The 113,411-nt window shown below is 30.7% G+C and carries 102 protein-coding genes, 3 tRNA genes, 2 pseudogenes and 1 riboswitch (1 of these 108 cut by a window edge); of the genes and pseudogenes, 12 read left to right on the plus strand and 95 right to left on the minus strand.

Translation table 11 applies throughout. The annotated features are described in order from the left end of the window. The 5 genes in view from EDD60_RS03905 to EDD60_RS03925 are tightly spaced (each overlapping or abutting the next) and all read right to left on the minus strand, a layout consistent with a single transcriptional unit that may run on beyond the window. Positions 1-37, minus strand: the start of a protein-coding gene (locus tag EDD60_RS03905; protein WP_243646627.1) for an ROK family protein. Its footprint begins 866 nt before the window's first position; only the first 37 of its 903 coding nucleotides appear in the window; it begins with the start codon at positions 35-37; its stop codon lies off the left edge, out of view. Next, positions 34-1,428, minus strand: coding sequence for a 6-phospho-beta-glucosidase (locus tag EDD60_RS03910; protein WP_132226221.1), 1,395 nt, complete (start codon positions 1,426-1,428; stop codon positions 34-36). The genes EDD60_RS03905 and EDD60_RS03910 overlap by 4 nt, the downstream gene beginning before the upstream one ends. Next, positions 1,422-2,399: an alpha/beta hydrolase gene (locus EDD60_RS03915; protein WP_066449042.1), complete on the minus strand. Its 978-nt coding sequence runs from the start codon at positions 2,397-2,399 to the stop codon at positions 1,422-1,424. The genes EDD60_RS03910 and EDD60_RS03915 overlap by 7 nt, the downstream gene beginning before the upstream one ends. Next, complete coding sequence (locus EDD60_RS03920) at positions 2,384-3,469, minus strand: SGNH/GDSL hydrolase family protein (RefSeq protein ID WP_132226222.1); 1,086 nt, start codon at positions 3,467-3,469, stop codon at positions 2,384-2,386. Before EDD60_RS03920 ends, EDD60_RS03915 begins: the two co-directional genes overlap by 16 nt. Continuing rightward, complete coding sequence (locus EDD60_RS03925) at positions 3,459-4,772, minus strand: PTS sugar transporter subunit IIC (protein ID WP_066449047.1); 1,314 nt, start codon at positions 4,770-4,772, stop codon at positions 3,459-3,461. The genes EDD60_RS03920 and EDD60_RS03925 overlap by 11 nt, the downstream gene beginning before the upstream one ends. A gap of 159 nt (positions 4,773-4,931) precedes the next feature. Here EDD60_RS03925 and EDD60_RS03930 point away from each other — a divergent pair, with 159 nt between their 5' ends. Next, positions 4,932-6,077 carry an AraC family transcriptional regulator gene (locus tag EDD60_RS03930; protein ID WP_066449050.1) on the plus strand — a complete coding sequence of 382 codons (1,146 nt, stop codon included), beginning with the start codon at positions 4,932-4,934 and terminating at the stop codon, positions 6,075-6,077. Positions 6,078-6,652: 575 nt separating this feature from the next. On the opposite strand, the gene EDD60_RS03935 is transcribed toward EDD60_RS03930, so the two are convergent. From EDD60_RS03935 to EDD60_RS03980, 14 genes and pseudogenes are all read right to left on the minus strand, one after another. Continuing rightward, positions 6,653-7,057, minus strand: a complete 405-nt coding sequence (locus tag EDD60_RS03935; RefSeq protein ID WP_066449053.1) for a DUF4259 domain-containing protein — start codon at positions 7,055-7,057, stop codon at positions 6,653-6,655. Positions 7,058-8,437: 1,380 nt separating this feature from the next. Then, on the minus strand, positions 8,438-8,869 hold the full coding sequence (locus EDD60_RS03945; RefSeq protein ID WP_066449056.1) for a phage tail protein: 432 nt from the start codon (positions 8,867-8,869) through the stop codon (positions 8,438-8,440). After that, positions 8,824-9,183 (minus strand): phage tail sheath C-terminal domain-containing protein, encoded by a 360-nt coding sequence (locus EDD60_RS16335; RefSeq protein WP_318026099.1) that lies wholly within the window; start codon positions 9,181-9,183, stop codon positions 8,824-8,826. The genes EDD60_RS03945 and EDD60_RS16335 overlap by 46 nt, the downstream gene beginning before the upstream one ends. Next, on the minus strand, positions 9,174-9,650 hold the full coding sequence (locus EDD60_RS16340) for a phage tail sheath family protein (protein ID WP_243646632.1): 477 nt from the start codon (positions 9,648-9,650) through the stop codon (positions 9,174-9,176). Before EDD60_RS16340 ends, EDD60_RS16335 begins: the two co-directional genes overlap by 10 nt. Next, the gene (locus EDD60_RS16345) at positions 9,619-9,981 is read right to left on the minus strand and encodes a hypothetical protein (protein WP_229105176.1); all 363 of its coding nucleotides are present in this window, start codon (positions 9,979-9,981) and stop codon (positions 9,619-9,621) included. The genes EDD60_RS16340 and EDD60_RS16345 overlap by 32 nt, the downstream gene beginning before the upstream one ends. A gap of 52 nt (positions 9,982-10,033) precedes the next feature. Next, positions 10,034-10,426, minus strand: coding sequence for a hypothetical protein (locus EDD60_RS16350; RefSeq protein WP_229105177.1), 393 nt, complete (start codon positions 10,424-10,426; stop codon positions 10,034-10,036). Between the two features lie 179 nt (positions 10,427-10,605). Further along, positions 10,606-10,773: a zinc ribbon domain-containing protein gene (locus EDD60_RS16715; RefSeq protein WP_207905289.1), complete on the minus strand. Its 168-nt coding sequence runs from the start codon at positions 10,771-10,773 to the stop codon at positions 10,606-10,608. Further along, a pseudogene (locus EDD60_RS16800) lies at positions 10,764-10,934 on the minus strand (hypothetical protein); the annotation flags it as partial. The pseudogene EDD60_RS16800 and the gene EDD60_RS16715, both read right to left, overlap by 10 nt. Before the next feature lie 589 nt (positions 10,935-11,523). Further along, positions 11,524-11,709, minus strand: a complete 186-nt coding sequence (locus EDD60_RS16720) for a helix-turn-helix domain-containing protein (RefSeq protein WP_207905290.1) — start codon at positions 11,707-11,709, stop codon at positions 11,524-11,526. Then, positions 11,706-12,057: pseudogene (gene tnpA / locus EDD60_RS03960) on the minus strand (IS200/IS605 family transposase). The gene EDD60_RS16720 and the pseudogene tnpA overlap by 4 nt, the downstream one beginning before the upstream one ends. Positions 12,058-12,230: 173 nt before the next feature. After that, positions 12,231-12,410 carry a hypothetical protein gene (locus EDD60_RS03965; RefSeq protein WP_066449059.1) on the minus strand — a complete coding sequence of 60 codons (180 nt, stop codon included), beginning with the start codon at positions 12,408-12,410 and terminating at the stop codon, positions 12,231-12,233. A gap of 100 nt (positions 12,411-12,510) precedes the next feature. Continuing rightward, positions 12,511-13,428: an ROK family protein gene (locus tag EDD60_RS03970; RefSeq protein ID WP_066449061.1), complete on the minus strand. Its 918-nt coding sequence runs from the start codon at positions 13,426-13,428 to the stop codon at positions 12,511-12,513. 4 nt (positions 13,429-13,432) lie between these two features. Then, positions 13,433-14,521, minus strand: a complete 1,089-nt coding sequence (locus tag EDD60_RS03975) for a DUF871 domain-containing protein (protein WP_066449063.1) — start codon at positions 14,519-14,521, stop codon at positions 13,433-13,435. A gap of 117 nt (positions 14,522-14,638) precedes the next feature. Next, positions 14,639-16,153, minus strand: coding sequence for a hypothetical protein (locus tag EDD60_RS03980; protein WP_066449065.1), 1,515 nt, complete (start codon positions 16,151-16,153; stop codon positions 14,639-14,641). 133 nt (positions 16,154-16,286) lie between these two features. Here EDD60_RS03980 and EDD60_RS03985 point away from each other — a divergent pair, with 133 nt between their 5' ends. Further along, on the plus strand, positions 16,287-17,450 hold the full coding sequence (locus EDD60_RS03985) for a helix-turn-helix domain-containing protein (RefSeq protein WP_066449067.1): 1,164 nt from the start codon (positions 16,287-16,289) through the stop codon (positions 17,448-17,450). Here the strand turns inward: EDD60_RS03985 and EDD60_RS03990 are convergent. The 6 genes from EDD60_RS03990 to EDD60_RS04020 form a co-directional block, all read right to left on the minus strand. Further along, positions 17,447-18,181: a GDSL-type esterase/lipase family protein gene (locus EDD60_RS03990; RefSeq protein ID WP_082787410.1), complete on the minus strand. Its 735-nt coding sequence runs from the start codon at positions 18,179-18,181 to the stop codon at positions 17,447-17,449. The two genes, EDD60_RS03985 and EDD60_RS03990, sit on opposite strands and share 4 nt — an antisense overlap. An 85-nt stretch (positions 18,182-18,266) precedes the next feature. Further along, a complete protein-coding gene (locus EDD60_RS03995; protein WP_243646628.1) occupies positions 18,267-18,881 on the minus strand; it encodes a DUF6434 domain-containing protein in 615 nt (204 codons plus the stop codon). Then, positions 18,881-19,591, minus strand: a complete 711-nt coding sequence (locus EDD60_RS04000) for a DNA alkylation repair protein (RefSeq protein ID WP_066449069.1) — start codon at positions 19,589-19,591, stop codon at positions 18,881-18,883. Before EDD60_RS04000 ends, EDD60_RS03995 begins: the two co-directional genes overlap by 1 nt. A gap of 825 nt (positions 19,592-20,416) precedes the next feature. Next, on the minus strand, positions 20,417-21,259 hold the full coding sequence (locus tag EDD60_RS04010; protein ID WP_066449072.1) for an ATP-binding cassette domain-containing protein: 843 nt from the start codon (positions 21,257-21,259) through the stop codon (positions 20,417-20,419). Next, positions 21,256-23,217, minus strand: a complete 1,962-nt coding sequence (locus EDD60_RS04015) for a hypothetical protein (protein WP_132226224.1) — start codon at positions 23,215-23,217, stop codon at positions 21,256-21,258. Before EDD60_RS04015 ends, EDD60_RS04010 begins: the two co-directional genes overlap by 4 nt. Before the next feature lie 479 nt (positions 23,218-23,696). Next, positions 23,697-25,664, minus strand: coding sequence for an ABC transporter ATP-binding protein (locus EDD60_RS04020; protein WP_066449078.1), 1,968 nt, complete (start codon positions 25,662-25,664; stop codon positions 23,697-23,699). Between the two features lie 485 nt (positions 25,665-26,149). On the opposite strand from EDD60_RS04020, the gene EDD60_RS04025 reads away from it, so the two are divergent. Both EDD60_RS04025 and EDD60_RS04030 read left to right on the plus strand, forming a co-directional pair. Further along, positions 26,150-26,830, plus strand: a complete 681-nt coding sequence (locus tag EDD60_RS04025) for a LytR/AlgR family response regulator transcription factor (protein WP_066449080.1) — start codon at positions 26,150-26,152, stop codon at positions 26,828-26,830. Positions 26,831-27,351: 521 nt separating this feature from the next. Continuing rightward, the gene (locus EDD60_RS04030) at positions 27,352-28,041 is read left to right on the plus strand and encodes a hypothetical protein (protein WP_132226225.1); all 690 of its coding nucleotides are present in this window, start codon (positions 27,352-27,354) and stop codon (positions 28,039-28,041) included. A 5-nt stretch (positions 28,042-28,046) separates the two neighbouring features. On the opposite strand, the gene EDD60_RS04035 is transcribed toward EDD60_RS04030, so the two are convergent. The 4 genes from EDD60_RS04035 to EDD60_RS04050 are packed head-to-tail and all read right to left on the minus strand — an operon-like array spanning position 28,047 to position 31,943. After that, positions 28,047-28,484 (minus strand): PTS sugar transporter subunit IIA, encoded by a 438-nt coding sequence (locus EDD60_RS04035; protein ID WP_066449086.1) that lies wholly within the window; start codon positions 28,482-28,484, stop codon positions 28,047-28,049. 40 nt (positions 28,485-28,524) lie between these two features. Further along, entirely contained in the window at positions 28,525-29,856 is a 1,332-nt protein-coding gene (locus EDD60_RS04040; RefSeq protein ID WP_066449089.1) for a 6-phospho-alpha-glucosidase, read from the minus strand. 20 nt (positions 29,857-29,876) lie between these two features. Next, positions 29,877-30,368, minus strand: a complete 492-nt coding sequence (locus tag EDD60_RS04045; RefSeq protein ID WP_066449092.1) for a hypothetical protein — start codon at positions 30,366-30,368, stop codon at positions 29,877-29,879. Between the two features lie 18 nt (positions 30,369-30,386). After that, positions 30,387-31,943: an alpha-glucoside-specific PTS transporter subunit IIBC gene (locus EDD60_RS04050; protein WP_066449097.1), complete on the minus strand. Its 1,557-nt coding sequence runs from the start codon at positions 31,941-31,943 to the stop codon at positions 30,387-30,389. A 517-nt stretch (positions 31,944-32,460) separates the two neighbouring features. Here EDD60_RS04050 and ygjK point away from each other — a divergent pair. From ygjK to EDD60_RS04065, 3 genes are all read left to right on the plus strand, one after another. After that, positions 32,461-35,238: an alpha-glucosidase gene (ygjK, locus tag EDD60_RS04055; protein ID WP_066449099.1), complete on the plus strand. Its 2,778-nt coding sequence runs from the start codon at positions 32,461-32,463 to the stop codon at positions 35,236-35,238. A 136-nt stretch (positions 35,239-35,374) separates the two neighbouring features. After that, complete coding sequence (locus EDD60_RS04060; RefSeq protein WP_082787413.1) at positions 35,375-37,456, plus strand: PTS transporter subunit IIABC; 2,082 nt, start codon at positions 35,375-35,377, stop codon at positions 37,454-37,456. Positions 37,457-37,474: 18 nt separating this feature from the next. Next, positions 37,475-38,317 (plus strand): PRD domain-containing protein, encoded by an 843-nt coding sequence (locus tag EDD60_RS04065; protein ID WP_243646629.1) that lies wholly within the window; start codon positions 37,475-37,477, stop codon positions 38,315-38,317. Between the two features lie 34 nt (positions 38,318-38,351). On the opposite strand, the gene EDD60_RS04070 is transcribed toward EDD60_RS04065, so the two are convergent. The 16 genes from EDD60_RS04070 to EDD60_RS04145 all read right to left on the minus strand — a co-directional run bounded on the left by EDD60_RS04070 (position 38,352) and on the right by EDD60_RS04145 (position 59,872). Then, positions 38,352-39,014, minus strand: a complete 663-nt coding sequence (locus EDD60_RS04070) for a potassium channel family protein (protein WP_066449105.1) — start codon at positions 39,012-39,014, stop codon at positions 38,352-38,354. A 10-nt stretch (positions 39,015-39,024) separates the two neighbouring features. After that, entirely contained in the window at positions 39,025-40,341 is a 1,317-nt protein-coding gene (locus EDD60_RS04075; RefSeq protein WP_132226227.1) for a TrkH family potassium uptake protein, read from the minus strand. 192 nt (positions 40,342-40,533) lie between these two features. After that, positions 40,534-42,225, minus strand: a complete 1,692-nt coding sequence (locus tag EDD60_RS04080) for a Na/Pi cotransporter family protein (protein WP_066449111.1) — start codon at positions 42,223-42,225, stop codon at positions 40,534-40,536. Between the two features lie 114 nt (positions 42,226-42,339). Next, complete coding sequence (locus EDD60_RS04085) at positions 42,340-42,924, minus strand: chromate transporter (RefSeq protein ID WP_066449117.1); 585 nt, start codon at positions 42,922-42,924, stop codon at positions 42,340-42,342. Beyond that, positions 42,921-43,487 (minus strand): chromate transporter, encoded by a 567-nt coding sequence (locus EDD60_RS04090; protein ID WP_066449119.1) that lies wholly within the window; start codon positions 43,485-43,487, stop codon positions 42,921-42,923. The genes EDD60_RS04085 and EDD60_RS04090 overlap by 4 nt, the downstream gene beginning before the upstream one ends. A gap of 102 nt (positions 43,488-43,589) precedes the next feature. Next, positions 43,590-46,262: a DEAD/DEAH box helicase family protein gene (locus EDD60_RS04095; protein ID WP_066449122.1), complete on the minus strand. Its 2,673-nt coding sequence runs from the start codon at positions 46,260-46,262 to the stop codon at positions 43,590-43,592. Between the two features lie 165 nt (positions 46,263-46,427). Then, positions 46,428-47,810, minus strand: coding sequence for an adenylosuccinate lyase (gene purB / locus EDD60_RS04100; protein WP_066449124.1), 1,383 nt, complete (start codon positions 47,808-47,810; stop codon positions 46,428-46,430). Further along, positions 47,811-51,569: a phosphoribosylformylglycinamidine synthase gene (locus tag EDD60_RS04105; protein WP_066449126.1), complete on the minus strand. Its 3,759-nt coding sequence runs from the start codon at positions 51,567-51,569 to the stop codon at positions 47,811-47,813. 12 nt (positions 51,570-51,581) lie between these two features. Further along, complete coding sequence (purD, locus tag EDD60_RS04110) at positions 51,582-52,838, minus strand: phosphoribosylamine--glycine ligase (RefSeq protein WP_066449127.1); 1,257 nt, start codon at positions 52,836-52,838, stop codon at positions 51,582-51,584. 10 nt (positions 52,839-52,848) lie between these two features. Then, on the minus strand, positions 52,849-54,372 hold the full coding sequence (gene purH / locus EDD60_RS04115; RefSeq protein ID WP_066449128.1) for a bifunctional phosphoribosylaminoimidazolecarboxamide formyltransferase/IMP cyclohydrolase: 1,524 nt from the start codon (positions 54,370-54,372) through the stop codon (positions 52,849-52,851). Then, entirely contained in the window at positions 54,369-54,959 is a 591-nt protein-coding gene (purN, locus tag EDD60_RS04120) for a phosphoribosylglycinamide formyltransferase (protein WP_066449131.1), read from the minus strand. The genes purH and purN overlap by 4 nt, the downstream gene beginning before the upstream one ends. After that, entirely contained in the window at positions 54,953-55,978 is a 1,026-nt protein-coding gene (gene purM / locus EDD60_RS04125) for a phosphoribosylformylglycinamidine cyclo-ligase (RefSeq protein WP_066449134.1), read from the minus strand. Before purM ends, purN begins: the two co-directional genes overlap by 7 nt. Positions 55,979-55,992: 14 nt before the next feature. Next, the gene (gene purC, locus EDD60_RS04130) at positions 55,993-56,697 is read right to left on the minus strand and encodes a phosphoribosylaminoimidazolesuccinocarboxamide synthase (protein ID WP_066449137.1); all 705 of its coding nucleotides are present in this window, start codon (positions 56,695-56,697) and stop codon (positions 55,993-55,995) included. Positions 56,698-56,714: 17 nt separating this feature from the next. Continuing rightward, positions 56,715-57,203 carry a 5-(carboxyamino)imidazole ribonucleotide mutase gene (purE, locus tag EDD60_RS04135; RefSeq protein WP_066449139.1) on the minus strand — a complete coding sequence of 163 codons (489 nt, stop codon included), beginning with the start codon at positions 57,201-57,203 and terminating at the stop codon, positions 56,715-56,717. A gap of 18 nt (positions 57,204-57,221) precedes the next feature. Further along, a complete protein-coding gene (locus tag EDD60_RS04140; RefSeq protein WP_066449238.1) occupies positions 57,222-58,892 on the minus strand; it encodes a formate--tetrahydrofolate ligase in 1,671 nt (556 codons plus the stop codon). A 131-nt stretch (positions 58,893-59,023) separates the two neighbouring features. Continuing rightward, a riboswitch (ZMP/ZTP riboswitch) is annotated at positions 59,024-59,101 on the minus strand. Between the two features lie 66 nt (positions 59,102-59,167). Then, complete coding sequence (locus EDD60_RS04145) at positions 59,168-59,872, minus strand: LytR/AlgR family response regulator transcription factor (protein WP_066449143.1); 705 nt, start codon at positions 59,870-59,872, stop codon at positions 59,168-59,170. Positions 59,873-60,026: 154 nt separating this feature from the next. On the opposite strand from EDD60_RS04145, the gene EDD60_RS04150 reads away from it, so the two are divergent. From EDD60_RS04150 to EDD60_RS04165, 4 genes are all read left to right on the plus strand, one after another. Next, the gene (locus tag EDD60_RS04150) at positions 60,027-60,869 is read left to right on the plus strand and encodes a hypothetical protein (protein WP_066449146.1); all 843 of its coding nucleotides are present in this window, start codon (positions 60,027-60,029) and stop codon (positions 60,867-60,869) included. Beyond that, entirely contained in the window at positions 60,862-61,359 is a 498-nt protein-coding gene (locus EDD60_RS04155; protein WP_066449148.1) for a hypothetical protein, read from the plus strand. The genes EDD60_RS04150 and EDD60_RS04155 overlap by 8 nt, the downstream gene beginning before the upstream one ends. Before the next feature lie 9 nt (positions 61,360-61,368). After that, complete coding sequence (locus EDD60_RS04160; RefSeq protein ID WP_066449151.1) at positions 61,369-61,995, plus strand: ATP-binding cassette domain-containing protein; 627 nt, start codon at positions 61,369-61,371, stop codon at positions 61,993-61,995. Between the two features lie 447 nt (positions 61,996-62,442). Further along, positions 62,443-62,628: a hypothetical protein gene (locus EDD60_RS04165; protein ID WP_066449154.1), complete on the plus strand. Its 186-nt coding sequence runs from the start codon at positions 62,443-62,445 to the stop codon at positions 62,626-62,628. Positions 62,629-62,650: 22 nt separating this feature from the next. Here the strand turns inward: EDD60_RS04165 and EDD60_RS04170 are convergent, their stop codons facing one another. After that, positions 62,651-63,574 carry an alpha/beta hydrolase gene (locus EDD60_RS04170; RefSeq protein WP_066449156.1) on the minus strand — a complete coding sequence of 308 codons (924 nt, stop codon included), beginning with the start codon at positions 63,572-63,574 and terminating at the stop codon, positions 62,651-62,653. 75 nt (positions 63,575-63,649) lie between these two features. Here EDD60_RS04170 and EDD60_RS04175 point away from each other — a divergent pair, with 75 nt between their 5' ends. Further along, on the plus strand, positions 63,650-64,153 hold the full coding sequence (locus tag EDD60_RS04175) for a flavin reductase (RefSeq protein ID WP_066449158.1): 504 nt from the start codon (positions 63,650-63,652) through the stop codon (positions 64,151-64,153). A gap of 54 nt (positions 64,154-64,207) precedes the next feature. On the opposite strand, the gene EDD60_RS04180 is transcribed toward EDD60_RS04175, so the two are convergent. The 49 genes from EDD60_RS04180 to EDD60_RS04420 form a co-directional block, all read right to left on the minus strand. Continuing rightward, a complete protein-coding gene (locus EDD60_RS04180; RefSeq protein ID WP_066449160.1) occupies positions 64,208-64,615 on the minus strand; it encodes a GNAT family N-acetyltransferase in 408 nt (135 codons plus the stop codon). Positions 64,616-64,647: 32 nt separating this feature from the next. Continuing rightward, positions 64,648-66,249: an ABC-F family ATP-binding cassette domain-containing protein gene (locus EDD60_RS04185; RefSeq protein WP_066449163.1), complete on the minus strand. Its 1,602-nt coding sequence runs from the start codon at positions 66,247-66,249 to the stop codon at positions 64,648-64,650. A 130-nt stretch (positions 66,250-66,379) separates the two neighbouring features. Next, positions 66,380-67,711, minus strand: coding sequence for a family 4 glycosyl hydrolase (locus EDD60_RS04190; RefSeq protein ID WP_132226228.1), 1,332 nt, complete (start codon positions 67,709-67,711; stop codon positions 66,380-66,382). 17 nt (positions 67,712-67,728) lie between these two features. Further along, positions 67,729-69,147, minus strand: coding sequence for a PTS transporter subunit EIIC (locus tag EDD60_RS04195; RefSeq protein WP_066449166.1), 1,419 nt, complete (start codon positions 69,145-69,147; stop codon positions 67,729-67,731). After that, the gene (locus tag EDD60_RS04200; protein WP_066449168.1) at positions 69,140-69,943 is read right to left on the minus strand and encodes a carbohydrate deacetylase; all 804 of its coding nucleotides are present in this window, start codon (positions 69,941-69,943) and stop codon (positions 69,140-69,142) included. The genes EDD60_RS04195 and EDD60_RS04200 overlap by 8 nt, the downstream gene beginning before the upstream one ends. Before the next feature lie 93 nt (positions 69,944-70,036). Beyond that, on the minus strand, positions 70,037-70,870 hold the full coding sequence (locus EDD60_RS04205; protein WP_132226229.1) for a PRD domain-containing protein: 834 nt from the start codon (positions 70,868-70,870) through the stop codon (positions 70,037-70,039). 22 nt (positions 70,871-70,892) lie between these two features. Beyond that, positions 70,893-71,360, minus strand: a complete 468-nt coding sequence (locus tag EDD60_RS04210; protein WP_066449173.1) for a PTS sugar transporter subunit IIA — start codon at positions 71,358-71,360, stop codon at positions 70,893-70,895. A gap of 152 nt (positions 71,361-71,512) precedes the next feature. Further along, positions 71,513-72,928 (minus strand): PTS transporter subunit EIIC, encoded by a 1,416-nt coding sequence (locus tag EDD60_RS04215; RefSeq protein ID WP_132226230.1) that lies wholly within the window; start codon positions 72,926-72,928, stop codon positions 71,513-71,515. Positions 72,929-73,010: 82 nt separating this feature from the next. Beyond that, positions 73,011-74,936: a fructose-bisphosphatase class III gene (locus tag EDD60_RS04220; RefSeq protein WP_066449179.1), complete on the minus strand. Its 1,926-nt coding sequence runs from the start codon at positions 74,934-74,936 to the stop codon at positions 73,011-73,013. Between the two features lie 67 nt (positions 74,937-75,003). Then, positions 75,004-75,777, minus strand: coding sequence for an HAD family hydrolase (locus EDD60_RS04225; RefSeq protein WP_066449185.1), 774 nt, complete (start codon positions 75,775-75,777; stop codon positions 75,004-75,006). Then, the gene (locus tag EDD60_RS04230; RefSeq protein ID WP_066449188.1) at positions 75,770-76,741 is read right to left on the minus strand and encodes a Gfo/Idh/MocA family protein; all 972 of its coding nucleotides are present in this window, start codon (positions 76,739-76,741) and stop codon (positions 75,770-75,772) included. Before EDD60_RS04230 ends, EDD60_RS04225 begins: the two co-directional genes overlap by 8 nt. A 12-nt stretch (positions 76,742-76,753) precedes the next feature. Further along, positions 76,754-77,410 (minus strand): ribose-5-phosphate isomerase RpiA, encoded by a 657-nt coding sequence (gene rpiA, locus EDD60_RS04235; protein ID WP_066449190.1) that lies wholly within the window; start codon positions 77,408-77,410, stop codon positions 76,754-76,756. Then, positions 77,410-79,317 carry a PTS fructose transporter subunit IIABC gene (locus tag EDD60_RS04240; RefSeq protein WP_066449192.1) on the minus strand — a complete coding sequence of 636 codons (1,908 nt, stop codon included), beginning with the start codon at positions 79,315-79,317 and terminating at the stop codon, positions 77,410-77,412. Before EDD60_RS04240 ends, rpiA begins: the two co-directional genes overlap by 1 nt. Before the next feature lie 13 nt (positions 79,318-79,330). Beyond that, entirely contained in the window at positions 79,331-80,236 is a 906-nt protein-coding gene (gene pfkB, locus EDD60_RS04245; RefSeq protein ID WP_066449194.1) for a 1-phosphofructokinase, read from the minus strand. 130 nt (positions 80,237-80,366) lie between these two features. Next, complete coding sequence (locus tag EDD60_RS04250; protein ID WP_066449196.1) at positions 80,367-81,215, minus strand: MurR/RpiR family transcriptional regulator; 849 nt, start codon at positions 81,213-81,215, stop codon at positions 80,367-80,369. 99 nt (positions 81,216-81,314) lie between these two features. Beyond that, positions 81,315-82,706: a polysaccharide deacetylase gene (locus tag EDD60_RS04255; protein WP_066449198.1), complete on the minus strand. Its 1,392-nt coding sequence runs from the start codon at positions 82,704-82,706 to the stop codon at positions 81,315-81,317. 44 nt (positions 82,707-82,750) lie between these two features. Continuing rightward, positions 82,751-84,205, minus strand: coding sequence for a UDP-N-acetylmuramoyl-L-alanyl-D-glutamate--2,6-diaminopimelate ligase (locus EDD60_RS04260; RefSeq protein ID WP_066449242.1), 1,455 nt, complete (start codon positions 84,203-84,205; stop codon positions 82,751-82,753). Between the two features lie 66 nt (positions 84,206-84,271). Beyond that, positions 84,272-85,288 carry a PTS transporter subunit IIC gene (locus EDD60_RS04265; RefSeq protein WP_066449201.1) on the minus strand — a complete coding sequence of 339 codons (1,017 nt, stop codon included), beginning with the start codon at positions 85,286-85,288 and terminating at the stop codon, positions 84,272-84,274. 14 nt (positions 85,289-85,302) lie between these two features. Then, on the minus strand, positions 85,303-86,655 hold the full coding sequence (locus EDD60_RS04270; RefSeq protein ID WP_066449204.1) for an MATE family efflux transporter: 1,353 nt from the start codon (positions 86,653-86,655) through the stop codon (positions 85,303-85,305). Positions 86,656-86,667: 12 nt separating this feature from the next. Then, the gene (locus EDD60_RS04275) at positions 86,668-87,390 is read right to left on the minus strand and encodes a putative ABC transporter permease (RefSeq protein WP_066449206.1); all 723 of its coding nucleotides are present in this window, start codon (positions 87,388-87,390) and stop codon (positions 86,668-86,670) included. Positions 87,391-87,539: 149 nt separating this feature from the next. Continuing rightward, a tRNA-Ala gene (locus EDD60_RS04280) sits at positions 87,540-87,615 on the minus strand. Between the two features lie 16 nt (positions 87,616-87,631). After that, a tRNA-Ile gene (locus tag EDD60_RS04285) sits at positions 87,632-87,708 on the minus strand. A 23-nt stretch (positions 87,709-87,731) separates the two neighbouring features. Next, positions 87,732-87,808, minus strand: a tRNA-Ile gene (locus EDD60_RS04290). A gap of 99 nt (positions 87,809-87,907) precedes the next feature. After that, positions 87,908-90,868: a putative bifunctional diguanylate cyclase/phosphodiesterase gene (locus EDD60_RS04295; protein WP_132226231.1), complete on the minus strand. Its 2,961-nt coding sequence runs from the start codon at positions 90,866-90,868 to the stop codon at positions 87,908-87,910. Further along, entirely contained in the window at positions 90,861-92,261 is a 1,401-nt protein-coding gene (locus tag EDD60_RS04300) for an extracellular solute-binding protein (protein WP_066449212.1), read from the minus strand. Before EDD60_RS04300 ends, EDD60_RS04295 begins: the two co-directional genes overlap by 8 nt. A 49-nt stretch (positions 92,262-92,310) precedes the next feature. Next, the gene (locus EDD60_RS04305; protein ID WP_066449215.1) at positions 92,311-92,991 is read right to left on the minus strand and encodes an N-acetylmuramoyl-L-alanine amidase family protein; all 681 of its coding nucleotides are present in this window, start codon (positions 92,989-92,991) and stop codon (positions 92,311-92,313) included. Positions 92,992-93,110: 119 nt separating this feature from the next. Then, positions 93,111-93,626, minus strand: coding sequence for a YcxB family protein (locus tag EDD60_RS04310; RefSeq protein ID WP_066449217.1), 516 nt, complete (start codon positions 93,624-93,626; stop codon positions 93,111-93,113). A 124-nt stretch (positions 93,627-93,750) separates the two neighbouring features. Then, positions 93,751-94,647: a hypothetical protein gene (locus EDD60_RS04315; protein WP_132226232.1), complete on the minus strand. Its 897-nt coding sequence runs from the start codon at positions 94,645-94,647 to the stop codon at positions 93,751-93,753. A gap of 207 nt (positions 94,648-94,854) precedes the next feature. Then, a complete protein-coding gene (locus EDD60_RS04320) occupies positions 94,855-95,265 on the minus strand; it encodes a hypothetical protein (RefSeq protein WP_066447735.1) in 411 nt (136 codons plus the stop codon). Continuing rightward, positions 95,262-96,773, minus strand: a complete 1,512-nt coding sequence (locus tag EDD60_RS04325; RefSeq protein ID WP_066447737.1) for a Y-family DNA polymerase — start codon at positions 96,771-96,773, stop codon at positions 95,262-95,264. Before EDD60_RS04325 ends, EDD60_RS04320 begins: the two co-directional genes overlap by 4 nt. Positions 96,774-96,842: 69 nt before the next feature. Further along, complete coding sequence (locus tag EDD60_RS04330) at positions 96,843-98,216, minus strand: MATE family efflux transporter (protein WP_066447740.1); 1,374 nt, start codon at positions 98,214-98,216, stop codon at positions 96,843-96,845. Positions 98,217-98,294: 78 nt separating this feature from the next. Continuing rightward, entirely contained in the window at positions 98,295-98,492 is a 198-nt protein-coding gene (locus tag EDD60_RS04335; RefSeq protein ID WP_066447743.1) for a hypothetical protein, read from the minus strand. A gap of 3 nt (positions 98,493-98,495) precedes the next feature. Next, positions 98,496-100,004, minus strand: coding sequence for a 4Fe-4S dicluster domain-containing protein (locus EDD60_RS04340; protein WP_132226233.1), 1,509 nt, complete (start codon positions 100,002-100,004; stop codon positions 98,496-98,498). 81 nt (positions 100,005-100,085) lie between these two features. Next, a complete protein-coding gene (gene yqeK / locus EDD60_RS04345; RefSeq protein WP_066447750.1) occupies positions 100,086-100,691 on the minus strand; it encodes a bis(5'-nucleosyl)-tetraphosphatase (symmetrical) YqeK in 606 nt (201 codons plus the stop codon). 52 nt (positions 100,692-100,743) lie between these two features. Then, entirely contained in the window at positions 100,744-101,094 is a 351-nt protein-coding gene (locus tag EDD60_RS04350) for a VOC family protein (protein WP_066447757.1), read from the minus strand. Between the two features lie 16 nt (positions 101,095-101,110). Next, entirely contained in the window at positions 101,111-101,452 is a 342-nt protein-coding gene (locus EDD60_RS04355) for a DsrE family protein (RefSeq protein WP_066447761.1), read from the minus strand. Further along, positions 101,445-101,825, minus strand: a complete 381-nt coding sequence (locus EDD60_RS04360; protein ID WP_243646630.1) for a DUF4186 domain-containing protein — start codon at positions 101,823-101,825, stop codon at positions 101,445-101,447. The genes EDD60_RS04355 and EDD60_RS04360 overlap by 8 nt, the downstream gene beginning before the upstream one ends. 75 nt (positions 101,826-101,900) lie before the next feature. Then, a complete protein-coding gene (locus EDD60_RS04365; RefSeq protein WP_066447763.1) occupies positions 101,901-102,215 on the minus strand; it encodes a TfoX/Sxy family protein in 315 nt (104 codons plus the stop codon). A 1-nt stretch (position 102,216) separates the two neighbouring features. Beyond that, a complete protein-coding gene (locus EDD60_RS04370; RefSeq protein WP_066447766.1) occupies positions 102,217-102,684 on the minus strand; it encodes a VOC family protein in 468 nt (155 codons plus the stop codon). Beyond that, positions 102,685-102,945 (minus strand): DUF3795 domain-containing protein, encoded by a 261-nt coding sequence (locus EDD60_RS04375; protein ID WP_066447770.1) that lies wholly within the window; start codon positions 102,943-102,945, stop codon positions 102,685-102,687. Positions 102,946-102,965: 20 nt separating this feature from the next. After that, positions 102,966-103,799 (minus strand): helix-turn-helix domain-containing protein, encoded by an 834-nt coding sequence (locus tag EDD60_RS04380; protein WP_066447794.1) that lies wholly within the window; start codon positions 103,797-103,799, stop codon positions 102,966-102,968. A gap of 118 nt (positions 103,800-103,917) precedes the next feature. Then, positions 103,918-105,396, minus strand: a complete 1,479-nt coding sequence (locus EDD60_RS04385; protein ID WP_207905291.1) for a glycoside hydrolase family 32 protein — start codon at positions 105,394-105,396, stop codon at positions 103,918-103,920. Then, positions 105,365-107,281: a sucrose-specific PTS transporter subunit IIBC gene (locus EDD60_RS04390; RefSeq protein ID WP_066447773.1), complete on the minus strand. Its 1,917-nt coding sequence runs from the start codon at positions 107,279-107,281 to the stop codon at positions 105,365-105,367. Before EDD60_RS04390 ends, EDD60_RS04385 begins: the two co-directional genes overlap by 32 nt. A gap of 158 nt (positions 107,282-107,439) precedes the next feature. After that, the gene (locus EDD60_RS04395) at positions 107,440-108,030 is read right to left on the minus strand and encodes an HdeD family acid-resistance protein (protein WP_066447775.1); all 591 of its coding nucleotides are present in this window, start codon (positions 108,028-108,030) and stop codon (positions 107,440-107,442) included. A gap of 7 nt (positions 108,031-108,037) precedes the next feature. Continuing rightward, positions 108,038-109,204: a methionine adenosyltransferase gene (metK, locus tag EDD60_RS04400; protein WP_066447784.1), complete on the minus strand. Its 1,167-nt coding sequence runs from the start codon at positions 109,202-109,204 to the stop codon at positions 108,038-108,040. 22 nt (positions 109,205-109,226) lie between these two features. Then, positions 109,227-110,090 carry a DegV family protein gene (locus tag EDD60_RS04405; RefSeq protein ID WP_066447786.1) on the minus strand — a complete coding sequence of 288 codons (864 nt, stop codon included), beginning with the start codon at positions 110,088-110,090 and terminating at the stop codon, positions 109,227-109,229. Between the two features lie 65 nt (positions 110,091-110,155). Beyond that, on the minus strand, positions 110,156-111,511 hold the full coding sequence (locus tag EDD60_RS04410) for a radical SAM protein (protein WP_066447788.1): 1,356 nt from the start codon (positions 111,509-111,511) through the stop codon (positions 110,156-110,158). Positions 111,512-111,697: 186 nt separating this feature from the next. Beyond that, positions 111,698-112,264: a TetR/AcrR family transcriptional regulator gene (locus EDD60_RS04415; protein ID WP_066447791.1), complete on the minus strand. Its 567-nt coding sequence runs from the start codon at positions 112,262-112,264 to the stop codon at positions 111,698-111,700. Between the two features lie 160 nt (positions 112,265-112,424). Beyond that, on the minus strand, positions 112,425-113,276 hold the full coding sequence (locus EDD60_RS04420) for a sulfite exporter TauE/SafE family protein (protein WP_066447792.1): 852 nt from the start codon (positions 113,274-113,276) through the stop codon (positions 112,425-112,427). Positions 113,277-113,411: the final 135 nt, after the last annotated feature.

Genomic DNA, 113,411 nt, shown 5'->3' on the forward strand with positions numbered 1-113,411 from the left:
AAGTTCCCCCAGCATCTATACTTAAATATTTCATCATAATATTTCTCCATTACTTAAAATCACTTGTCGATACCAATCAAATGATTTCTTTTTCATTCGCTTTAATGATCCATGTCCCTCATTATCTTTATCCACATAAATCATTCCATAACGTTTCTTCATTTCACCAGTTCCAGCACTAACAATATCTATTGGTCCCCAAGCTGTATACCCCATCAAATCAATACCTTCTTGTTCAACAATATCCTTCATAGCTTGGATATGTGCACGCATATAATCAATACGATAATCATCAATAATTTCACCATTCTCATTGATTTGATCATCATACCCTAAACCATTTTCAACAATAAATAAAGGCAATTGATAACGTTCATAAAGTATGCGCATTAAATATTTCAAACCATCTGGATCAATCTGCCATCCCCATTCACTCGCTTGTAAATAAGGATTCTTCAAACCATCCACTATATTCCCTTTCACTTTTTCTCCACCATCAAGATGTGAAACAACTTGTGAAGAATAATAAGAAAAACCAATATAATCAACTGTCCCAGCTTTTAAATTCTTCAAATCATCATCAGTAATATCTAATTCAATATGATAATTTTGAAAATATCCTGGATAATATCCACGACATTGTACATCACAAAAAAACAATGTACCATCTCTTAAATATTCTTGAGCAGCAAGGGCATCTAAAGGATGACTGGTTTGTGGATAACCCACCGTTGTCATAACCATACAACCCACTTTATTATCTGGATCAATTTCATGTGCTAATTGAACTGCTTTACTGCTAGCGACAAACTGATGATGTAAAGCTTGATAAGCAATCTGCTTTTGATTTTCACCCGGTTTTATTAAAACACCTGCAATCATAGTAATCTTAACCGTACTGTTAATTTCATTGAAAGTCATCCAATAACGAACAATGCCTTTATATCTATGAAATAAAACAGATGCATATTTCGTATAAAAATCTATCAATCGACGATTTGACCAACCACCATATTTTTTTACCAAATCAAGAGGCATTTCATAATGTGATATTGTGACAACTGGTTCAATTCCTTTAGCTTTTAAAGCTTTAAATAAACGATCATAAAAAGCTAATCCAGCTTCATTTGGTTCATCTTCATCCCCATGAGGGAAAATTCTTGTCCAGGCAATCGAAGTACGAAAACATTTAAAACCCATTTGGGCAAATAATTCAATATCCTCTTGATAATGATGATAAAAATCAATCGCTTCATGATTAGGATAATAACAATCATCCTTTATTTCTAATGTCACTTGACGAGGAGCATCTTGACTACCAGCAGTGATGATATCCATAATCGAAAGACCTTTACCATCTTCATCATAGGCACCTTCACATTGATTTGCTGCAACTGCTCCACCCCATAAAAATTCTTTTTTTAACATGTGCTCTCCTTTTCTAAAATATGTTTTAAAAAATGAAGTGTATCTTCATAAACCTGCATGGCTTCTTGTTCATTCTTTTGATAATCAAATTGAAATTCATGAGACATGTGTTCATAAAAACGACTTTCTACATAAATTTCTTGCTTTTTCAAAGCTTGAACAAGTTTTTGACCTTGCCACATAAATGAAAATTTCTTACCATCACAAATATAAGCTGGTGGAAAGTACTTATGAATATTATGCAATGGTGATGAATAAAAACGTTCATCTCTTTTCCACCAATTTTTATGTCCTAAATAAGACCAACCAATATATTTCATAAACAAACGAAATTGTTTAAATTCTTCTTTTTGAAAATCTTCTGATAAATCATAAGGACCACAAAACAATAATAACCCTTTAATTGGTAAAGAATTAAGTAAATTGACATTTGCTTTTAATGCCAATGTCTCATTTTGATACATTGATGCATAAGTTGCAGCAATATTAGCTCCTGCTGAATCTCCACCTAAGATAAAATCTTCAATCATGATATTGTCTTTTTTTAAATCATTTTGAATATGACATAACATTTCATCGACTTGTTTGACTTGACTTGGAAAATGACATCTTGGGGCATAGGCATAATTCATGGCACAAACACCATAACCTTGACTTGCAAGCATCGGGGCAAAATTTCGCATTCCTCGGCTATCACCTGAGATAAAAGAACCCCCATGAATCCAGACAATCATATGTTTGATGGGTTGATTTTTTGGAAGATATAGGTCATAAGTCGCTTGAGGATATTTTGAAGGATATGGGAGGTTAGGCAAAATATGAATTCCTTCTTTGATTTTCTCAATATTGTTAGGACCTTTTTCTCTTTCTACTTCTTTTTTTGAACGCAATAACCAAACAAATGGATAAGGTGTCCAAAAAACAATATATAAAATAATGATGATAATAATGAGTATTATATATTTAAACATTTTTCTATCTCCTTAGCCATTTTCTTTCCACCAAGTAAATTAGGATGTAAACCATCTTCGTTCATATCTTCTTTGGTTAAATTATCAAAACATACTGTTTGGTTCATTGTTTGATTTAACCATAAATTGATTTGTTGACGTCTTTCTTCTTTTTCTTTTGTACAATGCGGATTATTGATAAATGGAGTAATTTCACACCATAAAGTTGGTATATCTTGAATCATTTCGCTTAAAGACATATATCCTTTTTGCATATCTTCAAGGGTTGGTAATTCACTCATTAAAGCACAGAATGTTCCTGGTTGATACAAATCATTAACTCCTATCGCAATGATATACTGATAAACTCGATGACATTCTTTTGCTTCTTTGATAAAACGTGATAACCCAGATATTCCAAAACATTGCTTATCAATGGAAATATTTTGATAGACTTTTTGTGTCAAAACCTGTGTGATTTCTGGATTATCTGTATCTTGTAAATCAGCACACTCAATTTGACGTAACAGACGATTACCACTTAATCCTAGATTAATCAAACTATACCCTTTCTCCATTGCTTTTTCTTGAAGAATACGAGTATAGTTCCCTTGTTCAACAATTGAATCACCAAAAACACATAGACATCCTTTTAATGATCCTTGTAATTCAATACTATTTAAAGCATAAATTTGTTGAGGGGCTTCTTTAAAAACATCATAATCCATTCTTTCAAAACCAGAAACAAAGTGATAATCTGGCGATACAACGATATCATAATCAAGTCTTAATTCTGATTGATCCATCTCATGAATATCTATTCCATCACTCCAGCATGCATCTTGTGGCTTGAGTGTGACTTTTTCTTGTCCTTGAAAGAAAAGGCGATAGTGATTATGAGAATCAGAAAGATAAGCATTGGTAATTTCGATGGGTTGTGTTTCATAAAAGGCTGCAAATCTTAATCTTAACATATGACTTTGAGGAATCGCCTTCAAAGTCATATGTTGATGTTTTAAACAAGGTGTTGGAATCAAGCCAAGTCCTCTTTGAGCACGACTCCAATAAGTTGTCCATTGATTATTTGACATTTTGTAAACTTTCTTCGTTAGCTTGTTCTAATTCATATTCATGACGATCTGCAACTTTGATAAATGGATACCACATCATAAAAGTAATCGCAAAACAAATAATCATAATAATTGTATAGTTAATTCCCCCTGCTAAAGGCATTTTTATAAAGATTGGTGTTGTCCAAGGTAATAATGACATTGTTGGATTTAAGCTCACAGGTAAAATTGTAACGGCTAATCCCCAAGTCACAAAACCACTAATAATTTGAGTAAAACATTGAGGAATCATAAACATTGGGTTCATAATAATTGGCATCCCAAACATAATTGGTTCTGTAATATTGAAAACAGATGGGATAAATGATAATTTTGCAAGTTGTTTAAATTTTGCTGATTTGGCTTTAAACATATAACCAATCACAATACTCATGAATCCAGAAGCCATCATCCCTCCATAAATGACTGAAGGTAATAAATAAGGAAGTTCTTTTCCAGCTTGGAAAGCTTGAATATTTCCCATTACCATAGTTAAACTAATGACTCCTAAAGGTCCTTGTAAAACAGCATTATGAATACCAAAGAACCATAAAATAGCAAGCAATCCCATAATGATAATAATTGAAATTGGACTAGCAACCATTGAATTTAATGGAGCATTAATTGTTTGAATAAAGAAATTAATAATATCTCCAGCTGGAGTGAAACTAAATCCGACTCTGATCACAAATGCTAAGACAAAGATAATTGTCACAACAAAAACTGGTGATAATGATTGTGAAACCATTGGAGGAACACTATCAGGTAATTTAAATGTTAAATTCTTACTAGATAAATAAGCATATAATTTTGTGACAACCAAAGCCACAATCATTCCAATAAATAAACCTTGACCACCTAAATAATCAAGTTTTAAAGCATTAATAACACTTTCTACTGCTTTTCCATCTTGCATCACTGTTGTCGTAATGGTTTGTGGAATAATCATAATAAAGAAAGCAAGAGAAATAATGGCAGCATTCTTTTCATTTGTTTCTAAACGTTTGGCATAAGCCATGGCAAGAGAATAAATGACATAAAGAGTTAAGACTCCTGTTGCCCCATTGGTAATCGCATCAACATGAGCCATTAAACCAATTTCTTTTAAATAATTTGTCCACCCAGGTATTGGGAAGTTTCCAACGATTGTAATAAAAGCAATTCCAAGTGTAATTGGACTTGTTCTAATAAAACCTTCCATTAATGCCCCTAAGATTTTATTCTTAGTCATCTTCTCAGCTAATGGCATTATTTTCGCATTAATTAATTGTTCTAACTTTTGCATAAAGTTCAATCCTTTCTACATATATCCTGCTATCAAAGTGAAAGAGATATGGCCATATCTGTAAACGCTTTACTTTGTTGCAAGGCTATTATATAATAGTCCTAGTTGTATATATATCATATTTTTAATATTTTTATAATAATTTTAAGGAGAATGACTATGAAACTAGAAATATTGACAAAACTCTTTGATACCTTTTATCAACGTACTTATATCCCTATTTGTATCATTGATAAGTCACATCAACTCCTCTTTCCTTCATACTCTCCATTATATCTTCATATCCAAGATTTCCCTTATCTACTCAAACAAGATAAATATCCTGTTCATGTCATCAATACCTATCAATCCTTACTAGCATCATTTTCTTATGAGGACTTTATTATTCTCATTGGTCCTTGTTTATTACTTGGTGCATCACAAGAAAAACCTGATTATTTTAGTCAATTTCAAACTTATATTTCTACTGAATCATTAGATAATTTCATTAAAGCCATTAGCATGTTATATACTTTTTTAACTCATCAGGATATTGATGATAAACAAATTCCCATTGAATATTTAAGAATCAATCCACAAGCCATGAGTTCACAGGAAATCTTTGAAAAGAACGTATATGATCGTCGCATAGAAGATACAACACGTGATTCTTATCAATTTGAACTGCGTTTTTTGGATTATGTGAAAAGAGGTCGTAAAGATAAGATTGATTGGATTTTTACTCAATTTAATAAAACTTATATTGTTTCTTTAGCAGAAAGTTCCTTAGACACAGTCAAGATTAAATTCATTTCTATTGTGACCCTCATGACACGTATGGTTATCAATGAAGGTGTTCCTTTAGAAAGCGCCTTTGGTCTCTCTGATGCACTGATTCAAAATCTTCCTCATATTCGTAATGTTCAAGAATGTATTCAATACATCAAGTATGCTAGTTATGAATATATCAAACTGATTCAATCCAATGCTAAAAAATGTTCTACTTTAATCAATCAATGCGTTAGTTATATTGATACACATCTCTATGAAAAAGTAACCTTACAAGACTTAGAAGATTTAACCAATCATAGTTCTGTCTATATTTCATCACGTTTTAAAAAGGAATTAGGAATTTCTTTTACTCAATATTTATTAGAAAGAAAAATCGAAGAAGCTAAACATCTTCTTCTCTTTACTGATCATTCTTTTCAAGAAATCAGTACATTATTAAACTTTACAAGTCAAAGTCACTTTACTCAAAGATTTAAACAAGTCACAAACCAAACACCAAAAGAATTCAGACAAAAGAATTTTCAGTATTTATAAAACGAAATGGCAATTCACCATTTCGTTTTTGATTATCTTCATCTATAATATACGATATTTATTATATCTTCAGCTAAATATTGATTTTTTAAACCACTGTTTTCTAAAGATAGCTTTTCTCCTATTTGTTTAACTACATCTGATGTTATCACAATATGACCCTTCTTTCATCTAAGAGAAAACTTTATACTGAAGTCGTATATATGAATTTTCTAAAATAGTTGTTTCTCATTGAAGTATGCCAACTTTATTCAGTTCTTCTAGCTTCATCAATAATGGACCTCCAACTCAAGATGACGTATCCTTCTCACCTGTGCCACAACAATATCAACATAATTAATACATTTTTCACGTAGAAATATTACATTGAGTGTTGAACCTATTTGAATCACGATTCTTTTATATAAATTTCCTAGCATTGTTTTAAAATTCAATAATCATCATACAATATTGATAAATTATCTCTTTTATTGAAAATGCAAACGATTTTATTTGAACTCACAAGTCTAAATTATTTAGATAATACACAAAAATATTCAATTCCATAACTATCCACTTTTCACACCCATAAATTATCATAAAAGTCTTTTTTGTATAGAACGTTTATCCTCTCTCCACGATGAATAAAGTTCTTCATTTTCTTCCCACAATTCCTTTAATTCTGACTTATCACTTATAATAACATCAATTGCTTTGATAGCCTTTGATTGAAGTGAAGTCAAATCGATTTTCTTTAATGACTTGATCCATTCAAAATAATCTTCATCATCGCATCTATACTGAGTATCATTCACGACACTATCAAGCACTGCAGCTGAAACCAAAGCATAATAACCTTCTTCATATTCCACATAGTCTGCCTCTATAACATCATCAAAATACTTTTCCATATCCTTAATAATATCTGATGATTCCTTAAGATCATCTAAAACATCATAAGCTGTATCATCATCAAATACAGCAAAATCCCATGCACCCATTTTTATCTTCTCCTTTACAATTTATGACTTATTTTTATTATGACACCATCCCACAGTTAAGACAATATAAATAAAAAAACGAATATTTCAATTCTTTATTATTGGTAAAAGTATTCACTTCTCATTATATTCTCATCTATTTTTCAAAAACGTCTCATAAAGATATTGATTTTTAAACATTTTTATTATTTTTCATGAGAAAAACATGGAACAAATTTGTCATCAAGTTGAGACTCACACCTGTTTATTCCATGTTATAATCTGCTTATCACCCAGCCACTAGCAATGTGGAGGAGGTGAATACGCATGATAGAGGTTATTATAAACTTCTTGGCTGCCGTTACGGCTGGTGTCATTGTCAATCTTTGTATTGAACTGATCGGCAAATGGTTAGACGGATGCAAGAAGCATGGTGAATAACCAAAAACCAGGAGTGGCAGCTCCTGGTTTTCTTTTGGGTGTGAATACACACTCTTTCAATAGGTTATTATAAACTTACAAAACTATAATAGCATATTCACTATGCCTTTTCAAGTATTCCCAACTCACAAAATAATTATCTCGTGACATGCTTCCATTTACAGGATTTGACGAAAAGGAAGTCAAAGAATATATTCAGACAAGATTGAAATCTATTAATTGCAGAGTAGACATATTTACAGAAGAAAGCTACCATACATTTTATACGCTAATAAATAATACATCAGTAAGAATATTTAATCATCTCATTAATAAGAATCTGATACTAGTGATGAGTCGAAATAAATCAGTCATAGATAGTGAGATTATTATAGATGCAAACAAAGAATTAATGTTAGGATAATGAATATGGATTATATATAAAGATTCTAAAGGAGAAAAATGTGTAAACAGTATAAGTGGTCTAACAGTAATACCTTTATCTGATTATATGTTTAAAAATCAATAATTCTTTGGTTCATGATTAATTTCTCGATGAATCTGATTAATTTGGGTACAGAACTGTTCTTTGGAAAGATGAGAAAGATCAAGAATGTCATCCAAAGACTAATGAAAATAATAACTCAGAAATGAAATTTGTTTCATGAGTTCATTGTATGTATACAAACTCATTTTTGATTTGTAAAATTTAGTGTATCACTAAACCCCTTACCACAATGTGGACAGACAACATGGATAGTTGGTATTTCATGTAATGACACTAGAAATCTCAACAAAACTTACATAATCTAGATTTTGTCTTACTTTGTGATGCTACATAGCATATATTTCCTCTCCAGCTATTACAAGTCTCATTGTTCCTTGACGATGGAGCAATTCCTGTTTCATCTACATAACCTTTGGGTAATGTAAAATCATATGCTATTTGAAAATTCATTTTTCTTTGTCTTCTTTACCTTATCATTTAATACGTTCAACACCTTCATGTGCCAACTCTATACTTTCAATAGCAATTTCATTACTTGTTGCATTAAAATCAGTTGGTGTATACTTTATTGGCCATGCATTAATAAATTTCCATTCAGCAACCACTATATGCAAGTCATCACAAAGTTGAATGGTAACCGTTTTTCTTTCACAGGTTCCATCTACTGTGCTTTGTAGCCATGTTATCAATTCAGTTCCGGTAACGAGGCCCCATTTTAAAGTCACATTGCCATATTTTACAAGTCCTTGCTGCTTAAAAACAGTATTTACAGGATGAAGTCCCTCACGGTACTCAATAGGATCTGTTATGATTTCTCCAGCGTTGACTTCAGAGAACCCACCAACTTCTTTTGAATCAATTAAAACAATATAATTGTATTTTTTATATGGATATACATATGCCATTGTCTATTCACTCCTTTACCTTGCATCTTCCATTTTTGTGTAATTCTAAAAATAACAAATTTTGCTGGTCTAACTGGTGCAACGCCAATCACACAAATCAAACGACCATTTAAAATATCATTTTGTGTCATCGTTGACTTTCCAACATTTATGAAGAAAGCTTCATCAGATGTTGAACCAATTAATGCCCCATCACGCCATAAAGTTGTTAAGAAAATGCGAATAATCCCAGAAACTCTTGACCATAGATTTTCATCATTAGGTTCAAAAACAGCCCAACTTGTATCTGCTTTAATAGATTCATTTAAATAAATAGTCTACGTACATTGATATATTTCCAATTTCCATCACTCGAACATGTTCTTGCACCCCAAACATGAATTTCCATACCAGGTAAAGACCGAATTAAGTTTATACCTTTAGGATGATTTAACTTTTCTTGTTCTGCTTCATTATAATGAACTGATAATCTAGTTGCATTTCTCACAACTTCATTTGCCGGAGCTTTCCAGACACCACGTGTATTATCTACTCGTGCATAAATTCCAGCTATTGTCCCACTTAGTGGTGTGTATGAATTTTTCTTTAATAAAGGATCAAAAATACTTAACCATGGATGATACATTGCCGCATAAGTTGTATCAAACTGTTTACGATGTTCACTTAACTTATCTACTGCACTTACATCTAATATAGCAAAACGACTTACCGTACTCTCACAATGTGTAATTAAAGCACTTTGAACTAGCCTAAATTCCAGATTGCTGAGATGGTCCATCATCTTTTCCAATATACATATCTTCATATCTAGCAGCAGGCATAATCGTAGTTCCTCCAGCTAACAAATAAGACTTAAAATCTGTTGTGTATTTTGCATAAAATGCTTCAGTATCTAACTTTTTCTCAGCGGTTTCTATAAGACTAACATTAATGAAATCTGATTTTTCTAAGACATCGACAACAAATGATAGTGAACCAGGATTAAGAGAACATTTCTCATAAACCTCACCAAAATCTTCACATATAATTTGCATATCGATGACAACAGTTTGTAAAAAAACATTAGGGTGTAAAACATCTTTAAAATAATCACCCTCTAAAGGTTTATTCAATTCTAAAATGTTATCAAAAACATTTGTAACTGTGTAAAGCTTTTCATTAAGTTCAACAACATCGCCAGAATAAAAATCCAGCTGACGAATTCACTGTGTATTGATTTTTTTTAACTTCATCTTCAGTTGCTTGATGAGTTACATATGTTTTTGTCTGATAAGCTTTACGAATCTGCACTTTAATAGTATTACCCCAAGTTCCCGAACTCATTGCAGTCACTTTTAATGTATCTTCAATATCTGCAAATGCACTGATTTGCTCGAAGGAAGCCACTCGCATAACATAACAACTACTTCCACCATTCGCAAAGAATTGATCAACTGCATAACTTAAAAAACGATGTTCACCAAATTTTTCACCTAGGTAATCTCCAAAATATTTGCGGAATTCCGCAACGCTAGTGATCAGTCTTGGTTTTCCAATTGTTTGTCCACGACTTGCCATCCCAACAAATCATGCTGTACTAGTCCCAATCCCTTCTATTGCCTTAACTCCTGATTCAAACGCTTCAATATAAACTCCTGGTGTTAAATATTCAGCCATAATATTTTCCTTCTCCCTACCTTTATATTATTTAAACCCCTATTAATACCTCTTGCGACATGCTCCCACCACCTAGCTTCCTAATCAACAGCTTCTATAAGTTGAGCATCCACAGGATATCCCTTATTGATTGCTGCATTTGTATCTCTATCATGCTGTGTTCCACATATTGGACATATCCACTTTCTTGCTGATAGTTCTTTAACTTTCTTATTCTTGTATCCTCTGTTTGACTGCTTGCATACCATCCATCAATCTTGCTAAGTTCCTTGTTTTGTTTTTCTAACTTATATGCTAGAAAGTTGACAAACATTCCCCAATCATTATCTGCAACGCTTTCCCCAAAACTTAGTGATTGACTCATTACTTTCATATTTAAGATCTTCAATACATACAACATCATATTCATTAGCTATCTGATTTGATAATTTATGTAGAAAGTCCTTCTTTGATTGGTAACCTTCTGATGAATCTTCACTAATCTTTTTCTTTGTTTTTGATAATGACTGCTGCCCTTTAATTGTCAATTATTTGATTTAACAATCTCTTTCAACTTGGAAAGCTTTCTTTGTTGTTTTATGAGCTTCTTTTCACTTTATCTGAAATACTTTTAATAGCTTGGCTGTTTGCCATTGCTGTCAACATATAGCTCACTCATCGAATAATCCAAACCTATTTTTTTTAATACCTTTAGATTTAACATTGACTAGTTCCTCATATGCCAAGCATATAGAAACATAATATTCATCACTAGGTGTTCTTGATACTGTAACACTCTTGATTTGATATCCATCAGATATCTCCAAACTTTGGTAGATGAATATGATGTTCACTTATGCAAATATTATTGTTCACCATATTTGTTGTATAGCTTGCTCGACTTCTATGCTTTGACTTAAATCTTTGACTCCCTGATTTCTCATTTCTGAAGTCATTGATAAATGCCTTTTCAAGATTTTTTTGTGCATTGGCTAATGCAAGTAAAGAACTTCCTTTAGCTATACATAATCTTTCTTGTAATGCGCAAGAGCCATGCCAATAAGAGTATGATGTTCTCTATAATATTCATTCTTTTCTTCTAACATCTTATTATATACAAAACGAACACACCCTAAAATCTTGGATAAAAGAATGCATTCTTTCTTATTGGGATATATTCTATACTTATAGGCAATATTCTTCACGAATAATTACCCTGGTTTTCAATATAATTTTTCTATAATATCAAGTGTAGACCCACCTGTTGTCATGAGACAAAAAGAACGACTCCAAAAATATTCTTTCCATAACTAATTCTCTATTTATGGAAATTCTATTTTAGAGTGTGATTTGAAAAGGACATGAACATGATCACTATTGTGATTCCACTCCTCAAATGTAACATGATAATTTGCACCAATATAAGAAAAAATTTCTTTAAGTCTATCTGAGACATTGTTATCAATAACTTTTCTTCTGTATTTAACCACAAATACAAGATGATAATGAAGCGAAAGCACTGAATGATTATTTGTTTCTAATTGTACTCTCATATTTTTCACAATCCTTTCTGCCACTGAACATATTACAATATGCTTAGTTGCAAAAGACAAATGCAATGATAATCTATCTACAAATTCATCTCATCACTTATTGAACTGAGAGAATTCTTTGCAACATTTGTTAAAATTAAAGCTGCATTCTACTCAATTTTACACATCAGCAATTATGATTCATCTTTCTTAAATTTAGCTGTACTATAAGTAACAACAAGTAAGCTCACCATCATAATAATTCCATCTATTCTAATAACCCAATCTGTCAAAGGACTCATAAACCAGTGAACACACATTATAATTAAAGTTATAATCAAAACAATTATACTCATCAATTGTATCTTTTTCAAAATATCAGCTCCTTTTATGCATAACTTTATTATATAATGCTTCAATATAATAAACAACGAAATCAAACTTTAAAAAAAATAAAACTCTATATACAATTCATTATATAGAGTTCCCATCATTTATTTTTTTATATCTTCTTAAAAAAGAATAGACTGCACCAATCATACCTGCATCATTTTTTAACTGACAAGTTAAAATATGAGGCATTTCTACTAAACTTAAAACGTGATAATCTTTACAAATATTTTGATATTCTTCCTCGATAGCTTCCATAACTTCTTGATTTTCACTAATTCCTCCACCAACAATAATCACTTCAGGAGCAATCATGACTGCAATGTTTACAAATAATACTGCCACAGCATGATAAAAATGAGATAAACACAGTTTTGCAACTTCATCACCTTGTTGGCTTCGTTCAATGATCACTCTTGCATCTAAAACTCTTTCTTTAACACTATAGCTATACTCACGACATAGTCCGGCAACTGTCGCTGCATGATAAGAAAAAGAATGCTCATTATAATCACCTGGCTGCAAACTTGACAAAGCAACTCCAAATTCTCCTGCTAAGCCACCAAGTCCTCTCACCAATTGTCCATTCATATAAATGGCACCACCAACAGCTGTTCCTAAGGTTAAGCAGGCAAATGAATCTTCATCTTTTGCGGCGCCTATCCATTTTTCTGCCATAGCTGCTGACTTTGCATCATTTTCAACAATCACTGGTAAATGTAAAAAGGCTTCTAATTCTTGTTGCACATAACAGTTTAAAAAACAATGAATAGCACCACTAGTTTGTGCATATCCATCACTCCTAATAACACCCGGTGTACTTAATCCAACTCCTTCAATTTGATAAGGATGTCTTTTTATAAAATGATCAATTTGAGTAAAGAGTTCCAATTTTTCTTTTTTTGTTTCTTCATTTTCATTAACAATAACTTCTCCAAGTTCATTGATAATCCCCATTTTTATTCTTGTTCCACCAATATCAATACCTGCATAATATTTCATAAGTTTACTCCTTTATTTGAAATTGAAAGCTTTGAAATGGTTTTAAACAATCTATTAAAATCATTTCTTCTTCTAAAATATGACCAACAACATTAATTCTTGGATCATAAGGACGATCCATTAAAGAAATTTGTACCTCTGCTTTATATTGTCCATAATCTTCATTCAAAATCAAGATATCTCCACGATGAATATTGCTTTTTCCATGAGCAGGTAAATCTTGCTTATAATAACGCTCTCTATTTTTAGAAGAACGAATCACATATTCAGAAGCATCACCACGATAAATTTGATGATATTTCAATAACATTTCTTTTTCTAATTTAGTCACATCCTCAAATAATTTAATATGTAAAATATCTATTTGTGATTGATAAATCTCACTGACAGCTTTTAATTCTTCATCACTTGCATAAGCATTTCCAATAAACCAATCATCCACCATCCCTAACATTTTCATATGTCGTGCTTGAACATCTATTGGTAAATCTCGATGCATTTCTAAGGTACATAATCCCTCAGAAATAGGCCACGGTGAAACAGAGGCATGTTGCGATGTTAAAAAAGCTGCACTGGAAATATGATATTTTATAAATTTTTGACTACAGCGTTTAAAAGCTTCTAATGATAAACCAGTGTATCTTTGCGGATAGAAATTATGTGAACCAGTTAAAGCTTGACGATATGGATGATAAGAATGAATCAAATCAAGATAATTTGTTTCATTACTCATATTCACTTCAATATTGATATGATAAGGATTATGCGTCATCATAGCTTCTACTTTCCCATCATAACCACTATCTAATCTTATTGTTTTGACTCCTAATTGAGAAAAATAACTTAAATCATCTTCCTTCATTTTTAAATATTGAAAAACCATTGGATGAATATCAAGTGTAACTTCCATATTCAATTCATTAGCAAACGCAATACTTTCTTTTAAACGACGAATAGATTTCTTAGGATCATCCTTATCGATTTGTAACATACTCATAAAAACTCTTTGATACCCATATTTTTTAGCTTTTAAAAGATAATCCTGATCATCTTTTAAATTTGTTTTATCTGGATATAAGGCAATACCTAACATATAAAATTCCTCCTTTGTGTCTTTAGTTTAACAAAGTCTATGTTTTGTTTTTATCATATTTTTTATCTTTATATTAGATTCTTAAGATTTCAAGAAAAAAACTCTCCATTAAGAGAGTTACTTCTTTTTACCACCAACAGTTGAATATAATTGATGTGTTCCTTTTTTCAATGTTTTAATTCCTTCATACAATCCATTCATAGCATCTTTTACACCTGAATTTCCATCTTTAATTGCTTGTGCACCTTTTAATAAATCAGTTTTAATATCATCTAACTTTTGGACACCTTGACATAATGTATTCATTCCCATTAATAATGGTGTACTTGTTTGATCTAGTTGATTTAACCCAGTCATTAAAGCAAATGTTCCATCTTTTAATGGTGTCCCTGCTTGACTTAACTTTGAAGAACCATTGTAAAGTTCATGAATACCACTCGTTAATTTTTGAGCACCTTGATTTAAAGTTGTTGTACCATTTTTTAATTCTTGTGTTCCACTATATAAAGCTGCACTTCCTTGATAAGCTGTTTGAACACCATTCACATAAGTTGTCATTCCTACTTTTTGTTCTTGAATAACGCCAATCATACCATCAATACCTTGCCCCATCTTTTGAGCAGCTTGTGGTAAAGCTGACATACTTTGAATTCCTTGATCAAGCACTCCATATTTTTCATTTAAAGAAGTCATTCCTTGTGATACCCCTGATGATAATGTTTGCATTCCTTCAATCGAAGTTGTTGCCCCATCTAATACTGTATTTGTTGCACTATAGACACCAAGTAAACCTAAAATAATCTCAGTCTTTTGATCTTCATTTAATGCTCCTAATAATAACTTCACTAGTGTTGGATTTTTCTCCATCATACTTACATATTTATTTAAAGATTCATTTGAATATGCCTTTTCTTTTAATCCATGAATTGTTGTTTTTAAAGTTTCTACACCTTGATCAACTGCTGTGGCTCCATCAGATAATTTTGATAAAGTTGTCAAAATAGCAGATGAACCATCAGTTAATTGTTTGACTTGATTTTCACTTGGTACAAGTGAAAGTCCACCTTTTAACTGAGTCAATCCTTCTACCATCATATCTGGTGCTGCTAATAATGCATCAGAATTATCATTTAAGACTTTCATACCTTGATATAAAGTTTTTGTTCCATCATTCAATTTTGTTGTCCCTTCAGATAATCCAGTTGTTCCTTGTGATAAAACACCAGCACCTTGATCTAATGCTGTAATTCCATTATGCATACCCTCAACTGCTCCGGTATAACCATATACACCATTATACAAACCATCTGCCCCTTTTTTTAATAAAGAAACTGCTCCAGTATATTTTTCCATTCCTTCATTTAACTTATTTGCCCCTAGACCTAATGCACTGACTCCTTGAGTATATTGACTCAAACCTGTATACAATCCATGACTTCCATCTTTTAATGATGTTGTTCCAGCGACAATTTTTTGTGCCCCATCTTGAAGTGCTCCGGCACCACTATTTAATTGATGTGCCCCATCTTGAAGTGTACCTAAAATCATCCCACCTCCAGAAAGACATCCAACAACCAATATAGCTGCTGTTGCTCCTCCTATCATTATTTTCTTTTTCTTACTCAATCCCATGTTTTTGTCCCCTTTCTTTTTGTAAGTGTTTACATTGTTTTCTCAACGCATTTAGTATATAATAATGATTATCTTATTTGTATTGATATTTTACTGTCTATATCAAAATTTTACTATAATTTAAGGAGTATTTATGAAAACACTGATTTCTATTATTGATGAGTTATATAATACATTACATATACCTTGTGTCATCTTTGACAAAGATTTACAACTTATTCATCCTAAAATAACAATTATTGATATGAAACAATTTCTACATGATGTTTTCCTCATGACATATCATCAAGTTCATATTTTGGTTTATGATCATAGTATTGCTTATGCAAGAATGCAAGTCACTTATGAAAAACAAGACTATATGATTGTTTGTGCTTGTATATTAAACGATTTACAAAACCCTCATCAAAATCTTCCTGAAAGCTGGATAAAGATTGTACCTGAATCAATGATTCGTTCACATATTGCATCCCTTCATTTTATGGCTTTTCAAAATTTTGTGAAAATGTTATATGAAATGACAACTCATGAATATTTACCATTACAATCTATTCATGTGGATTATATTCAATCTAAACAAGTAAAGAAAAAAGACGATATTTTGACACATCGTCGAATGACTCAGGAAACACCTGATTATTATCATTTTGAACAATCTCTATTAAAAGCTTATCAAGATGGACATTTTTACAAAGTGAAAGCATTACTTAATCAAATAAATATCAAGGATACACAACTTCTGACACAAAATATTTTACAAGATTTAATCTATAAAGTTGTTAGTTTTATTACTCTGATTACTCGTATTAATATTCAAGAAGGTGTTTCAAGTGAATTAGCTTTTTCTTTGTCAGATGCTACTTTAAATAAACTTTCTTATATCACCAATATTCAAGAATTAATTACTTTATTTCAACAGTCCATCTATGATTTTTATCATCAATTAAATGAAACTAAAAAAGATCATTATTCTTTACATGTCTATAAATGTATTCATTATATAGATACTCATCTTTATGATAAGATTTCATTATCACATTTGGTTGAACATACAGGGTTATCTGAAAGTTATCTTTCTGCAGCTTTTAAAAAAGAAGTTGGGGAAACAATGACTCATTATATTCAAAGAAAAAAGGCAGACGAAGCTGCCCGTTTATTGTTATTTACGAATAAGAGTCATATTGAAATCAGTTGTCTATTAAATTATAGTTCACAAAGTAATTTTATCCAAATCTTTAAAAAATATAAACACATGACTCCTAAACAATATCAACAATCTCATTTAAAAGATCATTAATCTAAAACCTCTAATATTGCATCCCTAATTGCTAAATAACCTTGCATATTAGGATGTAATCCATCAAAAGTGTATTCTTTCTTTAACTCTTTGTTTTTATCCATTAAATAGGAATTCACATTTAAAAAAGTAATCTTTTCTTCTTTGGCTAAAGATTCTAACATTTCATTTAATTCATCAATTGTTTGATTATCTCTATCTCTTAATTGAAACTTATCAAATAAAGATTCACGATCAGTTTTATTGATAGGATAAACAGCTTGTAAAATGATATGTGTCTTAGTACTTTGTTGTTTGGTTAAAGTTATCATTTGTTTAATATTGTTGACAATCTGTTGATTATCTACTTTTGCAGCAATATCATTAATCCCCATTAACATAACTAAATTTTTAGGTTTCATCACAAGAACAGTCTTTTCGATTCGTTTAAGCATTGAATCGGTTGTTTCTGCACTAATTCCTCGATTGATAATAGGTACTCCTGTTTTTCTTGTATATGTTGCATATAAATCTTCAACAGGACATAATTCAGTAATAGAATCACCAAAGAACACTGTTGTTTCTTTTAAAGAATCTTGAGACAATTGTTCATAGTTTTGGGTTTTATGAAGTATCTCATTTTCTCCCATTTTTCCCACTTGATTAAAAACAAAAAGAATAAGAAATATTGTTATTAGGATTGGAACGAAAGCACAAATCATACCAACCCATAATGTTTTATGTTTTTTCATGTAAAAAATCTCCTTTCATTATTATTCTAAAGGAGATTGCTTTTTTATTATATCGTATTTTTTATATAAATATCATGATTTTAAGCTAATCAAATGATATATCTTCTTCATTTTTGATAAGTACTTTTAAATCATCTTTTTCATATTGATGATGACCAGCTTTAGATTTTTTATATTTCCAACAAAGAATTGCCTCTTGTAATGTCTTTCCTTGATTATCATTAAAAAAATCACGGATATAAGTATTGTATTCAAACTGTTTATCAATAGTCGTTTTCTTTGTTTTCTTTTCTTCTTGAATCTGATAATAGGCATTAATCGCATCTTGATATGTTTTCCCTGCATTTGCTTTTAACCATTTTTGAAAAGGGACTTGAAATGAAAATGATTTTCCAATCTTTTCTTTAAAGAAAGCCCGATGCTTTTCACTACATTTAAAATTTTCTTCAATCAAACTTTCTTCACAGATCTTCTCTACAACAATCGTTTTGTTTACAGGCTTTGAAGAAGATAAAATTTCACCAGTATCAAGAAAATAAGCAATTCGCTTTGTGATGTCAACTTTGTTTCCTAAAGTTGGTAAACCATTTTGTTTACAGAAATCAACTAATTCCTCTTTTAAATAATAGTAATTAAGAAATGTTTGACTGTCTAATGACTTATCAAGTTGTGGACGTTGTTGATTATCGTCTATCATCATTAAGATTCTCCCATCTTTGATTGACGTGAAATCAAACGTTCTCTACCCTTTGCTTCAACAACATTCTCTAATTCCTTTTTCACATCTCTAGCAATCCAAACTTGTGTTTTATTTTGCGTTCGTAACATTTCATCCACCATCAATAAAACCTTTTCATTATATTCAAAATCCTTTTTACCAATTTCTCTTAATGCATATGATACAGCTTTTTTAACATGTTCATGATCACAATCCAGATGAGTTTGAATGAGATATAAATATTGGTCTAATGTATCGTGAGTAATAGTTTTATTTTTAATCACTGCACTTCCAATCAAAACAAACGCTGCCCGTTTTTTATATACATGATTTAAATCAATCCACTGTTCAATAAAATCATCATAATCTTTTCTTTTCATAATCATTTGTTTACATATAAAATTACATAAATCCCAAGAAATAACATCATTCATTAATTGATCAATATCTTGAAAAGATAACTTTTTCACTTCAAATACCAAAACAGCTAATAATTTTGCATCATGATAACCACTATTCCATAATTCATAAGCTATTTCATTTGATTTTCCAATCTCTTTAGCTATTGTTCTTAATTGTGATGTAGGAACACCTATACTATTTTCTTCAGGGACTCCCATTTTTATAACATTTGCTTTATATTTTTCTGATGATTCTTGTTTTAATTTTTCTATAATATCTTGACTTGTCATAATTTTTCTCCTTGATTACATTTATCTTATCATAAACCATTTTCTTTTTATACTCCAATCAATAAAAGTATCATCTTAACCCCTATTAGTTTCAATGATACTTCTTTATTTTAAAAGAGATAAAAGCATAATTTATTTATTATCAGCCCTCTGTACTTATAAAATTGAATGATTGCAAGACAAAAACATTTTCCTTATAAAAAATGTCTTTGTCTTTTTATACCAATAAAAATAATAATGATAAGTTCTATAATATGTTTTAAATAATATTCTTTAGTCATTCCCAAAATTGGTTCATTTATATGAAATACATTAAGATAAGAAATAAATGGTAATAATGATATAAATACAAAACAATACAGTAAAATAATTCCTAAAGCAACGATTGGTGAAACAAAGCAATAACTCAAACAATAAAATAATGAGGATAAAAAGAATAAGATAAAATTAAGATTCAAGAGTTCACTTAAAACCAAGGAGAAATCAAAATATATAAATGAAAGAACATAAAATGGGATTAAAATTATTTGAAAAAAGCATAAAATATAAATAATCAGTATAAATTTATTTTTCATATTCATAACATGAATTGCTTCCATAGATTCATTATCTAAAAAGTTTCTAAAAAACAAATATAAATAATAAATCATAAGCAAAGGAAAAGTCTTTTGAAAATATTGAAAATAAATAAAGGGATCACCTCCAGTTAAAATGATATTTTCAGCTTGATTCATCATAAATGGAAAAAAGATCAGCAAAACAAAGAGAACAGGTATCAAATATATTATTTTTCTATGTTTTATGTCAAATATAATTAATTCTAAATCATACTTCATGGAAAGGTCCTTTAACTAAATACATATATCCATCCTCTATCTCAGGTTCTCTTTTCCATGATTCATTTAAAATATCATCACATAAAATACGATAGTTTTTTTGTTTTTCACCAGAAATCTTAACCAAATAATGAGGAAAAGAAATACTATGATAATCTTTTTCAGATAATTCATAAACATGATTTCTAGCATGATTTAAGATATCTTCTGGTGTTCCTGTATAAATGATTTTTCCTTTTTTCAAAACAATTAAGATATCACATGTTGATTCAACATCTTCAACAATATGTGTAGATATAACGATAGGGAAAGGAAAATCTTTGGCTGATAAAATACGTTTAAAACGCAATCTTTCTTCAACATCTAAACCAGCACTTGGTTCATCTAAAAGAATGATATCAGGATTTCCTAGAAATGTTTGAGCAATCCCTAAACGTCTGACCATTCCTCCAGAAAGTTCTTTACAATGTCTGTTTATCATATCTTCTAAATTGACACTTTCTAAAACTTCTTGAATAGACTCTTTTCTTTGTAATTGAGGAATTTTCTTTAAAATACAATAATACTCTAATTGTTCATAAACACTTAATTCTTTAAAAACACCAAACTTTTGAGGTAAATAACCAATAGATGCCTCTTGTATAGATTTATCTTGAAAAACAATAGAACCATGATCTGCTTTCAATAAACCAGAAATAATTCTAAGTAATGTTGTCTTTCCACTTCCATTAGGACCTAATAAACCATAGACTTTGTTTTCCAAAGTCATATTTACATCATCTAAAGCAACATTCTTCTTATAACTTTTCTTAATATTTTGAATTGTAATCATAGACTCTCCATCCTTTCTAAGAACTTTTCATCATCAGCAGGTGTATCATCAAACATATATTCATATAACTCATGTAAAAAACGTTTTGTTCCTAACTTGTCAACAATTGCATTGATTTTCTTTATTTGGTCAATATTATTATCTCCATTACTTATGCTATTGATAAGATTTTGATAATATTTTTCTAGATTATCTTGAACAGGACACCATTTCATAGCATAAGTTAGTAATGTTTTTTTAGGTGATGATTCAACAATTCCACAAAGTATAGAAGATCTAATATTCATATAGCTGCTTATAATATAATCATCAAAAATCGCTGTTTCTCCAATGTTTGTATTTCTAGAAATATCTCCAGTCACATTAATAATTTTTTTAGCTCGATATTTTTCCATAGATACATCAAAAATCTTTTCAATCTTTTCTAATTCTTCTAAGTAATTATCTTCAATATCTTTTAGATATTGTTTTTTAGATTGTAAAGTTCCATTTAATGGTAAATAACTTATTATATTATGATAATCAGCAGACTCAATATATCCATCAAATAAACTGATACTATCACTTGTTCCTTGATAAACATGTTCACTTTTCTTAGTTAAATTTGTTATATAGTCTTTATCAGTATGAAGTGTTATTTTTGCATTATCAATGTGATTTAAAGTATTATATCCAAATTCCGTTGTATCATATCCATCAAGTTGTTTAATCTCATATGTTATAAAAATCTGTTTTTCACCACACATTGGATACCAAGAAAAATATCCTGGTAACATAGTTGCTTGAGCATTTGAATAGAAAATAGGATGATACCCTTTATACTCTATATTCAAATCAATTTGAGAAATAGGTTGATCAAATTGTATATAAATATAATCACCTTTTCTTTGATAAGTCATATTCTCATCACTTTTTAATTCTTTTAAATTATATTTTTGATAAAGTGTTAGAATAAAATCTTTTCTAGGAATTGAACTTTCTAAATGAAGTTCTCCTTCAACACCAAGCATTCGCTTTGTACTCACTGTTAAATCATATTCAGATATCTTATAATTGACTTTCTCATCTTTTACCTCTGTAAGATTTCTATCTTTACGTATATCATAGAAATAACCATCCCAGGCATCATTGATTCGATATTTTGATTCTGGCAAATATATCATAAAGCAACTTCCCACAGTCAAAACAAGCAGAATCTTATATCCGCATTTATATATATTTGATTGATTTAGTGGACGCCAATTCATTTTAATAAAATAAAGACTTAATAATAAAATTCCCCACATTATAAATATCCATAAACGACTCAGTTCACATTGATATCCATACATAACATCAGTGCCCCATTCACCATTTTGATAAAACAATTCAAATGGTAAATGGATAAATTGATAAATCTTATCAGTAGGAAACGATGGTTTGAGCGGCCAAGATATTTCAGAAAATGAACTTGTCATAAAGATAAAGATAATCAACATAACAATGTGCATAACATGATTTTTAAACAATGATAAAATAAAAACAATAGATAAACAAATCACTTGTGGAATCAATAAATTATAAAGATAAGGCTGAAGAAAATGTGTCAAAAAATAAGTATTATGCCAATCATGAATAATAAGTACACAAGCCATAATTAAGTTAATGATTATAATCATTATCAAAAGAATAACATAAATATTCTTTTGATAACTATAATTCATTTTATCTAAAGAATTTATACTTTCATCTTGTTGACTATTACTTGCACCTGTCAACAAAAGATAAGAAGTTACCATTAAAATGGCACAAAATATATAATTTACTCTACTACTGAATCCTAAAACATCAAAGCTTGCCATTCCTAAAAAAATCAAATATCCAAAATAAATCATGAAAATAGATACCCCAAACAAAAGCACACCATAAATTTTTGGAAAGCTTTTCATCAAACGTAAATGAACTTTTAATTTCTCCATAAATTTTCCACTCCCATCTTTTAAATCTCTTTACTATTATTCCTTGCTAGGTTTTATGGTTCCACTTCCAGCAACAAGTTCTTTTGCTTTTGGTGTTAAAACAAGTCGATAAATCGATGTATATTTTTGTGAATCACTAAATGTTGTGGTCTTTTCCCATGATATTGTTACAACTGCTTCTTTCGGATTAGGAAAAATCGCACCCTTTCAAGAAGTCCAAGTAGCAGCTTCCATTAACGCTGAAGATGAAGCATCATTTTTAGCAATGTAATCATATCCTATCCAATCAGTTACTGCATCAGTAGACGAACTTTTATACAAAGTTGTACTCCTTAATCTTCCATAAGCAAAAACAGCAACCATTGAAAAAGTAGTCATAAGATAACTATACAAATAATTTTCTTTTCATTCTTTCACCAATCCATATTATCATAGATAATATTTCATTCATATTGTTAATTCAAATGATATAAAGAACTTTAATATTTATGAGTAATTGCCCTTATTGACATTTGACTCACTAAAGTGAATAAAACAATTAGAATAACTGTAGAACATACCCATAAACCCGATATAAGAATCCAGTTCGTTATAAAGCCACTCCATCTTATATAAATAACAAGTGCAATAACCGAAACAACAAACCAAATTGTATCTAAATAAATATAATCAATTGTATAATATCTTTTGATTTTATTTTTTAATCCATTGTGTTTTAAAATAACAATCTCTTGCTTTCTTATACGAATGTAATAATAACAAAGTAACGAAACTGCTAAGATCAGAATTGAATCAATAAAGAGAGTCGTATAATGAATAGAATGACCAGATTCAACAACTTGATATGTGTTCAAATTTTGATACCTTACTCTATAAAGTTCATTCATTCCTTCTATCTTTAATTTGATATCTTCCTTATTATCCTGCTCACACAAAATTAAATAAGTCATAGGATGATCATATATATGCTTTGTCTGATTCATTGCATTATTTTTAAGTAAACTTTGCACTTCTTTAACAGGCATATAAATTCTTAAAAAATTACTAGAATCTATAGCCGTTCCATCAATCCCGTTATATACATTATCAGGTAAAACTCCATCTACACTTATTTCAATATCTGATGCTTTGTGTAGGCATCCTATTTCCTTTACTTCTTCATTCATTTCTGTATACATTGTTTTTGTTTCAAAATATTGATAAGGAAATTCAAAATTCAATGATAACTTTAATCCTTTGTCTATATCTTCATTAATAAAATCTGCAAAATTTTCATCAATATAAGTCCCTTGAATATCTTTTCCATTTAATTGTATATGCTGTAGAGGATCATATGAAAATATAGCAATCTTGGCATACCAATCCTTATTATAATATTTTGACATTTTTTCCCAATAATATGAGATTTCTTTCTTTGTACCAGATGAATTTTCAACAGTCATCGCTTTAATTTCTCCATCCCGCCAATCAGCAACAACATAATATGGTGTCACAGATTTAATACCTTCTACATCTTGAATATTTCTAATATCTTCATTATCAATAAAATCATATTCCTCCATATCTAACCATCTAGCATCAGGAACTTTATAAAAAATCAAACCATTTGTTTCATTAATATGAGTAGAAGTATTCACATCTAAATTTAAAAACACATTAACACTTACCCCAAATGATACCATTACAATTGTAATAACACCTATTATAAATATAATAGAAAACATAATTTTAAGCTTTAAATTTTTATATCTATAGTAATTTAATTTTTGAGGTTTATGATTCTGTTCTTCTAATAATGACTCTTTTACAACTGTTTCTTTTTCTTTTATAATTTGATAATCTCTGATTGTATATATCTGGTCTGCTTGACTTATTAAATAATCATCATGTGATGTACAAACAACCAATATCTTTTGTGATAATTTTTTGAGCAAATCAATTAATATTTTCTTATTATCATTATCTAACGAAGATGTTGGTTCATCTAACAATAAGATATCTTTATGCATCATAAGTGCTAAAGCAATTAAAAACCTTTTACGTTGCCCTGTAGATAGATAAGAAGGAGATTTTTTCACCTCAATATTTTCTAAATTGACTTCTTTTAAATAGTATAGAACATCTTCTTTTGATAGTGTTATTCCATGTAATTGTGCATAGAAATAAAAGTGTTGATAAATATTCATATTAGGGAAAAATTGTCCTTCTTGATCAATATAACTTATATGATTAAATAGAAAATCTTCCTGAGAATGAATTTCATTTCCATTATAAAGTATTTCACCAGAATCTAGCTTTAAATCAAAGATAAGTAATTTTAAAAGTGTTGTTTTTCCACTACCACTTTTTCCTCGAATACATGCGAAGGATGTACTTGGTAACTCCATTGTTGTATTTTTAAAAATAGGTTTTTGATAACAAAAATGAATGTCTTTTAAAGTTAACATTTCCATCCCTCTTTCAATAATAAAGTTAAATGAATCTTGAATATATACATTTCTAACAGTATGAACTTGATAAGCTCCATGTAGGTGTCCTATAGAAAAATATGTAACATAATTCATTTTTATTAAAATATAATTTCATGAAATTGATTCACTACTTCCATCAACAATGCCTCAATCATGTATTATCCATCCCTCGTGATTCTACAGATTGATTTGTTTTATTATCTAATGCTTTTACTGAACAAAAATTTTAAATACTTATACTGAAACAATGCGTTATTGAAATAATTGTTTTTAAAAATTATCTTATAGACTTTTCTAAAAATTAAGTTAATGTTTCTTCTAATTTAATTATATGGGAAAAGTTCGCTTATTTCAATCATTTGGCAAAATTGCAGTCTTTTTGGCAAAATTAAAATAGACTTCTTAGAAACAATATACTTTAACATATTTTTTCTATATAATTAATATAAGTAGGTGATAATATGAATAAAATACTCATTGTCGATGATAATCAAGAAAATATTGATGATATCAAAAATATTATTGATGTCTATTTTAAAGAAAAAGATTTTAATTATCATATTGATTGTTTAAAAAATCCCACTGATTTTGATCATAACCATCAATATGATATTATCTTCCTAGATATTGATATGCCTCAGCAATCTGGATTTGATTTAGCAAAATCCATTCCTTTGAATACATTTATAGTTTTTGTTTCTCATCGAGAAGATCTTGCCTATCTAGCTTGTGAACATCATCCTTTTTCATTTGTAAGAAAACATCATTTAAAAGATGATATGATAAAAACATTAGACAGACTCTATTCAAAATTAAACCAAACATTATCTATAACCTATCAAAATGAAAATATCTGTATTCCTTATCATGATATTCTTTATATTGAAAGCATTGGACACTATATTTATATTCATACTCAAACAAATATATATAAAATACGTGTTCGCCTCAGTGATTTATTAACTCAACTCAATAATAATTTTTGTCTTGTACACCAATCTTATATTATTAATTTCTCTTATATCATTTCTGTTCAAGATTTGAATATATTACTGACTAACAATGAAATAATACCAATAAGTCAAAGAAGATATAAAGATTTTCAATCTTCTTATCAACAATATAAGTTAAGGAGTATCTAATTATGAGTATATTTGATTTAAACATTAATCTCATTGAAGGTTTATTATATTCAATATTTATTGCAAAAATATTTCGTACGCAATTTAAAAATTCTTACAAAATAATTTTGATTTTCACTTTTTTATTATGTTTAAATATCTCTCTGTATAATTATTTTTCTTTAAGCGAAATTTATTATACATTGTCTATGCAAGTTATTCTTTTTCTCATGAGTGAGATATTAAATCCTCAACAAAATATTTCCAATCTCTTTATCAGTATGCTTGTTGACACGTTTTCTCTTTTTTCAAATACACTTACAATAATGATGAATCAAGTATTTTTTAATAATTCATTATCCTATGTCATACTTGTTATTGTTTCAAAAATAATCTTCCTTTTGTTTGTTTTATTTATTCCACAATATTTAAATAAGTTTATTCAAAGTCAGAATATAAAGAATCGTTCTTTTCATATAGCTTTACTTTCTTTGCTTATTCTCTATACTCTAATATTTGATTCCTTATTTTATGAAGATACAATGAATATAAAACTATATATCATGATTCTCTGTATTATCATTTTAACAATCTCTATATATAAAGCTATTCAATATATCAATACTGTTCATAATCAACAACTAGAAAATCAGATGATCATTCAGGAATTAAAACTTAATAATAAAAATTATCTCCAAGTAGAACATTCTTTGAAAGTCTTATCAAAATCTCAACACGATAATCTTTACATTCTAGAACATATAAAAAAATTAAATCAGAATCAAAATACTTTGATTGATAATTTTATAGATGAACAGATTAATCTGCTAAATAAAAAAACAAATCCAATAATGACTGGAAATACAACATTAGATTATATTCTTTATCAATATAGTGCACAGATTGAACAATATCATATTCATTTAAGTTATACAAAAGACACTTATCAATGTCCTTTACCTAAAAATATTTACTATACTGTTCTTAATAAGATGATGGATATTGTGATAGATGCCTGTCAAGATAACGAATCATCTTTATTATCAATTCAACATGGTTTTATGGATCAACAATTTTATATAAAAATGACTTTTCCTTTGACTGATCATATTCATCAGGAAGATATTCATTTAATAGATTTACAATTAAGGGAATATCCTCATATATTAATTAACGAAAGAGATGTTAATGTTTATATTTTAGGTTTTATGTTGAAAAAGGAGCTCGATTGAGCTCCTTATTTATATTCTATAATAGGTGATGTTTTGATTTGAACATCTTCATTTGCATGATATTTTGTGACTGTATGATTTTTTGGATCAACAAGAACAAGCATTGTTATATCGTTAATACCATCTGCTTCAAATTTTTGCTTATCATAAGAAATCAATAAATCACCAGGTTTCACTTCATCCCCAACTTTAACAAAGACTTCAAATCCTTCCCCTTCAAGATTCACAGTATCTAAACCAACATGAATCAGAACTTCTATTCCATCTTCATTTTCGATTCCTACTGCATGTTTTGTATTGTCCATGACCATTGTCACCTTACCAATACATGGTGAATAGATTTGTCCAACATTAGGTTGAATGGCTATTCCATCTCCCATCATCTTGGTAGCGAAAACTTCATCAGGTACATCTTCAATAGCGACAGTTTTTCCATTTGCCATTGCATAAAATGCTTTATTTTTTTTCTTAAAGAATCCCATATTATTTTAATTCAGGCCAGAAGTCTTTATTAGCTTCAATTAATTCATCTAAGATTTGTTTTGCAACTTTGGCACTTGGTACTGTTTTTGACATAGTGATAGCTTGCCATAATTTTTGATAGCTTCCTTCAATCCAAGCTTCTACAGTTAATTTTTCAACTGAAACTTGTTGTTCCATTAAACCTTTTTGGAATTGAGGAATAGCTCCTTGAACAATTCTTTCATATCCATTAGAACCTACGATACATGGAATTTCAACCATTGCAGTTCTATCAAAGTTTTCAATAGCTCCTTCATTAGGAACAATTAATAACATTCTTTCTTTTGTATTTTTAGCAATTGCACAAGCTAAGTCAACGATATATTCAGCATGAGCATCTGCTTCAAATCCACAATCAACTGCTGTTCCTTTTTCAATAATATCTCTACATGCTCCAAAAACAATTTTTTCTCTATGATCCATAACTTCGTTAGCACGTGTATAATCTTTACGAGAATGTTCTACGACGTAGTCAGGGAATAAATAATATTTTAAATAAGTATTTGGAATTGTATCTGGATCTAAAGCATAAACGTCTTTTGCTTTAGCAAATGTTTCAATCCAGCTTTGTTCAACGTGTTGGTTTGTATTAGATAAAGCATCAGCATAACCATTAGCAGCCATATGTTCTTTAATAGCTGGCATTAAATCATTACCTTGTTTATCTTCAATTTTATGCCACCAACCAAAGTGGTTTAATCCATAATATCCTACTGACATTTCTTTACGAGAACTTAATCCAACCATGTTAGCCATTTTTTCTTCAAGATCAATTGGCATATCACAAATATTTAAGATTTTTGAATTTGGTCTTAAACGTCTTGTTGCTTCAGCAACAATAGCAGCTGGATTTGAATAGTTTAACATCCAAGCATTTGGAGAATATTTTTCCATATAATCTAAGATTTCGATAACTCCACCAATAGATCTCATACCATAAGCAATACCTCCTGGCCCACATGTTTCTTGACCAACTACATTGTATTTCAATGGAATCTTTTCATCTTTTTCACGCATTGCATATAAACCAACTCTAATATGACACATTACGAAATCAACATCAGTAAATGCTGTTTCTGGATCAGTTGTATAACCAAATTCAATTTCTGGTGCTCTTTCTTTTAATAAGATTTCACATGCTTTTGCGACTGTTTCTTGACGTTCAGCATTGTTATCATAGAATTTAATTTTTCTAATTGGGAAACGATCTTGATGATCTAATAATAATAAGACGATACCTGGAGTAAATGTACTACCTCCACCTGCAACTGTAACTGAATATTTTTTTTCCATTTTTCTTTCTCTCCTTTTTTTTACATTAATCTTATTGTTGCAAATAAGCTGATACAGCTTACCAACATGACAAGCATACTTCCTCCACCATTATAGAAGAATTGCTTGATTGTTGATGTTTTGATTGTTGGGAAAACTTGAATGTTGTAGTAGTTGATAGCTCGATAGAATACAAATAACAACATCATGAAGTAAAATAAGTTTAAAGTTAAAGCTTCAGCAACTAAAAGTAATCCCATATTAATAACTGCAAATTGTGTATTTCCTTTTGTTAAGTTCTTTTGAATTAATTGAACAAGGTAAGCAATATAAGGATTTAACATTGCAATGAGAAATACAATTGTCATACTTGGATCTTTCACTAAGACTTCTTGAAACGTTATTGAATTCAACATCGCTTTTAATGAAACATATAAATAACAAATTAAAGGAGTAATTGCTAAGAACACTTTTGTAATCATAAAATAACGATTCAATTTTTTGAGTTGTTTATCTTCTTTCTTTCGAGCCATTTTTTCTACCTACTTTCTTTATAATAAAGCTTCAAAATCTTCTCTAACACTTGGAACTTTTAATCCAACGATAACTTGGATATTTGTTTTTGTTGCTTTGATACCATGTGTACCAATTGATTTAAAATATGCATCTGATTTAACTAGAGTCTCATCTTTAACGTTAACACGTAAACGTGTTGCACAGTTTGTGACATCTACAATATTATCTTTTCCACCTAAGGCTTCTAAGATTTTTTCTGCTAAGCTTCCAGCACTTGTTGCTGCTGCTTGTTTTTCTTTGAAATCTGCTTTTGTATGGAAAGTGATTTCTTCTTCATCATCTTCACGACCTGGTGTCTTGAAGTCAAATTTAAGAATTAAGAATCTAAAGACAACGAAATAAATTCCTGTAAAGATTAATCCTACTGCTAATAATGTTAAATATGTTGGCCAGTGACTAGCCATTAATGGAATGTAGTTTAATGCTGACATTTCGATTAAACCACCTGATAAGACACCAACAACTCCACATAAGTAAGCGACTGTTGCAAGTGTTGCAGCTAAAACTGCATGAACAACGAATAATACTGGTGCGATAAATAAGAATGTAAATTCAATTGGTTCAGTAATACCACAAACAATTGCTGTTAAAGTAATTGGAATTAATAAACCTGCGATTTCTTTTTTCTTGCTATCTTTAGCTGTAAAGTAGAATGCTAAAGCGATACCTGGACAACCAAAGACTTTAGATAAACCTGTAAGTGTTGGCCAAGCGTAAGGTGCCATTGTTTTTAATGATTCACTGCTTGCAGCAAGTTGTGGTAAAGCATTTGCCCATGCTGAATAAACACCACCATTAATAACAGCTGAATCATAGAAGAATGGGAAATATAATAAGTGATGTAATCCAAATGGAATTAAGATACGTTCCATGAAGATAAAGATCCATACACCCATAGCTCCCGCATTAGAAATAAATCCTTGGAAAGCTCTCATACCACTTTGAACCATTGGCCATAACCAAGCTGATAAGAAAGCCACTGGAATTAAAGCGAAGAATCCCACAATAACAACGAATGATGAACCACTGAATGTTCCTAACCATTCTGGTAATTCAGTATCAAAATAACGATTGTGTAGGAAGATAACGATTCCTGAAATCATTAATGCTCCAATCATCCCCATATCTAATGTTTTGATACTAGCGATCATTGTTAGACCACTCACTCCTCCAACTTCAGCTGCGAAGTCAACTCCAAAGTTACCTCCCCATTGTGCTAAAATTGTGTTTAAGAAGTATTGGAATGTTAAGTAAAGAACTAACGCTTCCATACAACATCTGGCTTGTTGCTTTTTCGCTAAGCCAATAGGTAAACCAACAACGAATAATAATGGTAATTGATTAAAGACTGTCCAGCCACCTTGTAGGATGACATTCCAACATTGATACCAAAGACCATCAGGACTTGCAAGCCCACCCATGATTGCTTCAGTTGTAAACAATGTTCCAATTCCAATTGTAATCCCTGCGAATGCAAAGAGTAGAACTGGTGTAAACATTGCCCCACCGAATCTTTGAATTTTTTGCATCATAACTCTTTTTTTCCTCCCTTTTCTTGTCTGCACGTTTATAGTAAACCCTTTCAAAAACGTTTTCAATACTTCCACCCGACTTAGGGACAAGGGTGATTCTTCAATGATTTATCACATTTACCGTGATTTTTCACAATCAAAAAAGCATTGAATTTATCAACACTTTTTTAAATTCCTTAAAAGGACAATATTTTAAAAAGATAAATAAAAATATAAACCAAAAATTTTTCACACCATATTTTCTCACTTTTCCATCAAAACATCTTTTCCTAAAATTTCACATATTTACCAAAAAAACGATTGACAGTAATCGCTTTCAATGATAATATATTGCCTGTAAAAGTTGAAAGATAGTGTGTAACTGGTAATGCAGGCATTAACTATACAGAAATTATATATAAGGATTAGAGTTTCTTTATATATTCATTTTTGTATTGTTAATGTCTTTTTTTGATGAAAAAGCGCGCGTTCATCCATTGCCTACCAACTTTTAAGAAATCAAAGAAGGAGAAAATCAATGAATACGAACGGTAAAGGAATCTTGAAAAAAGGGATTATTTTAGGATTATCTTGTATGATGATTGGGTCATCAGTTACCATTACAAAAGCTCAACAAAAAACTAAAGATTTAACTGAGTTTGGTAATGTCTTAGATGTAACAGCTAATCCAAAAGAAGCAATTTATAGTGATTACAGCACAAATGAATTTAACAACTTTTCTGATATGGGTGCTTGGCATGGATATTATCTTCATAAAAAGGATGCTAAAAATTTATATGGAGGATTTGCTGGTCCTGTTATTATCGCTGAAGAATATCCTGTCAATTTATCTGATTCAATTAATAAAATTAATTTAAAACAAGTGATTAATGGTGAAACAACTGATATTGACTTAACAAAAGCTAAAGTTAATAGTGTTTATTATCCAGGAAGATTAGAACAAACTTATGATTTAGATCAATTAACATTAAAATTGAAATTAATCTTTGCAACAAACCGTACAGCTTTAATTGAAACTGAAATTGTTAATAAAACAGACAATGACTTAACTTTAAAGCTTTCTTGGGATGGTCATATTTATACTTATTATAATAGTGACACACAAAATAACCAAATGGGAACAACTTTATCTCAAGAAGATAATCATGTAAAAGTTAACTTTATTGAAAAAAGAAGTACTTGGAATTATATGACAACAGAGGAAAACTCATTTGATATTGTTTTAGATGATAAAAACATTACAACACAAGTTGCTGATGATGAGTTATCATATACAATAACAAAAAATAATGATGTTACAATCGCTAAAGGTAATAGTTATAAAACATATCAAACACAAAGTTTTACTTATACAAATAAAGAAAGAACAGATGAACAATTAAAAGTTCAAGACATCTTAAAAAGTCCTTCAAAACATTTCCAAGACAATAATACACGTTGGCAAGGATATGTTGATACAATTTTCAAAAATTCAACTGAAACAAATGTAAACTATCAAAAAGCTGCTGTTAAATCAATGGAAACATTGATGACAAACTGGTTCTCTGCTGCTGGTGCTATTAAACATGATGGTATTGTCCCTTCAATGTCATACAAATGGTTTATTGGTATGTGGGCATGGGATTCTTGGAAACAAGTTGTTGCTACTACACAATTTAACCCTGAATTAGCTAAAAATAACGTTCGTGCTTTATTCGACTATCAAATTACTAAAGATGACAAAGTACGTCCTCAAGATGCTGGTGCTATCATTGATTGTATCTTCTATAACCAAAATGAAGATCGTGGTGGAGACGGTGGAAACTGGAATGAACGTAACTCTAAACCTGCTTTAGCTGCATGGGCTGTAGAAAACGTTTATCGTCAAACTGGAGATAAAGAATTCTTAAAAGAAATGTATCCAAAATTAGTAGCTTATCATAACTGGTGGTATACTAACCGTGATATTGATAAAAACGGTATTGCTGAATATGGTGGAATGGTTCATGATGTATGCTATAACTGGACTGATTATGATTATGAAGTAGGTCAAGTTATTGAAGGTGTAGGAACTGTTGATGAAAATGGTTTTGTCTATGATAAAAATAATGAACGCGTTGTTTGTCCTGATGCTGGTGTAGAAGCTGCTGCATGGGAAAGTGGTATGGATAATGCGACTCGTTTTGACTTAGAAGGTAATGGTGAAGATGATATTGGTATTAAAATCTTTACTGTAAGAAATGATGCTAAAAAACCTGTTGGTTATGTTATTAATCAAGAATCTGTTGATTTAAATGCTTATTTATATGCTGAAAAAGGTTTCTTAAAAGAAATGGCTGAAGAATTAGGATATAATGATGATGCTAAAAAATATGAACAAGAAGCTAAAAAATTAGGTAATTACATCAATACACAAATGTATGATGAAGAAACTGGATTCTATTATGATGTTCAAACAAATGAAGATGGTTCTGTTAAAAAACTATTAGTTAATCGTGGTAAAGGTACTGAAGGATGGATTCCATTATGGGCAAAATGTGCAACTCAAGAACAAGCTGCTCAAGTTGTAAAAAATATGATGGATGCAGGTAAATTCAATACTTATGTTCCTTTCCCTACAGCATCAAAAGATAATGATAAATATAATCCAAGTACATATTGGCGTGGTCCTGTTTGGTTAGACCAAGCATTATATGCTGTTGAAGCTTTACAAAATTATGGATATAATGATGAAGCAAAAGAAACAACACTTAAATTATTTGATCATTGTAAAGGATTAGTTGGTACTGGACCAATCCATGAAAACTATAATCCTGAAACTGGTGAAGGTTTACATACACGTAACTTTAGCTGGAGTGCTTCAGCATTCTACTTATTATATCAAAATACATTAACTTCAACTCAAACAACTTCACAAAATGGACTAGCTATTCCTACTACATCTGTTGAAGTAAAAGTTAATAAAGAATTATTAGCTGATGCTATTAAAAAAGCTGAAGCATTAAGAGAAGCTGAATATACACAACAATCTTATCAAGGTCTTATTGTTGCATTAGACAATGGACGTAAAGTTTATAATGATGAAAATGCAACTCAAGAAGCTGTTGATTTAGCAACAAAACAATTAAATGAAGCTATGAAAGCACTTGTTAAAGTCAATCCAACAGTTGATGAAGAAAACAATGAGTCTACTCAACAAAAACCATCACAAAATCCTACAACTGAAGATTCAACAATGATTCTAGGATATACTTTATTATTAGGATTAGCAAGTGGTGCTGCTTTATTCATCAAAAGAAAGAAACAAGATTGTTAATAACAAATAAAAACAAGGTGGAAATTTGATATTTATTGTCGAACTTCTACCTTTTTCATTATTAATGATGATAGCATTGATTCTCATTGTATTCAATGTTAGTATAAAATAAAGAATTTCATTATTGGAGGGAAAAATGAAGAATCAAATTTTTGCCATATTACAACGTTTAGGAAAGAGTTTTATGTTACCTATTGCCATTTTACCTATTGCTGGCTTATTACTTGCCATTGGTACAACCTTTACAAATGAAGCCATGGTTTCTTCATTTCATTTAGAAAGTCTATTAGGACATCAAACAATTCTTAATGCATTATTCATTATTATGAAAAATGTTGGTGGAGCTATTTTTGCCAATTTACCACTTATCTTTGCCATTGGTGTTGCCTTAGGAATGGCAAAAAAGGAAAAAGGTGTTGCTGTTTTATCGGCCGTTATTGCTTTTATTGTCATGCATACAACAATTCATTCTATGCTTGTGATTGATGGTCAAATTCTTAATGACAATATTATTGCTACTCATGTAGTGAGTGGAACAATCACATCTGTTTGTGGTATTTATAGTTTGGAAATGGGTGTTTTTGGTGGGATTATTGTAGGTCTTGGTGTAAGTTATCTTCATAATCGTTTTTATAAGATGGAACTTCCTAGTACTCTATCTTTTTTTGGCGGAACACGTTTTGTTCCTATTATTTCAACATTAGTTTTTTTAGTTGTTGGGATTGCCATGTTTTATATTTGGCCAGTCGTTCAAAATGGGATTCTCTCTTTGGGACATCTGGTTGCTGATAGCGGTTATTTTGGAACTTTACTTTATGGAATTATTAAACGTTTATTAATTCCTTTTGGATTACATCATATCTTCTATCTCCCCTTTTGGCAAACGGGTCTTGGTGGATCTATGCTTGTCAATGGAACGATGGTTTATGGAGGACAAAATATCTTTTTTGCACAACTTGCTGATCCTCATATTGTTCATTTTAGTAGTGAAGCAACAAGATATTTTACAGGAGAATTTATTTTTATGATTTTTGGTTTACCAGGAGCTGCTTTAGCAATGTATCATTGTGCAAAACCTGAAAATAAAAAAACTGTAGGTGGACTTCTTTTATCGGCTGCTTTAACAAGTATTTTGACGGGAATAACGGAACCTATAGAATTTTCTTTCTTATTTGTTGCGCCAATTTTATTTGGAGTACAGGTTATCTTAGCAGGTAGTGCTTATATGATTGCACATATTTTTAATATTGCTGTTGGACTTACTTTTTCTGGTGGTTTTATTGATTTATTGATGTTTGGTATTCTTCAGGGAAATAGTAAAACAAGTTGGGTATTATTAATTCCGATTGGTATTGTTTACTTTTTTCTTTATTATATAAGTTTTAAATATTTTATTATGCATTATGATTTAAAGACACTTGGTCGTAGTGATGAACAACCATTAAAGCAAAATCATATAAAGCCTATTTTTGAAGAAAACAAAGAAGATCAACAGTATCGACTCATTGTTAAGGGATTAGGTGGACGTCAAAACTTTAATGATTTAGATTGTTGTGTAACTCGTTTAAGAGCTCATATTATTGTACCTGAAAAAATTAATGAAAGTTTACTTAAACAATCAGGAGCAGCAGGAGTTTTATTACGTGGTGATAGTATTCAAATTATTTATGGACCACATGCTTCTGTGATTAAATCTAAATTAGAAGATTATTTAGAAAGAACAACAGATGATGATTTCGTTGATGAAATTTCTCCAGTTTCAATAGAATCAGTTGAATTAAAGAATATTGTTGATGGTGAAGTTGTTGATATTAGTGAATCATGTGATAATATATTTGCTCAAAAAATGATGGGTGATGGGCTTATGATTAAACCACAGCATGGTCTAATTTGTTCTCCTTGTGATGCTGTAGTTTCAATGATTTTCCCAACTAAACATGCTATTGGTTTAAGATTAAACAATGGATGTGAGATTTTACTTCATTTTGGAGTGAATACGGTAAGTCTTAATGGTGAAGGTTTTGAATTATTAGTCAAACAAGATCAAACAATTGGTCTAGGTGAACCAATCTGGAATGCTGATCTTCATTACATTAGAGATCATGCTTTAAGTGAAAATATAATGTTAGTTGTAACAAAACTACCTAATGGTTTAAAATTAGAAAAGAACTATGGTATAATGAGTACACAAGAAACAATTTTACATATCACAAAATAATTTAAGGAGTGAATGAAATTGAAATATCAAATTATAAAAGTGCTAAATAATAATAGTATACTGGCTAAACAGGGAAATGATGAAGTTATTCTTTTAGCAAAAGGCATTGGCTTTCAAAAGAAAGTCAATGATATTTTTGAAGCACCAGCAAATACCAAAACATTTTTAATGGTAAAACAAGATGTAGATAAGAAAAAAACACAAGATATTTTAAAGAATGTAAATCCTATTTATATAGAAATTTCTTCAGAAATTATTAGATATGCCACTGAAAAATTTGATAAAGTAGATACGAAGATTTTACTTCCTTTAGCTGATCATATTGACTTTGCTATTCAAAGACTTAATGAAGGGATGACAATTACAAATCCATTTACAAAAGATATTCAGCTTTTATTTCCTGATGAATATGAAGTTGCTAAAAAAGGTAAAGAACTTATCCAAAAAATGACTGGACAAACAATTAATGATGATGAAATAGGTTATATAACTTTACATGTTCATTCTGCTATTTCAAAAGAACATGTTTATGAGTCAATGGAAGCTACACAAGTCATACATGAAAGTATTGATCAATTAAAAAAAGATTTAAAAATTGAAATTGATAGTAATTCTATTTCTTATATTCGACTTATGAATCATATAAAATTCCTATTTTTACGACTTCAAACTCATGAACAGTTACAAATGAATATCAGTGACTTTACCAAAGAAAGATTCCCTTTTGCATATCAACAAGCTGAAAATATCTGCTTAAAGTTATCAAAAGTTTTACATCAAGATATTCCTCACTCTGAGATAGGCTATCTTGCCTTACACCTAGAAAGAATATTATCTATAAGTCTCCAAAATGAAAATTAAAACGTTGAGCATCCTCAACGTTTTTTTCATATCTTTATGCTGAATAATCATCAATAAAATCACTCACATTTTTTCTTTTTCCAATAACAACCATTGTATCTTCACTAGTCATTTGATAATGTGGATCAATATCAGTTTTTGTATCTTTTAAATTATGAATAGCAACAATATTTAACCCATATTTTTCTCTGACTCTCATTTCAACAATAGATTTTCCAATCATTCCAGAAGTTGCATGAATCTCAATAATCTCTACATCTTTACCAATTGCAATATAATCAACTAAGTTCTTCCTTAAAATCTTTTCAGCAATTTTTAAAGCCATATCCCTTTCTGGATAAACAACTTGAGCTCCTAATTTTTCTAAGACCTCACCCTGTTCTTCGGTAGTTGCTTTAGCAATAACTTGAGGAACCCCTAAATTCATCAAATTCAAGGTTGTTAAGATACTTGTTTCAATCTTACTTCCTATACAAACAATAACAATATCACAATTAGAAATACCAACTTCTTCTAGAACTTCTTTTGTCATCTTTTTACATACATATGCATATTCACTATACTCTCTTAGTTCTTTAACTCTTTCCTCATCTTGATCAATCCCAATAATTTCTTTTCCTTCCTGAGCTAGCTTTTTAGCTAGTGGCATACCAAAACGTCCTAAACCAATAATTCCATAACAATGACTTTTTTTCATATTCTCTCACCTATCCTATCGTTATATCTTCTTCACTATAAACAGCTGTTTGTAACTCTTTATAAGTTCCAAGCGAAACAACTGTTAATGCCCCTAAACGACCAACATACATCGTTAATATAATAATCAATTTACCAATCACACTTAAATGTGGGGTAATTCCAGTTGATAATCCAACTGTACCAAATGCTGATGTTACCTCAAATAACAATTGCATAAAAGTAAAATGCGGTTCAGCAATACATAATAACAATGTGCTGATTAATACAACACATAATGATAAAATCGTTACAACAAAGGCTTGTTTAATAATACTTTCAGGTATCTTACGACGAAATGCAACACAATGCTCATGTTTCATGACACTTCTCATTTCACACCAAATAACAAACAATGTACTTGTTTTAATACCTCCACCAGTTGAACCCGGTGATGCTCCAATAAACATCAAAATTGCAAGTATAAATAATCCTGCCTGACTAAATGTTCCAAGAGGATAAGTAGAAAATCCTGCAGTTCTGGCTGATACACTTTGGAAAAAAGCGCCTAACCATGTCACATGATCTGTTAATTTCAATAAAACTGTTCCAACAACAATTAAAAATAAACTGACTGTAATAACAACTTTAGAATGAAGGGTTAATTTCTTAAAAGACTTTTTTTCTTTAACATCAATAATAACAAGAAACCCTATCCCACCAAAGATAATCAATCCACAAGTCACTAAATTTAATAAAACATTATTTTGATAAAGAATTAAATTCGTTAATCCACCTAAAATATCAAACCCTGAATTATTAAAAGCAGCAACAGAATGGAAAGCACTAATCCCTATCGCATCCCATACATCATAATCCTTAACAAAAACAATAAAACTTAATAAAGCACCCACTAACTCAAATAATAATGTAATCTTTAAAACATGTTTCACCAACCGAATCAATCCATGATAACTTCCTAGATTCCATGATTCTTTAATCAGTTTTCTGGCTTTTAATCCAACTCTTTTCCCAGCAGCAAGAATAAAAGCAACACCCACACAAGTAACACCAAGACCACCAATTTGAGTGAGCAAGGCAACAACTGTACGACCAAATACAGTAAAATGTTCAGCTGTATCAATAGCAATCAACCCGGTTACACAGACTGCACTTGTTGATGTAAACAAAGCATCTATAAAAGTAACTTTAGCCCCCTCACGAACAGAAATAGGTAACATCAGTATAATTGCTCCAATTAAAATAACACTCAAAAAACCTAAACAGATTAATCGAGGTGGAGATGAATGTTTAAAAAAATGATTGACTTTTTGTTTAACTGTTTTCATAATCATCGACCTTTCTACAAAAAAACAGACTCATCAAGGAGTCTGTTTTATAAGATATAATAAAAGTTATATAAAACTTATCTTGTTGAATAAATAAAGATTAAACTTTATGACAGACTCCACCACATATTCAACATATCATTTTATTAAGTTGTTAGTCATATTCTATGAACTCATAAACATAAATATTCATTATACTGCCACTTCCAAATCTTCATTTTGAGATTTTACCATTTTCATAGCAGCAACAGCTTCTTTAATTTTATAGAAACTTTCAGCAATATTTAAACCATGATCACCAATACGTTCAAAATCAGTTAATGTCTTAGTAAAGACAACACTATTTTCTGTCGTACATTCTTTTTTCTTTAATCTCTCTATTTGTCTTTTAGAGAACTCATAATGAGTTTTATCAATGTTATCTTCAATAACATCAACCTTATCAACAATACCTTTAAATTCATCATAATTTAAAATTCTTAATTCATCTAAAATATTAGTACATAAACTACTCATAATGCCAATTTCATCCATCGCTTCATGCGAGAAATGACGATTTTCTTCATAAAGATTCTTTGCTCTTAAAGCAATATTAACAGCATGATCTCCAACTCTTTCTAAATCAGCAGATACTTTTAAGAATAAACCAATTGTTTGAGATCCTTCTATTGGAAATTCAATTGAAAGAGCATTGGTTGTAAAATCAACAATATTTTTATTTAAGTAATTGATATAATCTTCATTCTTTTGTAATTTTTCAAATTTTTCTTCTTTAAAATCAATCATTAATTCAAATGACTTTCTCACATTATCAATTGCAACATTTAACATATTTTGAGTTTCATTAAATAATTGTGTATTAGCAATTGCACTTGTTCCAATATGATAATCATTTTCAAAAATACCAAAATCAAGATATTTTAAAGTCATCTTATCTTCTAATCCTTCTTTTTCAGGTAAAATGATATAAGCTAATTGTACCAATTGTTTTCCAAATGGTAATAACAAGATTGTCGTAACAACATTGAAAACTGTATGTACATTAGCAATCTGAGCAGGAATATTAGAAGGTGTTAATGATTGCATGATATGTGCAAATGGCGTTAACATACTTATTATAACAAATATGATTGTTCCAATAATATTAAATGACAAATGGATAATTGTTGTACGTTTTGCATTACGTCCTGTTCCAATTGAAGCTAACACCGCAGTAATACATGTTCCAATATTTTGACCAAATAAAACATATATAGCAGATGGTAAAGTAATCACACCACTCATTGCTAAAGCTTGTAAAATACCTACTGAAGCAGATGAACTTTGAATAATTGCAGTAAAGCCTGCTCCAACTAAAATACCAATCAATGGATTTTCAAAGTTAGAAACAATGCTGACAAATTCTGGTGAACTTCTTAATGGTGCCATTGCTGAGGACATCATTTCCATTCCCATAAACAAGATTCCTAGACCAGCAATAATTTCTCCAATTGCATCTAATTTTTTATTTTTTACAAAGGCAATTAAAGCAACTCCAATAAAAGCAATAACCGGTGCTAATGCTGTAATATCTAAGGCAATCAATTGACCAGTAATAGTTGTTCCAATATTGGCACCCATGATAACCCATACAGCATTTTCTAGCTTCATTAATCCAGCATTGACAAATCCAACAGTCATAACTGTTGTCGCTGAAGATGATTGGATTAAAGCTGTAATTAAAGCCCCAACACCAACACCTAAAAAACGATTGGTTGTTAGCTTTTCTAAGATACTTTTCATCTTATTTCCAGCTGCTAATTCTAATCCGTTTGACATCATTGTCATTCCATATAAGAATAATGCTAAGCCTCCTAATAAGGCAAATAAGTTTGTTAGTTCCATACCTTTCCTCCCATTAATACAAGGTAAACTTAACATATATCTAACCTAATGTAAACGGACTTAACATAATCTTAACATAGACTTTACACAATCTTGTAAATAATCAGTTGAAAGCTATAGAGTCCCAAGTGAGAGTGATGAAAGTAAAAAATATTGCATAACATTTAAGATCCCTGCAAGTATCATCACAAAGACTGGACTCATCTTAAACTTCATTAATAAAACCATACAAATGACAAATATCACGACCATTTGAATTTTTAAATTCTTCATAACAATTAAACCACTTTCACCAAAGAAAGCTGTCACTAATATCGAAACACCGGCTGAAGCAATCATCGCAACAACAGCAGGTCTTAAAGTTTTTAAAACACTTTGTAAAGAATCTAAATCACGATATTTCATATAGAAATAAGCAATGATTGTTACAATAATAATAGATGGCATAATACATCCTAATGTTGCAACAATCGCACCTGGCACCCCAGCAATTTTCTCACCTACAAAGGTTGCTGAATTAATTGCAATTGGTCCTGGTGTCATCTGTGATATAGTAATCAAATCAGTAAACTCACTCAATGATAACCAATGATGAAGATTGACAACTTGGTTTTGAATAAGCGGCATAGCAGCGTATCCACCACCAAAACTAAATAAACCAATTTGTAAAAAACTTATAAATAATTGAATATAGATCATTTTTCATCAACCTTCTTTCGCATAAATGTTTGTATTAAGCCAATTCCAATACAAACAAGAATCACATAAATAACATTGATATTGAAAAAATATGTCACAATAAAAGAAATGAGCATAATAATCACTAAAGTTATTTTTCTTTCTTTTAAAACCCCAGCTGCCATCTCAAAAACAACCGATGCTATGACAGCCCCTACACCTGATTGCATGCCTTCTAGCATTAAAGCTACAAAAATATTTTCTCTAAAGAAACTATAAAAAACCGAGATTATGGAAATGATAATAAACGGTGGTAAGATGGTTGCTGTCACACTGACAATAATCCCAATAATCCCAGCAAGTTTATAACCTACAACAATTGCTCCATTAACAGCAATAGCTCCTGGTGCAGATTGAGCAATTGCCACTAAATCCAACATCTCATTTTCGTCAATCCAATGATATTCACTAACAAATTTCTTTCTCATTAATGTCACAATGACATACCCGCCACCAAAAGTAAATGCACTCAGATAAAGCGTAGAAAGAAATAATTTTAATAATAAATTCTTTTTTTCTGACATCATTCTTCACCTCTCTATAATCATACTCTTATTTTAAGATAAAGGGAACTGATTCAACAAAACATATTTTTCACATGAAAACGACGCAGTTTATCTGCGTCATTATTCCAATGCTCCCTTTACTTTTTTCTTACTTACAATACGATCTTGTTTATTTGCCAAAGCTTTTATTCTACCCTTCAATAAAATTTTTCGTCCTTCTAAACTTCTTGTATAAATGGCTTGATATTTTCCAATATAGTTTCGCATATATTGTGCAAAAATTTCAGCATCTTCTTTACGTTTAGAAAAGATTTCTGGAATTACAAAATATCCATCCATCTGATTTTGTTTTATTGGTTGATAAAGAATATATCTTTGATTATCAATCGCATCAAAAAATTCATACACACACTTTGCAAATAAAGTCTTATCATGTCCTGTTCCACCAGCTAAATAAATCACATGATATACTCCAACAAGTTCGGTTTTCACAAGACATTGATAAGATTCTAATTGATTCGTTGCACGCAAGGCATTTAAAATACCATCACCACATATTTTTAATCTAGCAAGAGGATTTTTATACATAATCACTTTTTTTGATACCAAACCAATTCCGATTAAAAAGATTCCAAGGTATAATCCCATCATCAAAAAGACAAAAATATTTTGAACACCAGTTAAAGGAATAAAAACCATCATCAATACCATGCCTAAGAGACCACCAACAATTAAGATAATTAATTTTCTGATTGCATCATTTAAGATGACTGCTGTAATCATTTTCTCTTGAACTTGATTTTCATCAACAACCTCAATTTGATCATAAACAGCTAAAGAACGATCCCATCTTTGTTTCAATAAAGTTCGATCTTGAGAAAGTTTAAACATTTCTTTATTCGTGATTTTAATATTGTGTTTTGTTAAGGGATAACGAATTGCCGTTAAGCGTTCTATGCCATTTTCAATCACATCATTTTGATAATGCAGACCTAAAAAATGTTCCATACGTCGTGATAGAGTCTGAAAATCTTGACTTGCTTCTAAGCCTTGTATGCTTTTTGCCATTTGTGGATCTACACAAACCAAATGCCAAATATGACTGGTCTTTTGTGGATCTTTGATAAAAGTACGAATAGCCCTTCCTCGCATTTGATTACTTAACATAAACGAACCAACAAAACTTGCTAAGATTAACGTATTGACACATGGTGAATCCCAACCTTCTCCAAGTAATGATTTTGTTCCAATTAAGACTTGCATATATCCTTCTTCAAAGAGTTGACTCACAGCATCCACAATAAAATGTTGATCACCATGAATATTCACTTTGACATATTCATCAATACATCCAACACTATCAAATGATAACTGACTAGGATGATCAATCATTTGTGTCAATCTTTCTTTTGCATGTTTTGGTATAATAACCATTGTTCCACATAAAACACCTAATTTTATATCTTGATGTAAAGTTAAAGCTTCTCTCCTTAATAATTCAAAGAAAGGTAAAACACCTAAATTATGAACATCCATTGTTTCATTTCCAATAGCTTTTTCATATTCTTTACGAATATAGTCAGTTAAGATTAATAAACGTAAATTCTGTTTTAAACATCCATATTCATGAAAAACAATATCTTTGATACTTTCACACTTTCCAACTGATTTCACTAACATCTTTTCAATGGCTTGATTCATCTGTAATAAGACTTGATTTTTTTCTATAAAGCCTTGTGATTTTAATCTTTTTAATAATTGTTCTTGATATTCTTCACTTATTGCATATGAATCATGATCATCAAACAATAAACCTTGTAATAAGATTTCCATCCATTTTAAAGACATCTTCTCTAATTTTTGATAACCTAAAATCTCTTGATATTGTTTAGGATAACTTAAACCTTTTTCTTCTAAGAAAATAAGAACTGCTGAAAGATATTGAGGTTTATCTAATAATGTATCTAAATCTGGTTGTTGAAATAAACATGTATGGGTTTGTATTGTTTTTTGAAAAGTTATATCATTCATCAATTCTTCTAGAAGTTTATGGCTTTTATCTTCAAAGGCACGTATTTCTTTTGTTTCTTCACTTGTTGGATAATTGAAATATACATAATCTTGATGTGGACATAAACTTCCTTCTTTGACTAATTCAGGAACTGTAATTTCTTCGTCTATTTCACCACACATATCAATATAACGATTCCACATACCTATACTTGAATCATATGGTGGTGTTGCTGTTAAGGCAATGGTATAAGGAAAATGATTTTGTTTTTTTAAAGTTTCTAAAGCTTTCCACCATTCACTTCGTAAATGATGACATTCATCTAAACATAAAATACCAATATTAGCTTTCTTGATTTCATCAAGAAAATGATAATCATGATAATCAACTTCTTCTTGATGTTTATCAAATTCATTTTCATCTTCTTCAATAATTCCCTGATACTGACTCATTGCACTATGAATAGCTTGATATGTCGAAACCGTAATTAACTTTAAATCTTTTAAATCTTCAGATAAATATAAACTCGCATCAACACCCTCGTTTAAAAAAGCTTCTTTGATTCTTTCTATCCATTGTTGTCGAATGGTAATTGTAGGAACCAAAATAAGTGCTGGCTGATCAAGTCGTCTAATCAATTCAATTCCCAGTGTTGTTTTACCTGAACCAGGGGCTGCTACAATATGAATCTTTCCATCACTTTTATAATCTTCAAAACGATTTAAAACACGTTGTTGATAGTTTCGCCATGTTCCTTTAAATTTTAAAATATTTTGATACATAAGCAATCTCCTTTATTTTCTCTATCATAACATAATTGCTTTATTCAATGAATAGAAATTATTTTAAATACATTTAACACTAATCTCATTTTTATCAATAAAGTTAATTCTTTTCTGTTTATAGAAATAGAAAACATCTACCAAAAATTGGTAGATGTTCATGTATTATTTCAACTTAATATCAGCAAGTTCACTTGCTTTTCCAATATAAGAAGCTGGAGTCATATTAACAAGAGTTGCACGATCTTCATCAGATAAGATATCTAAACTTTCCGCAAATTTTAAGATATCTTCTTTAGAAATACTCTTTCCTCTTGTGAGAGCTTTTAATGTATCATAAGCATCAGGGACACCATATTTTCTTAACATTGTTTGAATTGGTTCAGCTAAGACTTCCCATTTTTCATTTAAATCAGAAGCTAATTTATCAACATTAACAACACATTTTGCTAAACCATTCATTGTTTCATTAATTGCTTGTAATGAATATCCAACTGCAAGTCCTAAATTTCTTTGTGAAGATGAATCTGATAAATCTCTTTGCATACGAGATTTAGGAAGTTTATTTGATAATGCAACACAGATATTGTTAGACATATCAATATTAGCTTCACTATTTTCAAAACGAATTGGATTGACTTTATGAGGCATTGTACTACTTCCAACTTCACCTTTGACAGGAATTTGTTTGAAATATTCCATTGAAATGTATAACCACATATCAACATCAAAATCAACCAAGACATTGTTGAAATGACGAATACCATCTAGGATATGACAAGTATAGTCATGGCTTTCAATTTGTGTTGTCAATGGATTGAAAGCTAATCCTAAATAATCTTCAACAAATTTCTTTGCATATGTAGGCCAATCAATATTAGGGAAAGCCGTTAAAATTGCACTATAGTTTCCTGTTGCACCATTGAATTTTGCTTTAATTTGAATATTTTCAATGTTTTCAATACTAGACATGAAACGATAAGCATAAACTTTAAATTCTTTACCAATTGTTGTTGGTGTTGCTGGTTGTCCATGAGTATGAGCTAACATTGCATCATCTTTATGATTCTCAGCCCATTGATTAATAATATCAGCAAATTCTTTTGCTTTAGGTAACCATACATCTTTTAAACCATATTTTAACATACATGCATAAGATGTATTGTTAATATCTTCAGAAGTACATCCAATATGAACAAAGCTAATTAAATAATCATAACCCATTTCTTTTAATGTATTGCCAATGAAATATTCAACAGCTTTTACATCATGACGTGTTGTTGCTTCAATTTCTTTAATTTTTGCAAATGAATCATAATTGAAATCTTTAGAAATAGATTCAATTTTATCCATTTCAGCTTTATTGAATTTTGCTAAAATATCACTTTCAACATTTTCAATTAAGAACTTTAACCATTGAATTTCAACAAAAACTCTATATTTCACTAAAGCATATTCAGAAAAATATTCACCTAAAGCATCTTTGATACCTGAATAACGTCCATCTAATGGACAAAGTGTCATACTTTCAAATTCTTGATTTTCCATTTATTTACCACCTTTAAAATATTTTACACCAGCTTCAAATAATTTTTGATCCATTTCACCATAAATATTTTTATTTCTATTTTCACCTTGACGTTCACTATGAGCCATCTTACCTAAGACACGACCATCAGCAGATAAGATCCCTTCAATTGCCATCATTGATCCATTAGGATTATATGGTGATTCCATCGTTGGTTGTCCTTTATCATCAACATATTGTGTAAAGACTTGACCATTTTCAAATAATTTTTCAATGACTTCTTTAGGAGCAACGAAACGTCCTTCACCATGACTAATAGGGACTGTATGGATATCTCCTACATTGACACCTGTTAACCAAGGTGATTTAACTGAAGCAATTCTTGTATCAACCATTTGTGATAAGTGACGTCCAATCGTATTGAATGTTAATGTTGGATCATCTTTATCCATTGTCTTAATATGTCCATAAGGAAGTAATCCTAATTTCACTAAAGCTTGGAATCCATTACAAATACCAATCATTAAACCTTCACGGTTATCTAATAAATCACTGATTGCATCTTTTAATTTTGGATTTCTTAAAACAGTCGCAATAAATTTACCTGAACCTTCTGGTTCATCACCAGCAGAGAAACCACCTGGTAACATCACAATTTGAGCACTTCTAATAGCTGCTTCTAATTCATCAACTGACTTTTTAATATCAGCTTCTGTTTTATTTCTAATTAAAACAAGTTGAACAGTTGCGCCAGCTTTTTCAAAAGCATGTTTAGAATCATATTCACAGTTTGTTCCTGGGAATACAGGAATAACAACTTTGACTTCATCATAAACACGAGAAGCATGTAATAATCCTCTTTCTTGGCAATCTTTAACAATCATATCAGTTGTTGGAGCTTTTTCTGTTGTTGGATAAACGTCATCTAAAACAGATGCATAAACACTGTATGCTTCATCTAATGATAAAGTTTCACCTTGATAAGAAACACTATTTTCATTGTTTGTATGACCAATGATTCTTGTATTTTCAAAAGTCACAACATCATCATTTTCAACTTCTAAGATGATATTTCCATAGTTTTTATCAATCATTGATGCAAGTGTTAATTCACTATTCAATTCAACTCCAATTGCATTACCAAAAGCCATCTTATAAACAGCTTCAAGAACGCCACCATCTTTGACTGTATAAGCACTATAAACTTTTCCATCTCTCATTAATGCCATAACTGCATCATATTGTGCTTTTAAAGCATCAAAATCATAAACATGGAATTGATCTTTTGGTAACATCACTTCAACCAATGTATGACCTTCTGCTTTTAATTCAGGTGTCATAACATCTTTCACATCTGCTCCAGTAATAGCAAATGAAACAAGAGTTGGTGGAACATCTAAATCTTCAAATGTTCCTGACATTGAATCTTTACCACCAATAGATGGTAATTTCATTTCAGATTGAACACGATATGCTCCTAATAATGCAGCAAATGGTTTTCCCCATTTTGTTGGAACATCTAATAATTTTTCAAAATATTCTTGGAATGAGAAACGAATTGTATGATAATCTCCACCCATTGCAACAATCTTTGCAATAGATTCTACAATGGCATACATAGCTCCATGATATGGAGACCATTTAGCAATCTCTGGATTATATCCATAACTCATTAATGAACATGTTGTTGTTTCTTTTCCTAATACAGGAATTAAAGCAGCCATACCTTCTGTTTCAGTTCTTAAAGTCTTTCCACCAAATGGTGATAAAACTGTTCCATTTCCAATTGATGAGTCAAATCTTTCAACTAAACCTTTTTGACCACAAACAGATAAACGACTTAAAACTTCTTTTGAAGTTTCTTTAAAAGTTGGTTTTGCTTCTTTTTCAAATGGTGTGTTATCAAAATCAGGTAATTTCACTTCAATCTTTTGATAACGAGAAGCCCCATTCTTATCTAAGAAAGCTCTGTCAATATCAACAATAGTTTGACCCATATAACGCATTGTTAAACGGTTATTATCAGTGACTGTCGCAACTCTAACAACTTCCAAGTTTTCATCATAACATGCTTGTTTAATCATTTCTTCATCTTTTGCATCAATAACGATAGCCATACGTTCTTGTGATTCAGAAATAGCAAGTTCTGTTCCTGTTAAACCTTCATATTTCTTTAACACAGCATCTAAATTAATATCTAAACCTGGGGCAAGTTCACCAACAGCAACGCAGACACCACCTGCTCCAAAGTCATTACAACGAATGATTTTTTCAGAAACAGCTTTGTTTCTAAATAATCTTTGAATTTTTCTTTCTTCAACTGGATTTCCTTTTTGAACTTCAGCACCAGCTGTCGTTGTGGTTTTTAATTCATGTTTCTTAGAAGAACCTGTTGCTCCACCAATTCCATCACGACCAGTTCTCCCACCAATTAATAAGACAATATGATCTTTTAATGGTTCTAAACGTTTTACTTGATCTTTTGGCGCAGCTGCTACAACAGCACCAAGTTCCATACGTTTTGCAACAAATCCATCATCATAAATTTCATGAACAAAACCAGTTGTTAAACCAATTTGGTTTCCATAACTTGAGAATCCATGTGCAGCCTCTTGACAAATTTTTCTTTGTGGAAGTTTTCCTGCCATTGTTTCATCAAGTGATTTTCTAGGATCACCAGCACCAGTAATACGCATTGATTGATAAACATAAGCACGTCCTGATAATGGGTCACGGATTGCTCCACCTAAACAAGTGGCAGCTCCACCAAATGGTTCAATTTCAGTTGGATGGTTATGTGTTTCGTTTTTAAACATTAATAACCAATCTTCATCACCTTCACTTGTATGAATCTTTAATTCAACTGAACAAGCATTGATTTCTTCAGAGACTTCTAAGTCATCTAAGTAACCTGTTTTTCTAAGTTCTTTCATAGAAATTGTTGCTAAGTCCATTAAAGTTAATGGACGTTTTGTATCAATTCCATAAACAAGATGTCTTGATGTTTTATAATCTTCTACATCTTTTTCTAAGATTTCTTGAAAAGCTCCTGATTCAATATCTAAATCTGTGATAATTGTTGCAAATGTTGTATGACGACAATGATCAGACCAATATGTATCTAAAACTTTTAATTCTGTTTCTGTAGGATCTCTTTTTTCTTCATTTTTATAATAATCTTGAGTCACTTTTAAATCATCAAAGTTCATTGCCATTCCATTATCTTGAATATATTGTTTTAATGCATCATCACTAAAATCAATAAATCCTTCAATCACCGGAACTGGATCAATATGCACTTGACCATCACTTAAATCATCAACTTTATCTAAAGATGCTAATCTTTGATCAACTGGATTGATTAAATATTTTTGAATACGGGCAACATCTTCATCACTTAATTCACCCATTAAAACAATTAATTTTGCACATTTAACTTTGACATTCTTTTCACCAGTTAATAATTGAAAACATTGTTCACAAGCATCAGCTCTTTGATCATATTGTCCAGGTAAGAACTCAATCGCAAAAACTTTTGCCCCAACACTTGCTGGATAATCTTCAAAATAAACATCATCCACCATTGGTTCACTTAAGATAGTTGGAACCCCTTGATTTAAAACATCTTCACTTACACCTTGAACATCATAACGATTCACAATACTCAAAGATGTAATACTATCAATCTTTAATTGTGTTTTTAAGTCATTAAGCAAATCATTAGCTTCTACTGCATAATCTTTTCTTTTTTCTACATATATACGATAGACTTTACTCATCTTTTCACCTCATTAATTAAGACCAATGTCTTTACGATAATATTTACCTTCAAAATCAATCACTTCTGCCCCTTGATAAACTTTTTCTCTTGTTTCTTCAAGATTCTTACCAAAAGCACAAATATTTAAAACACGTCCACCACTTGTTACAACTTCGCCTTGAGTATTAAAAGCTGTTCCAGCATGGAAAACAATGATATCATCATTGACTTTATCTAATCCAGTAATCACTTTTCCTTTTTCATAGCTACCTGGATATCCACCACTTGCTAAAACAAGACAAGCGACATGTTCCTCTTTCCATTTTACATTGACTTGATCTAATGTACCAGTAGAAACAGCATACATAATATCAAATAAATCACTATCTAAACGAAGTAAGATAGATTGGGTTTCAGGATCACCAAAACGCACATTAAATTCTAAGACTTTGGCTTTGTTATTTTCAATCATTAAACCAATGAAAACAACACCACGATAATCCATATGATCAGCCTTTAAACCAGCCATAAATGGATCTAAGATATCTTTTTTAAAGATGTCATCCATACCTTCTGGTAAGAAAGGATTTGGTGAAACAGTTCCCATACCACCGGTATTAGGACCTTTATTTTCATCATATACTTGCTTATGGTCTTTGGCACTTACCATTGGTACAATTGTTTTTCCATCTGTAAAGCAAAGTAATGAACATTCAAATCCAGTTAAGAATTCTTCTAACACAACTTTACTTCCAGCCCCATCTAAGGCACCATCAATCATCATTTCTTTTAATGCTGTTTGAGCTTGTTGATAATTTTCACAAATCACAACACCTTTACCAGCAGCTAAACCATCAGCTTTGACAACAACTGGATAAGAGAATTTTTCTAAAGCAGCAATCGCTTCATCATAAGAATTCACTTCTTCATAAGCTGCGGTAGGAATATTGTGTCTTGCCATGAAGTCTTTAGAGAAAGCTTTGCTGCCTTCTAAAGTCGCTGCATGTTTCGTTGGTCCAAAAACTTTATGTCCATGACTTTCTAATAAATCTGCTAGTCCCATGCATAATGGAACTTCTGGTCCAATGACAGTAAAATCAATACTGTTATCTTCAACAAATTTTAAAATTCCTTCTAAATCTTCGACACTGCCTGGATGACAAGTTCCAATTTGTGCAATTCCTGGATTTCCTGGAATGGCATGAATTTCATCAACCTTAGGACTTTTATTCAAGGCATATGCAATCGCATGTTCACGACCGCCACTACCAATAATTAATACCTTCATGGTTTCCTCCTTAATGTCTAAAATGTCTATAACCTGTAAAGACCATTGGCACATTGTGTTCATTACATAAATCAATAGAATCTTGATCTCTAATACTTCCACCTGGTTGAACAATTGCTGTAATACCAGCATCAATTGCTACCTGGGCACAGTCATTGAATGGGAAGAACGCATCACTTGCTAAAACAGCACCTTTGAAATCTTTATCAGGATTATTAGCAATTGCATTTTCTAAAGCCCATACACGTGAAGTTTGTCCTCCACCAATGGCTAAAGTGACACCATTTTTCACAATACAGATGGCATTTGATTTGACATATTTTACAACTTTCATACCAAATTCCATATCTGAGATTTGTTCTTGTGTAGGAGAAGCAGTTGTGACAACTTTCATTTCATCAATCATCTTTGTATTTAACTCTTGAACTAAGACTTTTCCTTCAAGATATTTAATATCATATTTTGCTTCTCTTGCATCTAAATTCTTTAATTTTAAGATACGTAAGTTTTTCTTTTTCTTTAAAACTTCTAATGCATCATCATCAAAATCAGGTGCAGCAACAATTTCTAAGAAAATTTTGTGCATTTCTTCAGCTGTTGCTTTATCAATTTTATAGTTCACTGCCACAATACCACCAAAGATAGATTGTGGATCAGCTTCATAAGCCTTCATATATGATTCATATCCTGTTTTTCCAATTGCAACTCCACAAGGTGTAGAATGTTTAATCGCTGCCGTTACAATTTGATCACCAAATTCTCTTACAACTGCAACAGCACCATATAAATCATTAACATTGTTAAATGAAATTTCTTTTCCATGTAATTGTTCATAATCTAATAATGATTTTTGAACAAATGGATCTTCATATTTATTAGCAGCTTGTTGAGAGTTTTCACCATAACGTAAATGTTCTACTTTCTTTAATGAAATATTTAATGTATCTGGGAATTCATCACCAACAACACCAGCAAAATAGCGAGAAATCATAGCATCATAAGCACCAGTTGTGCTAAATGCTTTATATGCTAAATTCAATCTAAAATCATAATTATCTGTTTTATTTTCAATGGCTTCTAAAACACTTGGATAATCTTTAGGATCAGTCACAATTAAGACATCTTTAAAGTTCTTAGCTGCACTTCTAATCATTGATGGTCCACCAATATCAATATTTTCAATCATATCTTCCATTGGTTTTCCAGCTTTTAAAGCTTTTTCAAATTCATATAAATTCACACAAACCAAATCAATTGGTTGAATCCCATGTTCTTTAACAGTTGCAACATGTTCAGGTAAATCCCTTCTAAATAATAACCCACCATGAACTTTAGGATGCAATGTTTTGACACGTCCATCTAAGATTTCAGGAAATCCAGTCACATCATCAATCGCAATAGCTTTGATACCAGCTTCTTGTAATTTATGTAAAGTTCCTCCTGTTGAAACAATTTCAAAACCTAATTTTACTAATCCTTGGCAAAATTCAACAACACCATCTTTGTTTGTAACACTGACTAATGCTCTTTTCATAATATTTCGACCCTTTCATTTTCAACTTTTAATTGCCCATTACAGAATAATCTCACTGCTTCTGGTAAAATACGATGTTCAATTGTTAAAACCATTTGTTGCATTTCTTCAGGCGTTGATGCTTTTGATACATCCATCGCTTCTTGTAAGATAATTGGTCCACCATCAACAACTGGGGAAACAAAATGAACAGTTGCTCCAGCTACTTTCACACCACGTTTAAAAGCATGTTCATGAACATGTAATCCATAAAACCCTGGTCCACAGAAAGCTGGAATTAATGATGGATGAATATTGATAATTCTATTTTCATAAAGTGATACCAATTCATCACTTAAAATAGCAAGATAACCTGCTAAAACAATTAATTCAACGCCTTCTTCTTTTAAACGTTGAATCAGTAATTTGTCATCTTTAATGCACTCAGCTTTAATGCCTGCATTTTTAGCTCTTTCTAATCCATAAGCTTTTTTTCTATTAGAAACAACCAAAACAATCTCACCGTTGATGCTACCAGCTTGGGTAGCATCAATCAGTGATTGCAGGTTTGTTCCTCCACCAGAAACAAAGACTGCGATTTTTAGCATAACTCGACTCCTTTATCTCCTGCTTCAACATGTCCAACTTTATAGCATGTATCTCCAGCTGCTTCAATAGCTGCCATTGTTTTTTCTACGTCAGCTTCATCTACAGCAATCACCATACCAAGTCCCATATTGAATGTGTTATACATCATTTCTTCAGCAATATCTCCATTTTTCGCAATTAAATCAAAAATTGCCGGAACCTTGTAACTTTCTTTTTGAATAACAGCTTTTACCCCTTCTGGTAACATTCTAGGTACATTTTCATAGAATCCACCACCAGTGATATGGCTACATCCTTTAATTTTCACACCAGCATTTTTCACATTCTTTAATGCTTTAACATAAATTCTTGTTGGTTCAATTAAAGCTTCACCTAATGTTTTTCCTAATTCATCATAGTATGTATCTAAAGATTCCTTTGTAATTTCAAAAACTTTTCTTACAAGTGAGAATCCATTACTATGAACCCCACTAGAAGCAATACCAATTAAAGTATCACCAGGTTTAATCGTTGAACCATCAATAATATCTTTCTTATCAACAACCCCTACAGCAAATCCTGCTAAATCATAATCATCAACAGGCATTAAACCTGGATGTTCAGCTGTTTCTCCACCAACTAAAGCACATTCAGATTGTTTACATCCTTCAGCAACACCACTTACGATAGTTGCAATTTTTTCCGGATAATTTTTTCCACAAGCAATATAATCTAAGAAGAATAATGGTTCTCCACCAGAACATGCAATATCATTGACACACATAGCTACAGCATCAATTCCAATTGTATCATGTTTATCCATAACAAAAGCAAGTTTTACTTTTGTACCACAACCATCAGTTCCAGATAAAAGAACAGGTTCATCCATATTTTTAATTGCACTTAAATCAAAAGCTCCAGCAAATCCTCCAAGTCCACCTAAGACTTCAGGACGCATTGTTTCTTTGACATGTTTTTTCATCAATTCAACTGATTTGTATCCAGCTTCAATATCGACTCCAGCTTTTTTGTAATCCATTGTTTATCTCCTTCTTATTTACTTTGCATACGTGCTAAAACAGCTTTATAAGTTTCAATTAAATCCCCAATATCTTGTCTGAAAACATCTTTATCATATTTTTGGTTTGTTTCAACATCCCATAAACGACAAGAATCAGGTGAAATTTCATCAGCTAATAAGATTTCTCCATCTGCTGTTTTACCAAATTCAATTTTAAAATCAACTAATTTTAAATTAAATTTTAAGAAGAATTCTTTTAATAATTCATTAATTTTTAAAGTTGTTTCTTTAATATAAGCTAATTCTTCACGTGTTGCTAATTTTAATGCAACAGCATGATCATCATTGATTAATGGATCACCATAATCATCATTTTTATAACTCATTTCAAAGATTGGTTCATCTAAAACAACCCCTTCAGGTGCTCCTAATCTTTTACAGAAAGATCCTGTTGTAATATTTCTAATAATAACTTCTAATGGGAAGATTTCTACTTTTTTTACTAAGATATCACGATCATTCAATTTTTTAATCATGTGAGTCTTAATTCCAGCTTCTTCTAACATATCAAAGATAATACAAGAAATTGTGTTATTTAAAACACCTTTTCCTTCAAATTGGTCATGTTTAACACCATTTCCAGCTGTTGCATCATCTTTATAATGAATCATGTATTCATCTGGATTTTCTGTTTCATAAACTTGTTTTGCTTTTCCTTCGTACAATAATTTAGCCATTTTTCTTTGCCCCTTTTTTATTTAAATTTTTCTATCATTTCATCGTTAGCACGCATTGCTTGTGCTTCCATGTCTTTTCGATAATCTAATAATTTTGCTTTAATATCATCATGTTTAATTGCCATGATTTGTAATGCTAGATAAGCTGCATTTTTACTTCCATTAATTGCTACTGTTGCTACAGGAATCCCTGAAGGCATTTGAACAATTGAAAGTAATGCATCCATACCATCTAATGTTGCACCACTTAATGGTACCCCAATGACTGGTAAAACTGTTTGTGAAGCAACGACTCCAGGTAATGCTGCTGCCATTCCTGCAGCTGTAATAATGACTTCTGTTCCATCAGTTTCTGTTTCTTGAATAAATTGACTTAAACCTAAATGAGCACGGTGAGCTGATAAACATCTCACATTCACTTCTACTCCATAACTTTTTAAAATCTCAACAGCTGGTTCTACCTTAGATAAATCACTTGTAGAACCCATAATAATAGCAACTTTCATTTTTTCATCCTTTCATCTCTAGAATAATCCAACAATTTTTCCATCTTCATCAATATCCATATTGACTGCCGCAGGAACTTTAGGAAGTCCTGGCATACGCATGATATCACCACTAATAGCCACTAAGAACCCAGCTCCAGTATTTGGAATCAAATCATTAATTGTGACTTTGAAACCACTAGGACGACCTAACAAAGTTGGGTCATCAGATAAAGAATATTGCGTTTTAGCAACACAAATTGGTAAGTTTCCTAATCCTTGTGCTTCATATTTCTTTATCTTATTTAACACTTTCTTAGTGAAAGTGACATCATCTCCACCATAGATTTCTTTAACAATCGTTCTAATCTTTTCTTGAATTGGTAAATCAAGATCATAGATTGGCGCAAAATGAGCTTCTTTTGTCTCTAATACATTCAACAATTTTTCCGCCAATTCAATTCCCCCATCAGCACCTTTTTCCCAAACTTTACTAATCGCTACATCAACACCTTTTTCTTGACAAATCTTATTAAGTAATTGAAGTTCTGCTTCCGTATCTGTTGGGAAAGCATTAATAGCTACGACACTTGGTAAATTGTATTTTGCAATATTTTCAATATGCTTTTCAAGGTTTTCAATCCCGGCTCTTAAAGCATCTAAATTTTCTTCACCTAAATCTTTTTTCGCAACACCACCATGCATCTTTAACGCACGAACTGTTGCTACAATGACAACTGCATCAGGATTCAATCCAGCTTGACGACATTTAATATCTAAGAACTTTTCAGCCCCTAAATCAGCCCCAAAACCAGCTTCAGTAATTGCATAATCACCTAACTTCATAGCAAGTGTTGTTGCCATTACAGAGTTACATCCATGGGCAATATTGGCAAATGGACCACCATGAACAAAAACCGGTGTATGATCTAAAGTTTGCACTAAATTTGGTTTAATCGCATCCTTTAATAATAATGTCACTGCTCCAGTTGCCTTAATATCATCAACAGTCACAGGTTCACCAGCATGATTATAAGCCACAATCATACGTCCAGCACGTTTCTTCAAATCTTCTAAAGAAGTTGCTAAACATAAAATCGCCATAACTTCACTAGCTACACTGATATCAAATCCATCTTCTCTAGGCACACCATTGACTTTTCCACCAAGACCTACAACGATATGTCTTAAAGCACGATCATTTAAATCCACAACACGTTTCCAAACAATTTGTCTGGTATCAATATCTAATGGATTCCCTTGTTGAATAGAGTTATCAAGCATTGCTGCAATTAAGTTATTGGCAGTTGTAATCGCATGAATATCTCCAGTAAAATGTAAGTTAATATCTTCCATTGGTACAACTTGAGCATATCCTCCTCCAGCTGCCCCACCTTTCACACCAAAACAAGGTCCTAAGCTTGGTTCACGCATTGCCACCACTGATTTTTTCCCTAACTTATTTAAAGCTTGAGATAAACCAATCATTGTTGTTGTTTTTCCTTCACCAGCAGGTGTTGGATTAATTGCAGTAACCAAAATCAATTTACCATCTTCTTGATTTTTTAATTTATTGATGGCTTCTAATGAAATCTTTGCTTTATATTTTCCATAAAGCTCTAAATCATCTTCATCTAATCCTACTTTTTGTGCAATTTCTTTAATCGGTAACATACTTGCACTTTGTGCAATTTCTACATCTGTTAACATCATAACACCCCTTCTTTTTTTATTATTGAAATCAAGGACTTTTCCACTTCTTTTATACCACAAATATCGGTTTTTCACCAGTGATATCGTTATCATTTTCCAAAAAACCAAAAAAAGAGCCTACTCGTCCAGACTATTGCCCAGACGGTCGACTCTTACCATTATACTCCATGTGGTTAATTCCACTTCCGCCAGTTGTATAACTAAGTGAATAATATCATTTCTCCTATGATTTTTCAACCACTATTCTACAATTTTTTCGTTTTTTATCTTAGTTAAATTTCTCGCATATAAGATTGAATCGCATCATCAATAATTTCTTTATTCATTGCTGATGTTGGAACACAATCCCCATTATCCATTCCTAACTCGCCATTTCTGACAACTGAAATATATTCCATGTTTACAAAATAATTAGGATGCATTGGAAAGAAATGATGTTGATTCATCAATTCTTGCTGGATTTTCTTGAAATTCTCAAAATGTCCTTTAAAACGACGATCCTCTGTGACTACTTCTAAACCATCATTATTAATAACAATATACATAATTTCTGAAGGTAGAAAATCATGAGTTTTACCATTATCTAAATGAAATAATATATGATAATGCAATTTCTTATAAATCATCAAAGCTCTTTTAAATTCATAATCAAATAATTTCTCTTGTGGCTTTAAAACCATCTGGAATCCATAAGCCCTAAATCCTTCATGCATATAACGATAATCCTCACACACATAAATCAATAGACACGCAGGATTCTTTTCATGAATCATTCTCCCTAGTTCAAAACCATTTCTCCCATTAATGACTCCTCCTAAATAAGCAAGATCAAAATTTTCTTTCTCAATTCGACGAGCAATCCCCACAGTATCAGTGTAGCTTTCAATAATAATTTCTTCATCACAAGGATAACTGCGAATTGTCTTAACCATATGGTCTACAAATTCTTCACTTTGTTCACAAATTAATATCTTCATATATTACTAGCCTCCCTTATCATCTCTATTTTACTACAAAATCTGACAAAAAAAATGCCACTTTTCGGTCAATATGTGCACTTTTTACGCTTTTATCTATTTTTCTTTCACTTTTTATGTATTTTATAACCAACAAAATACAAGGAGGTTAGCTATGCAAAGCAATAAATCATTATGGTTTCCTTTTCTTCATAAAGAAAAAATCTTGCTTATTTTCATTGTTTTTATTCTTATTAATATCAGTATTTATACAACTTTTCAAAATTCTATTTTTTCTTATGCCAATTATGATGTGAATTATCCCAATGCTGGTTTAGAATTTTTCTATTATATCTATTGTATTGGGGTGAATCCTTTCTTTTTTATTTTATTGATGTTATTGTTGCCAAATCTCGTCAGTTATGACTTTTTAAACATGCATCAAAATCATCATGCTTATATGATTGAAACAAGAATCAATAAAAAACAATATTATTTTGATATTTTTAAAAAGAATATCTTGATGACTTTTATTGTTATGTTGGTGATTCAAGGACTTATGGCACTGATTATTCACTTTTTTTACTTACCTATTCATTTTAATATGATGAATTATCCTATTGATTATTACTGTACAACTCAAGTCCTTGCACATAATGAACTCATTAGTTTTATTTTCTTTCTCATCTTCACTGCTTTAGGTTACAGTATTGTTTCTAGTCTTGTTTTCTCACTTCAAATCATCATTACCAATAAATATATCTATCGCTGTTTTGGTGTTATCTTTGGTATCCTTTTAGTGCTCATTCCAGCGCTTATTCAAGGTTATTTACCCATTCCTGAAGCTGCTTTTCTTCTCCAAATTAATAATCTAGTCGCTATTGGCATGGAAAATGTTCGGGTGAATCCATTTGGTTTATCCAATCTTTCTCTTTATTTTATCAGTGCTTTACTTTATAGTCTGCTTTCCATTATTTGTTTTGAAATTTTTATAAAGAGGAGACAAATCAATGATTAGAAAGTTTTATCATTTATTAGATTATCGTTTAGTGGTTTTACTGATTGGCATGTTATTGGCTTCACCAATCTTATGTGGCAAAAATACTTATACTATTTGTTTAATCTATTCACATTATTTAACTGTCTATATGAACAATATTTTTCTATTGATGACTTATCAATTGGCTTATCGTTTTAATAGTTTACATGCTTTTATGTTACTTAGAATTGGTGAAAAAAAATATTATCAAATGACTTATTTTTCACTTATTCTACTTGGTTTACTTTATACCTTTATGATTTATATAAGTTACTATTTTTTCTTTGGAGCTATTGAAATACAAAGTCTTTATATCACTGTTATTTATATGTTACTTAATATCATTGTTGTTTGTATAGAAAATACCATTATTTATTTACAAATTGGTCAAAAAAAGAATTTCCTTTATTTAGCTTTACCGATTTTCATTAATTTCTTATTTCATATTTTATTTAGTCAATTATTTTAGGAGGTCAATATGTTAGAAATATCAAAACTAAACAAATCATTTCATAAACATTCGGTTTTAAAAGATTTAGATTTAAAGATTGAAGATGGGGACTTTATTTATATTCATGGCATTAATGGTTCTGGGAAATCAACTTTATTTAAATTAATTTGTCATATTCTTGAAGCTGATACAGGTTGTATTGTCATGGATGAAGATGTGCATATAGGAGCCTTGATTGAAAATCCAGGTTTCTTAGAAAATGAAACTTTATTATTTAATTTACGTTTTTTAGCCTCTTTAAAACATCATTTTGATGAAACCCATGTTGCCAGATTATGTACACTTTTTCAACTTGATTTATATAGTCCGATTAAGATGAAAAACTATTCTTTAGGGATGCGTCAAAAGGCGGGAATTATTCAAGCTATTATGGAGAATCAAAATCTTATTTTATTAGATGAACCTACCCGTGGTCTTGATTTTGAGTCAGTAAAGATTTTTTGTCAGTTAGTTAATGATTTACATGAACAAGGCAAAACAATTATAATTGCTGCTCATGATTATTTAACTGACATTCATTATCAAACTATCTATCAACTTAAAAATGGACAAATCATCCAAGATCAAGACTTTAAAAATCATTATTCTTTATAGTCTATTGATTTTCTTTCTTTATCCACTCTATCAAGACATTCTATCCAAACTTATTTTCCATTATTCTCAAATAGACTTCCGTTATCTCATCTTTATGAGTATTCAAATCTTTTGGTGTTATCTCCTTTATCAAATTGTTTATCAATATATATGTTTATATACTTTTATGAGAATCAGATTATCAAAAAGTGAATGTTATGCTATATTGCTAAAACAAGTAAGCTTATATTTATGTTTCTACATTATTCTACATACTTTGATATTCTTTGTTATTTCTCAACAAATTCCCTTAAATATGCTTATTTTCAACCTCATTATTCAGCTATTTAGCTTCATTATTGTCTTGAATTTACAAAAATTTTGGAATTATAGTTACATTTTTATTATATTTATAATACTTTTGTGTCATTTTATTGTATAATAAAAATAGAAAAGCGAGGAATGAACATGGATAACAATATTGATAAAGCCAATGATTTGGTTTATAGCACTTTAAATCTTTTAAGAACATTAGAAAACCAAGATATTGATTTAAAAGAAAAAGAGGAATTCTTAAAAGCAATGGATACTTTAGAAGAAGTAAGACATCTTTTATATGAATTACGTAATGAAAGAAAGCTAGAGATGGCATAAAACGTACGCTTAGGCGTACGTTTTATTTTGTATATAAATCAATAAAATTAAAAACTGTTGAATAATAAGTTGATTCATCAACTGAACAGCTATTAGCATGTTTTGCTCCTTCAACAATAAGTTTTTGTTTAGGACAAGTTGCAGCTTGATACAATTCATCAAGCATGCTAAAAGGCACAAAATGATCTTCACGCCCATGGATAAAAAGCATTGGCGTTTGACTCTTTTTGACTTGTTCAATAGGTTGAACATCTTCTAAATAATAACCAGCTCGAACTTTTGTCACCAGACTAGCCATATGCATAGCCAACTCACTTTCAATTTCAGGCATATCTATATGTGATTTAAAAATATCCCAAACACTCGTATAACCACAATCCTCAATAATTGCTTTTACTGCCTGAGGGAGTTTTTCTCCAGCCACATTCATCACTGTTGCTCCTCCCATAGAAACACCATATAAAACAATCTTAGCATTTTGATTCTTCAAAAGAATATAATCAATCCACTTTAAAATATCTAAACGATCATCCCAGCCCATCCCAATATAATCACCTTCACTTAAACCATGTCCTCTTAAATCAGGAATCAACAAATTATAACCCTGTTTATAAAATTTTTTAATTGGTGCAATAATACTTGCGCCATCACCGCGATAACCATGTACCATAATCACATAGATGGGATGATCTTGTTCTATAAAATAACCATGAAGCTGTAAATGATCATCACTTTCAATAGAAACATTAACACTTTTTTCATTGAGCCAAAGTCTTGAAGCTTGTTCAACATCTTCATTTGTTTCTATTTTTTCTGAGATATTATGTTTGGCATAGGGATTGAGTGTATAATCATAAAGGTAATTTCCTACATATAAAGCTAAACAGCTTAAAACAATCAAACAAAAAACACTTATAAACACAATAACTTTAACAGCTTTTTTCATAGTATACCTCCCCCTATCGGCTATAATTTTATCTTCTATTATGCTATAATATAAACATAATAGGAGGTTAGAAAAATGGCATTTGTAAAAATTGATATTAAGGATTTAAAAATGAATCCATTTGTAGCCATTGGTAAAGAATGGATGTTGATTACTGCTGGTGATGAAAATCAAGTCAATACAATGACAGCTTCTTGGGGTGGCATGGGTGTACTTTGGAATAAAGATGTTGTTACTGCTTATATCCGTCCACAACGCTATACCAAAGAATTTGTTGATTCTCAAGATTGTTTCTCATTATCTTTTTTTGATGGATATAAAAAAGAACTTTCTTTATTAGGAACAGTTTCAGGACGTGATCAAAATAAGATTGAAGATGTTGATTTTCATATCACATATCTAGATAATGTTCCGACTTTCCAAGAAGCAAAACTTGTCTTTATCGTTGAAAAGCTCTACGCTGATACAATCAAACCAGAATGTTTTATTGATCATACAATTGATGAACAATGTTATCCACAAAAAGATTATCACATCATGTATATTGCTAAAATTAAAAGTGTTTATGTCCAAGAATAAGGCATAAACCTTTTTTATTACTTATTTATTTTATCCATATATGTAAGTTATAGACTATCGAGTTAAGAAAATTTGCATCCCACTTCCTGAAAAATCATCAGGAATCTTATGAAAACCACAATTTTCATAAAAACTTTCTTTTCCCTTTGCGGCAATTAAACAAACAGATGCACGTGATTCCATCATATCATAAGCCAAATGCAATAATTGTTCAATCATGTCATGTCCAATTCCTTGTCTTTGATAATTTGGATGAACAATAACATCAACTATAAAATCATAAGTTCCATCACCAATTAACCTTGCCATAGCAATACACTTATCATAATCATAAACACTTATGATAGCTAAACTATTTTTTAGCATAGTTGATATTTGTTTAGCTTCAAAAGTTTTCCATTTTACACTTTTTCTTAATTCATTAACGTCTTTTATTGTTATATAGTCTCGATACTGATACATAATAAACCTCCAATTAAGAAAAAAATGAAAGCCTAAGCTCCCATCTTCTCTTTATATTCTAAATATTCATCAAATGTAGATAGACGATCAATACATCCATCAGTTGTGAATTCAATAACTCTATTTGCAACTGTTTGAACAAATTGATGGTCATGCGAAGCAAATAAAATATTTTCTTTAAAACGCATAAGACCTTCATTTAAAGCTTGAATTGATTCAAGATCCAAATGGTTTGTTGGTTCATCAAGAATTAAGACATTACAGTTAGCCATCATCATTTTTGCTAACATACATCTGACCTTTTCTCCTCCTGATAAAACATTCGCTTTCTTTAATGCTTCTTCACCAGAGAATAAAACACGTCCTAACCAGCCTCTTAAATCTTGGTCATACACATCACCAACTGCATATTGTCTTAACCAATCAACTAATGTTAAATCACAGTCATCAAAATATTCATTATTATCTTTAGGGAAATAAGATTGAGAAGTTGTCACACCCCATTGGAATGTTCCTTCATAATCCTCAATTTCACCAGTAATAATCTTAAAGAATGTTGTTACTGCTAATTCATTATCAGAAACAAAAGCCACTTTATCTTTAGGTGAAATAGAAAAACTAACATTATTTAAAATCTTTTCCCCATTAAGTTCATAAGATAAACCTTCCACATTTAAAACAATATTTCCCACTTCACGATCAGGGGTAAACCCAATAAAAGGATATCTTCTTAGTGATGGTTTAATATCTACCATTTCTAAGTTATCTAATAATTTTTTACGAGATGTTGCTTGTTTTGCTTTAGAAGCATTGGCACTAAAACGAGCAATAAATTCTTCTAATTCTTTTTTCTTTGCTTCGGCTTTTTTATTAATTTCTTTTGCTTGTTTTAACATCATTTGTGAATATTCATACCAGAAATCATAGTTTCCAACATATAATTGAATTTTACTATAATCAATATCTGCAATATGTGTACAAACTTTATTTAAGAAATGTCTATCATGGGAAACAACAATCACTGTATTTGGGAAGTTTAATAAAAAGTTTTCTAACCAATTGATACTTTTTAAATCTAAGTGGTTTGTTGGTTCGTCCAATAATAAAACATCAGGATTTCCAAATAAAGCTTGAGCAAGTAAAACTTTTACTTTTTGTTGATCCCCTAATTCTTTCATTAATAAATGATGAAATTCACCACTAACCCCTAATCCATTTAATAAGATTTCAGCATCAGTTTCTGCATTCCAGCCATCCATTTCCATGAATTCACCTTCTAATTCAGCTAATTCCAAGCCGTCCTCATCATTAAAATCAGGTTTGCTATATAATTCTTCTTTTCTTTGCATAATTTCATATAAACGCTTATTTCCCATTAAAACCGTTTTAATGACTTCTTCTTCTTCATACGCAAAGTGATCTTGTTTTAATACAGACAATCTTTGTCCAGGCGTCATCACAACTTCACCTTTATTAGGCTCAATTTCACCAGATAATATTTTTAAAAATGTTGATTTCCCAGCTCCATTTGCCCCAATAATTCCATAACAATTTCCTTCTGTAAATTGAATAGAAACATTTTCAAATAAAGCCCGATCACCATATCTTAATGTTACATTTTGTGTTGATATCATGTATATATTTCTCCTTTTTTGCAAGTCCATTCTATTATACATGTTTCTAAGTTTTTTTCAACATATTATAAGATAAAAAGAAGTTGTATTAAAACAACTTCTAACTTTATATAAGGGAGGTTAAAATATTTTATTTATAAAACTTTGGATTCCAATAATCCTTATTTAATTCTAAGAAATCATCTAAAACTTCTTTTCCTTTACGATATGAAGGAACCGTTTTATTTAGTAAAATAGCTTGTAATGCTTTATCATATGAACCTTCTAAACAAGCTTCAACAGCTAATTTTTCATAACCCTTTTGAGCTTCCATTAAAGATTTATGGAATTGAGGAATATATCCAACAGCAACTGGTTCTACCCCTGATGCTCCTACATAACAAGGAACTTCCACAACAGCATCATGATTAAAATTACCAATCGCTCCATTATTCATAACATTTACAATAAATCTTTCACGCTTATCATTAATAATAGAACTTGCTAAATCAACAATATAATTACCATGTACACCTGAAATCAAATATGAATCTTTTGCTGATTGAGTTTCGATAACACGTTTACATTCTTGATAAACTGTTATTTCACGTCCGGCTAATACTGAATCTGCACGAGTAAACTCATGATCAAATTGTTCCATCATTTCATCATGGAAATAATAATATTGTAAATAACATAATGGCATAAAGTCTGGATAAGCCTTAAATCCTTTAATGACATTATTAAATGTTTTAAACCAATAGTCATCTAATTTTCCAGCATCTTGTGAAGCACTTAATCCTGTCACTTTTCCTGATAAAACATCTTCTCTTAATTGTGGTAAAAGATCTTCACCTTTTTTATTATAGATATTTGTATACCAACCAAAATGATTTAAACCAAAATATTTAAAAGTTAAATCTTTTTCATCATATCCTAAATAAGCTGCAACTTGTTCTTGTTGTGAAATTGGCATATCACAAATACACAACATTTTAGCTTGTGGATAAGTACGATAAACTGCTTCTGATACCATTGCTTCTGGATTTGAATAATTTAATAACCAAGCATTAGGACAAACTTCTAAAGCTGTTTTAACAATTTCTAAAATTGCTGGAATTGTTCTTAAGGCAAAAGCAAATCCCCCTAGACCACAAGTTTCTTGTCCAATTAATCCATGTTTATAACATGTATGTTCATCAACTGCTCTTTGTTCATTTCTTCCTGGTCGAATTTGAATAAAGACATAATCAGCCCCAGTTAATGCTTCTTTTAAATCAGTTGTCCAACTTGTTTTAATATCTGGGCGATGTTCACTCATATAAATTCTATTAAATTCACCCATATGATAAACACGATCATATTCAATATCATGTAAACATAATTCTGACATTTTGATTTCATCTGCTTTAGCTGTTAAAGCAGCTAAAATTCCTGGTGTATGTGTTGATCCTGCTCCAATAATAACAAATTTATTTCCCATAATAATATACTCTCCTTCTAATCTTCTAACATTTCTTTAAATTCTTTAGCAACTTTATTAACTTCTGTTCCAATAATAATTTGAATAGAAGTATCACTTAATTTCACAATTCCTTTAGCACCAGTTTTTTTAATATTAACTTCATTAACCAATGCTCCATCTTTTAATTCTAAACGCAATCTTGTTACACAACTTTCAACTTCTTCAATATTTTCTTTTCCACCAACATTTTGTAATAGTTTTTTAGCCATATATTGATAATTTGATGACTCTAATTTAATATTTAATTCTTCTTCAGAAATATCTTCTTCAATAATGAAATCATCTTCTCTACCTGGCGTCTTTAAATCAAATTTTTCAATCATAAACTTAAATCCAAAGTAGTAAATAAAGAAGAATACAATACCTACAGGTATAATAATCCATGCATTTGTTCCCATATTAAAATTCAAGACAAAATCAATAATACAGAAATTAATAGACATCCCCAAATGAACATCTAATAAATATAGAATTGCTCCAGCAGCCCCAGTTAAAATCGCATGGAAAGCATATAAACGAGGTGCCACAAACATAAATGAGAATTCTACTGGTTCAGTAATTCCAGCTACAAATGAAGTTAAAGCACCAGATGTCATTAAAGACTTTGTTTCAGCTTTTTTCTTTTCTTTTGCAGTTTTAGCAATCACAGCACAAGCTCCAGGTAAACCAAACATCATTGGAATAAAGAACATCGCCAAGAACAAACCAGCAGTTGGATCTCCTGCTAAGAAACGAGGAATCTCCCCTTTAACAACTTCACCACTCGCTGTAACAAATGAACCTAATTCATAATAAATATACGTATTCACAACATGATGTAAACCAATTGGAATTAATAAACGGTTTGTTAAACCAAAGACAAAGACTCCTAATGCTCCAGCACCGGCAATCCAAATCCCAAAACTATTTAAACCAGCTTGACAAGGTACCCAAATATAGCTGAAGGCAATTCCTAAAGGTACGGCAACCAATGGTGCCAAAGTTACAACAAACTTTTCACCTGTAAAGAATGAGAACATTTGAGGGGTTTTCCACTCTTTACTATAGTTATAAACAATTGCTGTCATAACCCCAACAACAATCCCAGCAAAAACCCCCATATTAATTGTTTCATTCATGAAAGTTAATACAGATTTAAAAACTGATAATGAAATGACTGCTCCAATAATTGGTATAGCTTTATCTTTTGCTTTGGCATAAGCAATCACAGCCCCCACAGCAAATAATAAATCCATCATTCCAAAAACAACCCATGCCGCATTCTCTAATACTGGCAAATTTAATAAATCGGCTGCACTTAAACGTGCAAGTAACCCTGCAACTGGTGTTGCAGCAATTGGAATCAGCATTGCTTTTCCCAATTTTGATAATTGTTTCATAATTCTGTTAAACATTTTTTTCCTCTCCTTTTGATATATTTTGATAAGTACATAATTCAAAATTGTCTTTCATGTACTTGACCAAGTCTTTTTGTTTAATAGCTTCAGCTTCAATGACTCTTGGATAAGCAAAACTAGACTCTGTTAAAATCTTATAATCTAAATATGCTGGATGCCACATCACTTCAATAATCTCATTTTGTAATGATGCCTCTTGAACCAAAGATATAATTTCTTCTGATAAAACTTTGACTTTATCCTCAATGTTTTCAATCTTATCACCTAAATTTTTCCATGGATCAATGAGTATATCATTACATTGAATATTCTCACTTGTTAAAATTGTTTTATCAGCAAAAGAATTTCTCACAGGTAAGTTATATTCTTTAGCTAACTTCTTAACAATTGATGGATTATTCTTAAATGTATGAATATGGTGATGGGAATCTAAATGCGTTGGTTGAATACCTGCTTGATAAACTTTTTCAATTTGAGCTTTCCATTCTGCATAAACTTCTTCATCACTGATGGATGTTGTTGCATCTTGATAAAATGCAAGTTTTTTAAAATTTCCATTTTCATCCACTAAAGTCTGATGTCCTTTTAAAAGTGGTTTTCCACAAGTTAATGTTAAGTGAACTCCAATTCCAAGTCCCGGATTTGCTTTAGCTAAAGCAATCGCATGATCAAATCCCATCATGGCTGGCATAATTGTTGTTGATGTTAAAACACCTTGTAGATAACTTTCAATAATCCCATAATTGATGGCTGGTGAATAACCAAAATCATCAGCATTGTTAATAATTCTCATGTTTTTCCTCCTTTTTTCCAAACAAAAAACCTAAAATATAAAATACATAAGTATCTCATATCCTAGGTTTTGCCTGCTTATTCAGTTACAATCCTAATTGCCTAATATTTGTGTTATATGAATCATTAAATAAACAATCTCTGCTCTATTCACATCACTCTCCAATTCTTTTTTTACAAATGCTACGATATATCGACTACAATCCAATAGTCTTGGATCATTTGCAACCAATAATTTATAAATATTTTCATTCACAATTGTCTCATCTCTTAATTCTTTATTCATAACACGTCCAATAAAGAATCTTAAATGTGTGACTAAACGCATATAAGCTAAAGAATCTCGGTCAATATTTATTTCAAAAACGGCTTCTATAATCTTAACAATATCTATAACATATTGAAGCATTTCAAGGGAACGATTTTCTCTTTCTTTTTGATCTTCTGGTGTAAAATACAAAGCCATATATCCTGCTTCATCAACTGGTAATCTTACGCCCGTTTTTTCTTCAATATAATCAATCATCTTTAAACTCAAATCAAATTCTTCTTTCCAAATGGTTTTAACTTCCATTAAAACCAAATTTGGTAAAAGGATTCCTTCTTTTGTACGTTGTATGGCTCCAGCAATATGATCTGTAAAATTCATAAAAGTTGATAATGTCATCTTTTTTCCTAAAACAGTTTCTGCTTGTCGAAGTATTTCTTCACTTAAACCAAAATATTCTTTTGGAACCCTTTGAACCAATTGGTTCATTTTCTTTTTCTTTCCATCATCTAAGACAAATTTTTGAGTGACCTTATTCATTTCAACAGAATCACCAATTTTTTTCTTAAAACCAAGTCCTGCCCCTGTCAAAATGATTTCTTCACCTTTTTTATTGAGGCAACTTACAACATTATTGTTATAAATTTTTAGAATTTCCAAATTCTTGACCTCCTTCATACTTTTAATATTCTATCATTGTCGTTGTACCTGACTGACAATTTTCAACTGATAATTTTTTTAAACTCTTACCGTTATCATTTAAAATGATAACTGGTGTAACTAAGGATATTCCTTCTTGATGAAAAAACTCTACATCAACTTTTATAACTGGTGTTCCTTTTTTAACCTTGTCTCCAACTTTGACAAGTGGCTGAAAACCTTGTCCCTTCTTCATAACAGTATCTAAACCAATATGAATCAAAAGTTCTATTCCATCGGTTGATTTTATTCCAAAAGCATGTTTAGTTTCAGGAATCAATACAATCTCACCATCACAAGGAGCTACAAAGATATCATCAGTTGGTTGAATAGCTATGCCGTCTCCCATCATTCCTGATGAAAAGACTTCATCTTTAACATCACTTAAAGGAATCACTTGACCACTGACTGGTGCAACAATTGTTTTCTTTTTCTTTAAAATATTAAACATATCATTTCCTCCAAAAAAATAAAGGCAAAGACATCTTAAAATAAGAAATCTTTGCCTAATTGAATAGTTACAAATCAAATATAGTTTTTGTTTACATCTATACTCTAGCAAAAGATTTCCTTCATGTCAATAGTTTTTTAAGCGTTTTCATTTCAATCTAATAATTCTTTAAATTCCCTTGCTATTTTATTAACATTAGCTCCAATAATAATTTGAATTTCATGTTCGCCAAATCGCATGATTCCTTTTGAACCACATTGTTTTAATTTTTCTTCATTAACTAACTTTGTATTCTTTAATTCTATACGTAATCTTGTTGTACATGCTTCAACATCAATTACATTAGCTTTTCCTCCAACATATTTTAAAATATTCTCTGCAGTATTTTGGTATTGAGATCCATTTAAAATGGCTTCAAGTTCTTTTTCTATATTCTGATTTTCTGCATTATCTTCTCTACCTGGTGTTTTTAAATCAAAATGTTCGATTGCTAATTGAAATGAACAATCATAAAGGAAAAAGAAGAAAATACCCACGGGTATAATAATCCATGCATTTTGTCCCATATTAAAATTCATAATATAATCTATGACACAAAAATTAACCGATATTCCTAAATGAACATTCATTAAATAAAGAATAACTCCAGAAAATCCAGTAAAAAATGCATGTAAAATATACAATTGTGGAGCAACAAACATAAACGAAAATTCAATAGGCTCTGTAATCCCAGAAATAAAACTGGTAATTGCACTTGAAAACATAAATGCTTTTATCTTTTGTTTATTAACCTTTGCCTTTTTATAGATTGCATGACAGACTCCTGGTAAACCAAACATCATCGGAATAAAAAACATTGCTAAAAATAATCCTGCCGTTGGATCGCCGGCGAGAAAACGAGGTAATTCACCTTTCACAACTTCTCCAGAAGCACTTACAAAGGTTCCGAGTTCATAATAAATATATGAATTTAAAACATGGTGTAAACCAGTTGGAATCAATAAACGATTAAGTAGACCATAGATAAATATTCCAATTGCCCCAGCACTTGCTATCCAAACACCAAAATCATTTAAACCAGATTGAATAGGAAGCCAAACATAACTACAAATATTAGCTAAAACAATCGCAACCAAAGGAGCTAAAGTGACAACTAGCTTCTCACCTCTAAAAAAGATAAATATCTCTGGAATTTTCCACTCTTTACTATAGTTAAAAACAATCGCTGTCATAACGCCTACTAAAATTCCAGCAAAAACTCCCATATCAATTGAAGGATCAATAAATGATAATACAGATTTAAAAACTTCTAAAGATACAATCGCTCCAATAATTGGTATAGCTTTATCTTTGACTTTTGCATATGCCATGACAGAGCCTATCGCAAATAATAAATCCATCATTGAAAAAACAACCCAAGAAGCATTTTCTATCATTGGTAAGTTTAACATATCTGATGCACTGATACGCGCTAATAAGCCAGCAATTGGTGTTGCGGCAAGCGGTACAAACATAGCTCTACCTAATTTTGATAACTGATTCATCACCCAACTTAATAACTTTTTCATTTTTTCGCTCCTTAATCATACGTAATTCAATGAAAGAATCTTATTATATAATAAAATACTCTTTTCAGAAAAACAACATGATTTAATAAAAAGAGTTTTCTTTTACTATTCCCTTTTGATAAGCTACAAGTAATTCCTTTAAATCATTGATTTGAGACTTTAAAACATTTCCAATATCACAATCCTTATTTTTAATTCTTAAATATGTTTGAATGATTTCTACTTTTGGTGTCAAACATAATAACCCCTCTTTAGCACTCTTTTGATAAGGAAGATGTTGTGCTAATTTTAAGTGTTGTGAATCAAAGATTAATGTGTAACCAGCATTTCCTGTTTTTTCCTGATATGCTTTAGATATTCCACCATCAATTACATATAATAGACCATTTGCTTTAATTGGCTTTTGACCATCTTTTATTCTTACAGGAACATGACCATTTATAATGTGACCTTTAGTTATACCAAAATGATTAAGAATCATTTGACATGTTGATTCTTTTTCTATCCATTTGTAATAAGGATCCATATTTTCCTGTTGTAAATGTTTATCATCTAAAAAGTGTTTTTCAAAAAGTGTTAATTGACTTTTACCAAATAAAGGAGATGATGATGAACACCATAAAAACCACATCATATCTATATCTTCTTGCTTATGTTCATAATAAGCCCGTTTAGCAATACATTGAAGTTCATCTAATAAAGCTTTTCCTTTTAATATTTTTCCCTGAATCAAAATTTCTTTAAAGTTTCCATTATGATCTAAAGGGATACAACCATGAAACATTAAATTTTGATTCATTGTTTTATACATATGACCGTGTGTATATAAAAAATGAATATGATTTTGTAATCTTTGACTTTTTTGAAATGAATAAATGAGCGTTTCCATTAATTGATTTTCTTTTTTGGTTAATATCAAAGGTGTTACATGTGATACAGTAGGAAGAAAATCATCTTTTAGAGGATAAGTTTTAGTCATAAATTTAACATTTTTACTTTGAAAATCAATCTTTTCTAACCAAATCACTTTATCTTGATAGTCATTTGGATACCGATGAATGAGTTGTCCTTCTAACTTTAATTGAATAATTGTTATTGCTTTATACATTTTTGCAACCAAATCCAAATCTGCTTTATCATATTTATTTTTATCTAAAACATGTGGTTGAAATGATAAACATGAATCAGTTTGATAAACTTCTCTTGCAAAGTCACTTAATGCTCTTAAATTAATACCATAGCCTATTTCCAACAAATCTAAATGATTGTAACTCAAAGCTATCCTTACCACATTAGCAACCAATGCTGGTTGTCCACAGGCTGCACCCATCCATGAAATATCATGATTTCCCCATTGAATGTCAACTTGATCATAAGTCATCAGTTCATCAATAATTAAATCAGGACGTGGTCCTCGATCAAAAATATCACCAATAATATGAATATAATCAATACATATTCTTTGAATAAACTCACAAAGTGAAATCATAAAAATTTCTATACAATTTATTTCAAGTAATGAAACAATTATTTGATGATAATAATCTAACATATATTCACTTTCATAGCAACTTAGCATTTCTTGCATAATATAAGCAAATTCTTTAGGTAATTTTTTATAAACTTTAGAACGTGTATATTTGGTAGAACAAAACTTTGCAAGTTGAATTAAATAAATGATTGTTTTTTCGTACCATCGCTTTCTTAAAGTTCCTTGTAAAGGCAATAATTCTAATTGTTTTTGTGGATAATAAATAAAATGAGCTAATTTTTCTCTTTCTAAGGAACTTAATTGACATTGAAATAATAAATCAATTTTATCTTTAATAACGCCTGAAGCACTCTTTAACAAATGTAAAAAGGCAGAATGTTCTCCATGTAAATCACTAAAAAAGAACTCTGTTCCTTTAGGTAAAGATAAAATTGTTTTCAAATTTATAATTTCACTTATAACTTCTTGTTTATTGACAAAGCGATGAGCCAATAATTCCAAATATCTTTGTTCCATAATATCCTCCTTTAATATGCGAAAATGCCACATATTCGTGACATTTTCAAGTAAGTATGAAATTTTATTATATCCAACCATGTCTCAAACAAGCATGATAGATACCATCTTCAATATTAGCTTCAGTTACTTCTGACGCTATCTTTTTTAAATCATCACAAGCATTTCCCATTGCAATTGTATAATAATCCCCACTAAACATATCTATATCATTGTAGTCATCACCAAAAACGACAACATCATGAATGTCTGCTTGTAAATAATCCATCATTTTGATAATTCCTGCCTTTTTTTGATCTGGTTGAAACATCAAATAATCTTTTTCAAAACGTAAATGTCCTACTTTTTCTTTAGTCGTTAATAGATATTCTTCTGATGATGGAATGGAAACATACAATTTATAGATATTTTCAAATTTTTCAAATTGATAATCTAAATCAAAGAAGTATGTTGTTGGCTCTTTACGAAAACCAGCTTGTTTTAAAAACAACATGTCTTTTCCATAAACTTCCTGATTATCATCAGGAGCAACTAAAACTCCATAGCCAAGTTGTTGACATTGATGAATAATATCAAGACAATATTGAAAATTTAATGGAGCATTTTCAATTAATTGATTATCAATAACTATACCATGACCACCATTACAAACCATATTCGTTAGACCAATATCTTGCATAAAGTGTATTGCTTTATAATGCGCACGACCAGTTGCCAAAGCTACAAAGTGTCCTTTTTCTTGTAAGAGATGTAATGTTTTAAGGGCAGATGGAACAATTTTTTTACTCTTTCGATCAGTTAGTGTTCCATCAATATCAAAGAAAAAATATTTCTTATTCAAAAGGATAAATCATTCCCCATTGTTTTCTAATTTCTGTTAACGTTGCCATAACATCCCTGATATACCCTAAATTTTCTTGACCTTTATGATTGTGGACATAATCCTGCATATCTAAAATTTCATAATCTAAAGCTTTGGCACTTTCTCCAAGTTTAATTGTTTCAACATGACCATCGTTAGTAAAAGTAATTGTTGCTTCATCACCACGTGGATAATTATTAACTTCAATGTATCCTTTTTCACCTGCAACAACACCACGTTTTGGTTGTTTTGCTCGCATTGTAAGTGCCATAACAGCCATTTGTCCCTCAGGATTTCTCAGAATAATTCCAGATGTTTCATCAACACCTGTTTCAAAATAATTTGCCGTTGTTAAAACCGTGTTTGCTTTACTTGTCATAAAGTATCTTGCAAAACTTGTTGCATAAACCCCAATATCCAACAATGCTCCACCAGCCAATTCTTTTGCAAAGAAACGATTTTTAACATCATATTCTTTACAACTTCCAAAATTCACTTGTACCATTTTTACTTCACCAATCACACCACTATCAACAATCTCTTTTAATTTCTTAAATAATGGCATATGAAATAATGTGACACCATCGCAAATCACAAGATTTTTTTCTTCAGCAATTGCGACTGCTTCCTCTAATTGTTGTGAATTAACTGTAATTGCTTTTTCACAAAAAACATGTTTTCCTGCATTTAATGCTTCTATAAGAAATTGATAATGTAAATTATGAGGAGTAGCAATATAAATAATATCAATATTCTCATCCTCAATCATTTCTGAAGCACTCCCATATGCTTTTTTTACATGAAATTCATTAGCATATTTTTGTGCTGCTTCTTTTGTTACATCACAAACTGCATAAATTTCACCATTGACACGATTAAGTGCTTCACCCATTTCATGAGCAATCCATCCAGTTCCTAAAATTCCCCAGTTCAATCTTTCCATTATTTTCTCCTCCTATTTTATAACTCTTACATGGGCATCATCAACTGAAATTACTGATGTAACAAGTCCCACAAATAATGATGTTTCTACAATCCCAACAATATTATTAAGATCATTGTTTAATTTTTTGATATCTTTAACATGTTGAAATGAAGCATCCATAATAAAGTTTCCATGATCACTCATTGTAAATCCATCTTTTGCCTTTGATGAACGCATATGTACTTTTCCACCCAATTGTTCAATTTGTTTTTTCACAATTGACATACTTTCAGGAATGATTTCAAGTGTAACACTATGATGAAAAGGTAAGGTTTCATAGACTTTTGATTCATCTACAAGTAAAACATATTGCTTTGCCATAGCGGCAATAATTTTTTCTTTTGTATGAATAGCGCCACCTGATTTTAAGGCATTTAGCTTTAAATCAACTTCATCGCACCCATCAAAAGCAATATCAATGTTATCAACAGACCATGTTGGAAGTAATGGTAATTGGTATTGTAAACACAATTGAGCTGTTTGATAAGATGGAGTCACAACTTGAATATCTTTTTTTTCTTGAGAAAGATATTCAACTAGATATGCGACTGTACTTCCACCACCCAAACCAATAATCATTCCATCCTGAATGTATTTTAAAGCTTCTAATGCACACTTTCTTTTCATTAACAATTCTCCTCCTTTAATGGTTTTTTAAGCATTGAAAGAACCATACACCCAACAATCATTCCAGCAATGATAGCTAAAGCATACATCAAAGGGTTGCCAATAGTTGGTAAAACAAAGATTCCACCATGAGGAGCACGTAAACTACAACCAAAGAACATTGATAAACCTCCAGCAACAGCTGAACCAGCTATACATGAAGGGATAACTCTTAATGGATCTTTTGCAGCAAATGGTATAGCTCCTTCAGAAATAAAAGCTAAGCCCATAACATAATTAACTAAACCAGAATTTTGTTCATCTTTTGTCCATCTATTTTTAAACAAAGTCGTACTTAAAGCAATAGCCAAAGGCGGAATCATACCACCGGCCATGACAGCGGCCATAATTTCAAAGTTTCCTTCTGCAAGTTGTGAAGTTGCAAAAACATAAGAAGCTTTATTAATTGGACCACCCATATCTGTTGATTGCATTCCTGCCACAACAATACCTAATAAAACTTTACTTGTTCCACCCATACTATTGAGCATATTGCTTAAACCAGTATTTATAGCACCTACAAAAGGATTAATAAATGTTGTTAAAACAGAAACTATTAAAATACCAAGAACTGGATAAATCAAAATAGGTTTAATTCCATCTAATGATTTTGGTAGATGTGAAAAGACTTTCTTTAATCCTAAAACCAGATAACCACCTAAAAATCCTGCTAATAAAGCTCCTAGGAATCCAGCATTCACATCTCCTCCAGCTGGATTAGCAAAAGTACATCCCATTTTCGCAACAATACCACCAATAAATCCAACTGCCAAACCAGGACGATCAGCAATAGACATTGCTATATATCCAGCAAGTATTGGTAACATCAAACCAAAAGCTTGTTCTCCAATCGTTTTTAAATAAGCAGCAAGTGGCGTATTCTTACCAAAATTAGCTGGATTAATTGAGTAATCATCAAATAAAAAAGCTAAAGCAATTAAGATTCCACCACCAATAACAAATGGTAACATATGACTAACACCATTCATTAAATGTTTATAGATAGAATGTCCTACTCCTTCACTAGTTGAATTTTCTACCATTTCTTCTCCATCATGATGATAAATAGGTACTTGATGATCAATGATTTTTTGAATCAATTCCTTTGGTTTTTGGATTCCCTGTGTTACACTTACTGACAAAACAGGTTTGCCATCAAAACGTGACATCTCAACATTTTTATCAGCTGCAATTATAATCCCATCAGATGCATCAATTTCACTTTGAGTTAAGATATTCTGTGCTCCATCAGCTCCATTAGTTTCAGCTTTTAGTGGATATCCCATTTCTTCTCCAGCTTTTGTTAAATTTTCAGCAGCCATAAAAGTATGTGCAATACCGGTTGGACAAGCTGTGACTGCTAAAACTCGATAAAAATTATTCATTTTACCATTTTTTTCTTGAGCATCTTTTAATGCTTCTTGTTTATCAATAATATCAAGAAATTCCCTAGGGGTTTTGGCATCAATTAATTTTTGTCTGAAAGATTCATCCATTAATAGTGTTGATAATTTTGCTAATGCCTGTAAATGAATATTTCCACCATCAACTGGAGCAGCAATCATAAAACACAAATAAACAGGTTGTCCATCTAAAGATTCATAATCTACACCATTTTTAATTGTCATAGCTGCTAGCCCAGGTTTTTTCACTGCTGCAACTTGCGCATGAGGAATCGCTATTCCCTCTCCAATACCAGTTGTACTTAGCGATTCTCTTTTTAGAATTCCTTCTTTATAATCTTTAACATTTGTAATTTTTCCACTAGCATCCATTAAATCAATCAATGTATCAATCGTTTCTAATTTTGATGATACACTTACATTTAAGGCAATTGATCTGATATCTAATAATTCTGTAATTTTCATTTTCATTTCTCCTCTACAATTGTTTTAATAATTCATAAATCTTAGCCTGTGTTGCTAATCCATTACTAAAAGCTGTTGCTCCTCCAGCAGCAGTTGCTAGTTTTAAAGTTTCATGATAATCCAAACGAGATAAATACCCTGCAATAAATCCAGCTACCATTGAATCACCTGCTCCAACAGAATTTTTAACCTCTCCTCGACAAACACCTTGAAGATGTTTTACACCATTTTCATCAATTAATAATGCCCCATCTTTAGCCATTGAAATCAAAACATTTCTTGCTCCCATATCTTGAAGCTTTCTTGCATATTTTTCGATATCTTCAATATTTTTTATCTCTGTATGAAATAATTCTGCTAATTCGTGATTATTTGGTTTGATTAGAAAAGGATGGTAAATAAGTGTGTCTAACAAGAGTTGTCCAGTTGCATCAACTATTGTTTTTATCTTTCGATTAGCTATAACTTCTAATAAGTCACAGTAAACATTTTGTGATAACGAAGAAGGGACACTCCCAGATAGAACCAAAATATCTTCATCATTCATATTTTTTATTTGCTGTAATAATTTTTCAAAATCATCCTTTTCGACAATTGGTCCTAATCCATTGATTTCTGTTTCTTGTTGGCTATGTATTTTCATATTGATTCGTGTCATTCCTTGATTAACTTGAATCATTTGTGACATTAATTTCAGCTCCTCTTTAAGACCTCGTTGTAATTCCTGTCCAGTAAAACCTGCAGTAAATCCTAAACAAGTACTTTCGAAACCTAATTCTTTTAAGACACAGGCAACATTAATGCCTTTTCCCCCAAAAAATATATGTTCATTTTCAACCCGATTGACATCACCAATATTGAAATGAGGTAAATCAACAACATAGTCTAAAGCCGGATTCATTGTAACTGTGTATATCATTTTCTCACATCTCCTTTTCATGAAAATTTATTTCACAAAAGAATCATACCATGATGTTATAATTTCGTCAATACTTTTTATATGAAATTTATTTTCTTTTATAAATATAAAAAAACCAGGAATACCCTGGTTAAAACTTATCTCCAGCAATTGCATTTTCATGTCTTGCAATAGATTTATAAGCATCCTCTTTCATTGATGTTAAAAATAAGTATAGTATTTCAATGACAGTCGTTGCTGAGACTCTTGAAAAACAATAACCATCAAGAAATAATTTTTCACGTGTAGCTGTCGTAATATGATAATCACTAGCTTTAGCTATTGTTGATTGATCATTATTCGTAATTGAAATAGAAATTGCTCCAACTTCTTTCGCTGCTTCCATAGCTGTTATCACACCTCGTGATTCACCTGAATTAGAGATTGCAATCACAACATCATTTTTCTTCATATTATAAATATAACCTATTTGATTTTCCCAAATCGTTGAAGATACAGCCGGGATTCCAATTTGATTGAATTTAAACGTTCCATCAATAGCAACCGGTATAGTGTTTCCTACTGCTACAAATTGAACAGCATGCGCATGATAAATAACATTTAAAATTTCTGAGAGTTGGGTATTATCCATCATAGAAACTGTTTGCTTTAATTCTTCAATCTTATTAGCCAAAATATTTTGCAAAGATTGACTTATATCATCAGCAGAAATATGATTAGAAACTTTGACTTCACTCGTATCTAAATCAACCATTTCTTTTGCCAAAGAAATTTTTAAATGATGAAAACCTTTTACTCCAATTTTTTTACAAAAACGTGACACTGATGCTTCACTTGCTCCACTTGCTAAAGCTAATTCACCAACAGTCATATCCACAACATCTTGATAATGATTTAAAATATATTTTGCAATCTTCTTTTCAGAATCAAAGAAACTGTCAAAGGATGAGCAAATCGTATCCATTACTGTTTTTTCCATAATACCTCCTATAAATATAAATTTTATAATATTTTATTCCATGAATATTTATTTCACAATAATCATAAAGCATATTATAAAAAATCTCAAGATATTCTTTTAGTTTTGAACATTATGATGAAACGTTGGAGACTTATCATCAATAACTTCAAATTGATATCCCTTTTTTATAAGATAATCTATAATATAAGGCAATGCCTTTACAGTATTCTCTTGATTTGCACTATCATGCATTAAAAACATAATATCTTCTCTATCTCCAATTTCTTCTATTGCCTTTTTCTTTAATCCACTTATTGTTTTAATCCCTTCACCATCACCATTGATTGATGTCCAATCATAATATTGATAACCTAAATCAATGACTTTTCTCGTTAATCTTTTCATAATACCCACATTATATTTCTTCGAAACTAAATTACTTGATCCACCTGGAAATCGTATAAATTTTGTATTCACTCCCGTTTGTTCATAAACCACATCTTTAATTTTATTTAAATCACTCAAATAATTTTTTAGTGAACCATAAATATATTCATAATCATGGCTATACGTATGAAGTCCAATGGCATGTCCTTTTTGATAGGCTTCTTTGATATAATGTGCATCTTTAGGAGAAGTTCCAGTGACAAAGAAAGTCGCTTTGATATGATATTTATCTAGAATTTTTAATATTTTGGGTGTATTGACTGAAGGACCATCATCAAATGTTAAATAACAAGTTTTTTGTCCATCGTTTCTTGCTTCTCGATTAGCATATTGGCTTAAAACTTCAATATCTCTGGCATAGGTTTCTTTATTTCCACTTTTATCTTCTACATGATAATAAACTTCATATTCCCCTACTTTACGGATATTTAAATGAGAATCATCTATTGTAAGCTTTGGTGATGTGTCATGGTCATCTTTAACCTTAATTCCTTTTTTTAAGTCTATTTCATCTCCAATTAACATTGTTATGGGGGTTAATCCACTGATAGTTGGAGCTTCATGATCTTTATCTTCAACTAAAACATAAGCATTTTTTTCCGTTTTATTTTCATAAGCATCTTCTACAACAACACAAACTTTATATGTTTTGACTTCATTAAATAAATAATCTTCTTTAAAGTAAACAATTGTTTTCGAATCATCTTGGATATTTTTCACTAAGCTTTTGGGATTGACTTTATCATTTCTTAGTATTTTTGCATTGATGACTTCAAATTGGGGTGCTAACATATCATCAATAAAGACTTTGAGTGTGAATGTTTTCTTTTTATAATGATAATGAATTTGATATTCTCCTAGTTTATTATTATTAACTTGATTATCTATTTTTAATTCTTCTATATCCATATGTGAGACTTCTTCAATATAATCATATGGTTCAACCTTAGCATGTAAAGAAAGATGTATCTCATCTTGAATAAAATGAATATGTGGCTGTTGTGAAAAATAAAATATTCCACCAATCAAAATTATCACTAGTAAAAAAAAGACTTTCTTCATATGTATCACCAAGATACTATATGATTGAAAAGTCTTTTTCAGTCCTATTTTTGAAAATATTCTTCAATAATTTCTTTTTCACTAAATGGTGTTTTCACTTCATCATAAATAATATAATCTTCATGCCCTTTTCCTAAACATAAGATAATATCATCCTTTTTCGCATGAGCCAAAGCATAATGAATCGCTTCTTTACGATCTTCAATAATGATATATTCACCACCAACACGATTAATCCCTGTAACGATATCTTCACAGATTTGTCTTGTACTTTCACCACGTGGATTATCCGCTGTCACAATTGAATACGCATGATGTCTAGCAACCACTTCACCAACATCATAGCGACGCTTTTTATCACGTTTTCCACCAGCCCCATAAACACAATAAATACGATGAGGATGGTATTCTTCCATTGTTTCTAAAATACTCTCAAATGAGAAGGCATTATGAGCATAGTCAATAATTACTGTATAATCTTGCTGAACAGGAACAATTTCAACACGTCCTCTTACTCGTACTTTTGTTAATGCCTCTTGGATATATTTTGTTTCGATTTTCAAAAGATGACAAATCATAATCGCAACTAATGAATTATAAACACTAAAACGTCCTGGGATATCAGTTTGAAATGCTGCATTTATTTCACCAGTTGTTTGGAAAGATACTCCTAAAGTTCCTTGTCCTTGATATAATTGAATATCAGTAGCTTTTAAATCACTGGCTTGATGAATTGAATATGTTTTGATTTGACATGCAGCTTGATCAATCATATCTTGATAATGTTCATCATCTTTATTAAAGATACCGACTTTACACATTTGAAATAACATCTTCTTACATGCCATATAATGTTCAAAAGAAGAATGTTCATTTTTTCCAATATGATCAGGTGATAAATTGGTAAACACACCATAATCAAAATCAATTCCCGCTACACGATTTAACATCAATCCTTGTGAAGAAACTTCCATAACACAATATTCACAACCACTTTCTACCATTTCATTCATTAAACGTTGTAATTCAAATGATTCAGGTGTTGTATTTTTTGTTTTTTGAAATTTTCCATTCACAATTGAACCAATTGTTCCTATAATTCCTACTTTTTTACCAGCATTTTGTAAAATAGATTCAACCATATAAGAAGTTGTTGTTTTTCCTTTAGTTCCAGTTAAACCGATCACTGTCATTTTACGACTAGGATGATCAAAGAAGGCACATGATAAAAAAGCTAAAGCCTTTCTAGCATTTTCAACTTGTAAATAAGTAATTCCTGCTTGATAAGGAACTTCTCTTTCTACAACAATAACTTTTGCTCCTTTATTAATAACTTGATCAATAAAATCATGTCCATCAACATTTGCTCCAGGGATACAGACAAACAAACTGTTATCCACAACTAAACGTGAATCATAGTCTATTTGACTGACTTCTTGTGATAAATCTCCTTGAATGAATTGATAATCTATTTCTTCTAATAATTTTTCTAATTTCATTTTTCTCACCATTTCCATTATAGCTTCTTTTCATCTTGAATAAAAGAAAAAATCATCCAAAGATGATTATAATCTTGTTAATTTCAAATCTCCGCTTTTAATATAATTCAGTTTTCTAAAAGCGCGATACATCCCAAAACAAATAATTATTGGTAAAAGAACATCAACAAGAATCAATGGTAACCAAAATGATGTTCCCATTACTTGGATACATTCTAATAAACCAACCAATCCAGCAGTTCCCATACCTGAACCAACGGCTGTACACTTGATTCCTAATATTGCCGAAGAAATAACCCCAGTGATTAAACTTGCAACAATTGGTGGTAACCATATAAGTGGACGTTTAACAATGTTTTTAAACTGTAACATACTTGTTCCTATGCCAATCGCAATTACATCTCCAATACTATTATCGTCCATCGACATAATTGCTAAACCAACCATTTGAGCACAGCATCCTGCTAGTGCAGCTCCAGCAGCCAAACCGTTGAGTCCAAGCATAATCCCAATCGCAGCCGAAGAAATAGGTGCTGTTAAAGCCATTCCCATTAAAACAGCAACAACCATTCCCATAAAGATCGGTTGCATTTCTACTCCTTGATTAATTAAGTCACCAATCCAAATAATCAATTGACTAATGTATGGTCCTATAAAACGTGTTATAATCCCTGCACATAAAATAGATGTAAAAGGAACTAATAAAATATCTAGTGGTGTCTTATCTTGAACAAGTTTCGTCGCTTCAACTGCCACAATTACAGCTAAATAAGCAGAAATAGGGTTTCCTACTGCAACACTCACATTACCTTGATGAATAGAAAATGTTCCTGCGCCAATAGCTCCAGCAATAACCGCTGAAATCATATTTAAGCCCTTCGCCTCAATAACAATCCCTATTCCAACTCCAATGGCCGGTCCCATTAAATAACTTGCTAAACTTCCCCAAGTCACAAAATCTTGAATATGTAAAGCAATTCCAACCTGTTTTAAAATTGTTCCAATAATTAAACTTGCAAAAAAACCATATGCCATTCCATTTAAAGTTTTAACAATATAATTTTCTTTTGATGCTTTTGCCATTATTTTTCCTCCTATTATGCCGTTGTTATATTCTTTGCCCATCTTCCTTTTTTAAAAAAATAGGTTGCTATAAAAAGTTTCATAATATCACTAGCTTCTACAATCGTAAATAAGTAAACCAATGAAATATTTGTAAACATAGATAATACTGTCGAAATCAAAACCCCAGCACCCCATAAGAATCCTGAATCCATCAACATTGTAGAAAAAGTATCTCCACCAGCCCTTAGAGTAAAGAAAACACAAGCATTATAACAATAAACTGGTAATAAACAAGATTTAATTGTTAATAATGTAACAATCGTCTTTTTAATAATATCTTCAACATTATAAAATGACGCAATAATTGGAGCAATCGATACAAAAATACTTGCAATAACAATAGCTATCATAACTCCAAAAGCAATAAGTTTATAAGCATTATCCCTTGCTTCACTAATCTGATTAGCCCCCAGACGATTGCCAATTAAAATCGAAACAGCACTAGATAAACCACTAAAAATAATATAAGCAATTTGCATAACTGTATCAACAACACTAATTGCTGGAATAAGACTTTCATTGCAACGCATATATGATAAGAATATAATTGATAGTCCTAATGAAAAGAAAATTTCATTTGCTGTTAAAGGGATGGCCTTTTTAATCATTGAACGTATTAATGGAACATCTAAATGCAATAACCCAGAAATTGAAAAAGTAAATAAATATTTTTTTCTTAAAAGTAAAACAAGATAAATTCCTAATTCTAAAAATCTAGCAATAGATGTTGCAATTGCTGCTCCTTGTACTCCTAAAGCAGGAAGTCCTAAATGACCAAAGATTAAAATAAAATTTAATGTTGTATTGGTTAAAACTGTAATACTTCCAATAACCAATTGAATCTTATTAATTCCTACAGCACGCAAAGCCATCATAATACTAAAACTAAAAGCATAAGGAATGTATGTTAAAACAGCAAATTGAATATAACGCATACTTTCATCAATAACTGCCTGAGAAGATGAAAAGATTTCAATCAACTGTCTTGGTATTATCAATAACGCTATAACAAATCCTATTGCTACCAATAACCCACATGCAAGATTGATATCTAAAATCTTTTGACATTTTCGATGATCCTTTGCCCCATAATATTGTGCAATAAAGATTCCTGCTGCCCCACATATTCCAAAAAGTGTTGAATTAAAAATCAAATAAATACGATTTGCTACAGTAACCGATGTTAACGCTAAGCTCCCAACGCTCCCAATCATGATATTATCAATTAAATTAACAAAACTTGTGACAAATTGCTGAGCCATAATTGGCAAAGCAATTGATAGTGTTGTTAAATAAAATGTTTTATTTCCCAAAAACTTTTTCATACAAACTCCCTTTTATTTTTTCTTATTTGTTAAATCCGGAAAGGCTTTAATAATACGATGATACATCAAATTCTTTCCTTTTATAAAATTCTTATAAGCTGGCTTATCATTCATCTTTAATGTTTCTAATACATCATAGAAATTCTTTCTTCCTGACTCAAAACCATCAAATGCCTTTTCAGCATACATTTCTACATCTTTGATAAATCCATCCAAACGTTCTTCTAAATGCGCTAAAGCAATAATTGTCACAATCATATCTAATACAAGTAGTGTTGTTAGTGATGTAGCAACAACAACCAACATCAACATACCATGATTTAAAATACGTTCCATGAGTGCTGGCTGAATAAACTTTACAGCTACTACACTAAATAAACCAAAAACCAAAAAGCCTTCTAAACAAACTCTCCCATTCACATTAAAAGCTTTATCACTATAATCCCACCAACGTCTATGATACAGTTTTTCCATTGCCCATGATGTGAAATATTCAATCACACAAGCAACAAAAGCACCGCCAATAAAAATAGATAAATAAGTTTCATGAACAGAGAACAATAAAGAAACACTCAATGCTCCTACACCATAAATAGGTACAATTGGACCATTTAAAAAACCACTATTTTTTATTTTCCCACCTGTAATCACTGGACAAATAAAAGATTCCCATACCCATCCAGCAAAACCATACACATAAAATGAAATCAACAATGCACTTATATATTTTTCCATTTTTTCTCCTTATATAAATAAAAAGCGTTACATCAGTAACGAGCTACGACTTTTCAACTATCTTGTAGATATCATAGCACAAAGGTCTATCAAATTCAATAAAACTCAAAAATAAAAACTCGTATCAATGATACGAGTTAGATTGCAATTGGTGGAGCTTAGCGGGATCGAACCGCTGACCTCCTGCGTGCAAAGCAGGCGCTCTCCCATCTGAGCTAAAGCCCCAATTCAAATATATATATGGTGGGCCTGAATGGATTTGAACCATCGACCTCACCCTTATCAGGGGTGCGCTCTAACCAACTGAGCTACAGGCCCATATATATTGTGCAGTTTTTAAATGGTGGGCCTGAATGGATTTGAACCATCGACCTCACCCTTATCAGGGGTGCGCTCTAACCAACTGAGCTACAGGCCCATCGCCGACTGCCCTAATATATTATCATAGTCGATTTTTTTCGTCAATACTTTTTTGTATTTTTTTTAAAAAAGATGGACCGTATGATCCATCTTCAACTTATTTATTCAATTCTCTTAAAACCATCAATGCTTCTTCATTAATATCAGGAGGCATTTGTTCTGGTTTAGCAAATAAGAAACCTTGAACATAATCCACCTTCAAATGATAAACAAGTGCTAACTCTAAAACAGTTTCCACTCCTTCAGCAATGACTTTCTTATTTCTTTCATGACAATAAGATACAATATTTTCCACAATCTTTTGTTTATCTGGTTCTTTATCAATATCACGAATAATATCCATATCAATTTTAACATAAGCTGGATCAACCATTAAAAGATTACGTTCACTATTATATCCACTACCATAATCATCTAAAGCAACTTGGGCATGCCAACGTTTTAAAACTGCACTCTTTTTAGAAAAACAATCATCATTATTTTCTTCATCTTCAGTCACTTCTAATACAACTTTATCCAAAATAGAACCATACTGTTCTTCAATTATTGAAACATCAGCATCAGGAATAAACTGATTAGATATAGAATTAATAAAGACTTTATGTTCCTTTTTAACCTGTCCTTTTAAAGAAAGTGTTTGATAACTTTCTAGGGCCTTTTTCCAAGTTAAGATTTCAATATTATTTAATTGTGCTTCCAACTTAGCAATCGATAAAATATCTTTAGGATTCTTTAAAACAGGATGAGTTGAACGCATCAAAGCTTCATAACCAAATACTTTTCCGGTTTTTATATCAACAATTGGTTGGAAATAATAAATTAAACGATTTTGATCAATTAACTCATGGAAATCCATACGTTTCTTCATAATAATTGCATTATTTTCATATTCCTCAAAATCAAATGTTCCAATTTCCCCTTTAACTGTATGTTTTACTGTATACATAGCAAAATCTGAATATCTTTGAAGTTCTTCAAATTGTGTAGAATCTTGAGGATACCAAGCAACTCCCCCAGAAACATGGACTCTTACTCTTTCCCCATTAGGTAAAACAACAGTTGATACAGCGATTGCATTCTTTAATTCTTGTAAATGATGATTAATCTCATCCTTTGAATTATAACCATAATAGAATAAATAGAACTCATCACCAGAAGTACGAGAGACAATGGTATTCTTAGGTGAATATCTTGCAAAAATATCCGCTGTAGCTTTGATATAAGAATCTCCACAATCATGTCCATACTTATCATTAATAGATTTTAAGTTATCTAAATCCATCATAACCAAAGCGGCAATCTTTAAATGTTCCATTTCAATACTAAATAAACGTTTCATTTGTCTTTGGAAAGCTCGACGATTAACTAATCCCGTTAAAACATCATGATCTCTTTCATGTTCAATGACTTGTCTTTCTTTAATCATATCACTAATTTCTTCGACCAAGCCTACACATTTTTCACTTGTTTCATGATATCTTAAACGTAAATAGATTTGTTCGCCCTGTGATGTAATATGATAAATACATTCATTATGCTTTGTTGTTGGTTGACAAACTGAATCAAACATCTTAAATATCTTTTTAAATTGTTCAACTGTTAAATTCTTTGTATCAATATCATGTAATAAGAAGATATCAAAGAATCCATCAGTAATAAATAATTCATTTCTTACATAATCCAATTCAAATCCAGCTAATTTAGTATTAGCTAATTCAATAATATTCGTAAAACGAGAAGCTGATGCTAAAACATCATTTCCCATTTTTTCAATAGCTTCAATCAATTGATCTATTTCAATAATATGTGTTCTTTCTAGATTCACTCTTGAAATAGCACCAGATGTTTGTGAAATATGATTAGCTAAATCTACAATTGGATGCGTAATATAACGGGTTAATATATACGATAACAAGGTTCCTATTCCTAAAATAATAAACATAGCAATAGAAAAGATAGTACCTAAATGCTCAGTAAAACCATAGAGTTGACTTTTATCAACAATTCCCATTAAAACCCACTTTTCATGAGAATAAGGTGTATTTGAGTTATAAAATTTTAATGGATATGGTGAACAATAAACATTTTCCCGAATATATTTAACTTTATCATTAGGTATATCTAAAGTAGAAAACTGTTTAATTGATGATGAATAATATGGTCCACTTACAAATAATGTTTGATAATGTGTATCATCTTGTTGCAGTGCTAAGATATATCCCGCTTTATCATCTTTATCTAATTCATGATAAGGTAAAAGCTTTTGTAAATAGGCAAAAGAAACATCAATCCCTATTGCTCCATAAACATGCTTATTATAAATAAGTGGTAAAATATATGAAATAGAATATGTATCACTTCCATAACGTTGATATGGTGGTATCCAACGACCAACATCACTTATGGCAATATCATCATCTTTTGCTGATAAATCAAAATTCTTAAAAATATCATCATAAAACTCTAAATCATCTTTTTCAAATTCAAAAGATGGCTGCCAATTTGAATCCATTGAAATATCTAAATCATCAACAAGCTCAACTGGACATCTGGTTAATAATAAATCTGAATTTGAAGATTCATATTTGCTTTCAGGATCATTATCAACAATATATATTCCTGGATAATAATGTGTTTTATTACCTGAAAAATCTCCTTGACTTAACATCAAATAAACTCCAGTTGTTCCTCTATTTCTTAGTAAAGTAATTAATTCACTTGAAATCTCTTTTAATAACTTTTGACTATCCTTTGAAGAATGATCAAGCTGTTTTAATGAAACATGATTTTTTTCAATATAATCATGTGTCACTTGATTAATACGTTCAATCTCAAATCCCATATTAGACCATTTTGATACCATTGCATTTTCTAAATAATGAGCACGGTTGGTCACTTCTTGATCAAATAAACTACGACTGTTCCCATTAATTTCACCAAATATATCATAATAACTCGCTATTGAAACAATAAAACAAATAATAAAGCCAACTAATATACACATTGGTATAAAAACACGTCTAAATAAAGATTTTCTTTTATTTAACAATTCATTCATTTGTAATAATCTCTTTTAATGCTTGATATGTTTCTTGATACCAAGCTTCAAAATTTTGATCATTTTCATATTTTTCAAAAACAGCTTTTTCATTTTGACCATTCTTTAGAGATTTAGCAATTGCTTGACGATCTTTTTCACTCTTATCTTTTAAACTTGACTCCAATTTTGATCTAAAACTTGTTCCATTAGGAATAGCCTTTGTTGTATAAAGTTTACTTTCATTAACTGTATCAACAGAAACCTGAATAACTTCTTTCATTAATTCAGATTCAATCTTTGTATTTTTTTCAATTGAATCCATATCATTAGCGGCTTTCTTGACTGGTAAATACCCTGAATCAATAGAGAACTTAATATTTTGATTAACATCCGTAAACCACTTTAAAAATTCTATTGATCCTTCAATATGTGCATCATCACCCTTAGTCACAACCAAACCAGCACCTTGTTGAACAGCATAAGCTTGTCCATCTTTAAAAGTTGGAGCTTTTAAAACTTTAACATCAATAGGATAACTCTTTTCATCATTAATAATGACTTTTTTTGGGAAGAAAGTTGCGCCTGATGAAGAACCGACAAAACTTATAATATTCCCCATCTTTACATCATCACTTCTAAAACGACCTTCTGCTTTATAATAACCATGAATATAAGGCAAATAATAATTATCCCATAACTTTCTTACAATTGTTTTATCAAAATCAAAAACCACTTGATCATCTTTAACACTCACAATATCATGACCAAATTCTTTTAAACCAATAATCATATAATTAGCTAAAGCATCTCGACCAAAGAAAGCTTTTCCATTTGTATATTCATAGTACTTCTTGGCAACTTCATTTAATCCTTCAATTGTTTGTAAATCATCTAAAGTAACTCCTTTAGCCTTTGCAAACGGTTCAAAATCAGTCGTATTAATCATCATAATTTCCGTAGATTTAGCAACTGGAAAGATCTTTAATCCATCATTAAAATGACCTTCATCAATATATCCATCAACATATTCAGCTAATTCATCTTTACTAAAATAATCACTTAAATCAACAACCTTACCTAATTGATCAATTTGATAAGCTGTATCTGCATAAGCGGCAAAAATATCAGGCATTTCTGATGAACCAACTTTTTTATTTGCTGCATCAAGTACATTTTTACCTAAATCATTAACATTTCCAACACTTGTTACTTCTACAACAATACCTTTTTCTTTCCCTACACCTGTATTAAAAGTATCAACAAGTGCATTAAAAGATTCCATCTGTTTACCAGTATAATAATTCCATAAATGAACAGTTACTGGATTATCTGGATCCAAATGAGATTTTGGTGTACACCCTAAACATAACAATAAAACAAAACAGCATGATAATTTTATGATTTTTTTCATATAAAAGACCCCTTTTTATTACTTTAATCATACCATTATTCCTACTTCATTACAATAAAATGTCAACTGGTCCACTCAATGATTTTTCATATTCTTCTATTCCATCACTAATCGCAACAGCTAATTTTTTATGATAACGACTATTTTTTAATTGTCCTCTTTCATTTGCATTAGACAAAAAACCACATTCTATTAATACACCTAATGATTGCGTTGCACGTAAAACATAGAAACCACAAGAAGATATATTTTTACGTGTTCCCGTTACTGGCTTCATTTTTTCATGAATACATTTTGCCAGTCTTTCCCCATCACTACTTTTTTTATAATAAAAAACCTGTGATCCCCAAGCACTTGATGATGCTGAATTTAAATGTATACTTAAAAATAAGTCCGGCTTATATTCATCTATTTTTAAAGCTCGCAAATACATATCATCTTGTTTTGAATAATTATAATCACGTCTTGTCATATCTTGATCATCACTACGCGTTAAATACACAGTTGCTCCTCGAGATTCTAGCTCCTCTTTAATGGCATAACTGATTTTCAAATTAAGCTCATCTTCATTAACATTTCCAACATGTGCGCCATTATCCATTCCACCGTGACCTGGGTCCAAAACGACCACTTTCTTCGCTAGAGTTTGTGATGATGTGGCACTCATTACTGGTTTAAACGTTAAAGAACATAATGCAAATAATAAAATAAAGGGTACTAATTTTTTCATGTCATCACCCTTAAAATTATATGTTTTTTTAATGAAAATATGTTTTTATTAAATTTAAAAATAGCTTATACAATAATCATTTTCATTTTGGTAAATAGATAACTCTAAACTATCATCTTTTATTTATATATCAATTTCGCATTTTTACAGATAGAATGTAAAAAATCAACAATTTGATTATAAGTTTTAAATTCTAAACCATCTTTCCTAATAATTAAACAAGCATTACTTTTAGTAAAAAGTGCTATTGTTCTTTCTGTGATAACTATTCTTGAAATGTAATTGTAATTAATTTCTGCAGATGAATTATTAATTTTTATACCATTTTCAGTTAAACTTATATCACAACAGTATGAGCCAGTATGGATTGCTTCTAAGGTTTGTAACATTCTTTTTTCAGCAATTATTGGCATTCTAATAACTTGAATAATAGAAAAAATAAAAAGTGGGAATCCAAAGGCTGTTATTACTCTTACACTGTCATATGGAGAAGTATGTCCATACAACGCAAAAAAAAGCATAAATATTCCTATAAAAATAGTCATATATTTACGCCATTTTTCAATAAGAAATGGTCTGATTTCATGGATTACACTTTCATCTATTGTATTGTTTTTTATTTCAAAATAATTCATAAATCTATATCTCCTTTTTCATCACATATTCCTTATTAAACAAACAAATAATATTTTATATATAATAATTTATATTCTATTTAAAAATGTCAGATCATTATTTATGGAACCAACATTCTTTATTTTAATGAACATCATACCTACCATTCCCTTGATCATATATTGTATAAGTTGAAAGCTGATTTCCAGAAAATATTTTTTTACCCACTGTAAAATCAATATTATATTCATAAATAGCTTGGTCAGTTCTAATAAACCAGCAATCATCAATTAAATCTATACACCAAATTTCTTTTATATCTTGATCTAAGGGATATTCTATTTTTTGATTGTTTTCTACATCATATTGTATGATTGAAAAACTTTCATCTTCATTTTTATGTCGCATGTATATACTTTCTTTATAAGTATGTTGTTCAAAAGAAATAGGATAATCAGGAAAGGCTTCTTTGATTTGTTGAGCTCTTTCATCAAATATAGAATAATGTTTACTATCTATCTGATTATATGGTTCTTCAAGTGAATAACCAATAAGATTTTCATTTTCCGTACTAGGATTAAAATAGATGATATCATTATATATAAACATATTTATAATATCTAGAGTATTATTTACATCAAATAAATATTCAAAATGTGTTCCATCGGGATTTATTTTTGCAATACCAGGTTTGTGATGAACAGCACTATTAACACTTAAAAGCAATAAATAAATACTGTTATTATAGTATTGTGAATACATTATTAAATATTTATTATTAATAAGCAAATCAGATACAACACTTAGTTTTTGATGATTATTCATCTTATACAATTTTTTCCCAGCTTTAAAATACACATTGTCTTTTTCATCTTTCGAAAAAAAACGATTAAAACAACTATCTGGAAATTCAAATTCAGGAATCTTATTTATTATTTCTTCAGTTTCAGGATTTGTTTCTTCAGATTTCTGAGATGAACATCCAAACAAAACAAAACATAGACATAAAGAAAGAATTATAATTATATTCTTTTTTATCATTTCATTCACCTTTTCCATAATCAATATTCTTATTACATTAAACACACATTATTATATCCTCATTAATTAAATACATCAATGTGTATTCTACATATTGTTTGAAACATTCCTTTTCTTTCATTGTTATATTTCTTTGTTATAATTAAGGCTCTTAAAATAAGAAAATGAGTAACTTACTTTTAGCAAGAAACTCATTTTCTTATTTATCTATTCTATTTCATAAATATCATTAATATTAATTTTTAAACCATTCATAAAAATTAATAGATTCTCATACTCATCTATCTTTTTTAAAGCCTCATTAATAGTTACATACTTTCCTCCAGACTTTTTTTCATCTGCTTGAAAATAGGTTACCTTCATTTGAGGATGTTCCTTAATATGCATACATTTCTCTAATAGTTTTAAATTCAATATTTCTTTTTGATGTTCATCTAAAATTCTTTTCTTTTCAGTCAATCGTTCTTTTTCATTGACAGCTTCTTTATGTCCAGTTAATGCTGCAAAAGGAGCAAATTGAGCAGCTCGGTCATCTAAAGACATCTGAGGATGATGAGATGAAACATGATGAGGTCTATCAATAATATCATCATAATTATGTATATCTTTTGATTTCATGCTTTATGACCTCCTATTGTTCCATTTCTTTCTTTAGCAGTTGCTCCTTCTTCAAAATTCATACCTTTTAATACTGCATTCTTTCCATACTTCTTTTTAATTTGCAATGTTGCCTGTTGAAGCCTTTTTTCTTTTTCCAAATCTTTTTTAAGCTTTTCTTCTTCTTTTTGTAACAACTCATAATCAGTAAATATATCCATTTGTTGAATCATTTCTTTTTCTTTCACAATATTTTCTTCAACAACATGATTTGCCGATATATTTACTCTCCTAATCGTCAAAGTCTTATCGACATACTTATCATACCATTTTAAAACTGCTTCTCTTATCAGCTTAGAAGATGATGTAAATCGATCAAGATTAATCGTTCCATGAGCTTGTTTAGGAATCTTTCGACCATATCTATCAGTTGTGATTTCACCACTATATGATGACGTATTTTCGATATCATAACCCACATTTACAATAATTTGATTTGTTACTAAACCCTTATCCACCAAACTTAAAGCAAGTGAATCTAGCATTTCTTTTAAAACAAGTCTCCCTTTAAAAAAAGGATAAGGACAACTTAAAACCTGTCCTGCTCCAAAACTATTATTTTCTGGTTTATAAGCTTTAATATGTTTCATTGTGCATGGTTCATATCCCCAAGCATGATCAATTAAAAGCTCAGCATTAATCCCAAATAACTTATATAATAATTCTTCATTATAATACTCATCATCTTTACCAACTGAACATTTTGCAATATCTCCCATTGTATATAAACCAACTTCTTTAAGTCGCTTAGCATAACCACGACCTACTCGCCAAAAATCAGTAATTGGTTGATGTTTCCATAAATATTTCCGATATCGCATTTCATCAAGTTGAGCAATGCAGACCCCGTCATGATCTGGCTTCACATGTTTAGCAACAATATCCATTGCTACTTTCGCAAGATATAAATTTGTACCAATTCCAGCAGTTGCACTTAAACCTGTCGTTTGATAAATATCTTGAATAATCATTTTAGCAAATTCTTTTGGTGTTTTGTTTGCTGCTTTTAAATAATTTGTTGCATCAATAAAAACTTCATCAATTGAATAAACATGTAGATCTTGAGGTGATACATATTTCAAATAAATTTCATAAATTCGTGTACTATATTCCATATAAAATGCCATCCGTGGTGGAGCAGCTATGTAAGTTAACTCTAAATAAGGATTTTCTTTTAACTCTGTATCAATATAGGATTCATCTTGAAAAGCTTTTCCTCGAATACTATGCTTTCTATTAGCATTAATTTCTTTAACTTTACTAACAACTTCAAATAACCTTGCCCGCCCTGGAATCCCATATTGCTTTAATGATGGTGAAACAGCTAAACATATTGTTTTTTCTGTTTTACTTGTATCAGCAACAACTAAATTTGTTGTAAGCGGATCAAGATTTCTTTCTACACATTCAACTGAAGCATAAAATGATTTTAAATCAATAGCCATGTAAATACGATTCTTTGTTTGCATACCAACACCTCATTTGATAACAAAATCATATCACATCATGTTGCATAATTCAATAAAATATGCAACTCATTATTTTATTAAATCAACTTCTTTACTCTTTTTCATAAGCTCTTTCCCAATTGTCAATAACATCGTTATATAACAAGCTCCTCCACCAATAAAATTACTAATTGCCTCAGCAATAAAGACTCCATTAATTCCAATAAAACGAGGTAAAATAATTGTTAATGGAGCAACAATAATAACCTTTCTAAAAATTGAAAAGAAAACTGCCTGTTTAGATTTACCTAATCCCACAGCAATAGCTTGTCCTGTCATTTGAAAAGACATCATAAAAAAGCCAAAGAAATAAAGACGAATTGAAACAACCCCATGACTAATAATATCTTGATTATGACTAAAAATACGAATAAATAATTCTGGTAATGATGTCACACACCCCCATAACAACAAACTTGTCACTAAAGAAGCAATCGTTACAAACTTCATACCTTGTAAAACTCTTTGATATTGCTTAGCACCATAATTAAATCCTAAAACAGGTTGTGAAGCATTAGCCAAACCTTGTCCTGGTAAGGAAATCACTTCACGTATAGAATTAATAATTGTCATAATCGCAACATACAAATCTCCCCCATAACTTTGTAAAGTTGAATTACATACAATTGTGACAATTGAATTAGTGATTCCCATCATAAAACCAGCCATTCCTAAAGAAAAAATCCTTTTCACATGACAAGCTTTTAATTTCATCTTTTCTCTTTTAATCTTTAAAATCGTCTTATCCCCAGTTAGAAAATGAAATGTCCAAACAGCCGAAACAAACTGCGAAAAGACAGTCGCAATAGCTGCTCCTTTAACCCCTAAAGATAAACCAAAAATAAAGATAGGATCCAAAATAATATTCGTAACTGCTCCAAGCATAACCGTCATCATCCCAATTTTTGCAAACCCTTGACTATTGATAAAACTATTCATCCCTAATCCAATCAAAACAAAGAAAGTTCCAAACAAATAAATACTCATATAATCATTAGCATAACCAATCGTATTTTCACTTGCTCCAAATAACCATAATAAATCTTCTTTAAAAAGAAAACCAATAACCATAATCAAAATAGAAAAAAGAATCAATAAAGTAAAAGAATTACCCATAATTTCTTCTGCTTCATCAATATCTCCTTTTCCCCTTGCAATCGAACATAGTGGTGAACCACCCATACCAAACAGATTTGCAAAAGCAATAATAATTGATATTAAAGGTAAACATAAACCTAAACCACCCATTGCTAAAGTAGCAACTTCAGGTATTCTTCCAATATAAATACGATCAATGACATTATATAAAACATTAATCAGCTGAGCGACAATCATCGGTCCAGCAAGATGAATAATATGTGATGACATTGTCCCTCTGGCAAAATTATTTTCCTCTACACCCACAAAAACTCCCCCTTAGTGTACACTATTATACATCTTTTTATCCTTGTACAAAAATGAATTTCGTAAAAAGAAAAGAGTTTATCGATGAAACTCTTTTGCAATATCTTGAAATTCTCTTTTTCCTTCAATATAATCCTGAAATACAACTTGTGGTGAAACACCTTTAAAGATTTGACAAACCCCACAATTGTCACAATCTCCATTATGACAATGAAATAACTTTTGAACATAATCTTTTCTTTCTTGTTTGGTTGTTTCAACAATCAATTTTTTCATAATTTAATCTTCAACCAAATCATCTAATTTATGAGCATATTGACTTTCCGATGAGACTTTCTTTTGAGAACTGTTCTTAAATCGATTGACTGCATTTTTAGCTTTGACAATTGACTGTAAAGTTCCCGCTCCAGCAATACATCCACCTGGACAAGCCATACCTTCTAATAAGTATCCATCATAAACACCTTTTTTAGCATCTTGTAACATCTTACGACAGTTACGTAAACTTTCTTCAGCATGAACTTTGACTTCTTTATCAGGATACTTTTCATGAATACAATTGACAACAGCTTGCGCAACACCACCACTCACAGCAAAGCCACGACCATCAGCAGTTGCTTCACTTAATTCATCAATCTCAGTTAAATCTTCAAAATGAATATCCTTAGCTTCAAACATACCCATGATTTCTTCAAAAGTTAATACAAAATCCACATCACTTCTCACTGATTTACGAGAAGCCTCTAGCTTTTTCGCTGCACATGGGCCAACAAAAACAACTTTACAATCAGGATGTTCTTTTTTTATCATACGAGCAGTTAAAACCATTGGGGTTAATGCCATTGAAATATAAGGTTTAAATTCTGGGAATAATTTTTTAGCCATGACTGACCAAGCTGGACAACAAGATGTTCCCATAAATGGTTGCTTTTCTGGAACCTTATCTAAGAAATCTTCAGCTTCTTCAATCGTACATAAATCTGCCCCAACTGCTACTTCAATAGTATCTTCAAAACCTAATGCTTTCATTGCTCCTTTTAGTTTTTCTGGAGTTACTTTTGGTCCTAATTGACCAACAAAAGCTGGCGCAACAGCTGCATAAACTTTATAACCACGTTTCATGGCTGTAATAAGTTGGAAAATCTGTCCTTTATCACTAATTGCCCCAAAAGGACAATTGACTAAACACATACCACAAGATACGCATTTATCATAATCAATATCAGCATGTCCGTTTTCATCTGTTCTAATAGCATCCATACCACAAGCCTTTGCACAAGGTCTTTCTAATTTCATAATAGCATTATATGGACAACTTTTTATACATAATCCACATTTAATGCATTTTTCCTGATCAATAACACTACGACCATTTACAATTTCAATTGCTCCCTTTGGACAAACTTCACGACAAGGATGAGCTAAACATCCTTGACAAGCATCTGTCACTTTCACAATATTATCTGGACAAGCATGACAAGCAAATTTAATAATATTAATAAGTGGAGGTTCATAATACTTTTCAGCAATTGCACTTTCACTAATCCCATTTGATAATAAAGTATGCTGATCTATCTTACGCAAAGGAAGCCCCATTGCTAGTCTTAACCTTTCCCCAACGATTGCACGTTCCAAGAAAATACTTTCACGATAAGTTGCAACTTCACCGGGAATAATCTTAAATGGTAATTCTTCAATAACTGAATAATCTCCATCATAAGCCATTCTAGCAATTTCAGTAAAAATCTTTCTTCTAATATCTGTCACTGATGAATAAATTCCACGCATTTTTTTATTCCTCCTTTTTTCTTATTGTATCACTTTCAAGAAACGAAAAAAATAAAAAGGCACTTTCGCTTATGAAAATACCTATTCACTACAATGATTCATATATTCTTGCAAATCAGCATAAGCTTCCTTTATCCACTGATGAGGATACAATAAACGTCCTTCTTTCCATTGCATCTCAATGAAATCAAAACAAGCCTTTTGTAAAGATATTTCTAAATCCTTTTCCAACATAGCTAAATAAGGTGGTTCTCCTTGTTGATCCCAAGCTATCTTATCAGCCAAAAAAACAATCATATCATAAACACTCGGATGAGCCTTTAAAGTCGTATGACAACCAATTGCACTCAATACATCTTCATCATCAATATTAAAAAATTCTTTAGCAAATATGACTGAAATCCGTTGATGAAGCAAAAAAGGATATTTCTTTTCAGCAGGATCCAATAACAAACCATACTCATTAGCTATCTCAAGCATTTCTAAAGGTGAAACAATTGCACTTATATCATGTAATAAAGCTGCTTCAAAACAAATTCTTTCATCTACATGAAACTGTCTTGCTAAGGCTACACTCTTTTTAGCCACTTGAAAAACATGTTCTTTTGTTTTTTCTTTATGATATCTATCCAACACAATCGAAACATCTTGTTCAAGACATCCACTTAATTCTTCTATCTTTTTCATCTTATCCTCCAATTATAAACCTTATTTTACCCTCTACAAATCATTCATAATCTTAACCTACTGGTGCTGTTATTTCTATACAGTTTCCTTCACTATCTTTTATTTCACATACCCAATTATCGTGAATCTTTGTTAAAGGAAAAACAACTTGATGGTTATCTATAATCTTTTTTAGAAGTTCTAAATTTTCAAACTCAATACTTGGTAAACAATTATTTCCATAAAGATGCTTTTCATTCATCTTACGATAAGCAAACAAACCTAAACGAAAACCATGAATATCAAACACTGAATAAATATCATCTTTCAAAGTCACAGATTGTTCAAATAAATCCTCATAAAAACAAATAGCTCTTTCCATATCTTCCACACATAAATAAAGTGATTTTAAACAACATCTCATACTCTTATTATCCTTTCTATGGCTTAATATAAGCAAATCCTTCACTTTGTTTTGTCACCAATTCAACAACTCCAGCATCAACAACTTGAATATTTTCCATCAATTGTTCTGCTAAAATATGGTGAGCCTCCATAGCATTATGACAAGCTACAAAGATAACTTTCTTTTCTATTAAGGATAGAATCTGTGATTGAAATGTACTCCCTTTAAGATAGTCACAGACAGCTACACTATTCGCTAAAACTTCAATTTGATAATCTATATGATGTGCTTGATAATAAACAATCATATTAGTAACATTCCCTAATGTTAATGACCATTTTTCTCTTTCATCAATATGATAAATCACTTTATACATACTTTCCACTTTCCTTTCTTTGCAATTCTCTTTTTATCCATTCCATAATAACCGCAACTATATAATCAACTTGTTCACTCGTTAAATCTTTTCCTTTTTGAATATAATACCATTTATATAAACATCCTCGACAACATGTTGCCGTAGCATGTTGTGCTATAAAAACTGGATGTCCACGCATCGGTGTTTGTTTTCCATCATTAATTATTTTAGCTGGCGCTAATCGTTTATTGATAAAATCATAGGCATGTTGTTGAATGGTTTCTATCCCCTTTTTATCAATATAATCAAAATCTTTTGGTTGAAGATGAAAACGACTTCTAAATTGTGACTTTGATAATCTTAAAAATATATTTTGTAAATCTTTATCCATAATCATCACTTCCTTATTTCCATTATACTCTCATAATAAAATGAAGAAAGTAAAAAGTGTGCTTTCGCACACGAGTCAGTTTTTCTTTTTAGGCATTGGTAATTCATCGTAAATAGATTCGATAAGCTTTTTAAGTAAATATGGATCTTCTACAATATTGACCAATATCATCTTTTTAGCTTTAGGATAAGGAATTTCATAAATAACTTTGGGTAAAATATCTTCTGCTGAAGGAACATCTTTTATTAAGAAACGATTATCATAAATTCCTCCAATCACTTTTAAGCGATAATAAATTAAATATTCTCCCATCATAGGGCGACATTTTATATCTTCTAAAAGTGATAATTGTTGTAAGATATAATCAACATATTCTTTTGTTGAAGCCATTTTATTTTAACATTCTATTTATCACTTTAGGTGATAACATGGTTATTGCAGAAATTTCTTCAACACTCTTTCCTTGAGCTTGGAAACGACGACAAACTTGTGTTAACGTTTCACTGACTTCAATAATATGATAGTCAGGATCATAGAAACGGATTCCCCTTTGTCCCCAATCATGAGTCTTTAATGGATGAACATATTCAATATCATCTCTAGAATGAAGTAAAGTTAAAAATCCATCTAAATCTTCTGTTTCAAAATAAATTTCTGCATCACGACCACGATAATGAATATCTTGACTATCACAATTAATAAACTCTATCCAACTCTCTCTGGTCTGAAAACTTATACCACCTGTCATCGTAAAATTTGCCCCAAAATCAACTGTTACTCTTAAGCCTAAAATCTCTTTATAAAATTGAATTGTTCTTTCACGATTATCAACCACAAACATACTCCCTGAATATTTCATTTATTCATTCCTCCATATCTCACATTGTTGAATTCTTAATCCATTGTCTCCTTGTTTTTCATCATAAGCAAAAGCTTTTAATGTATCACAAGGAAAGTTGTCACATTCACCACAGTGTTGATAACCTCGACTTTCACAAGAATCTTTAATCGAACAAGCTTCACCCCAAAAAGGCTTCACAATGTTTAAACACCCTTGACATCCCAATGATTCTTTGTATTCACATTCACTACATTTTATACCACATCTTGATTCAATCATATAGCTTTCCTCCTTATCTTCTATTTTAATGAAAATTTATATAATTCATTGTAAAAATCGGACATGTTTTGAAGATAATGAGTTGGTGTTGTTTCACAAATCTGTTTAAAAACATGATTAAAATGTGATTGATCAAAATAATCATATTCATATGTTAAATCTAATAAATTCTTTTGATTGATTTCTTGAATCAGATGATTTACATTAACTATTCTTGAATATTTCTTTATTCCCATACCAATATATTGATGAAAATAACGATTTAATTGACGTTCACTTTTATGTAATTGATTGGTTAATTCTAAAATAGAAAGTTGTCCATGATGAGTTTCAATCAATTTTAAAGATTCTAAAATAATTTCAGGAATGTTATTTTTGGCAACTTCACGACATAACAACATATCAATAAAGTCAACCATTTCATCAAATGTATTCATATGTTCAATGGCTTTTGTTATGGTTTGATAAAGCTTTGAGTTCATTATTGAAAGTTCAATCTTTTTATCCAAAAGTGAATCAATAGATTGACCTAAAACCTGATATAATCCTCCTGGTAAAAATTCAACAAAGAAACGACATGGAAACGTATTTAAATCATTTTTAACTGTTACGATTTTAGTCGTAGGACCCCAAACCATAATACTTAAAGGATCATAGAATTTAAAAACAAAACAACCACTTACATCGGGAATAAGATGAAGCACTTGATTTTCACCAATCAAATGATTTGGATTTTGAAAAGTAATTGTATAATGAGCAACAATATCTTTCAAAGCTTCACTTGGTGCAATATAAAGATGATTATTTGTTTTTTGAATATATTTTCCAGTATATGTTTCAACTTGAAATTCCAAAGTCATCATTCCTTCCATGTTTTCATTATATCGAAAGCTTTTATAATTGTCATGATATATCAAAAGGAAAATGACAATAAATATCATAATTACGATATCTATTGTCATTGATAATAGCTTATTTAACAATGATAGAAGAAAGTTTATAGAAATCTATAGTTGCTTCCATATGACTTTTTATAAATTGAATATTATCTTCATTTTCTAGTGAATAGACACGACTTGTTAAAACATAACTTCCATCATTAATATATATTTCTAATGCTGAAGTATCAGAATAAATCCAAATATTGTTTATTGTTTCTAATTCAATATGACGTTCATCTCGACCATATCCACATTCTTCAAATGCTAAAGTTAATAATTTTGATGATTGGTCATATTTTAAATATGCCCCTTTTCTTAATTGTAAGATAAAATCATCTGATTTTTGAATTGCTATACGCATTTCAAAGACATAACCATTCAAGTGACAATCATTGAAGTTTGAAACAGTTGTTTGAGTATGTGATTGACGTAAGGCTTTCATTTCCTCAACTGGACTTTGATGAATTATTCCATTTTGTTGAGTCAATACACGTGGCATTGTCAATGCATGTTGCCATCCTCTTTCACAAGTTGGATTTGTATAATCAATATCTGGTAGTCCCATCCAACCAATTAAAATACGACGTCCTTGTTCATCTTCAAATGTTTGCGGAGCATAGAAATCAAATCCATAATCTAATTCTCTGAAATCTTTTAATGTATATGTTTGATTTTTAAAATCTATTTCAATAGGAAAATATCCTGATTGATAAACATTTTCATAACGATAACCAACATGTGGTAAACCTTGAGGACAAGTGAGTAAGAATTGTTGGTGATCTAAATCAAATAAATCTGGACATTCCCACATATAACCAAATGATTCATTTGTTGTGATACACATTTTATATTGCCAATCTTTTAAATCAGTTCCTTCATAAATTAAAACACAACCTTGATCATCCATTGATCTTGCGCCTAAAACCATATAATAACGATTATCTTTTTCATAAATCTTAGGATCACGAATATGACAGCTCATTTCTTGAGGATAATCATTTTGATTTAATAACCATTCTTTATCAGAAAAATGATAACCATCCTGACTTTCTACATGAACTAAGTTCTGTTCACGTCCAGCATAAATATAATCATATTCTTTATCAATTAATTTCACATTACCTGTATAGAAATAATGAATTGTATCATCTTTGATAAAAGCTGAGCCTGAATAAACTCCTCTTTCATCAACTCGAGAATCAGGGAACAAGACTGGTTCTCCTTGTTTAAAATGAAGCAAATCTGAACTTGTCATATGTCCCCATAACTTTGTTTGGCCTTCAACATCGAAAGGTGAATATTGGTAATAGATGTGGTAGGTTCCTTTGAATTGACATAAGCCATTTGGATCATTCACCCAACCTGTTTCTGGCATCAGATGGTAATGTAAACGCCATGGATCTTGTTTCACTTTTTCTCTTTGAGAAGCATATTCTTGATATTTTTTTTGATATTCTTCTTGATTCATTGATAATTCTTTATTCAGTAATTTTAATTGCTTCACATCCATATTGATTATCACCTTTCACAAGCATTTCTAATTTCTTATCTGCTGGTAAATTTGTTACAAGAACTGGTGTTTCAATTGAATAACCAGATTTTTGAATTTCATCAATATCAAACTCTAACATTAATGTTCCTTTTTTAACCATATCCCCTTGTTCAACATGTGTAACAAATGGTTTTCCTTCTAATTGAACTGTATCAATTCCACAATGGATAAGCATTGCGATTCCTTGTGTAGTTGTTAATCCAATCGCATGTTTTGTTGGAAATACAAATTCAATACGACAATCATCAGGAGCATATACTTTTCCATCACTAGGAATAACAAGAATTCCGTCACCCATTGTTTTTGCAGCAAAGACACCATCACTACTTTCACTAATTTCTTTAACTTCACCACTTAATGGTAAAGCAACAGTTGCATCATTTTCAATATTTTCAGCAATTTCAATAACTTCTTGATTGTCTTGAGTTGTTTCAACAGCTTCTTTAGCTAATTGACGTTTTCCTAAAATAATTGTAAAGGCAAAAGCTACAACCATTGAGATTACTAATCCAATCGCAAAATCTAAATAATGACTTGGTAATACTGAGATAAATCCAGGAATCCCTGCTGCTCCTAAAGATTGAGCTAATGTTTTTGTAAATGCAATCCAAGCTGACCCACATGCACTACCAATACATGCTGCAATAAATGGATAACGTAATTTTAAGTTCACACCAAACATTGCTGGTTCAGTAATTCCAAGTAATGCTGAAATTCCTGAAGCACTACATAATGATTTGATCTTTTCATTTTGAGTTAATAATAATACAGCTAAGACCGCAGCCCCTTGTGCCACGTTACTCATTGAAGCAGTGACAAAGATAAAACTTCCACCTGTTGTTGCAGCATCAGCAATTAATTGTGTTTCAATCGCAATAAAGCTATGATGCATACCAGTAATAACAATTGGTGCATAGAATCCACCAAAGATTGCTCCACCAACAAATCCTAAAGTGTTATAAATCCATGAAATTCCCATTGACATCCAATCACCTAAAGTACGCATTGCTGGACCAACGAATAAGAATGTTAAAAATGCTGTAACCATAATAGAAAGTAATGGTGTTGTTAAGTTATCTAACCAACTTGGTGTCACTTTATGCAATTTCTTTTCGATTGTTGCAAGAATAAATGAAACTAGTAAGATTGGTAAAACTGTTCCTTGATATCCAACTGCTGGAATAGCTAAACCAAATAAATTCCAAGCAGGAATCTCAGCCCCAGTCCCTAAAGAATAAGCATTTAATAAATCAGGGTGAACCATAATCATCCCCATTGCTGCCCCTAAGAAAGGATTTCCACCAAATTTCTTCGTTGCACTAAAACCAATTAAGACTGGTAAAAAAGTAAATGGTGCATTAGAAAATGTATTTAACATTGAGGCAATACCACTTAATTGTGGATACATTGTCATAATAGATTGACCATCACCAAAGAATGGTGCACTTAAGACATTATATAATCCCATCAATAACCCACCAGCAACGATAGCTGGAATAATTGGAACAAAAATATCACTTAATAATTTAACGGCTCTTTGAACATAATGACCTTCTTGTTTTTGTGGTTGCTTGTCACTAGATTCATTCACTTGATTCCCCAAAATCTTTAAGATTTCATCACAAACCATATTGACTGTTCCTGCTCCAATAATAATTTGATATTGACCATTTGTTGAAAAAGTTCCTTTTGCAACTTCAATTGCATCAATTGCTTTTTCATCAACCTTCGCTTCATCATTTAAGACAAAACGTAAACGTGTTGCACAGTGCGCAACTGACTGAATGTTTTCTTTACCACCGACTGCTTTAACAATTTGTTTCGCATCTTGACTATAATCCATATGTTTTCTCCTCCATTTTCATTATGGTACCGGTTCCTTGATTGTAGTATAGCGCTTTACAATATAATTGTCAATAGATTTTATTAAAAATATGATATCGGTTCCACATTTTTTTTATAAATCATTAAAAAAAGAAAAAACAACCTCTCGGTTGCCTTCTATTTATCAATAGTTTTCCACTTTGCTTCAATGATATGATCTGCATCATAATCTTTTACAAAGCGTGAAATACAAAAGATAAAATATAAACTTTGAATACTATGAATCATTAAAGAAATCCCTAATAAGATAATTAAAGCTATTGATCCTTCCATTGGATTCATCAATAATAAAATTGCAACAATAATCCCAATTAATCCTAAAACCAATGATAACCACCAATCTCGCATTTGATAATCCTTCATTTCTACTGCTAATTGTATATCAAAAACACTTTCAATTAACATTGATAAAGCAATAGCAATAGGTAGAAAAATCAATACACCATGAGGATGAATCAATAATAAGAGACCAATTAATAAATTACATAGACCTAAGCCTAAATCAAATCGAAAAAACAACCCCATAACACCCAATTTAAAATAACGAATAATTTCATAAATACCACTCACTAACATCAAAAAAGCTAAAATATAACAAATCAAAAGTGCTGAAACATCTGGTTTGATGATCATAATTATTCCTAATATTAATGTACAAAGACTCACAATGATTGAGCATATTCGCATATGTTTATAAAATTCTTTCATCTTTCCCTCACCTTTTATTTAATAGTTTTTGTAATGGTTTCACTAAATCCGTTTGTTCCCAAGGCATTGTCGATGCATTGTTGCCAAAGTGACCATAACAAGCGACTCTAGAGTAAATTGGTTTATTTAATTGAAAACGTTTAATAATAGCTGCTGGTCGTAAATCTACAAGATTTAAAATTGATTGATAAATTTCAGATTGAGGAACCTTTTCACTTTGATATGTATCAATATAAAGTGAGACAGGTTGAGCTAATCCAATCGCATAACTTAATTGAACTTCACATTCATCAGCCAATCCACTTGCCACAATATTTTTAGCAATATATCTAGCCATATAAGCCCCACTTCGATCAACCTTCGTTGCATCTTTACCAGAAAAAGCTCCACCACCATGACGTGCATATCCACCATAACTATCAACAATTAACTTTCTTCCCGTTAATCCTGAATCCCCAGCTGGTCCACCAACGACGAATCGTCCTGTAGGATTGATAAAAATCTGGGTTTGATGATCAAGCATATCTTGTGGTAATGTAGGTAAAATCACATGACTGGTAATATCTTCACGTAAAGTCGCAATATCTACATCTTCTCGATGCTGACTAGAAACAACGACTGTGGAAATACGTACTGGCTGATTATTTTCATATTCAACTGTGACCTGAGTTTTTCCATCTGGCAAAAGATAAGCAAGTTCACCCGTCTTTCTAACGAGTTCCAGACGTTTAGCAAGCGCATGAGCAAGTTCAATTGGTAAAGGCATATAATGTTGTGTCTGACAGCAAGCATAGCCAAACATCATTCCTTGATCACCTGCCCCATTATCCAATTCTTCTGATGAATAACAACGATTGACTCCTAAAGCAATATCTGGAGATTGTTCATCTAAATCAACAATAATCTGGCAATTCGTTCCATCAAAACCTCTATTCATTGCAGTATAACCAATTTCATTAATGACTTCTTTTGTAACCTCAACATAATCTACTTTTGCAGTTGTTGTGACTTCTCCAAAAATATGAACTTGATTAGTTGTACATGTTACTTCACAGGCTACTCTTGCATTTGGATCTTGAAGTAAAATTTCATCCAGTATTTTATCAGCAATTTGATCACACACTTTATCTGGATGACCACAAGTCACTGATTCAGATGTAAAATACTTTTTCATATTTGACCTCCTTTAAGGTTTATTATTTTTCTATTGCTTGACTGATTCCCATACCAAATGCACATGGACCAACATGAGCACTCACACTCATTGTGAGTGGATTATATTCTACATCATATTGATCAAATGATTTTCTCACTAAATCAACCCATTTGTCTGTATCTTCTTGATTTTCATAACTACCTGTCACACTTATTCTTAAACGTGCACCATCTTTTGATAGTTCTTGAACAGCCAAGTGCATAGCCTCAATAAGTTTTCTTTGACAATTCAATGTCCCTCTTACTTTTGCATAAGCATCTAATCGTTCACCTTTAATGATTAATAATGGTTTGATACTTAAAATCGTTCCAATCGCTGCCCCAGCAGGTGTCACTCTCCCACTCGCTTTTAAATATTCTAATGTACTCACACCAACATAAACAATTGAATTATATGCAGTTTCCTCCAACCTCTTTTTAATTTGATGAGCATTATATCCTAATTTTCTTAATCCAATAGCATCTTCAACAGAATGCTTTAAAGTTATTGAAATACGATGATTATTAACAACTTCAACACGACCATGATAATCCTGAGCTAAAGCAAGGGCTGTTTCACATGAGCCACTTAAACCACTGGACATAGGAATATATACAATTTCATCATAACCAAGTTCAAAAATATGATTCCATAGATTTTCAACTTCAAAAGGTGACGGCTGAGATGTTGAAACCTTGCGATGATTTGCTAAAACCTGAAAAAACTGAATATGATCAAGATTCACACCTTCATAATAAGTCTTTCCTTCAATAATAATTGGCATTGCCACAACAAAAACATTTTTTTCACTTGCTTCTTTTTCAAAGATTCCACTATTACTATCAGTTACAATCGCGGTTTGCATGATTTCACTTCCTCTTTATTAAAAAATCACCACAACCTTTATTCAGTGGTGGTGATTTGAGATGATTAATCATCACTGTCTTTATCATTTTGACTCTTTTGCCATAATTCATCAGCTACAGGTTTCCAGTTTTGAGCATATTGATCACATTTTGAACATAAATGCTCACTTGATTCTGGAGATTGTAAATCTGTTGAATGGGCTCCTGATTCTTTGACTATCGCACGTAAAAATTCAGGATTTTCTAACATTGGACATGGCCTTAACATATTTTCATTAAAAGGCTGCGCATTATGATAAGCCATCATAATTGGTGATTGTAAGATTTCTAACAAAGTCTTTTCTCTAATGTTTGAATCTGAATAGTGAATAAAGACACATGGATCAACATCACCATTTGCATTAATATGTAAATAACGTCGACCACCAGCAACACAGCCACCAACATATTCACCATCATTTTGAAAATCAATCGCAAATAATGGTTTTTCCACACGATATTTTCTGATTCTATGATATATTTCTTCACGCTGTTTAGGGGTTGGCATTAATGCTGGAACAGCATCATTTCCAACTGGCATATAATGAAAATACCAAATAAAATAAACTCCCATTTCAATTAATTTATCATAAAATTCTTCAGAAGTAATTGAATCAAAATTCGCACTTGTATAACAAGCAGAAATCCCATAAATCAATTTTTTACGATGCAGCAATTCAATCGCATGAATAACTTTTTGATAAACCCCTTCACCACGACGACCATCAGTTGCATCTTCAAAACCTTCTAGTGAAATAGCTGGAACAAAGTTTCCAACTTCTAACATCTGATCAGCAAAAGCTTCATCAATCAATGTTGCATTCGTAAAACATAAAAAGACACAATCAGAATGCTTCTTACATAGACGAATTAAATCATCTTTACGTACAAGTGGTTCTCCACCAGTATATATATACATATAAATTCCTAATTCTTTTCCTTGTGAAATAATATTATCAATTTCATCATAAGTTAAATTAAGTTTATTTCCATATTCAGCAGCCCAACATCCTGTACAATGTAAATTACAAGCTGATGTTGGATCTAATAAAATAGTCCAAGGTATATTGCATTGATATTTTTCACGATTGGCTTCTTGTTTTGGCCAACCTGCTAAAGCCGCATTAATAAAGAAGTTAACGGCTGTTGTTTGCATAACATGTGGATCAATATCATTAATAATACGATGAATAAAAGGATAGTAAGGATGATTTGGATCTGTCATTGCCTCTCTTACAAGTTTACGTTGTGGTATAAATTCATCTCCTGCAAATTTATCCGCCCAATCCATAAGTTTTAACATGTTTGTATCTGGATCTTTATAAAGGTAATGAAATGCCTGTTCAAGTCCAAATTTTTTTAGTGTTTTTGAAATATCCATAATAAACCCTCCTTGTTTGTTTATGAATTTTATGTAGGTTCATCTATCTAAAAAATATTTGATATCTACGTTTTTTTCATAATTCAAGTATAGAAGATAAACAAAACACTTACCACTGTGAAAAAAAACGATTTCTACTATTTTAGTAGAAATCATTTAAATTCATCAAAATTTAGACAAAACCCTTTATTTATCTATTTTCTTTTTTTCTTTATTAATAATATGTTCAATTGTTCCTTCAAAAATATCATTTAATTCTTCAATTGATTCATCAACATCATCCTTCATGCCATTCCAAATAAACTTAATCAAGAAACCTAATAACATATAACAACATGCACTCGCAATCATATGTTGATTATCTTCACTTAATACTTTATCCACATCTTTTTTTTGAACCAAATGAAAAGCAATAACATCTAAAGTATCAAAAACATACTTTTCTATACGATCTCTAGAAATCGAATTAAATATATGATTAACAATATCAGGATTATCTTGAACATCATGAAAAATCATCTTTAAAGCATCTTTCCAATAAAGATTCAAATCTTTTTCTTCAAAATATTTAATTTCTCTAATATGTAGCCATGTATCTAACAAATCATAAATGTCATGATAATGATAATAAAACGTATTAGAACTAATATCACATCTAGCAACAATAGCTGATACAGTTATTTTATCAAATGGCATTTCTTTAAGCATATCTTGAAATGTTTGGATAATTGCTCGTTGTGTATAATTTGCCATAATCTGTCCTCTTTCATATTCCCTATCCAAAAACAATCCCCATATTTCTCAAAATCAATCATTCCTATTTGTCGTCTCCATTATATAAAATTCAAGACAAAAAAGCAATAAAACTACCCTCTAATCAAAAAAGGGCAACTGCCCTATTCATTACTTTTCTTTAAACCTGCTTTAACATTGAACAAGCTGTATAAATAACCACTACAACAACTCCCCATCGAAGAACTTGTAAAGGTAATGACTTCACAATAAAAGCTGCTAACAGTACCCCAACTGACCCAGCAATTGTAGATGACAAAGCTGCTTTACGATTATACATCCCACTTTGAATAAATTTCACACCACAGACAGGCATCAAAAAAGCACATGAACCCATCATTATAGGAAAAGCAATCGTTGGTGACATTCCCAATAAAGAAACCAATGCCATACATGGTGAATAAAGTCCTACCCCAACTGTCATTAAGGCTCCTAAGATAAAATTAATCACAATAGCTACAAAAAGCTTTATACCTGTTAGTCCCATGGCATTGCCACCAATATCCATCACTCCAATGGCACTTAAAAACATAAACAAAGCAGTTATCAATAAAGCAATTCCCATACTTAAACGAATCTTACGTTCATCCATTTTTGCTACAATAGAAGCACCTAAATAAGAACCAATTACAGATGACAATAGCATTGTAACAAGTGTTAATGTATCGACTTTCACTAATTGTATAAAAATTAAAGCTTGAATAATTGTTGGAATGGCATTACCAACATTAAGCGTTCCTGGTATTAAATAATCATCAACTTGATGAAAACGATGATAAAGTGTTGTATGTGGAGCAAATGCTCCAATCCCTAAAACATCAAAAAACAAACAAATAAAACCAAAAGCTCCTGTTTTAACACAAGAGGTATGTTTTTCTAAACAATCACGATGTTGATAAATATCATAAAGATAATAAATGAGATAAAATCCCATAACGACAACTAATAAAAATAAAATCACTGTTGCTACCATACACAAACTCCTTTGTCCCCATAGATATTATCTTATCATAAGATGAATATTTTCCAAAACAATCAATAATTATTTATCTATGTGATAATGTTTATTCGTTTTTATAAGTAATATTTGATTAATTTCTTGCTTTCG

This window comes from Longibaculum muris, assembly GCF_004343035.1.
GTDB lineage: Bacteria > Bacillota_I > Bacilli_A > Erysipelotrichales > Coprobacillaceae > Longibaculum > Longibaculum muris.

Coding starts and splice junctions, on each gene's coding strand:
- EDD60_RS04375 (WP_066447770.1), bottom strand. CDS start 102,945: ATGATTGAATCAAGATGTGGTATAAAATGTAGTGAATGTGAATACAAA.
- EDD60_RS03915 (WP_066449042.1), bottom strand. CDS start 2,399: ATGTTTAAATATATAATACTCATTATTATCATCATTATTTTATATATT.
- EDD60_RS04015 (WP_132226224.1), bottom strand. CDS start 23,217: ATGGAGAAATTAAAAGTTCATTTACGTTTGATGAAAAGCTTTCCAAAA.
- EDD60_RS04365 (WP_066447763.1), bottom strand. CDS start 102,215: ATGGCTTCAACAAAAGAATATGTTGATTATATCTTACAACAATTATCA.
- EDD60_RS03970 (WP_066449061.1), bottom strand. CDS start 13,428: ATGAAATATTATGCAGGTATTGATATTGGTGGAACAAGAATAAAAATG.
- EDD60_RS04250 (WP_066449196.1), bottom strand. CDS start 81,215: ATGGAAAAAACAGTAATGGATACGATTTGCTCATCCTTTGACAGTTTC.
- EDD60_RS04215 (WP_132226230.1), bottom strand. CDS start 72,928: ATGAAAAAGTTATTAAGTTGGGTGATGAATCAGTTATCAAAATTAGGT.
- EDD60_RS04370 (WP_066447766.1), bottom strand. CDS start 102,684: ATGAAATATTCAGGGAGTATGTTTGTGGTTGATAATCGTGAAAGAACA.
- EDD60_RS04210 (WP_066449173.1), bottom strand. CDS start 71,360: ATGTTTAATATTTTAAAGAAAAAGAAAACAATTGTTGCACCAGTCAGT.
- EDD60_RS04000 (WP_066449069.1), bottom strand. CDS start 19,591: ATGACAAGTCAAGATATTATAGAAAAATTAAAACAAGAATCATCAGAA.
- EDD60_RS04220 (WP_066449179.1), bottom strand. CDS start 74,936: ATGGAACAAAGATATTTGGAATTATTGGCTCATCGCTTTGTCAATAAA.
- EDD60_RS03920 (WP_132226222.1), bottom strand. CDS start 3,469: ATGTCAAATAATCAATGGACAACTTATTGGAGTCGTGCTCAAAGAGGA.
- EDD60_RS04360 (WP_243646630.1), bottom strand. CDS start 101,825: ATGGATAAAGATTTACAAAATATATTTTTAAGATTATCAAAGTCACAA.
- EDD60_RS03995 (WP_243646628.1), bottom strand. CDS start 18,881: ATGATGATAGACGATAATCAACAACGTCCACAACTTGATAAGTCATTA.
- EDD60_RS04185 (WP_066449163.1), bottom strand. CDS start 66,249: ATGATATCAACACAAAATGTAACATTAAGATATGGTGATCGGGCTTTA.
- EDD60_RS04090 (WP_066449119.1), bottom strand. CDS start 43,487: ATGTCAGAAAAAAAGAATTTATTATTAAAATTATTTCTTTCTACGCTT.
- EDD60_RS04405 (WP_066447786.1), bottom strand. CDS start 110,090: ATGCAAACCGCGATTGTAACTGATAGTAATAGTGGAATCTTTGAAAAA.
- EDD60_RS04315 (WP_132226232.1), bottom strand. CDS start 94,647: ATGATAAAAAAGAATATAATTATAATTCTTTCTTTATGTCTATGTTTT.
- EDD60_RS04025 (WP_066449080.1), top strand. CDS start 26,150: ATGAATAAAATACTCATTGTCGATGATAATCAAGAAAATATTGATGAT.
- yqeK (WP_066447750.1), bottom strand. CDS start 100,691: ATGAAAAAGATAGAAGAATTAAGTGGATGTCTTGAACAAGATGTTTCG.
- EDD60_RS04150 (WP_066449146.1), top strand. CDS start 60,027: ATGCAAAGCAATAAATCATTATGGTTTCCTTTTCTTCATAAAGAAAAA.
- EDD60_RS04340 (WP_132226233.1), bottom strand. CDS start 100,004: ATGCGTGGAATTTATTCATCAGTGACAGATATTAGAAGAAAGATTTTT.
- EDD60_RS04165 (WP_066449154.1), top strand. CDS start 62,443: ATGGATAACAATATTGATAAAGCCAATGATTTGGTTTATAGCACTTTA.
- EDD60_RS03935 (WP_066449053.1), bottom strand. CDS start 7,057: ATGGGTGCATGGGATTTTGCTGTATTTGATGATGATACAGCTTATGAT.
- pfkB (WP_066449194.1), bottom strand. CDS start 80,236: ATGATATACACAGTTACAATGAATCCGGCTTTAGACTATGTTGTTGAT.
- EDD60_RS04190 (WP_132226228.1), bottom strand. CDS start 67,711: ATGGGAAATAAATTTGTTATTATTGGAGCAGGATCAACACATACACCA.
- ygjK (WP_066449099.1), top strand. CDS start 32,461: ATGAATACGAACGGTAAAGGAATCTTGAAAAAAGGGATTATTTTAGGA.
- purH (WP_066449128.1), bottom strand. CDS start 54,372: ATGAAAAGAGCATTAGTCAGTGTTACAAACAAAGATGGTGTTGTTGAA.
- EDD60_RS16350 (WP_229105177.1), bottom strand. CDS start 10,426: ATGGCAAGTCGTGGACAAACAATTGGAAAACCAAGACTGATCACTAGC.
- EDD60_RS04085 (WP_066449117.1), bottom strand. CDS start 42,924: ATGATCTATATTCAATTATTTATAAGTTTTTTACAAATTGGTTTATTT.
- EDD60_RS04320 (WP_066447735.1), bottom strand. CDS start 95,265: ATGAAATCAAAAGATATACATAATTATGATGATATTATTGATAGACCT.
- rpiA (WP_066449190.1), bottom strand. CDS start 77,410: ATGAAAAGAAAGTGTGCATTAGAAGCTTTAAAATACATTCAGGATGGA.
- EDD60_RS04310 (WP_066449217.1), bottom strand. CDS start 93,626: ATGAATTATTTTGAAATAAAAAACAATACAATAGATGAAAGTGTAATC.
- EDD60_RS04145 (WP_066449143.1), bottom strand. CDS start 59,872: ATGAAGATATTAATTTGTGAACAAAGTGAAGAATTTGTAGACCATATG.
- purN (WP_066449131.1), bottom strand. CDS start 54,959: ATGCTAAAAATCGCAGTCTTTGTTTCTGGTGGAGGAACAAACCTGCAA.
- EDD60_RS04035 (WP_066449086.1), bottom strand. CDS start 28,484: ATGGCAAATGGAAAAACTGTCGCTATTGAAGATGTACCTGATGAAGTT.
- EDD60_RS04260 (WP_066449242.1), bottom strand. CDS start 84,205: ATGAAATTAGAAAAATTATTAGAAGAAATAGATTATCAATTCATTCAA.
- purB (WP_066449124.1), bottom strand. CDS start 47,810: ATGGAAAATCAAGAATTTGAAAGTATGACACTTTGTCCATTAGATGGA.
- EDD60_RS04095 (WP_066449122.1), bottom strand. CDS start 46,262: ATGTATCAAAATATTTTAAAATTTAAAGGAACATGGCGAAACTATCAA.
- purD (WP_066449127.1), bottom strand. CDS start 52,838: ATGAAGGTATTAATTATTGGTAGTGGCGGTCGTGAACATGCGATTGCA.
- EDD60_RS04270 (WP_066449204.1), bottom strand. CDS start 86,655: ATGAAAAAGTTTTTGGGAAATAAAACATTTTATTTAACAACACTATCA.
- EDD60_RS04155 (WP_066449148.1), top strand. CDS start 60,862: ATGATTAGAAAGTTTTATCATTTATTAGATTATCGTTTAGTGGTTTTA.
- EDD60_RS04060 (WP_082787413.1), top strand. CDS start 35,375: ATGAAGAATCAAATTTTTGCCATATTACAACGTTTAGGAAAGAGTTTT.
- EDD60_RS04040 (WP_066449089.1), bottom strand. CDS start 29,856: ATGGAAAAAAAATATTCAGTTACAGTTGCAGGTGGAGGTAGTACATTT.
- EDD60_RS03910 (WP_132226221.1), bottom strand. CDS start 1,428: ATGTTAAAAAAAGAATTTTTATGGGGTGGAGCAGTTGCAGCAAATCAA.
- EDD60_RS04170 (WP_066449156.1), bottom strand. CDS start 63,574: ATGAAAAAAGCTGTTAAAGTTATTGTGTTTATAAGTGTTTTTTGTTTG.
- EDD60_RS04420 (WP_066447792.1), bottom strand. CDS start 113,276: ATGGTAGCAACAGTGATTTTATTTTTATTAGTTGTCGTTATGGGATTT.
- EDD60_RS04105 (WP_066449126.1), bottom strand. CDS start 51,569: ATGAGTAAAGTCTATCGTATATATGTAGAAAAAAGAAAAGATTATGCA.
- EDD60_RS04395 (WP_066447775.1), bottom strand. CDS start 108,030: ATGAAAGAATTTTATAAACATATGCGAATATGCTCAATCATTGTGAGT.
- EDD60_RS04030 (WP_132226225.1), top strand. CDS start 27,352: ATGAATATAAAACTATATATCATGATTCTCTGTATTATCATTTTAACA.
- EDD60_RS03925 (WP_066449047.1), bottom strand. CDS start 4,772: ATGCAAAAGTTAGAACAATTAATTAATGCGAAAATAATGCCATTAGCT.
- EDD60_RS04010 (WP_066449072.1), bottom strand. CDS start 21,259: ATGATTACAATTCAAAATATTAAGAAAAGTTATAAGAAGAATGTTGCT.
- purM (WP_066449134.1), bottom strand. CDS start 55,978: ATGGATTACAAAAAAGCTGGAGTCGATATTGAAGCTGGATACAAATCA.
- EDD60_RS04080 (WP_066449111.1), bottom strand. CDS start 42,225: ATGGAACTAACAAACTTATTTGCCTTATTAGGAGGCTTAGCATTATTC.
- EDD60_RS03930 (WP_066449050.1), top strand. CDS start 4,932: ATGAAACTAGAAATATTGACAAAACTCTTTGATACCTTTTATCAACGT.
- EDD60_RS03990 (WP_082787410.1), bottom strand. CDS start 18,181: ATGAAAAAACATAAAACATTATGGGTTGGTATGATTTGTGCTTTCGTT.
- EDD60_RS04020 (WP_066449078.1), bottom strand. CDS start 25,664: ATGTTAACTTTAAAAGACATTCATTTTTGTTATCAAAAACCTATTTTT.
- EDD60_RS04240 (WP_066449192.1), bottom strand. CDS start 79,317: ATGAAAATTACAGAATTATTAGATATCAGATCAATTGCCTTAAATGTA.
- EDD60_RS04305 (WP_066449215.1), bottom strand. CDS start 92,991: ATGAAAAAATTAGTACCCTTTATTTTATTATTTGCATTATGTTCTTTA.
- EDD60_RS04230 (WP_066449188.1), bottom strand. CDS start 76,741: ATGGAAAGATTGAACTGGGGAATTTTAGGAACTGGATGGATTGCTCAT.
- EDD60_RS04200 (WP_066449168.1), bottom strand. CDS start 69,943: ATGAGAATTATTAACAATGCTGATGATTTTGGTTATTCACCAGCCATC.
- EDD60_RS04295 (WP_132226231.1), bottom strand. CDS start 90,868: ATGAATGAATTGTTAAATAAAAGAAAATCTTTATTTAGACGTGTTTTT.
- EDD60_RS16715 (WP_207905289.1), bottom strand. CDS start 10,773: ATGGTATGCAAGCAGTCAAACAGAGGATACAAGAATAAGAAAGTTAAA.
- EDD60_RS04045 (WP_066449092.1), bottom strand. CDS start 30,368: ATGGCTCGAAAGAAAGAAGATAAACAACTCAAAAAATTGAATCGTTAT.
- EDD60_RS04265 (WP_066449201.1), bottom strand. CDS start 85,288: ATGGCAAAAGCATCAAAAGAAAATTATATTGTTAAAACTTTAAATGGA.
- EDD60_RS03975 (WP_066449063.1), bottom strand. CDS start 14,521: ATGTTAGGTATTGCCTTATATCCAGATAAAACAAATTTAAAAGATGAT.
- metK (WP_066447784.1), bottom strand. CDS start 109,204: ATGAAAAAGTATTTTACATCTGAATCAGTGACTTGTGGTCATCCAGAT.
- purE (WP_066449139.1), bottom strand. CDS start 57,203: ATGAAAGTTGCTATTATTATGGGTTCTACAAGTGATTTATCTAAGGTA.
- EDD60_RS04070 (WP_066449105.1), bottom strand. CDS start 39,014: ATGAAAAAAAGTCATTGTTATGGAATTATTGGTTTAGGACGTTTTGGT.
- EDD60_RS04195 (WP_066449166.1), bottom strand. CDS start 69,147: ATGTTTAACAGAATTATGAAACAATTATCAAAATTGGGAAAAGCAATG.
- EDD60_RS03985 (WP_066449067.1), top strand. CDS start 16,287: ATGAAAACACTGATTTCTATTATTGATGAGTTATATAATACATTACAT.
- EDD60_RS04050 (WP_066449097.1), bottom strand. CDS start 31,943: ATGATGCAAAAAATTCAAAGATTCGGTGGGGCAATGTTTACACCAGTT.
- EDD60_RS03980 (WP_066449065.1), bottom strand. CDS start 16,153: ATGGGATTGAGTAAGAAAAAGAAAATAATGATAGGAGGAGCAACAGCA.
- EDD60_RS04175 (WP_066449158.1), top strand. CDS start 63,650: ATGGCATTTGTAAAAATTGATATTAAGGATTTAAAAATGAATCCATTT.
- EDD60_RS04410 (WP_066447788.1), bottom strand. CDS start 111,511: ATGGATATTTCAAAAACACTAAAAAAATTTGGACTTGAACAGGCATTT.
- EDD60_RS16340 (WP_243646632.1), bottom strand. CDS start 9,650: ATGATGGACCATCTCAGCAATCTGGAATTTAGGCTAGTTCAAAGTGCT.
- EDD60_RS04140 (WP_066449238.1), bottom strand. CDS start 58,892: ATGTTAACAGATGTAGAAATTGCACAAAGTGCAAGTATGTTACCGATT.
- EDD60_RS04385 (WP_207905291.1), bottom strand. CDS start 105,396: ATGGATGTGAAGCAATTAAAATTACTGAATAAAGAATTATCAATGAAT.
- EDD60_RS04415 (WP_066447791.1), bottom strand. CDS start 112,264: ATGGCAAATTATACACAACGAGCAATTATCCAAACATTTCAAGATATG.
- EDD60_RS04350 (WP_066447757.1), bottom strand. CDS start 101,094: ATGAGATGTTGTTTAAAATCACTTTATTTATGTGTGGAAGATATGGAA.
- EDD60_RS04255 (WP_066449198.1), bottom strand. CDS start 82,706: ATGAAGAAAGTCTTTTTTTTACTAGTGATAATTTTGATTGGTGGAATA.
- EDD60_RS04355 (WP_066447761.1), bottom strand. CDS start 101,452: ATGTATAAAGTGATTTATCATATTGATGAAAGAGAAAAATGGTCATTA.
- EDD60_RS04390 (WP_066447773.1), bottom strand. CDS start 107,281: ATGGATTATAGTCAAGATGCGAAACAAATTGTTAAAGCAGTCGGTGGT.
- EDD60_RS04180 (WP_066449160.1), bottom strand. CDS start 64,615: ATGTATCAGTATCGAGACTATATAACAATAAAAGACGTTAATGAATTA.
- EDD60_RS03945 (WP_066449056.1), bottom strand. CDS start 8,869: ATGGCATATGTATATCCATATAAAAAATACAATTATATTGTTTTAATT.
- EDD60_RS04160 (WP_066449151.1), top strand. CDS start 61,369: ATGTTAGAAATATCAAAACTAAACAAATCATTTCATAAACATTCGGTT.
- EDD60_RS04335 (WP_066447743.1), bottom strand. CDS start 98,492: ATGAAAAAATTGATTGTTGAAACAACCAAACAAGAAAGAAAAGATTAT.
- purC (WP_066449137.1), bottom strand. CDS start 56,697: ATGGCTAAATTATTGTACGAAGGAAAAGCAAAACAAGTTTATGAAACA.
- EDD60_RS04300 (WP_066449212.1), bottom strand. CDS start 92,261: ATGAAAAAAATCATAAAATTATCATGCTGTTTTGTTTTATTGTTATGT.
- EDD60_RS04275 (WP_066449206.1), bottom strand. CDS start 87,390: ATGGAAAAATATATAAGTGCATTGTTGATTTCATTTTATGTGTATGGT.
- EDD60_RS04325 (WP_066447737.1), bottom strand. CDS start 96,773: ATGCAAACAAAGAATCGTATTTACATGGCTATTGATTTAAAATCATTT.
- EDD60_RS04075 (WP_132226227.1), bottom strand. CDS start 40,341: ATGAAAACAGTTAAACAAAAAGTCAATCATTTTTTTAAACATTCATCT.